Source organism: Paenibacillus caseinilyticus (assembly GCF_027533645.1).
Lineage (GTDB): Bacteria > Bacillota > Bacilli > Paenibacillales > NBRC-103111 > Paenibacillus_G > Paenibacillus_G caseinilyticus.
The window spans coordinates 115,344-221,090 of the sequence record NZ_JAQAGY010000011.1 but is presented as its reverse complement, the minus strand read 5'-3'; the positions used below and the strand labels follow the sequence as shown (position 1 = coordinate 221,090).

Sequence of the window (105,747 nt, the reverse complement as noted above, 5' to 3'; positions counted from 1 at the left end):
TTTGAAAAGTTTTATCGAATCAAGTTACATGTAGGTCAGTTCATGAAGCGAATCAACAAGCATCCATTGATGACAATTGATCGACTACTCTTAAGGTTATAATCTTAATTGCGTCTTATATAGTTGAAAAATGTCGGGAAGAGCGCCTTCATATCCAATTGATTTGTACAGAGGATCACATCGCTTACTATAACAAGTTAGGCTTTGAAGTATTTGCCGCAGCAATGAAGGATCAAGGGATTCATAGATCATAAACAAGGCCGTCCCTGTTGAAGGGCGGCCTTTTGGTTAGGCGCAGAAGGGTCAGAGAGCCGAGCATCCGTTCATCATTTTGTCACCAATAAAATAATGAGGACTAAACATTTAACTTCATTTAAGTTTTCTTTAAGGATTCTCGCTTATAGTGATTATGTAATTATTTGTAATACTTGTTAAATTGTTATATACATCCATCGGCATCTAAATCAACATAGAATTCGGCATAGAAACCAAAGAATCTCGGAGGGAGCATATGGAAGAGTGGATCAATATCACTGGAAGGGGCCGGCAAGGCTCCCGGCATCTGACATATGAAGAGGCCGTCCAGGCTGCCCATATGGTAGCCAGGGGCGAGTCCACCGATGCGCAAACCGCCGCATTCTTAATCGCCATGCGGATGAAAGGGGAGTCATTCGAGGAAGTCAAAGGATTCATCGATGTATTCCGGAAATACTCGCTTCCTTACAAGCCATTCCCCCATTCCCTGAACTGTGCCGGGCCTTATGACGGGCGGCTGTACTTCCCTGTGACTCTTCCGGTTTCCCTGCTGCTGGCTTCGGCCGGCTTCCCCCAGGTTCTGCATGGCAGCGAATCGCTTCCACCCAAGCTTGGCGTATCTCTGAAGGAGCTGCTCGAAGGACTGGGCGTCCAGGTGGAGCTGCAAGCCAAGGAATGGGAGGACCTCTTCCGCAGTCTCGGGATCGGATTCATCTGGACCGAGCTGATCTGTCCTCCGCTTGGCCGGGTGCGGCCCGTCCGCAAACAGCTCGCGCTCCGCACCTTCCTCAATAGGATCGAGAAGATCTTGAACCCCGTTCAATCCCAATACATGCTGATTGGGGTCAATCACGAAGCGGCCATGGATCAGCTGACCCATCTCCTGCCGCAGCTGGGCATCGAGACGGCCTATGCCATACAAGGGATCGAGGGCTCGGAGGACCTGCCCACTTACAAGACGACGCTGGTCCGCAGGGTGAACCCATGGGGAGATACGACCAGCATGATCGACCCGGCGGTCTTCGGGTTCAGCGGCAAGCCCCTGGAGCCATGCTCCAAGGAAAAGCAGCTTCAGCTTTTGAACCGGATTCTCCAAGGGGAGGAGGGCCCGGATCTTCACAATGAAAAGGAGCATATCGTATTCAACGCCGGCCTGCGTTTGTATTGGTTCGAGAAAGTGGAATCCTACGAGGAGGGCTTCCAGCTGGCCCGCACTCTATTGGAAAGGGGGGACCCGTATAAGCTTCTCGCCAAATGGAGAGACCTCAGTTCGCGAAGCGGAATGTTCCTGGCCGAGGCAGGCGGAGTCGGATCGTTCCGGTGAACCTGAAGCCCTGTCCCCAGCAGGAAGGGGAGCAGGGCTGCTTGTTTATCGGAAGCTTTGATTCGAAAGGTTATTCAGCCGGATTGCGCATCGTTTGTTCGAATTCCAGCTGCAGTCCTTTGGTAATGGGTACCATGGGCAAACGGAGGGTGCCGGATGCAAGAATCCCTTGCCGGGCAAGCAGCCATTTGAGAGGCGCAGGGTTGGATTCCTGGAATAAGCGCTCGATGAAGGGAACCAGGAGATCGAATGCCTTTTGCGCTGCAATAAAGTCACCTTGGCTGGCCAGACGGAAGACATGGATAAACGCGGACGTATTCACATTCGCCGACGCGAGTATACCGCCGCTGGCACCTTGGGTTAACATCGCATGAAAATAAAGGTCCTCGCCGCAGAGAATCGGCTTAGTACCAAGGCGTGTCAATTCGGTGATGAGCGCGAGGCCGCCTGAGCTGTCTTTCAAACCAATAACCCCGTTCAGCTCCATAATTCTTCTTATCGTATCCGCGCTTAACCGTACACCCGTACGGAACGGGACCTCGTAGGCAATAATGGGTACACCGACTTGTGCCACCTGCCGAAAATGCTCGAGAATGCCCTCTTGCGATGGACGGCTGTAGTAGGGGGTCACGACAAGGACTGCATCCGCACCGAGTTGTCCTGCCATTTCTGTCCGTCTCACGGTAGAACGCGTATCATTCGTTCCCGTACCTATGACGACTGGTATATGGCTCTGCCTCCCCGACATACATGCTCTCGTTGCATGGAAGAGATCTGCCACCTCTTCCCAAGAAACCGTAGGAGCTTCTCCCGTGGTACCGTTAATGACCACTCCTTGAATATCCTCTTCTAACAGCTTCCCTAAGTAGGTCCGGTACGAATCCGTATCGAGCTCCGCATTCGGCAAGAAGGGGGTTACGACCGGCACATAGATCCCTTTCAAATCCCGTTCATTCAGCATTTTTTTCCTCCCCATGTTCTGAAGTGATTTTATATTATCATGGTATTTTGCATCAGTGTTATCTATAATAAGTGATGAGCAGTATCAATATTATTAATGTGGTGGGAGAGCATGGAATTAACCTATTTTCAAACCTTCCGGGAGGTCGCCGTCCGCCAGAGCTTCACCCGGGCAGCCGAGGAACTCGGCTATGCGCAGTCCAGTGTTACGATACAGATTCAGAAACTGGAGAAGGCATACGGCGTACCCTTATTCGAGCGGTATGGCAGGCGGCTTCGTCTGACATCGGCAGGAGAGGAATTGCTGAAGATTGCTGTTCAAATGCTCGATCTATATCAGCAGTCAAAAGAAACGATAACCCGGCAGGGAGGGGGAACCCTGACGATGGGGACGATCGATTCCATAGCTTCCTACGTTCTTCCGCCCTTGATCCAACAACTTCGGCAGAACTATCCCGATCTTGCTATCCGGCTTCAGCCAGACCGCGAAACACTCATTGTAAACAAAGTCAAGGAAGGCGAAATCGACATAGGACTCATCCTGGACAGGAAACCATCAGATCCCACTCTGCAATGGATCATGATAAAAGAAGAGCCGTTGGTCTTGATAGCCCATGCGGATCATCCCTTATCCGTGCTGACAGAAGTAGATCTCGGCCATCTAAGCGGCATGGTATGGATTATGGCAGAGGAAAGCTGCAATTACCGGATCATGCTGGAGAAGGTACTGCGGGGCAGCGGAATCCCGTATCGGATCGGTTTAGAACTAGGCAATCCGGAAGCCATTAAACGATGTGTAATGGCTGGCTCCGGTATCTCCCTTTTGCCAAGAATGGCAGCCGCAGATGAGATACGGAGAGGAGAGCTGGCAGTGCTCCCATTCACGCATCCCGACATCCGGCTGGATTTACAAATGGTTATTCACCCCAAGAAGTGGATCTCGCAACCGTTATTGGAGTTTATGGAAATGCTGAAGTCGAGCCCGGATGCTGCAGATAAAGGAGACAACAAATTACTCATGTAACGCCGCGTCCAACGCGGCTTCTTTGCGTTAGCCGGGAACACACAATCAAATAAGTTATATAACGAAAATAATAAATAAACCCTTCAATGCGTTGTAGTAAACTCTTACATTACCTTATTTAGGATAATTCGATACAAGAAAAGCGTATACAGTACATTTTAGTTTATCCGAATAGGAAATATAATGAAAGCGATAACAACGATAACAAGTGGGTGTATGTGCAGGCTCTAAGGTGGACTCTATTTATTTTCACGGTTGACATTAATGACTCTCTCCATTCACTCCTTAGAGAGAGCATTAATATAAATGTAAGCATCTTCACTCCTGTTGTGATGACAAGAGTGCTTGTAGTCTAATCATATAAGGAAGGAGGTTATAGGCCAAAGTGCAGACTACAGCAAGTTGATGCTTACAAACTACTATATTCTGGAGGTTAGAATAGTGAAAAAGATATTGTCGTACCTGCTTATGCCCACACTGCTACTCAGTATCATACCGCCACTCGGTGTTGCTGCTGCAACGAAGGCTCCTCTTGACAACACTGCCGCTTCAAGTGCTGCAGCCTCAGGGATTATCTCCGGTGAGGTTTACAAGCTTACAGCCAAGCACAGCGGAAAAAACTTGGATGTAGAAGGAGGCTCTACTGCAGATGGTGCCAATGTACAGCAATGGTCCGACAATGGAAATCCCCAGCAGCAATGGAAGATCGTTGATGTTGGAAGCGGGTACTATAAATTAATTTCGCAATCCAGCGGCAAAGCATTGGATGTGGCCGGATCTTCTGCTAACGACGGTGCGAATGTACTGCAATGGACGGACAATGGCCAGTCAAACCAAAAATGGAAAATTGTCGATGCCGGCGAAGGGTATTATAAGCTCGTGGTCCAATCCAGCGGTAAAGCACTCGATGTGACCGGAGGCTTTACGAACGATGGAGCCAATGTACAGCAGTGGACATATACTGGTGCTCCGCAGCAAAAATGGAAATTGACCCGGGTAACGACACTTCCGGATACCACCGCGCCTACAGCTCCGACCCATCTTGCAAGCCCTTCCAAAACGGCTGCATCAGTCAGCCTTACATGGACCGCATCCATAGATAACGCAGGAGTAATGGGTTATGACATCTTCTGCGGAAGTAATCTGGTCGGTTCAAGCACAACAACCAGCTATACCGTCACAGGTTTAACCGCCAACACAACGTACAGCTTCACGGTACAAGCAAAAGACGCCGCAGGCAACAAGTCTGTAAAAAGCAGCGCATTAAGTGTGACAACAAGTGATGGTGATGTTAGTACAAAAGACGGCTTCTACATACAAGGCACGACTCTCTATGATGCAAATGGAAATCCCTTTGTCATGCGGGGGGTCAACCATGCTTATAATTGGTATAAAGGACAAGAATCCGTCGCCATTCCGGCCATTGCCAAAACAGGAGCCAATACGATAAGGATTGTTCTCTCTGATGGTCAGAAGTGGACCAAAGACAGTCTATCCTCCTTACAAAACTTGATCGCATTAAGTGAACAAAATAAGCTGGTGACCATCCTCGAGGTACACGATGGGACGGGCTCCGATAGTGCAGCCGTTTTGGAGAATATAGCCAATTACTGGATTGAAATGAAAAGCGCACTGATCGGCAAGGAGAAGACCGTTATCCTAAACATTGCCAATGAATGGTATGGCACATGGAACAGTGCCGGTTGGGCCAGTGGCTACACGTCCGTTATTCCTAAGCTTCGAGCTGCCGGGATTAAAAACACCATTATCGTAGACGCAGCGGGGTGGGGACAATACCCTCAGTCGATTGTGGACAATGGACAGCAGGTATTGAATTCCGATCCGCTCAAAAATACGATGTTCTCTATCCACATGTATGAGTACGCGGGCGGCAATGCGACAACAGTGCGAAGCAATATTGACAACGTGTTAAACAAAAATTTGGCACTCATTATCGGCGAGTTCGGAATTAGACATACAGACGGAGATGTTGACGAGGCAACGATCATGAGCTATTCCCAGCAAAAGGGCGTAGGCTATCTTGGATGGTCATGGAAAGGGAATGGTACGGGTCTTGAGTACCTCGATATGGCCAACGACTGGGCAGGTACTAGCTATACGGAGCAGGGCAATGCTATTATCAATGGCCCGAATGGGATTAAGGCGACTTCTAAGCCTAGCACGATATTCAACCGATAAGCCAACCGACCGAGCCAGCATCATTCGTTACCAAGGCACATTGGATCCCCGCTTGGGGTTCGGTGTGCTTTTTGGGGTCTATGGTCCGGCCTCCGCCATCCTGCACTTTTTATTGTAAGCGTTTCCTGTCCTGCGTTATAATAAGGCTGTTTCCGTTAGTTTCCACTTAGGGTTAGTCAGCCCGTTTTAGTTAATCGCTTAACCCAACTTGGTACGCCTATTTCCTTGCTGCTGTGCCGTATGCTCTGCATTCCCACTCTCTCCGCCAGAGGAGAAAGGAGAACGGTCTTCTTATGAAAAGAACATGGTACCACCGCCTCATCCTGTCGTATGTGCCGGTGATCTTTCTCCTGATCACGGTGCTGATCTTCGCGGCCCTGTCGGTCATCAGCGAGATCTCGATTCGGGAGACCGAGAAGGCGAACCGGATCTCCGCCCGCTATGTGATGGATTCCCTGGAGACGCGGCTGCGGGACATCGAGCGGGCCGTCCTGGAGGAGATGGGCGCAAGCGCCGCCCTCGGTGCCTTCTATGATCCGGGCGGTACTCCGGATCCGCTGCTTCCTTACCAGGTCTCGAAGGGGCTGCACCGGCTGACGGACGACCATCCGCTGATTCATTCGATCTATCTCTACCGCGCCCGCGACGGAGCCGTGCTGACCCTGAGCGGCATGGAAGACCTCCGTGTCTTCGCGGACCGCAGGTTCGTAGAGGACGCTGCCGGGCGGGAAGGAAATTCCCCCTGGTCGGGCGTGCGCAGGCTCAGAGAATGGGAGGGAGAGCCGGAGACCGAGGTGATCTCGCTGGCCAAGAGAGCCCTGCTCCCCTTGGGCGGCGACGGCATTGTCGTGGTCAATGTGAAGGCCCGCGGGCTCTTCGGGATTGCCGATGAAATGATCAACAAGGATCTCACATATATGGAAATCCGCAACGGGGATTCCCGGCTGTACACTTCCGCAGAGGGAGCCGGTCTGCAGGCGGAGACCAGTGCCGAGCCGACGGCCCGCCTGCACTCGGAAGCGCTCGGCTGGGAGATTGTCAGCGGTATCAAGCCCGGGGCACTGCTCGGAGGCTTATCGCTGCTCTCCCATCTCTGGGTATGGATCGGCGGCTTCGCCATCCTGATCTCCATCGGTTATCTGTTCTATATTACACGAAGCCACTATAAGCCCATCGAGAGCATCATGAGGCAGATTCAGGCTTACCAGAGCGGTGCCGGTGCAAGGCCGCAGAACAGCGACGAATTTTCGTTCATCGGCCGGGTGCTGGACAATCTAATGAACCAGACGGCGCAATACGAGAAGCAGTACAAGGAAGATCTGCTCGTCCGCCGCAGACAAGTGTTCCTCGAGCTGCTCTCGGGCCGGCCCGAACGCTCCGCGGCACAGTGGGAGGAGCTGCTCACGCGGCTCGGCATCGGGGGCGGGGGAGGGCGTTATACCGCGGCGGTCGTCGAGATCGACCGGTATGCCCGGTTCCGGGAGCAGTACAGTATGCGCGACCGGAATCTCCTCCAATTCGCGGTGACGAATGCGGCACAGGAATTTGCCGGCAGGGAGGGGCTGACGGTGTGGGCCGAATGGACCGAGGAGCACCGCCTTGGGGTTCTCTTCCTGGAGGATAGGGAGGAGGCGCAGGCCGGCAATCCGGCCGAGGTGCTGGACCGGCTGCGGACCTGGACCCCCGTGCATCTGAAGCTCTCGCTGACGGCGGGAATCGGCAGGCCGCGCGAGGAGATCACACAGGCCGGCGGCTCCTTCGCGGAGGCCCTGGCCGCTCTCCGATACAAAATGTCGCTCGGCGGCGGCAGGGTGCTCCGCTGCGAGGATCAGGCCGGGCAGCCGGCCGGGGATATTCATCCTTACTTCGGCCGCATCGATGCGCTCGTCCGCAGCTTCCGCCTGGCGGATGAGGATTGGGAAGACCAGGCGGCGGAGCTGCTGCTGGCGCTGGAGGGGGATCTGCTCCGGGATGACGCCATCCTGGTGCTCCTGGAGTATTGGGCCGGAGCGCTTCGCCGGGCTCTGGAGGAGCTCGGCGGAGAAACTCTGACTTACTGGGAGCGGCAGGCAGAGCCGGAGCTGCTGCAGGCGATGGAGGAGCTGGACACGCTCGAAGAGCTTCTGCCGTCCTGGAAGCGCACGCTCGAAGGGCTGCACCGGCAGTATCTGGCCCATACGGACCGGCATGGCCGGCGGGGACTGGCCGGGGAGATCCGCCGGTTCATCGAAGGCGACTATGCCAATGCCGACCTGTCGCTCTCGCTCATCAGCGACAAGTTCGGTGTCGGGGCCAAGTACGCCAGCCAGCTGTTCAAGGAGGAGTTCGGCATGAAGTTCGTCGACTACCTCTGCTCCCTGCGGATGGAGCAGGCCAAGCGTCTGCTGCTCGAGACCGATGCTTCCCTGCCTGAGATCTCCCAGCAGGTCGGCTATACGCATTCCATCTCGTTCGGCCGCACGTTCAAGAAGGTCGTCGGCGTCACGCCGGGGGATTACCGCAAATATATGCAGCCGCCCGGGAACCGCGGGGTGACGGGCGAATCGATGTCTTAGTACGCCGGCTCCAGGTCTGGCAACCCGCGCTGCAGAGCGAATTCGGACCGAGTTCTGCCGCCGGAGTTGGTGTCCGGAAAACGGTTGGTGTGCCGTTCGTAGGGGCTCCGCCGTTTGGGTTGGCGGCACAGAAACATGCTGGTTGACCCTGCCGCTCGCCCCCGGTTATAACAGGGATATTCCCGCCGGACTCCGGTGACCCGCAGAAATGACAGCGGTACCAATGGAGCGGCGATACGCCAAGAAGGGGTGGATGAAGGATGAAATGGAGAAGAGGGAGCGCAGCCGTCATGTCGGCCGTACTTACAACAGGGCTGCTCGCTGGCTGTTCGGACAATAGTTCCCAGGGGCAGGGGGCTGCAGGAACGCAGGGAGCCGGGGCAGGCACAGGCTCAGGTCCCGTAACGCTCAAGGTGGAGATCTTCGACCGGGGCAACTCCCCGGCAGGCAAGACCGCTACGAACAATGACAATACGCAGTGGATCCAGGAGACCTTCGGTAAGCCGAATAACATCAAACTCGAGTTCGTACCTGTTCCGAGGTCGCAGGAGATCGAGAAGCTCAATGTGCTCATGGCCAGCGGCGACGCGCCCGACATCGTCTTCACCTACGATTCCAACCTTGTATATAAGTACGTGAAGCAGGGCGGACTGACCGATCTCGGCAAGGTGATCGACGAGCACGGTCCGAATCTGAAGTCTTACCTCGGAGAGGATACGCTCGCTTACGGCAAGTTCGACGGCGTGCAGTACGCGATCCCGGCGAAGCGGGCGTACCTTGGCAAATATTCCTCGATGATCCGACAGGACTGGCTCGATAAGCTCGGCCTCCCCCTCCCGCAGACGACGGACGAGGTGTATGCAGCGCTCAAGGCATTCAAGGAGAAGCAGCCGGGCGGCCCGCAGACGGTTCCTCTCGGCTTCTCGCTGGCCCCGGCTTCCTATGAGCCGATCATCTGGCCATTCATCGGGAAGACGACGGAGGAAGAGAAATATACGATGCTCCAGCAGCTCGGCTCCCGGGACAATCCGCTGCTCCTTCCGGGGCATAAGGATGCCTTTCGGTTCCTGAACAAGCTGTATAACGAAGGACTGATGTCCCCGGATTTTGCACTGGATAAGGATAAAAAGAAGCTGCAGCAGGATATCATGACCGGCAAGGTCGGCATGTACGCGGAGGATGCAGGCGGAAGCTACGGCAAGGCGCCGGATATTCTGGGCGTGCTGCGCAAGAATGTGCCGGAAGCGATCGTGAAGCCGGTCGACCCCTATACGAATGCGGAGGGCAAGCATGTCAAGCCGTCCTACCAGCCGGCGGGCATGTACATCATGATCCCGAAGAGCAGCACAAAGGCGGCTGAAGCCGTCAAGTATCTGAACTGGATGGCATCGAAGGACGTGCTGATCACCCTGTCGAGCGGTCTGGAGGGCACGAATTATACGATGAAGGACGGTCTGCCGGTCATCAAGGACGACACCGAGACGCAGAACCGGCTCTATAATGCCGGCGACATGCGCCTGGTGGCCAACGGCATCGACTTCGGCAGCAGCGAGCTCAATCTCAAGTCGATGACGGTAAGTTTGAAGGGACAGGACGCGGAGGATGCGATGCAGGCGTTCAAGAACGGCCTGACGGAGGGCCTGCCGCCGGTCCGCTTCGACCACCCGATCGCCGCCGAAGTGAAGTACGGCAACGCGCTGGCCGACAAGTACGACGAGCTGCTCGTGAAGTCGGTGATGGCGAAGCCAGACGCATTCGACGGGGTGTACGACAGCATGGTGAAGGACTACATGAACAGCGGCGGCGAAGAGGTCCGCAAGGAACGGACGGAAGCCTACAAGTCGATGAAGAAATAAGGCTGCTGCAGGCGGGTAGGGAATATAAAAAGAGGGCCGGAGTGCGTAACGCCTGTGAGCAGGATATGAGGCGCCTTACGCATCCGGCTTCCAGGGAGGGAACCACATGGAGAATCTGCAGGCGGAGATTCCGCGGGCGGGCGCGAGAAGACGGCTCGGCCTCGCGAAGGGGGCCGGCCTATATCTGGGCCGCTACTGGCAGCTCTACGCGATGCTGGCGCTGCCGATGCTCTACTTCTTCGTCTTCAAGTACGGGCCGATGTACGGCGTCACGATCGCATTCAAGGATTTTAACCTGTTCCAGGGGATATCGAAGAGCCCGTGGATCGGGCTCGATACGTTCCGCAGCATCTTCAAGATGGACTCGTTCTATCTGGCGCTGCGCAATACGTTCATGCTCAACTTTCTCGACCTCGTCTTCTCGTTCCCTGCGCCGATTCTGCTCGCGGTGATGCTCAATGAGCTGCGCAGCCCGGCGTTCAAGAAAATTTCGCAGACCATCTTGTATCTGCCGCATTTCATATCCTGGGTCATCATCGGGGGAATCGTCTACCAGGTGTTCGCGACGAACACAGGGATGGTCAATCTGTTCCTGGGACGCCTCGGGCTCGGACCGTTTCCGTTCCTCTCCGACAAAGTATACTGGCTCTTCACCTATCTCGGCACCGGGATCTGGCAGAGCGCCGGGTGGGGGACGATCATTTACTTGGCGGCGATGACAGGAATCAACAAGGAGCTGTACGAAGCGGCCGAGGTGGACGGTGCGGGCAGGCTGGCCCGGATCTGGAACATCACGCTGCCGGGCATCCGCTCCACGATCGTCGTGCTGCTCGTGCTGAAGCTCGGCGAGATGGTACAGATCGGCTTCGAGCGTCCTTTCGTCATCGGCAACGTGACGGTCAGCGAATATTCGGAGGTGCTCAGTACCTTCGTGTACAAGATGGGGATGGAGACCGGGGAATATTCGGTCGCGACGGCCGTGGGCTTTTTCCAGGCGGTGGTCGGGCTCGTGTTCATCCTCACCTCCAATTATATCTCGAAGAAAACGACGGACGAAGGCATCATCTGATGATGCCGGCCCGCTGTCCGATAAATCCATGAAGACCGCAAGCCGAAAGGAGGCCCATTCGCATGAATGCCAAGCTCGGAAGCCGTCTGTTCGACGGCTTGAACTACCTGCTTCTGTCGCTCTGCGTGCTGTTATGCCTGGCGCCGTTCCTGCATATTGTGGCGGTGTCGCTGAGCTCCAACCGGCCGATCATGTCGGGGGCCGTCACGCTGTTTCCCGTCGACCTGAACTTCGAAGCCTACAACCGCGTCTTCTCGGATCTGACGATGCTTCGCTCGCTCGGCCTGACGGTCGGCCTGACACTCGGGTTCACCGTGCTCTGCATGGCGATGACGATCTGTGCCGCATACCCTCTGACGAAGACGGAGCTCAAGGGACGCAAACTCGCGATGTATCTCATCGTCTTCACCATGTTCTTCAGCGGGGGGATCATCCCCGAATATATCCTGATCAAGCAGCTGCACCTCGTGAACTCGCTGTGGTCGCTGGTTCTGCCGCTGCTCGTCAATCCGTTCTATCTCATCATCCTCATTACGTTCTTTAACTCGATCCCGAAGAGCCTCGAAGAGTCGGCGGAGCTCGACGGCTGCAGCCACTTCGGCACGCTGGTGCGCATCATTCTGCCGCTGTCGATGCCGGCTGTCGCAACGCTCAGCCTCTTCTACGCCGTCAACCGCTGGAACGGCTTCATGGATACGCTCTTTTACATTACGGATACGAATCTGTATCCTCTGCAGCTGAAGCTCTACCAGCTTATCATGAATTCGATGATGACCGACCAGATGCAGATGGAAGGCGCGCAGATCATCCAAGTGCTGCCGGAGAGCCTTAAGGCGGCGAGCATCGTCTTCGCCACCGTGCCGATCCTGATCGTTTATCCGTGGCTGCAGCGGTATTTTGTGTCGGGTATTATGCTCGGTTCCGTCAAAGGGTAACCCGGGTTCCTTCAGGGGCCTGCTGCGGCCGGCTTCACGTACAATATAACATCAGGCAGATGAAGGAAGGAGCAGTGATTGTGATAGACAAAGGTATGTATTCGTTCTCCACCTGCTGGAATATCAAAAGACATACGAGCGGCCGGGAGCTAATCGACGAGATCCGGGCCCTAGGGTTCAGACGGGTGGAGCTCAACTACAACATTACGCGGGAGCTGCTGGAGACGATCGAGCCGATGATCGAGCAGGGGGAGATCGCAGTGTCCAGCGTACATAACGTCTTCCCGTTCGTGAACGACAAGGCTTACGACACGGATTCGGTGATGCTCGGCTATGACGATGAAGCGATGAGGAAGAGGTCCGTAGAGCTGCTGCTGCAATCGATGGAATATGCCCACCGGTACGGGGCAGAAGCAGTGGTGGTCCACCCCGGCGAGGTACCGTTCGAGAGCAATATCGATGCGGAGCTGAAAGGGCTGTGGCAGGCTCACGGACCGCAGTCGCCGCAGTACCGGGCGCTCTGGGACCGCATGATGGAACGCCGGTCGGCGCTGGCGCCAAGATACGTGCAGCGCATTGCCGAGAGCCTCGAGGAGGCGTGCGAAGAGGCGGCGCGGCGGGAGTGGAATGCGGCCATCGGCATTGAGACGCGCTCTCGCTGCTACCAGATCCCAACGCTCAGGGAGGCGGCGGAGATCTGCGGCAGACTGCAGGGGGCGCCGGTGCACCTGTGGCTCGACACCGGGCATGCGATGATGATGCAGCGGATGGGACTCTATGATGCAGAGACGGAGCTAGAGGAGGTTAAGCGCTTCATTTATGGCGTGCACCTTCATGAAACCCTCGGTCTGTCGGATCATTGGTGCCCGTATGTCCACAGCGGGGAAGACCGGTATTATGACCCGTATCTGGAAGCCATTGCGCTCGCGAAAGTCAAGGTATATGAGCTCAAAGCCGCGTGTCTGCCGGAGGAGATTCACCGGTGTCACGATATCCTGACCGGTAAGCTGCAGACCTTGCAGGACAGTGCGGCGGCGGGCTGAACCGGCCGGGCGGGGAGAGGCTGAGGACGGAAGATCTAACGCAAAATCCGACGCAGAGAAGGGAAATGATGAAGCTTGGATGCCATATTCCGGAATTTGATCCGCATGAATGACGAATGGACGGAAGCTTCCCTGCGAGGGCAGATCAGGGATGCTGCTTCCCGCTATAATGGAGGCGTGCGCGACGAGAGCGGCATCGCCCGCCCTACCCATGTGGGCACGCCCCGCCACATGGCGGTCTGGGCGTGTGCGCTGGTGCACCCGGACTCCCGTTATTACCACGATGAAGAGCTGCTGGAGGCGTTCGGGCATGCCTGCGATTTCATCCTGAACCGCCAGCATCCGGACGGCACGGTATCGCTCGGCTCGACGAACTTCAACTCGCCGCCCGATACCGCCTTCGTGGTGGGCGGCCTCGCGCAGGTGTACCGGCTGCTCGAGGGGCACGAGTGGGCTCCGCTGGCCGGAGCCCGGGAGAAGCTTCGCCTGTTCCTTGCGCGGACCATCCCCGCAATGGAGACCGGCGGGTGCCATACGCCGAACCACCGCTGGGTACTGACCGCAGCGCTCTCGATGCTCCATGAGCTGTTCGGCCGGCCGGAGCTGGCGGCCCGGGCCGAGGAATGGCTCGCCGAAGGCATGGACATTACGTCGGACGGGGAGTGGACCGAACGGAGCAACGGCATCTACAATGCCGTGAGCGATATCGCGCTGTACCATACCGCAAGGCTGCTGGGCCGGCCAGAGCTGCTCGAGTATGTACGCCGCAACCTGAAGATGATGGCGTACCTGTTCCATCCCGGAGGCGAGGTCGTAACGGATTATTCGGGCCGGCAGGACTTCGGCCAGGCGGCCGATCCCGCTCCGTATGCGCTGGTCTGCCGCCTGATGGCTGCGCACGACCGCGACGGGCTCCTCGCCGAGATGGCGGATTACGCCGCTGGCTTTGTCCGCCAGCCGGAGGCGGTCAATAACAACCTGCTGCTCGGGTATCTGCTCGACCCGTCGCTGAGCCTTGCGGGAGTGGAGCGGACCCCGCTGCCGGACCGCTACGAGGTGGTGCTGAACGGCACGCACCCGGTGCGCGAGCATACGGCCTTGGCGGAGAAGGCCGGGCATGGCCTGCGGATCCTCCACTCCTCGATGCACCTGGCCTTCGGCTCGCCGGTGGTCCGCATCCGCGACGGGGAGCTGAGCGCCACGGTGATGGCCGGCACGCCGTCCTTCATGTCGCTGCGGCACGGAGCGGCCAAGCTGCTCGGCGTGAAGCTGGCGGCTTCGTTCGAGCCGGGCATCGTGAAGTTCGATGAGCTCCAACAGCCGGGAGGCGGCGTGTACCGGCTGGTACGCACGGCGGAGAAGGGCTACAACGGCCCCGTACCGCAGGAGCTGCTGCCTGCAAGGCCCGGCAGCGGGGACCTCTCGCCGTGGTACCTGCTCCCGCACCAGCTCCGGCCGATGACGCATCTGCAGGAGCACCGGCTGGAGGCGGAGGTGAGCCGTACAGGAAGCGAGTGGAAGATCCGCGTGCGGTCCGACGAACGGGAAGACGTGCTGGCGCAGCTCACGTTCGTCTTCGGACCCGGCGGGGAGCTGGACGGCGAAGGGCTGCAGCCGGCTGGCGAGGGCCGGCACTTCCTCACGGGAGGCCATGCCGTGTACCGTGCCGGCAGGGCGGCCATGGAGCTTACGGGCGGAGCGTTCGAGCACCGGCTCCCTGAACTCCGCGAGGATGTCCATCCGGCGGGCTGCCGCTGTGTGCATGTGAATCTCGTGACGCCGTTTGACCATACGGTAACGATCCGGCTGCTGTAAGCCCCGGGGACTTCATGGATGAAGGAAGGAAGATGGAAAGATAGGAGGAGCTGGAATGACGGTATATTTCGATGAGGGAGAAAGCCTGCGGTACCGGTTCGGGGAGGACGATGCCGCTATGCTGGGCGTGATCGCCGGCCGGTATGTCGGCGCGAATCCGCCGGCTGGCTTCGTCTGGCGCGCCTTCAGCACCGCCGGGGTGCTGCAGACGAAGGGAGGTCTGTACGATCTGAACCTCGCTCCCCGGTTCCCGGAAGCCGGTCCCGGAGAGTACGCTTACGCGGCAGCCCTGGTGTGGAGCGACAACCGGCGCTCCTTGGATCTGCAGCTTGCTCCACTTGGCCCGCTGCGGTTCTTCTTGAACGGAAGCCTGGCGTACCGCTCCTCCGTGGTGGAGGAGCTGAGGGCGGATGCGCGCGTCACGCTGCCCCTCGAGCTGTCCGAAGGGTGGAACACCCTGTGGCTCGAGGCGCAGTGGACGCCGGCCGGATTCGGCTGCCTCCTCGGCGCCGAGGAGGCCAAGGTGCGCATCCTGAACGTGCTCGCCCCGTTCGAGGAGCGGGCCGGCCAGGCCGGCTGGGTGTTCTCCCGGCCGGCGGCGGGCCGGCGCTTCGAGGACGGCGCCCTGCCGGATCTGCGCGGCAGCGAAGCGGCCACGGGCCTCCAGTGGCTGCCGCAGGCCGGCTGGAGCGGCGCCGAGGCGGCGATGCCCGCGCCCGAGCGGCTGTTCGGCCGCGGGCCGGGCCGGACGGCGTTCGCCCGGACGCTGCTGCAGCGCACGGACGCCGGCAGCGGTCCGCTCACGCTGGCCGGGTCGGCCGCAGGGCCGCTCGCCGTGTGGGCGGGCGGACGGTTGGTGGCCGACCTGCCGGAAGGCGGGGCGTTCCGCGAGAGCCTGCCGCTCGGCTGGGGCGCGCACGATGTGCTCGTCCGCACCGGCTGCCCGGAGGCGGACGCGTGGAACTTCACGCTTGAGGCTTCACTCGAACCCCCACTCGAAGCCTCACTCGAAGCCTCACTCGAAGCTTCTTTAGACAGCAGCCCGGCCGGCTGCCGTCTGGCCCTGCCGCTGACCGTGCACGGCGCCGGCGAAGGGCCTTGGCTGTGGCTGGGGCCGTTCGAAGACGGCGGGGAGCTCCCGGCCTGGGAAGCGCTGCTGAGGACGGACCGGGTCTATCCCGGCGGGGAGGGAGGACTGTATTGGAGTCTCGATCTTCCAGAGGTGCGTATCCGGCCTTATTACGAGAATGCAATGCTGAGCTCCCGCTGGACGGTCGGCACTGTGACCAATTATGGCCGGTGGGATTACCCGCTCGGCGTGACGGTATACGGGCTGCTGCAGGCGGGACGCTGGCTCGGCCGCAGCGACCTTGTCTCCTATGCGCAGGCTCATGTGCAGGCCTGCACGGAGATGGACGCGTATGCCCGCTGGGACGAGGTTCAGTACGGGTTCCCCGCCTTGAACCAGCAGCTCGTGCAGATCCGCATGCTGGACAACTGCGGCTCGTTCGGCTCGGCGATGCTCGAGGCCCTGGAGGACAGCGGGGATGCCCGCTTTCGGGAGGAGGCCGGGACGATTGCGGAGCGGATCGCGGACTTCATGCTGCGCCGCCTGGAGCGGCGGGAGGACGGTGCCTTCTACCGTCTGTGTCCGGGCGAGTATTCGGCCCATACGATGTGGGCCGACGACCTCTACATGAGCACGCCGTTCCTATGCCGGTATGCCCGGCTGACCGGCTCCCGGGAAGCTTGGGACGAGGCGGCGGCACAGTTCCTGCGCTTCCGGCGCTATCTCTTCCTGCCGGAGAAGCGGATTATGTCGCATGTGTATGACTTCAAATACGGGCGGGCCACCGGCATCCCCTGGGGACGCGGCAACGGCTGGACGCTGTTCTCGCTATCGGAGGTGCTGGAGGCGCTGCCTGAGGACCATGCGGACCGCCCGGCGCTCCTGGCGTTCTTCCGGGAGCTGTGCGCCGGTTATTCGGCGCTGCAGGGCGAACGCGGGCTGTGGCGCCAGGTGCTCGACGACCCCGAAGCCTACGCGGAGGCGTCCTGCACGGCTATGTTCGCGTACGGCTTCGCCCGGGGCGTGCGCTTCGGCTGGCTGGAGGGCGGGGAGACGAAGTACACCGCCGCAGCGCTGAAGGCCTGGGAAGGGCTGACTCGGCATGCGATCGACCGGCACGGGAATGTGCACGGCGTCTGCAGCGGTTCGCGCTACGCGTTCACAGCCGACTACTACAAGTACGACCTGCGCACCGTGCTCAACGACAACCACGGTATTGGCATCATGATGCTGGCGGGCACGGAGATCGCGAAGCTGAAACGGAGCCTCGCCGCACGGGTACCGGCATCGCAGGTGAGCCTCATCTGAGCAAGTGTTCGGTCATGCGGAGCATCGAAGCGAGCGCAGGCCGTTATGCTGTACTCAGACCGCTTGCTGGGACTGCACACGGAATCACAGCCGGGCCTGCACCGCCTTCGGAGAAGAAGGAGGTGCAGGCCCGGCTGTTTGTCATGACCTTGTCGGACCAAAGCTTGAACCGGCCGCGGACCCCGCTTGGAATGCCGGGAAGTTCGGCTATGACCATCACCCCAAGCAGATAAGCGAAGTCCTGGAGGTGGCCGATCTTCCCGGTGCCTCCACGCGGTCCAACAGCTCATGGGTCAGCCTGGCGATACGGGGCTCCCGGGCGGCGGCGGCCTTCGGCGTGAACGCTGGATTGCCTGACTGTGTACAGTTTTTGTTTACATAATAATTATTATGTATTCTTTTTTTAATAATCGGGACTTCGCACCGTTAACAGGCAGGAACCTCTTGTTCCATGTGGAATATCTCCTCGTGAACATTATTGAAAGTGGTGATTCTCGTGGAGCATGTGTATACAGAAATCGATGCTGTTATAGAGAAAATGCAAGCGGCTTTAGAGGGGATTCGGGAACAAAATCCCGATTTTTATGCCAAGTATCCCATGCAGCTGATTACCCTAGCAGAGGAGCAGGCGATCCGCAGCGTTACCGACCAATGGAGTCTGCCTGAGGAGTACTTGTATTTCTTGAAGCATTATGTCCCCGAATCGGTTTCTTGGAGTACGGACGAATATATCAATATAACTATTTATGGTGCTAAGGATATTCTGCCGGGTCAATCGGGGTACAATTACAATCCAGTTACCGATGAAGCCATTACGGATTGGCCGAGCGACTATCTGGTCATTGCCTCGGATGAAGGCGATCCTTATTGTATCGATCTGTCCAGAGGGGATACCGTTATTTATACAGCGGCGCATGGGGCAGGATCTTGGAATTTCTCCATAGCTTATGACAATCTCGTGGAGTTTCTTCATAGTGTCTTACTGCCGAGAAGTGTCGAGGAGTGCGAGACAGATGAAAGCGAACCGTATGACTACTACAACATTTTCATTACAGGTACAGGCACCGACAAGATCAAGACATTGGTGTTCATCAAAAAAGTGTTTTCCTGCGATTTTGCACAGGCGAAGACCTATCTGGAGGCGACTCCTCTAATGGTATTTAAGGGCATCGGACAACGCGCCTCTGTAATAGAGGACCAGCTAAAGAGCATCGGTGCGGACTATGAAATGCGCCACATTAGTGTGGATGAATTTTTGGAGATAGGGGCTTACAGGAAATAATCGAAGGTGTTGGTACGGGAATCAGCTGGAGCCGGGATAGCCGACCTATTACTTTGTGAGATAGCAACAGCACCTTCAGCAGTGACCTGGTCGCTGTGAAGGTGCTGTTCTCTTATGGCGTTTTTGTCGCCTTAAGTACGTTGTAGATGTCATGATTCGTTTTCGTTACACCCTGAAGGAATGTTTTGTATGGACGGTCTGCGACATTGAGAAGCCCAACAGAATAACTTTCATTGTCGTTAGCACGTGTGGTAAGCGGCTGGTCTAGATAACTAAACCAGTGGGCCCCTACAACGAATCCTAAACCAGCAGCCGAGTTTACGTAATCGATATATCGGTCTCTTCGGGTGGTTTGCGAACCCTCTTCGTTGCCTGTCGGAATTGTTTTATTTGTAAAGTCTTTAAAGCCATATTCCAACGTACTAAAGCTGAACTCCGAAATAAGAATCGGTTTTTTCCCCGAATTACGATAAACTTCATTGAGGAAGGTTTCATTCAGGTCATTAGTATAGTAATTAAGGGAGATCACATCCATGTACTTTCCTTGAGCTGCAGCTAAAGCGTATCTCGCTCTAAAATCAACAGTAGGATGTTTATGAGTAATCACATCCATCAGCCACCGGTCTCCGAGCAGCAGATGATTCGAATCATACGTACGGAAAATCCCGCTCACTGTGCCATAGAACTTGTCTAGATATTCCTTGTAAAACCCTCCAATATCGGCTAAGGTAGCAGCATTGTCAGGTCTCGCAAAGCTGATAGATACTAACTGATCGAACGATGTAATTGAAGGATTACCAGTTAAATTCCAATTTTTCTTAAATTCATTTAATGGCGTGGTATTGGGATCGGTCACAGTCTTTTCATATTCGTGTTTTACATATTTCACAAACGCTTTTTTTATATAAGCAGGTTGTCCAGTAGTTGGTGTAAGAGTTGACACTACTCTAAAGAAATCATCGTATTTATACTCATTCCCAATAAAATAACCAATCAGATACTTGTCTTGTAACTTGTCCTCAACTTTAGTCTGATCAGTTTCCGTATTATATTGTTTCGGATCCACAGCCGCTTTTATTTTATCTTCTAATGCTTGTTTTGCTGTCTTACCGGCTTCACCGGCTATCGTCTCGTCGAGTGCATAGATATCGAACACTTTCAATGCATCTATTTTCGTTCCACCGATGTTGTAGTTAAGTAAATCAAGCATGGAGGTATAAGGTAATTTATTGCTCGCTGCAAAGCCAAGTCCCCACCCCCCCGAACTATTAAAGCCCCATCTTTGTATGCGGTCGACCGCACGTTTGTAGAAGTCCTCATTTCCCCCTACAGTATACGTACCATCTGTTTGCTTAAACTTACGATACTCGTTCCAACTATAATACGAAAAAGTTTTAATTTGTTTAACCGAGTCATAATTGTACGCAGTAGCCCCAGGTATCTCCCACATTTTAGGAAGATCTTCTAACCCTAACTTAAAATCTAAGTCTTCCCCGTTTTTGTAGACTTCGGTAAAGGTATCGCCACGTGAGAGTCCGTTCACCCCTAGACTAAAGAAAACATTTCCGTCAGGTGTTGTAAGTACAGGATTATCAGGATTCTTGTTGATATGCTGTATAGAAAAATACCCATTAGCTGCCAATCCATATTTCGTATTGCTTCCTACCCAGCCACCATATAAATCGCGATTTTTAGGTTTTGGTAAAGTTGCATCGGAGTAGTAGGATTTATCGCTGTTGGCATCATCTGCAAGTTCTTTCTCATTCATCACCTTTTTTAGTAATGGATCTTCCGCCGGAAAGCTTGCAGTATAGGATTGCCCAAATTTATCTACTTTCAGGCTGCTTCTCGGTACAAGCCTGAACGTACGGGGCAGACTGGGTTCCAACCCCGGAGTCTTTGCTATGGCTTCAATCATTACTGCTTTATCTATTACCAGCGGAGATGTGTATGGTATGTACGTTTCATTAGGTAATAATCGATATGATATTGAGGCTCCTGGTGTAGAGGTCAAGTTGACATTGACAGTGGTACCATCAAATATTTCATTCGTGGGTGCAATTTGGACCGGAGCGACGGCTTTATTGATGACTACTTTGGAAATAGCCGTGTTACTGGTTGTTGCTTGGGGATCACCAACAATGATGATTTTGAAATACCGCGCATTTTCAGGGAGTGGGGAAATATGGTAGGAAAATTTCTGCCAATCCTTAACATGGCTACCTACGTAATGTCGGGTAACTTTATCCGTGGGAATGGCGAAGAAAGTTGTGCCGTCTAGCGAGTATTCGAAACGAACGGAATCCAGTTTAGCCTTTTCATACGCATGTGTTGTTACTTGTACATCCTTAATAGCAACACTTGAAGCATAGATCATTTTTCCTTCAGTTTCTGTCTTTAGATCGCGAATGTAACTTGATTTGTCTTCGCCGTAATATGGGTCTTCGGGTGTCTGTTTAAGATTATATGTATACCATGTAAGGTTAGTGTCCGCCAACTCGTCAACTTGCGGACCGGTAAGGATGTGTTTGTTTGCGGTGGTTTCGGGGAGAACTGCCGCATTCGCGATCGTAGGACTCCATACAGCAAGCGGCAAGGACATGGTAAACAGGGTGCCTGCGGCTGCCACATGCAGCCATTTCTTTCTTTTCATGTCATTCTTCCTTCCAATTAATATGATTTGAGGTAATTTTGCCCTTTCTCTTTATACTTGATATGAATAAACTAAGCAATATAAAAAACAGTAAATAATAGAACACATCATGAGGGCCTAAGCAGCCAAGATGATAACTTCACCCTATACAATGGCTGATTTAAACGCTTATTGCACATCATTGGCTATGATATAATCCAAGTAATTATTTCCTGATTCCCCTTACATGCACTCGGCATTCCGATTAACGGCTCCTTTCGGATACGATTCTGAGATCGGTAACAGGACGAGCATCAGGGAGATTTGGAAGCGTTTTAATGAGAGGGGGTATTCGTAACCAGGGCTGCCAACATAGTTCGGGAAGGCGTGTAACCATTTGAAGGAGGAATATAAACGTGATAAAAAAAGTTATAAGCAGTTTGGTGACCGGCAGTCTGCTCGTCACTCCTACTTTCATTGATACAAGCAGTAAAGCAGAGGCAGCCGTGATTCAATCCATCCCTAATACGACGAAGGTGGAGAAAAACTATGACAGCAGCTTCTTATCGGTTCCCGGCTATGCCTCTCTGGGAGTGAAGGATCGAAGCAGTTACATAGGAACGCCATTTTATCGTACCGTCAGCAATGGCAAAGAATTTCTGCAAGCCCTCCTGGATGCGAGCAGCGGTACCGTCAAGGTCATCGAAGTGAAGGAAGATATTAACCTGGGGTGGACGGAATTAGCCCTGGATGCAGCCGAAAGATCGAAATATAGTTTTGTCTCCAAGTATCCGAATCCCTCCAACGGATTCACGAACCCGCTGCTGGTCGCTTCCGGCGTATCCAAAGTCAACATATCCAATGTGGATGGACTGACCATTTTCTCGACCTCAGGCAAAACGATCAGGCACGCGGAGATGAAGCTGCAGGCTTCCGCCAACGATATTGTCATCCGAAACCTCAATTTTGATGAAATGTGGCAGTGGGATGACTCCGGGCAGCATAAAGAGGTAGGCTGGACCTTTATCAAGGTAAACGGCGCTAACAATGTATGGATCGACCACTGCAAGTTTGCTATCGCGGCAGACGGAATGATTGACATGGAGAATGGCGCGTCAGGTGTAACGCTCTCCTGGAATGAGTTCGGACTGAAGGCAGATTCCAATCCATCGGTCACCTCTTCCGTTTATCAGTCCATCAGCTATATGGAGCAAAAATATGCGGCAGGCACGCTGAACCCATCAACCAGCGTGTATTATAAAATGCGTAACGAAGGCGCTACAACCAATCAGATTATGGCTTATGCGGCCTATCACTCCAAAGTTCACTTGGCAGGCTCCGGCGACAAGGATTATACGAACTACGTCAGCCCGGCCGGCGTCGAAGTGAAGGATGGCAATCAAAGAATCCGATTGACCATGGCGTACAACAGCTATACGAATGTGGGACAACGTTTGCCTATGATTCGCCAGGGCACGGGGCACCTCTATAACAACTATTTTGATAATTCGACGCATCAGAATGCCATCGACAGTGTCGCCGCGATCTCCAAATACGGCGGAGACAAATTATCACGCGGCATCAATGCAAGAAATGGAGCTTCGATCGCAGGAGATACCAACGTTTATCATGCGATCAATGAACCCATCATCGGTGCGGAACGGCAGGGTGATGATACAGGGAATATGAGTCCGCCTTTCAGCGATTTATTCAAGGATGCGATAAATCACAGTTTACTTGTCAATTCCCAAGTAACCAACAGCAGCGGGACCTACATAGGCAGCAGCTGGGACAACAATGGCGTGAATGCGTTCACCAAGGGATTCACATGGTATGACAAATCCACGATAGGGAAGTGGGCCTGGTCTTCGCACATCGACGGGGTAGAAAATATGAGCAAAACGACCCCTCCAAGCATACCGTTTACATTCACCTACGGGTACGATGAGAAATTGCCTTACGCTTACAAAACCTTTCCATTATCCAGCGTGGTACCAACAGTGAAAACATACGCCGGGGTCTCCAAAGTGAATTTCAGTGCTGCAGACTGGTTAGGAACCCATTATGTGGATGCCTATTCGACGATCGAAGCGGAGAGTCACAACAGCATGTCCGGTGTAAAAATTGAAGCAGGTGCCAAAGGCAGTTCGTTCGTAGGAGATATTCAAAATGGGGATTACATCGTATTTAATCATGTTCAATTCGGAACCCGTGAGCCCAAGAAAATGGAAGCCAGAGTAGCGGCAAAAGCAGGGGGAACTATCGAAATTCGACTTGACAGCTTGACCGGACCTCTGGCCGGAGCTTGCAAGGTAAAGGATACCGACAGAAAGCAGACTTGGGAGACTCAATCATGTTCCGTAAAAGGGGTCTCGGTTACGCACGATGTCTATTTGAAATTTACAGGAAGATCCAGCGAATCTTTGCTCAATATCGACTGGTTCCGGTTTAAAGCGCACTAAACGGTATGGACGAGGCTGCCGGCATGTACGGCAGCTTCGCTGCGTTAACGGAGATACATGAAAATTGCGAACTGGGAGGATCACATGGGAGAAACCGATCCGAGCTTGTCGGCGAGATCCGGGAACGCGACGACCGGGAGGTGTTCGTCCGAACGATCTAGCTCAGCCTGGAACGCGTGATGCCGCAGCATGAGTACGAGCATTTGTTGACTCCCAGATTGAAGCCGAAGAGCCTGCCGCATATTGAACCGGAGCTTGCGCAGGTGTTCGAGTACTTCGCATGGGTCGAGAAGAACAGCAGCCCGATAGACCCGACAGACCCGCTCGGATCATCGGAAGTGACGAAGGCGCTGCGGGACTTGTACGACCAGCTGCTGTTCGACCGGGTGACTCCGGAGGCGGCCGCTGCGGAATTCCGAGAGTAGGCGAACGGGATTTTATCCAAGAAAAAATAAAGGTAGAACAGTGCCATCCCAATGGTCATCAGTGATGACTATTGGGATGGCCTTTCTGTATCGCTGTGTGTTGTGCGATACGGGATGAGGTTTTCCCTTGGCCTCCGGTGAGTAGGATTCGATCGGATGATTCGATGTGCATGAGATCAGCTTGACGATTTCATGTGGAGTTTCAACGGGTTGTTGACACGACACCAAATGGTGACATACAATAAAAACGACACTAATCGGTGTCCATTCATGAGCCGTCATTCGAGCAGCGGGAATAGGGGCCTCTTGAATCATCCATTATGACGAGGAAACATGAGCACGATCACAGGTGTAAATCAACCGCAATAAAGAATGGGTAGGCGCTGCGACCGAAGAGCCGCAAACGGTAAGGAGGTGGTGAAATGAACGGCTGTCCCTTCGTACAAACAATAGATTTCCACTACATGAAATAATATGGGGGAGAGCGTGTTGTGAGCGAGAATAACCCGTTGCGGGATGTGTTTGACGCGATTGCTGATCCTACCAGCCGCCGGCTGATTCGTCTGATAGCAGAGGCAGAGGAGATACCGCTTCACGAGTTAACGGATCAGTTTGAGATGGGCCGTACAGCGGTATCCAAGCATTTGTCCATCCTAGCAGGTTCTGGAGTACGAATATGCTGCGCTTGCAACAATTATTAGAGGAGGAAGAAGAATGAGTCTAACCTTAACCTTGGATTTTCAGTACACGACGTCGATCCAGAAGCTTTGGTCCGCCTTAACGGATTCAAGCAAGCTTGCCAAGTGGGTGGCCAACATCCAAACCGGTAAGCCGATGGAGAATGATTTTAAGCCCGTCGTGGGACACCGTTTCCAATTTCGCACGGAGCCGACCGAATATTGGAATGGTGTGATTGACGGCGAAGTACTGCTCGTGGAGGAACCGCACCGGTTGTCCTACACTTGGGCGAGCGGGGAGAAGCACACGGTCACTTGGACGCTCCAGGATTTAGGGGAAGGCAGGGTTAACCTTCATCTGGAACAAACCGGAATCTCCAATGCCCAAGCACTGGGTGGAGCTAAGTATGGCTGGAATAAATGGTGCGGCGAGCTGGATAAGGTGTTGGAGCAAGGGGGGTAAGCATGAGCGAATCGAATCAAGAGTTTATCGTCATCACAGGTGCACGGGAAAACAATCTCAAGAACGTGTCTTTGCGCATTCCCAAGCGCAAGATTACGATCTTCACCGGGGTATCCGGGTCCGGCAAGTCATCGATCGTTTTCGATACTATCGCCGCCGAATCGCAGCGTCTGCTCAACGAAAACTTCAGCATGTTCGTCCGCAGCTTTCTGCCGCGCCTTCCGCAGCCGGATGCAGACGCGATCGAGAATCTCAGCATGGCTGTGATTGTGGATCAGAAGCGGCTGGGGGGCGGTTCTCATTCTACGATGGGGACGATTACCGATATCTCTCCTATTCTCCGTCTTCTCTTCTCCAGGGTCGGGCAGCCCTATGTGGGACAAGCGCACATGTTCTCGTTTAACGATCCCCAAGGCATGTGTCCCGAGTGCAGCGGGATCGGCCGCAGGCTGGGCGTCGATATGAGCAAGGCGCTGGACAAGTCGAAGTCGCTCAATGAAGGGGCCATCCTGCTGCCGGATTATAAGGTGGACAGCTGGGATTGGAACATGATCGTGCAGTCGGGTTCCTTTGATCCGGACAAGAAGCTGAGCGATTATTCGGAGGAGGAGTTGGAGGGGCTGCTGTATTCCAAGGCGAGGAAAGTGGAGATGGATTTCGCCGGGAAGGCCATGAATATTACAGTAGAAGGCATCATCGAGAAGTTCACCAATAAGTACATCAAGCAGGATGTGAAGACGAAGTCCGAGCGCACACAGCGAGCAGTCGCGCCGTACATCACCGAGGGGATCTGCTATAGCTGCCGCGGCGCGAGACTCAGTCAGGCCGCGCTGGGCTGCAGGATTCATGGACTCAACATTGCGGAACTGTCCTCCATGGAGGTCGGACAGCTTATCGGCGTCATACGGGAGATTGACGATGCGAAGGCTGCACCGGTCGTGAAGGCGCTGACGGAGCGGCTGCAGCATCTGGTCGATATCGGACTTGACTACTTGACGCTGGACCGGGAGACTGATACGTTGTCCGGCGGCGAATCGCAGCGCGTCAAGATGGTGAAGCATCTGAGCGGCAGTCTGGTGGATGTCACTTACATCTTCGATGAGCCCAGCGTTGGCCTGCACCCCCGTGATGTACACCGGTTGAACGGATTGCTCCAGAAGCTGCGCGACAAGGGCAATACCGTGATTGTCGTCGAGCATGATCCCGATGTGATCAAGGTGGCGGATCATATCGTCGACGTCGGGCCTCACGCCGGCAGCCGCGGCGGTACCATCATGTACGAAGGAAGCTTCCAAGGCCTGCTGGAGTCAGGTACGTTGACAGGCACCCATATGAAACAGCCGCTCCAGCTGAAGCACGGTAGCAGGCAGCCGTCCGGCAAGCTGTCCATCAAGGATGCCCAGCTTCACAACCTGCGGAACGTCAGTGTAGATATTCCGGCCGGGGTGCTGACCGTCGTTACGGGTGTCGCCGGCTCGGGCAAGAGTACGCTCATTAATGAAGTATTCCTCAGCCAGCATCCGGATGCGATCGTCATCGACCAATCGGCGGTAGGCGTATCCACACGCTCGAATCCCGCGACCTACACGGGCATCATGGATGATGTGCGCAAGGCGTTTGCTTCCGCGAACAAAGTAAGCCCAGGGTTGTTCAGCTTCAACTCCAAGGGGGCTTGCGAGAACTGCCACGGCCAGGGAGTTGTGTATACAGACCTTGCCTTCCTCGACAGCGTGAAGCTGCCATGCGAGGTATGCGGAGGCAGGCGGTTCAAGGAAGAGGTGCTCGCGTACAAGCTGAACGGCAAATCCATTGCAGAAGTGCTGGAGATGACGGTGGAGCAGGCATTGGATTGTTTGGAGCTAAAAGAGGTGGTACGCAAGCTTCAGGCGATGAGTGATGTGGGGCTGAACTATATTACGCTCGGCCAGCCGCTCAGCACGCTCTCGGGCGGGGAATGCCAGCGCATCAAGCTGGCAAGCGAGCTGCACAAGAAGGGCAGCATCTACGTGATGGACGAGCCGACGACCGGCCTGCATATGTCGGATATCGGCCACCTTCTGGAGATCATGAACCGCCTCGTGGATGCCGGCAATACGGTGATCGTCATCGAGCACAACCTGGATGTGATCTCCCAAGCGGATTGGATCATCGATATGGGACCGGACGGAGGGAGCAGGGGCGGCCAGGTGGTGTTCGAGGGCGCACCTCCGCAGATCCTCCATGCGGAGCAGTCGATCACGGGACAATACTTAATGTAATCTTCGAATGCACAGACTTCTCCCCCAGGTTAGACATCGTCAAGAAAACGCTAGGTTTGGTCTGCTGTCCCTTATTCATCGAATGAGGGACAGCTTTATCGGGGTTCGGGAACGCTGGGATTTCCCTAGTCACGGGCATTGAGTCGCAGCCGCACGGCTGTCTGCGGCTTTGCTAGAGACGGTTGGAATCTTCCCGCCAGGAGTGAATCTGCTTCTTGATCTCATCCGGGGACAGCTTCTGCTCTGCGGCCCTTCGGCTTAGGTCAGGGAGTTCTCCATTAGAAGCGAAGCGCAGCGCAACAATCTGATTCATGGACAGCCGCGTATCGATAGGCATACCCGTCAGCATGAAATGGCGAAGCTGCTCTTCCGCTCGGATCGCGCGGTCCTGTGCCTTCAATGCATACATGCGCAGACGCAGTGCCGCAATGAGGCCCATAGCGGCCAGGCCGGCTGCAAGCAGCGGAAGGAAGAGCTCTCCTCCGTAGAGGAAGCCCTGCACTACCCTGACGATCGCTCCGATGGAGACGATCAGGGTAAGCAGCAGCAGGACGTAATGGTAGAGCGGGTCCATCATCCGGTGATTCGAATAATTTTGGGTAGACATAATACGTTGTTTCCTCCTCCGTATCCTATAATCATGACATGGTTTATTGTACCGCGCGGGTAAGGGATATCCAAGTATAGAGAACACGCATGCATCGCCTTTATACATGGAACCCATACAGCTATTGTATTGGTTGAAGGGCCCATCATATACGAAGTTTAAAATTCTCCTTTACAGGACACCATATGGTGTCTTATAATAAAAGCGTCACCATAAGGTGTCTAATCAGGAGCTAGTCATTCGGAACGTATGAAGCAAGAGTATAGTTTACTTGAATCAACCCTTCGGAGGAGGAAACAAAATGAGTATGATCTTGGGTGCAAAACAACCGCAAAAGCACAAACCCAGCCTCGAGGTAAAATGATTGCTTATTGGTCCGTCACATTACTGCTCGCAGCAACGATTATGCTAAGCGGGATCGGGCAGCTGATGCGGTATGGGGGGAATCTCGAGTTAGTGACGAATCTGGGTTACCCGGTATACGTCTTAACCATTCTAGGGATATGGAAAGTGCTTGGGGCCGCTGCTCTCGTCGTGCCCGGATTTCCGCGGCTTAAAGAATGGGTCCACGCGGGTATCTTCTTTTTAATGACGGGCGCGGCTCTATCTCATGTGTTTGCTGGCGATTACGGGTTCCCTATTATCCTTCCGCTTTTCTATGCTGCACTGAATATCGCCTCGTGGGCGCTGCGTCCGAAGAGCCGCACACTTTAAGGAGGTGGTGAAATGAACGGCTGTCCCTTCGTATCAACATTAGAACTCTACTGCATAAAATAATAGTTTGGAGGGGCTGTGGTGAACGAGAACAACCCGCCTCGGGATGTGTTTGACGCGATTGCAGATCCAACGAGGCGCCGACTAATCCGTCTTTTAGCGGAGGCCGAGGAGTTACCGCTTCATGAATTAACGGCACAGTTTCCCATGGGCCGTACGGCGGTATCCAAGCATTTGACCATCCTCAAAGAGGCCGGACTGATCCTTGACCGAAAAGTCGGCAGAGAAACGCGATTTAGGCTGAACGCTTCTCCACTCAGAGAAGTTCAAGATTGGGTGGCTTATTACAGCCAGTTCTGGAGCGCGAACATGCTGCGCTTGAAGCAGCTATTAGAGGAGGAAGAAGAATGAGTCAAACATTAACCCTTGATTTTCAGTACACGACAACGATCGAGAAGCTTTGGTTTGCCTTAACCGATTCAAGCAAGCTTGCCAAGTGGGTGGCCGACATCCGTACCGGTGAGGCGATGGAGAATGATTTTAAGCCCGTGGCAGGACACCGCTTTCAATTCCGCACGCAGCCGACCGAATATTGGAATGGCATTATTGAAGGCGAAGTACTGCTCGTGGAGGAGCCGCACCGGTTGTCCTATACTTGGGAGAGCGGCGAGAAGCATACGGTCACTTGGACGCTGCAGGATGTAGGCGACGGTAAGATTAACCTTCATCTGGAACAAACCGGAATCTCCAATGCCCAAGCACTCCAGGGAGCCAAGTATGGCTGGACTGCTTGGTGCGGCAAGCTTGATCAGGTGCTGCAACAATAATCGCAAGTGACAACAGAGCCATGGCGGGATTCCTGCCGTGGCTCTGTTGTCACTTGCCGATATCCATATGATCGGTTGCGCTGGCCAATAATCCTACGGCACATACTGCTTACGGAACCGCAGCGGCGAAATACCGGCATACTGCTTGAAGCAGCTGGAGAAATAGGGCACGTACTGAAAGCCGACGCGGTCGGCGATCTGCGCGATGGACCAGTCCGTTTGGATCAGCAGCAGCTTGGCCTGCTCCAGGCGGTACTCGTGCAAATACTCCATCGGGGTGCAATGGTAGATCTCCTTCATGGCCCTGACGATGTAGTTCGGATGAAAGTGGAGTGCATCTGCCAGCGATTGATTGGTGATGTCAGAGGGATAGTGCTGCCGCAGGAAAGCTTCCGTCCTCTCGGCGAGCCGCAGCAGGGGAGAAGCCCCGCTGCCGGCAAGTCCCACCTCCAGCAGCCGCAACAGCTCCATGAACAGCCCCTGCTCATTCCAATACGCAGCCGAGCGGTGCTGGCCCGAATAGGAGAGCAGTTGGCGCAGGTGGCGCTCGGCCAGGGCGAATTCCGGGAGCGCGCCATATTGTCTCAGCCGGAGCGTATAAGGATTCGCCCATGTCTGGCGGGCGGGATGGGCCGAATTTGCCGCAAGGCTGTCCACGGTATGGTACCACTTTCCATCGAAGTCAAAGTGGATCCAGTAGAATACCGTCTCCGTCTCACAGGGCTTGACGGCATAATGATAGCGGTCGGGCAGCAGCAGAAGCGAATGTCCGGCTGCTACAGTCCACTGCCGGCCGTCTTCGCCCATATGCAGCTCACCCTGTACGACACAGAGGAGATCGAAGATGCCGAGGCTCCGCCGGCTCGGGTGCTGCTCCCCCGGAGCAAAGGTCGTAAGGCCGGTGGTGATGTAATAAGGCATCGGGGGCAGCTCCAGGGAGACCATGTCCTGTTGGCTCATCACCGTGCATCTCCTTTTCGGATAGGTGTGAAATTTTATAAAAAAAGGTTCGGTTTATTCCTGTTTTCTCTTTGAATTCAAAGATAAACTAGATAAAGGCCGAAATCAAATTTATAAATTTTGAATACATCAACTCGAGGAGGAAATGTACATGGCGATAACAGCGAGCGGTCAGCAGGGCGGCTGGCAGGTACGCATTCGGGATGAATTCTGGAATTCGTTCACGGAGCTGGTAAGGGGGACCGTAATTCCTTATCAATGGGAAGCGCTGAATGACCGGATCACGGATGCCGAGCCAAGCTATGCGATTCGTAATTTCCGTATTGCGGCAGGGCAGGAAGAAGGAGAGTATGGCGGCATGGTATTCCAGGACAGCGACGTGGCCAAGTGGCTCGAAGCCGTCGGCTATTCTCTCGCAAGCCATCCGGACCCTGAGCTGGAACGTACCGCGGATGAAGTCATCGAACTGATTGCCGCTGCCCAGCATGAGAGCGGTTACTTGAATACCTATTATACCGTCCAAGAGCCCGGCAAGCAGTGGACCAATCTGCACGAGGCGCACGAGCTGTACTGCGCAGGCCATATGATGGAGGCAGCGGTGGCCTACTATGAAGCAACCGGCAAGCGGAAGCTGCTGGAGGTGGTATGCAGGTTCGCCGATTATATCGATACCGTGTTTGGACACGGGCCGGATCAGCTGCGCGGCTACGATGGGCACCAGGAGATCGAGCTGGCGCTGGTGAAGCTCTACCGGGTGACCGGCGAGAAGCGTTATTTGAAGCTGGCACAGTTCTTCATCGACGAGCGGGGGACGGAGCCGAACTTCTTGGTTGAAGAATGCAGACAAAGAGGCGGGTACAGCCACTGGGCGAAGAAGGAGCTGCCGATCCCCACGGCGGAGCAGATGGCTTACAACCAGGCGCACAAGCCGGTCCGCAAGCAGGAGGAGGCTGTGGGCCACTCGGTTCGGGCGGTATACATGTATACCGCGATGGCAGACCTGGCCAGGCTGACAGGAGACAGCGAGCTGCTCGAGGCGTGCCGCCGCTTGTGGAATAACATGACGACTAAGCAGATGTATATTACCGGCGGCATCGGTTCAACCCATCATGGAGAGGCGTTTTCCTTTGATTATGACCTGCCCAATGATACGGTATATGCCGAAACCTGCGCTTCGATCGGCCTGATCTTCTTCGCCCGCCGGATGCTGCAGCTAGAGGCGAAGAGCGAGTATGCCGATGTGCTCGAGAGAGCTTTATATAACAATGTGATCGGCAGTATGTCGCAGGATGGCAAGCACTACTTCTATGTCAATCCGCTGGAGGTATGGCCGGAGGCGTCCAGGAACAATCCGGGCCGGCATCATGTGAAGGAGGTCCGGCAAAAATGGTTCGGCTGCTCCTGCTGTCCGCCCAATGTGGCACGGCTGCTGAGCTCCCTGAACGACTATATATATACCGCATCGGCTGAGGACAGCGTGGTGCATGTGCACTTGTTCATCGGCAGCGAAGCGCAGTTCGAGCTGGCAGGCGGAACGCTGAAGCTGAAGCAGCAGTCGCAGCTGCCCTGGAAGGGGTATGCGCGCTTTGAAATCACCGCAGTGCCGGAGGCTGCGTTGACGCTGGCGCTGCGCATCCCATCCTGGTGCGGCGGCCGGGCCGTGATGAAGATCAACGGCTCTGCGGCTGCGTACGACACGGTGAATGGCTATGCAGCCGTGAACCGACAGTGGGCGCAGGGCGACATCGTGGAGTGGGAGCCTGAGCTCGAGCCGCACCTGACGGCCGCACATCCGGAGATCCGCTCCAATGCAGGCAGGGCCGCCATCGAACGCGGGCCGCTCGTCTACTGTTTGGAAGAGACCGACAACGGAAGGCTGCTGGCCTCCTTGTCCATCGTACGCACGACGAAGCTGGAGACGCATGAGGATTCCGGGCTGCCCGGCGGGGCGCTCGTCATCGAAGCGGAGGGCCGCAGGGATGAAGCGGCATCCTGGCAGGAGGATACGCCATACCGTCCGCTCTCAGGGACGCAGACGGCCGTGCCGGTGAAGCTGAAGGCCGTGCCGTATTACCTGTGGGGCAACCGGAAGCCGGGCGAGATGTCGGTATGGATTCGCACCTGCAGTGAATAGCGATATAAGCATGGAGAGCGGAGGCCAAGAGGCCTCCGCTTTTTGTTCAATTATAGGGCTTTGCGTTTCAGATACTGTATGGGAGTGGTCCCGTACGTGCGCTTGAACATCCGAATGAAATAACTGGTGTCCATACCCACCATGTAAAGCGGGGCAAATTCATGGGAGATCACGTCGTTATCATGATAGCTTGTGAACAAATACTCGCGCGTCGGCTTCTGCTCGGGATGCTGAAGGCTGACAGCCCAAGGCGTGTAGAAGTACCCGCCGTAGAGCGGGAGTACTTCATCCTCCGGGACAGGCGCGTTCCCCCATCCCCTGATGGAATAGATGGGCGCGATCAGCCCGAAGGCCCCGCTCGTCCCGACAGATGCAGGGCTTGCCCTCCTCAGCGCGGGAACAGGGGAGGCCGCCTTCCGAGTCTATACGGGAGACAGGAATCGTATACCAAGCTGGGAGCCGGTCACGGACGATTGCATTGTAGAATCAGAGCAGGGCTGGTTCACGAACTTCAGGGTGAAGTACCCTGACAAGAAAATCGAACTCGAAGTGCAGCGGGTACATGATCACAAGGTGGTGATCGGCCTGCAAGCCGATGCGCATCGGCTGAACCTATTTATCGGATTGATTTAAAGGGGCAATAAAGACACAGAAGAGCCGGTCCAGATCGATCGGCTCTCTTTTCTGCGTTTACATAACATGGAACATCGGACTAGAGAAAACCATTCATTTGATCTAATAGGATTTAATGGTTATTATTAAGAGAGTCTTGAGCCTATCCATTTTGTAATTTGGCTAATAGACGCTATAATATCCTGATGAGCTTATTTTTTTGTCTTATGTGGGGGTGAAATCTATGAAAGGTGAATTTTTCGCCTTTGCCTTTGGTATTGCGTTGATCTACTTTACTTTTAAGCCATATATTATGACATTATTGGGTTAAAGGCCTACATGCACTCGCATATCCACTTAAGAAGCCGCGGATCACGCGGCTTCTTGCTTTGCCATATCCACTTTGCCACCCACTTCCTTATGCCCATCGAATGACAAGTATACAGCCAAAGATTATGATAGAATATGGCCAAGGCACAGCCAGCATGCCACCGGAAGCGGCTGGATACAGGATCGAAGCACTCGACACCTACGATACAAGAGGAGAGAAAACAATGACAGCCCAACAACAAGCAGCCATGCAATCCCTGATCGACTGGCTCGCGGATGAGCGCGAACTCGGCCACAAGCCCAGCAGAATAAAAGCTGCAGGAGAATTTGATCTACACGGCATGCATTATTACATATTCAGGTACAAAAAAACAATGTTCGGCAAATGGCTCCTTGGCGTCTGCGGGGGATATGAACATCCATCGGATACGGACCATTGCGGCCATGTATTCAGTGAGATGACACTCTATGACCCGGCCACCGCAGTGCAGGAAGCAGCCGCCATGGTTGAAATGATACGAGAGTACTGGATGAAAGAGGCTGCAGCCTTTGAAGCGGCGGCACTAACACAAGAAGAGGAGACAGAGAGCAAGAACGATTCACCCGGCATTTTCAATGGATTCGTTCTGTTGAATTCCCCAACGTGTGATCTTGATCTTATCAAGACGAACCTTCTGCAGGACTGGAATATCTCCTACTCCCCCGCAGAAGGCGAAGGGCAGAATGCTGGAGGGGACAAGGAAGGCATCCTGGTCTGGGATGTGGACGGCTGTACGTTAGCAGTAAGTGTGGTGAATGCTCCCGTACCGGATGGGGAGGCCGAGCATCACGCCCAAGGAAGCTATCTCTGGCCAGAGGCCGCTGAAGTTACCAAGACTCATGTAGCCCAGATCATAGTGGCTGTATTGGCCCGCTCCGGCTCCCCTATGGAAAGCGGCAGGCTGTACACCAAGCTGGCGGCCAGCTGTTTGAAGCTGCCTAACGCGATCGGGCTCTATACATCCGGCACCGTATTCAAGCCCGAGCTTTATGTGGAGCTGGCCGAGTTGATGAAGACCGATGACGCGTTTCCTTTGTTGAATCTGGTTCACTTGGGACTTGTCGGAACGGAAACCGGGATGAATGGATACACCTGCGGACTTGCTTCTTTTGGCAAAGATGAAATCGAAATACTGGATAGTCAGGCCGCTCCCGCCGAGCTGCGTGATTTTCTGATGGATATTTCCGAGTATGTAGTAGCACATGACGTTACTTTAAGGGATGGAGAAACGATCGGCTTCACAGCAGAACAGAAGCTGCCGATTACCCGTTCGGAGGGTGTATATGTCAGTGGGAAGAGTCTCAAAATCAAATTTTGATCCTATTTTAGCTTGACGGGGATGCAAAAGTCGATCCGAACCGGATCTTGAGGATCCGGGAACGGAGCGCTTGGGAAAATCGCCATCATAGACCGGCTCTCGTCCCACAGATAAGGACTGTGTGGAAGCCAGTGGATACTCGACATATGAATGAGTTCGAAGAGCACATCGGCCGGTTCGTCCAATGAAAGTACAGCATACTTCCCGCCGGCCGTCTCTATGGGTTGAACCTCCAAGGAAGAGGGGATAGGATTGGTTGTCGTGAAGCACACCGCATACCTCTGCTTCGACACCGGGGTTACGCAAGGATCGTCGAAGACCAGACCAATCGCTTGACTTGTACTGTCGAGCAGATCATGGGCCCGCATCCATGCTTCGAGCCTGCCGAACTCCTCTCCGATCCCCCGGTTTACCCCTCCTTGAACAAGCGTCCCCCGGTGATGCACGCATGCGGCACGCTGCGCCGGCAGGAGGCTCACCTCAATCTTCAGCCTGCGATACTTCTCTTCGAGCTCACGCAGCCGGGCGCTGCCGTTCTTGCCCGCGATCTGTATCTCCCGAAACCGCGAATACATCAGGTCCAGGCCAAAGCGCGTACGATAATCGGTAGCGGTAAGCCCCGTATACCTGCGGAACGTTCGGGCAAAATGGGCGGGAGTCTGCAGACCGCAATCCAGCGCAATATCCGTCAAGCTTCTTTCCGGTTGAAACACACTCAATTTCGCCGCCTTCTCCACCCTCAGCCGATTGACGAAATGAAGGACATTCTCATTCATGGTACGTTTAAACACACGGTGAAAATGATGGACCGAGAAGGCGGATACCTCCGCGAGTTCCTCAGCGGTAAGCGGCGAAGCCAAATGTTCGTCGATATAGCGTACCACCTGATTCATCCGCATTTGATATTCTTTCTCTAGCAAAGTAACCGTCGACATAAATTCACCACATTTATCATTTATTTCTTATTATAGCAAAATAACGCACAATTTGTTAAATAGAAAGCATAAATTGGCAAGACTCAAACGCATCAACTCCCGCTGGCAATCGATAGCCGGTAATCCTATCTTCAAAGCCAAGGGAGATCTCCCGGTCATGCTGCAGCGGCCTATTCGAAAGGCGATCGCTTCCCCGTATCTATGGGGAAGCGATCGCCTTTTTGGTTCCACTTCGCTTAACAAATCGTCCACTTTTTAGGCAAGACGTAAGGAGAGTTTTATTTTATATAATATTTACTATCCCAAATCGATTCATATCGATTAAAATAGTTCCAGTACGGGGAGTGAACAGACATAGAGGCAGCTTGAGAGCTGATCCAGACCATCGGGTATGGATCAATGGAAGGGATGAATGGAATAATTATCATAGGAAGAAGTCGACACCTGGCACTTGGTTGGACTAGGTTTAACATACATATTACCATTAAATAGGGAAGTGGAACGAAGTAATGAAAGTATACAATACGCGTGCCATCATGGCGTCATTGCTGATCTGCGGCTTTGTTGGCATGTTTAGCGAAACAGCTCTGAATATCGCGATCAGTAATTTAATGGATGTGTTCCACATTTCGGCGGCGACCGCACAATGGCTGACGACGGGATTTTTGCTGACGTTAGGCATATTAATGCCGATGACCGGGTGGTTACTGCAGAGATTTACAACGAGGCAGTTGTTTATTGCTTCGCTCGTAAGCTCGATTGTCGGCACGTTGATTGCGGCTCTCGCATACAATTTCGAAATGTTGATGTTTGCGCGTGTGCTGCAAGCAGTGGGCATGGGGCTGTTAATTCCGCTCATGTTTAATACGATCCTTGTCGTGTATCCGCCTGAACAGCGCGGGGCGGCGATGGGCTTCGTCGGACTCGTCATCATGTTTGCACCGGCAACCGGTCCGACTGTGGCAGGCCTATTGATCGAATATTTCACATGGCACTACATCTTCTGGTTGTCGCTCCCGTTCTTGATCGCAGGGTTAATGGTAGGACTGAAGTATCTGGATAACGTTACCGAAGTCGCTAAGCCGCGCATCGATCTTCTGTCTGTCGTCCTGTCAACGATTGGGTTCGGCGGAGTTGTCTTTGGCTTCAGCAAGGCAGGGGAAGGCGAGGGAGGATGGGGCAGTACGGTCGTGGTGGCTTCGATTGCCATCGGGTTATTGGCGCTCGTATTCTTCGTGCTGCGGCAGCAAGTAATGCGCGAGCCGATGATGAATTTGCGAGTATTCAAGTACCCGATGTATATCGTAGGGTTGTTCATGGTACTGTCGTGCATGATGATTATCTTGTCGAGCATGATTATTCTTCCCATGTTCCTGCAGAACGGCAGGGGGCTGTCAGCATTCGGCGCCGGACTTATGCTGCTGCCGGGCAGCGCGCTGAACGGCATTCTCTCGCCGCGCATGGGGCGTTTGTTCGACAAATACGGGCCGAGATGGCTCGTGATTCCCGGCCTCATCATCGTTGCGGTGACTTTATGGTTTTTCTCCGATATCTCGCCCGCTTCTTCGGTGGCTTTGATCGTCACGCTCCATATCGGGCTAATGGTGGGTATCTCCATGGTGTGGATGCCTTCGCAGACGAATGGTCTGAACCAACTGCCGCCTGAGCTTTACCCGCACGGTACAGCTATCATGAATACACTGCAGCAGGTCGCAGGGGCAATCGGCACAGCAGTTGCAATAAGTATCCTTACGAGCGGGATGGAGAAGTACCTGCACAACTCCTCAGCACCGACGGAGAAGACCGAACTCGCGAACGCACTTACCTTAGGATCGCAAAATGTGTTCGTGTTTGCGATGATTGTAACCCTGGTCGGCCTAGCCATGGCGTTCTTCATTCGCCGCGTCATAGTCAAACAGGCCGTTATGCATTCATCGCATTAAGATAAAAAGAGGCTGTCCTCCGACTTGCCGGAGGACCATAGCACATATTTACTCAGAGCCGCGCCCGTCGCGGTTTTTTTGTTGTTCGGAGGACAGGTTTCGCCGATTCTCTAAGAGGAGTTCACTTCTTTGCGCATATTCATGTACAAAGCGATTTTTCGATGAATCATGCTCTGATATGAAACCAATTGATTGATCTGAGCATTCACGGTTTCTTTTTGTTTTTCTAATACCAGCAGGCGCTGGTCAATGGTTGTACTTTCCTGAACAAAATGCTTAATATCCGCTATCGTCATTCCAATAGCTCGGAGGCAGCCTATAAATTCGAGCGCCTCCAAGTCCTTTTCTACATAGCTGCGCATACCACTGCTGCTGCGCATGACAGAAGGTAATATCCCTTCCTTCTCATAATACCGCAGGGTATGAATGGATAACCCGGTTAACTCAGCAACTTGACCGATCGTATAACTCACACGAACTTCCTCCCTCATCGGGATATCTAGGCTAGGCTGACCTTATTATAGTTCTTGACTGGTGGGCCTTACAATGATTTCGTTAACTGCGGTATACTCCGGTTGGGAAATGGCATAAAGAATGGAATTAGCTACAGCTTCAGCAGGCAGCCCCCTTTGAAGCGATTCCTCGATGTCTTTCCTGATCTCCGCATTTGATACAGTGTGGACAAGTTCGGTTGCAACACCTCCCGGACAAATAATCGTAGTCCGAATGTTATTCTCTGCCTCCTCCTGCCGAAGCGCTTCGGTTATTGCCCGAACGGCGAATTTCGTGCCGGAATACACGGCCCAAGATTTTCTAACAATATGCCCTGTTACCGAAGAGACATTAATGATATGACCCTGTTTCCGCGCTCTCATATACGGAAGAACCGCGCCAATGCCGTACAATACACCTTTTATATTGATATCGATCATTTGATCCCATTCGCTTACTTTCTTCTCATGCAGATAAGATAAAGGCATGATCCCGGCGTTATTAACCAGTACATCGATTTGACCATAGGTATCGATAGCATATTGCGAAAGTTCCTCCACCTCTTTATGGGATGAAATATCCGTAACTTTGTATATGGCAGCGCCACCTTGTTCTTCAATTGTGTTTTTTAGTGAACTTAGCCTTTCCTCGCGCCTGGCTGCCAGTACGACCTTCGCTCCATTTTGAGCGAGTAGTTTTGCAGTGGCCTCACCGATTCCGCTCGACGCTCCGGTAATCATCACAACTTTGCCCGTTACATTCCACATTTTTATCCATCCTTCCCAAACCAAGATGGATTCATTATAGAATCTAGAGTTCACTCTAGGTCAAGTGCCGCAGAGGGGAGGGGGGGCTTGCAGCGAGGAGAGTTCGGCCCGAGCCATGTTAGAGATGAGGCCAAGGATAGCGGGAAACCAAAAAAGAACCTGAAAAGTTTATCAGGTTCTTAAACATTGCATATAGACAGATGCGGTGTTATAATCAGAATACCACTTTTTTCAAGTGGAATTTGCAAAGTTTGTTCATCTTACACTTTTATCTTACCATGGCCGGCGAACTCTTGTCAAATGTTTTTTCTCAATTTAATGGTTAGGAGAGATGTTGAATGAGTACGTTGGTTCTTCGTTTTCAGGAAATGGACCATTCGCAGCTTTGGCTTGTTGGCGGAAAAGGGTTGCATTTAGGGGAATTATCAAAAATGGACGGAATACAAGTCCCAGAAGGATTTTGTGTTACAACAGCGGGCTATCAAAAAGCCATCGAACAAAACGAAACGTATCATGCTTTGTTGGATGAACTAACCATGCTAAAAGCAGAAGATCGAGATCAAATGGGTGAGATCAGCAGGAAGATTCGGCAGCTTATTAGGGAGGTGGAAATTCCTTCCGATGTTGTGAAAGCCGTGACTCACTATCTCTCCCAGTTCGGCGAAGAACATCCTTATGCCGTGCGTTCCAGTGCGACTGCTGAAGATTTACCCTATGCCTCTTTTGCCGGTCAACAAGACACCTATTTAAATATCATCGGCAAAGAAGCCATATTGCAGCATATCAGCAAATGCTGGGCTTCTCTGTTTACCGATCGCGCGGTAATCTACCGTACGCAGCATGGATTTGACCACAGTCAAGTTTTTTTATCCGTTATCGTTCAAAAGATGGTTTTCCCGCAGGCTTCCGGGATTTTATTTACCGCTGATCCGATGACTTCTAACCGAAAGCTGCTATCCATCGATGCCAGCTTTGGACTTGGAGAAGCATTGGTCTCCGGTTTGGTATCCGCCGATTGTTATAAAGTTCGCTATGAGCAAATCGTCGATAAGAGGATAGCAGCCAAAAAATTGGCGATCTATGGAAGAAAAGAAGGCGGTACAGAGACCCGGCCGATCGATCCCGATCAGCAAAAAACGCAAACCCTCACTGAACAACAAATTCTGCAGCTGGCACACATAGGAAGACAAATCGAAGCTCACTTTGGTTCCCCGCAAGATATCGAATGGTGTTTGGTCGATGATACCTTTTATATTGTCCAGAGCCGGCCGATCACTACGCTATACCCGATCCCTGAAGCGAATGATGGAGACAATCACGTCTATATATCTGTGGGTCATCAACAAATGATGACCGATCCCATCAAACCACTGGGATTGTCGTTTTACCTGTTAATTACCCCTGCACCTATGCGTAGGGCTGGCGGAAGGTTGTTTGTTGATGTGACACCAATGCTTGCTTCGCCTGACAGCAGAGAAAATTTATTAAATGCCATGGGACAACACGATCCGCTCATGAAAGACGCTCTTATGACCATAATCGAGCGAGGAGATTTTATAAAATCGGTACCAAATGATAAAAATGAACAGAGTCTTGGTAAAAGCAATAAAGGTATGCCGGCTGCGGGTATTCAAGCACCTAACGAAAACGATCCGACCATCGTTTCAGATTTGATTCAGCGTAATCAAACATCGATCGAAGAGTTGAAACAAAACATCCGAACGAAATCGGGGACGGATTTGTTTGATTTTATTCGGGAAGATATCCAGGAATTAAAGAAGATCTTATTTGACCCGCAAAGTTCGGCTGTGTTTATGGCTGCTATGAACGCTTCATCATGGATCAATGAAAAGATGATGGAGTGGTTAGGCGAAAAAAACGCAGCAGATACGCTTACTCAATCTGTACCAAACAATATTACTTCGGAAATGGGATTGGCGCTGTTGGATGTCGCCGATGCGATTCGTCCTTATCCGGAAGTCATTGAATATTTACAACAAGCAAAAGAGGATCATTTTGGGGATGAACTGCTTGCCTTGGAGGGCGGAAAGGAAACCCAAGACGCGATTCGTGCTTATCTCGACAAATACGGAATGCGCTGTGCCGGAGAAATCGATATTACCAGACCGCGTTGGAGCGAGAAACCTACTACCCTTGTCCCGTTGATACTGAATAACATCAAATCCTTTGAGCCTCATGCAAGCCATCGGAAATTCGAGCAAGGGCGACAGGAAGCTTTGAAGAAAGAACAAGAGTTATTAGAGCGATTGAAGGCATTGCCGGATGGCGAACCCAAAGCCAAAGAAACAAAACGAATGATCGACCTGGTCCGGAATTTCATCGGCTATCGTGAATACCCCAAATACGGCCTGGTTAATCGCTACTTCGTCTATAAGCAGGCTATACTGAAAGAAGCCCAGCAGCTCGTACAAGCGGGCGTTATTCATGACGAAGAAGATATCTACTATCTCACTTTTGAAGAACTTAACGAAGTGGTACGCACAAATAAAGTAGATTACGGGATCATCAGCAAACGAAGAGATGAGTACCAATTATTCGAAAAACTAACTCCGCCGCGTGTGATCACCTCTGATGGTGAAATCATTGCAGGCAAATACAACCGCGAAAATCTCCCGGCTGATGCTATAATAGGGTTGCCCGTTTCTTCCGGTGTGATCGAGGGGCGAGCGCGCGTTATTGTGAATATGCAGGAGGCTAATCTGGAAGAAGGAGATATACTAGTCACTACGTTTACTGACCCAAGCTGGACACCATTGTTCGTATCCATTAAGGGACTCGTCACCGAAGTTGGCGGACTGATGACCCATGGGGCCGTTATCGCACGTGAATATGGCCTGCCAGCCGTTGTCGGAGTGGAGAATGCTGCCAAACGGATACAAGATGGGCAGCGGATTCGCGTGAATGGAACAGAAGGGTATATCGAAATATTGTAATGTGCATGATCGGCCGCCATTGGCGGCTTTTTCCATTCTGCTTCTATTGCTAATCAACGCGCGCCGTTCTTTAAAGGACGGCGCGCGTTGATCTTAATTCAGGTTCCGCGGCGGATCGAAAGCTCACAAGAATGGCATCTATATTGCAGGTAAAGTATCCAAGCCAAAGCCCTGGCTCAGGAGGTTCTCAGCTGCCGCATTTGCGCCTCTTTGATAAAAGCGGCTACGACTGGGGAGACGGAGACCATCTGCTGGGAGAGTACAGCTAATCCTATTTGACGAATTATGGGAGAATTCAACGGTTTAACAGCTACATTAGCCGGTATAGCCTGCAGGATCATGGAAGGTATGATGGACACTCCAATGCCTGCCTCAACCATGGAGAGAATGGTGGCATTCTCTGCAACCTCGAGCTGCTTATTCAAGCTAAGCCCCTTCTCTTGAAATGCACGCATCACAAGGCGTTCACATCCGGATTTAAGCGAAAGAAACGGTTCATGTGTAAGCTGCTCGAGGGAGATAACCTCATGCTCCCGCAAAGGATGATTCGCCGGGAGGACTGCAACATAGGGATCGCTTAGCAGCTGCACGGTTTCTAATCCATCACATGGATCAGCCACAAACCCAAGGTCAACAACACCTGTCTTGATCCAGGCTTCAACCTCTGCATAACTTCCTTCAAAGAGAAGCAGTTCTACACCCGGATAATGGCTGCGAAACGCTTGAAACAGACCTGGAATGACATGGGCCGAGATACTGGGAAACGCACCGATCCGTAGGGTCACACGGTTCATACCTCTTGCCGCAGCAGCAACTTGATTGATCCCTTCCATATGATGAACAATCTCACGAACATGTGCTAAGATTTGTTCTCCCGTATCCGTTAGTGTAACACCATTGCGATCGCGCTTAAAAAGTTTCATTCCTAATTCTTTCTCCAAATCACCCATGCTGTGGCTGACGCCCGATTGGCTTGCATTCAAGAGCTCCCCCGCTCTGGTGAAACTGCCCGTCTGGACGACAGCAAGGAATACTTCTAATTGATACAGTGTCATGTTCGCCCCTCACTTCCATGAATATTTCTTCATGTATGGTATGGTAAATTTTCATTTTACGTTGGATGGGATCTTCACTATCATGATAAGTTAAAAGGGAGTGATTTTGAAGGCACCCCGGCTGGAGCTGTGCCTGATGCCAGTACTGTAACCTTACCGCAAATACATAATATTGCCAACTATCTAAACAACATGTACCACTCGAGGGTAATCTGCCGTTACGAAGGTTGAACCAAACATCAATTCAGGAGGGGTTCTCATGGTAGAACTGATTAAGGATGTAATGGAAGACATGAATAAGCAGCTTGATCGAATCGAACGAAGCCTTCATCTGCTGAATGATGAACTCATTTGGACGCGATGGAAAGATTCCATGAATAGCATTGGGAATATCTGCTTGCACTTGGCGGGAAACGAATATCAGAATGTGGTGAGCGCCATCGGAAACAGACCGTTCATCCGGGAGCGCTCCCGTGAATTCACTACGGATGGGGGACTGTCAAAGGATGAGCTGATTGGCCTTCTGCGCCAAACTCGATCCGAGTCGGAGCGTGTATTATTTGCCTTAGTGAATGACGATCTATCCCGGGAAGTCACCATCCGCTATGACCCAGAGGATTGGATGCGTATGCATCGAAGTGCTTCTCCTGTCCACGAAGCCTGCGATACAAGAGGTATGGGCCGACTGCTTGTTCAGGTTGCCGCACACTACGCGTACCATGCGGGGCAGATCGTAATGCTCACCAAAATGTTACGAGATACGAAGGAGCATCTAACGGGACAATACCACTAAGCTCAAGGTAAAATAAAATATAGATCGCTATTGCAGGCTGCTGCATAGGGAAGGACTGGTGCTAGTGATCAAGCTTGAACCTTTCGGACGTACCGATTTTGGGCAGCTAATGGAATGGATCGATTCGCCCGAATTTCTATTTCAATGGGGAGGTCAAACGTTTAGCTTTCCATTAAGCGAGCAGCAATTGGATCATTACATCAAAAACTCGAATACAGATGCTGCCCAAACCCTAATCTATAGGGTAGTACAGGAAGAAAATAATGAGGTCATTGGCCATATCCAGTTACAAATCGATCCGATCAATAAATCTGCAAGGGTAGGTAAGGTTTTGATTGGAAAACGAGGCTTAAGAGGACAAGGCATAGGACAAGAGATGATAAAAAAGGTTTTGACTATTGCTTTCGAAGAAATAAAGTTGCACAGAGTCAGTCTGGGTGTGTTAGATTTTAATCTGTCTGCTATTGCCTGTTACGAGAAGGCAGGGTTTGTAAAAGAAGGACTCTTCCGGGATAAACGAAGAATGGATAACGAATTCTGGAGTGTGTGGGAAATGAGTATTCTAGAAAAGGAATGGTTTGCAATAAACGGCAGCCGTTAGTGATCAGCTCCCCATACTACCGAAGGTATAGTGCTGAGCTGAAACTCCAAGCAGTGAAGGACTGCCTTGAGGGGATTATCTCAATAATTTTTATTGTTTATTCTGTTTACTTGACGGGTGGCTGTTCATAGAATGGCTGCCTTTTTTGTGTATAGTTTTCCCAAATGCCGAAGAGACAACTCTGGAGGATTCTTTTCATTTGGATAACGCAAGCTTAAAAAGTTGTTATTCATGCTTTCTTTTTGTTATTTAAGAGGGAGCAGCCTACGGAATATAATGAAGAAGCCAACAACATCGTAACCGGTTACAGTGTCTTAGGAGGATTCGAGTGTGACGACGATTTACGATATTGCCAAGAGAGCGGGCGTATCTTCCGCAACGGTGTCCCGGGTGATCAACGAGCACAGGGATGTTAGTGAGAAAACAAGGCAAAATGTGAAAAGCATCATGGCCGAACTCGATTTTCGGCCAAATGCGACGGCCCGGGGGCTGGCGACTAAAAACTCACAGCTGATCGGCGTATTTTTTCAGGATCATCTCCTGACGGGGTTAAAGCATCCGTTCCTGCAGGATGTGCTGAGCAGCTTCGAGGCGGTGGCCGGTGAGAAGGGATATGACTTGCTGCTGTTTGCGAATAACAGTGCGGAAGGTACCGCGAATTATGAAGCCAGAGCCAGACGCAGAGATGTCGACGGCGTGCTGTTATTCGGGATCTCGAAGACCGATCCCAATGTGTCGACGATCATCAAAAGCCAAATTCCTTGTATTTCTATCGACATGGACTTATATGGTCCGCGCATGGGGTATTTGGCTTCCGACAATGTGGGCGGCGCCATTCTTGCCATTGATCACTTCGTGGCCAACGGGCACCGGGACATTGCCTTCTTTGCCGACATTTATAACAGCAAGCCGGGGCTGGATCGCTTGATCGGTTATCAGCAGGCCATGAACAAGCACGGGCTGCATTATCCGTCTGAATGGACCCTTCATTCCGATTTTAGCGAACAGGGCGGCTACGAGGCGGCACAGCGCCTGCTCAGCCTGGGGAAGCAGCCCACCGCTCTCTTCTGCGCATCGGATACCATGGCTCTTGGTGCCATGGAGGCGCTCTCTATGGCAGCGCTTGTCGTGGGACGGGATATCTCGATTATCGGATTCGACGACATTGCGATACTGAAGTACCTGAAGCCCGGATTAACCACGATCCGCCAGAACCGGGAAGAAATCGGGAGGAGGGCGGCGCAGGCTCTCTTGGACATGATGGATTGCCCGCAATCGCACCCGCCGATCCTGACGGTCCCGACAGAACTGGTGATACGGGAGAGCGTCGCCTCACTGCTTCCTTCGTCGAAACCGGTTACGGAATGATCACCAAATTATTGAACATACAGGGGGAGTTATTCTTGAAAAAAACACCGACTTACGTATTGGCAGCTATGTTAACGGCATCCATGATGTTCACAGGTTGTTCCTCGAGCACGCCTGCTTCGGACGCCGGACCGGCAGCTTCAGAGCCGGGCGGCAAAGACAAGCCGGTTACTCTGAATGCCTGGATCATGCCGAACAGTCCGAAGCCGGATCAGGACTTTTTGACGACATTGAAGCCATACCTAGACCAGAATAAACACGTGACCCTGAAGGTAACGGTGCTGGATTGGGGTTCGGCATGGACCAAAATAACGACAGCCGCAACCAGCGGAGAAGGTCCCGACCTGCTTCAGCTCGGCACATCCTGGGTGCCGGCGATCGCCTCGATGAATGGAATCGAAGAAATTTCCGGCAAGGTGAAGGAGATCGGCGGCGAAGAGGCCTATCTGCCTGCAAGCTGGAAGACAACCAAGATTGAAGGCACCGACAAAGTTTATGGTGTTCCCTGGTTTGTCGATGCGCGTGCGATCTTCTACCGGACGGACGCCTTTAAGAAGGCGGGAGTCGACCCGGCCACGGCATTCGATACCTGGGATTCGTTCAGGGAAGCGCTAAAGAAAGTCAACGGAGTTCAAATCGGCGATCAGAAGATGAGCGCCCTGGGTATACCGGGCAAGAATGACTGGAACGTGCCGCATAACCTGTTCCCCTGGATTTGGAGCGCCGGAGGCAGCGTGCTGACCAAGGACAACAAGGCAGCCGCATTCAATGATGAGTTGTCCATGGATGGCATCCTGTATTATACGGGACTTGTGCAGGATGGGTTAGTGGATAAGACATCCCTTGAGAAGAACTCGGCCCAAGTGGAATCGGACTTTGCCGACGGAAGATCAGCCGCTCTCATCGCAGGTCCTTGGATGGTGAAGAACTTTACCACGCCGACGGATGCAGGCGGAATGGCCGAGAAGCTCGCAGCCAGCAACTATGGCGTAGCCCCGCTGCCTGCCGGACCGAAGGAGAGAGCAACCTTCATTGGAGGAAGCAATTTGACGGTGTTCAAAGGCTCCAAGAACAAGGATGCCGCCTGGGATGTCATCCGGTTCCTCTCTACGGACGAGGCTCAATTGTCTTATGCCAAGTTGACCGGCTTCCTGCCTGCCAAGACCAAAGTGATTCAATCGGAGGAGCTTACCAAGGATCCGGGATTCGCAGCTTTCGCCGAAGCGGCCAAATACGGCAAATCCTACCCGTCGATCCCACAGTGGGGACCTATGGAAACGGCCCTCGTCAAGTATTTCGGCAATATTTGGGATATTGTCGCCGGGGTGAAAGGAACATACAGCAAAGAAGCGGTGAAACAGCAGCTTGACGATGCCGCCCGCGAAGTGAACGGAATTCTCAATCAGTAATCAGAAGGAGATATGTTATGCAGCCTGCAACCGGTTCTCCAGGAGATGATAACAAGAAATTTGCGGTCATCCTCCATGATTTCAAAAAAAATCGATTCGCCTATGCCTTGGTCCTGCCGACGATTCTCTTTATGCTGGCTGTCCATTTATGGCCTATGCTGCAGGGAATCTGGATGTCCCTGCTCAAGCTCAACCAGTTTACGCTTAACCAATATTTGAAAGCGCCGTTCGTTGGCCTGCATAACTATACGGAGCTGCTCTTTAATACGAACAATCCGGTTCGACAGGGCTTGCAGTATGCGCTCCGGAATACGGCGATTTACACGGTCGTCGTCACGATCGCCGTGATGGCCTGCGGACTTGGGACGGCCATGCTGATGAACCGGACTTTCCCGGGAAGAGCGATTGCGCGAACCGCTCTGCTGCTGCCTTGGGTGGTTCCCTCCTATGTGGTCGGGATCCTATGGGGATTTATGTGGCAGAAGGAAGGGATCATCAATTATGTTCTGGTGGATGTACTGCATCTGCTGGATGCCAAGCCATTCTGGTTGATCGGCCCCAACACGTTATGGGCCATTATCATTCCGACCGTCTGGCGCAGCTGGCCGTTTCTGATGATCGTCTTCCTGGCCGGTCTGCAGACGATATCCGATGAGCTCTACGAAGCGGCCGAGATCGACGGAGCGAACAAGTTCAGGCAGTTCATGAGCATTACCCTGCCTTTGCTGAGACCGATTATTGCCGTTCAGCTCTTGTTCCAAATTATTTATAATGTGTATTCCTATAACATTGTTGCCATGATGTTCGGTAACGGATCGGGTTATCCGGGAGAGTGGGGCGATCTGGTGATGACGGCGATGACCCGTCAGACTTTCGGGTACTGGGCCTTCGGAAGCGGTTCCGCCGCCTCGTTCATGCTGATGCTGATCATGTTTGTCATCGTCGGCATCTGGTATCGAGTCTTCAGATCGGAGTTGAATACAAAATGAGTAAGCGGCAATCCCGTTTTATTCTGAACGGTTCCTTGACCACATTCACCTGGATGATCGTGCTGTTCACCATTTTTCCTATATTCTATATGGTCTTTGCTTCCCTGCACTCGAATGAGGACATTCTCCGGGGAATTACAAGCTTCAAGCTCGTGGACCCCAAGTGGGAGAATTACCGGGATATGTGGATTAACATCGATTTCTTCAACTTCTTCAAAAACAGCCTCATTATCTGTACAGTGACGATGCTGCTCGCCAGTTCCTTCGCCGTGATGGCCGGCTATGCGCTTGCCAAATACAGGTTTTTCGGATCCAAAACACTTGAAATGGGCATTATCTCGACACAGATGATTCCAGGCATTATGTTCCTGCTCCCGATCTACCTCATGTTCTTGGGATTGAAAGAAGTACTCGGCATTCCTATGATCAATACCTACTGGGGTATGATTCTGGTCTACACCGCTTTCTATACACCGATGAGTATCTGGATTATGCGAAGCTTCTTCGTTGCGATCCCGAACGATCTGGAAGAATCGGCACTGATTGACGGCTGCACCCGGTTCCAGGCATTCGTGAAGGTGATTCTGCCGTTGTCGGTTCCCGGCATGATCGCCACCTGCATCTATATCTTCCTTACCGCCTGGGATGAACTGCTGTTCGCTTGGGTGCTTACGACAAGCCCGGATGTACAGACGATCCCGGTGGGGATCCGGCTGTTCGTCGGACAATATCAGAATCGGTACGACCTGCTGATGTCGGCGGCTACCGTAGTGACCATTCCGGTGATCATCACGTTCTTCTTGACGCAGAAATACTTCATTCGGGGCATGACGGCAGGTGCGGTCAAGGGCTAGTGATCCCTTGAGCATAATACAATCCAAAAAGTGAGGTTGACAGTCATGAACAATAGGCTATTTCCATCTGACTTTACGTGGGGGACGGCAACGGCGGCATACCAAATCGAAGGGGCCGCAAGCGAGGATGGGCGAACCCCCTGCATATGGGACATGTTCGCTGCAATCCCGGGAAAGGTACACGAGGGGCATAACGGAAGCGTGGCGTGCGACCATTACCACCGCTATCCCGAGGATATTGCCTTGATGAGTGAGCTTGGGTTCCAGTCGTACCGGTTCTCCGTCGCCTGGCCCCGTATATTTCCGGAGAAGGGGAAGCTCAATGAGAAGGGCATCGACTTCTATCTGCGTGTACTGGAGCAGCTGCACAAGCATCACATCAAGCCGTCGGTGACGATGTATCATTGGGATCTGCCGATGTGGCTGTATGAACAAGGGGGATGGCTCAGCCGGGACACGGTATCGCATTTTGAAGAATACGCCGACACCTTATACCGAAGACTCGGGGACGCCGTACCGATGTGGATCACCCATAACGAGCCTTGGTGCGCGGCATTTTTGGGATACGGCATGGGCGTGCATGCTCCCGGGCATGAGGATTGGAACGAAGCGTTAACGGCTGCCCATCATCTGCTGCTATCCCACGGCAGAGCCGTACAGAATTACCGAGCAGCAGGCCTTCAAGGGCAGATCGGCATCACACTCAATCTGAGCCACGTCGATGCGGCTTCTCCATCGGAAGAGGATCAAAGGGCAGCCCGAACCGCAGACGGGTTTACGAATCGCTGGTTCCTGGACCCTGTATTCCGCGGTAGTTATCCCGAGGACATGATGCTCCGTTTTGCTGACCTTGGTGTTACCTTTGAATTCGTAGAGCCGGGCGATTTCAAGACGATCTCCACACCCAATGACTTTGTGGGAATCAATTACTATACCCGCCAATTGATTCGTGCCAATCCGGAGGACAAGGCTTTCGGTTTGGCTCACGTCAAAGGAGAGAATCCGCACACCGATATGGATTGGGAGGTATACCCCGACGGGCTGTATCATCTGCTGCGGAAGGTATCCGGCGAATACACCGAACTGCCGATTTATATCACGGAGAACGGGGCCGCTTATGCCGATGAGCTCTGCGACGGCTCGGTGAACGACGGGGAACGGATCGAGTATTACCGCGGGCATCTGGAGGCTGCACACCGGTTCATCCGGGAGGGCGGACCGCTGAAGGGATATTACTGCTGGTCGTTCATGGATAATTACGAATGGGCTTACGGATACTCCAAGCGGTTCGGCGTTACGCATGTGGATTACGAGACCCAGGTCCGGACGCCCAAGCAAAGCGCGTTATGGTTGAAGGAGCTCATCCATTCCAATGCCCTGCCGGCAAGATGAGCTTAGCTGATGCTTAACGTCTAATACAGATAGAGAAGTGCGTAGGCATGATAGAACGATCGTTATGGAAGTGCCGCACCCGTGACCGGATAAGCATTCAAAGGATGCAGACTGTACGAAGTGGAGGGCGGGCTTGAGGGTCCTCCGCCAGGTACAGGAGGCATCCGGCGCTTGCCTCGGCCGCTTAGGCGCAATATTCATCTGGAGCAGGACGTTCATACATAAGGAGTTGAAGACGATGAAAATGAGGAAAGCACTGGTTATTGGACTGTCCGGATTGGTCTTATGGGGACAAGCGGCAGGCGGCATACTCGCGAGCCCACCCGCTCCAAGCAGTCAAGGGACGGAATTGGCGGATTTGAGTCAGCATTGGTCGGCAGCCGAAGTGGCTAAGTGGGTCGATGCTAAGGTGCTTGAAGGGTATCCGGATGGAACCTTTCGGCCCGACGCGCCGATTACGAGGGCGGAATTTGTGTCCGTGCTCCAAAAGCTGTTCGGGCTGAGTGTAAGTCCATCCGGCAGCCAGGCAGCTTTCGCTGATATCGAAGCGGATGCTTGGTACAAAGATACGGTCACCGCAGCGCTGCAAAAAGGATACGTATCCGGGTACCCGGACAACAGCTTCCGGCCGAATGCGCCGATTACCCGGGAAGAAGCCGCCGTTCTTGCCGCCAGGGTGTTCGGGCTGGAAGTAAGGCATGACGGGGAGGGAACGATGCCCCCGTATCCGGATGGGGAGCGGATCAGCGGATTCGCCCGGAATGCGGCGGCAGCCCTGCTGGCAGAAGGCTCAATCACAGGCTATCCGGACGGTACCTTCCGCCCTCACGAGCCGATTACGCGTGCCGAAACGGTAAGTCTTCTTCACCGTCTGAGCGGAGAGATATTCCATAAGCCGGGCACATACAGTAAAGCAGAGACCATGCCGAATGCCATCGTGAATGCGCCAGGCATCCATCTCTCGGATGCAACGATTGCCGGACGTCTATATTTGACCGATGGCATTGGCGGCGGAGATGTGGCCTTGGAGCGCATGCAGGTGAAAGGGGTTACAAATATCGGTGGAGGGGGCAGCGTGCAGCTGACCGATTCCACGTTCGGTACCGTAGTAATCAAGGAGCAGGAACAGAAAATTGGTGTAAAAGCGGCGGGGACTACGACTGTAGAGAGGTTGGAGGTACGGTCGGAAGCGATTGTGGAAGCCGCTTCTTCAGGTATGAAGGATGTGCTCATTCATACCGAAGGGCCGAATGACACCGTTACGCTGTCCGGCAGCTTCGGGCGTGTAGAAGTCGCGTCGGCTGACAGCCATGTCGTGGTGGCGGCCGGATCAACCATCGGCGAGCTCCATATTCTTGAGGGTGCCAAAGGAACGAAAGTGGATTCCGAGGGAACGCTCCGAAGCTTGTCGGTTGACGCTGATGGCGTATCATTAAACGGGAAAATGGTCGCCAAAGGCGCAACATGGAAAGATGTGCTGCCACCAGGCGGGAACAGCAGCCCTGGCAGCGGAGGCAGCGGCAATGCTGGCGGGGGCAGTAACCCCGGCAGTGGCGATGGAGGCAGCAACTCCAGTGACCGCGATGATGACAGCAGCGGAGGCAGCGATCCCGGTGACGGCGATGATGGCAGCGGAGGCGGCGACCATGGTGACGGCGATGATGGCAGCGGAGGCAGCGACCATGGTGACGGCGATGATGGCAGCGATCAGGGTCTCGCCTATACGGTCCAGGCCGGCACTCTTCACGGAACCACCCGGATCGACGCGCTTGCGGCCGAGGGCCATCACCTTGCCGTCAAGGTGAGCCACGAAGTCTTAGCCCAGCCGGCAGCGGGCGACAAGGCACCTGCGGACCGGACGGTGCAGAACCCTTATGTGCCGGGCACGGACATTAGCGGCGTCGACGCGGTAACCAATAAATATATTGGGCTGTATGAGCTGGATTCGAACCAGAAGGTGATAAGATACCGGCTCATCGAACTGGGTGCTGATCATATCGCAGCAGAAGCATGGAAGCTCAAGTGGGCGGATGAATTCGACCGGCCAGGCATAGATACAGCCAAGTGGAACTTCATCGAGGGCGGCGGCGGATACGGGAATAACGAGCTTCAGAACTATACGAACCGTCCCGAGAACGCGCGCGTGGAGGACGGCAGCCTGGTGATTGAGGCCCGCGAGGAATCCTTAGGAGGGAGCGCATACACCTCTTCCAAGCTCACATCCCAAGGAAAAGGCGAATGGACGTATGGCCGGTATGAGATCCGTGCCAAGCTGCCGGCCGGGCAGGGCATCTGGCCTGCGATCTGGATGATGCCGGCGGATGAGGCCCTCTATGGCCCTTGGCCATCGTCAGGCGAGATCGATATCATGGAGCTGCTCGGGCATCGGCCGGATCAAATATACGGCACGCTTCACTACGGCAAGCCCAAAGAGGAAACCCAGGCTTCGTACATCCTGCCCGGAGGTGCAGGCTTCGATGACGACTATCATGTATTCGCCATCGAATGGGAACCGGGCGAGATCCGGCATTATGTAGACGGCATCCTCTACAGCCGGATGAACGACTGGTTCACCCGCAATGAGAATGAGGCGGCAGCGTACACGTATCCTGCGCCTTTCGACCGCGATTTCTATATGCAGCTGAATCTAGCCGTGGGCGGAGGCTGGCCCGGGAATCCGGATGCGTCCACAACGTTCCCGCAGCGGATGCTCGTCGATTATGTAAGGGTGTATGAGCTCGACGGAATGTACCGCAGTGCAGGAACCCGTCCGAAGCAGGAAGAGGTGCTGCGGGGGCCTGCTGCGGATGGAAACTATGTATATAACGGCAGTTTCGAGAACGGATTGGATGCATGGCAGTTCCAGCCGTTTGCCCCGCCCGCGGACCTGTTCGGCGGTATGGGAAGCGCAGCGGTGGAGCAGGGCGCAGCCAAAATCACGATCGATCAGGAAGGCAGCCAAACCTATGCGGTTCAATTCGTTCAGCCGCAGATCCCTTTGGAGAAGGGAGCTGCTTACCGGCTGACCTTCGATGCCAGATCGGACGGGGAACGCACCATGGTCACAGGCATTTCGGGACCCGAGCGGAGCTACACAAGGTATTTGGACGATCAGAGCGTCCGGCTGAACTCCGAACTTCAACGCTATACGTATGATTTCGAGATGAAGGCAGAGACGGACGGCAGCGCGCGCCTGGAATTCAACCTCGGGAAGGCCGGAACACGGCCGGTTTGGATCAGCAATGTGAAGCTCATCCAAACGAAAGCACCGGACCCGCACCCGGTGAAGGAAGTGCTGCCTGACGGCAATTATATCTATAACGGCACCTTCGATCAGGGCGACGACCGGAAGATATTCTGGGACTTCATTACCGCGGATGGCGCAGAAGCAGACTTGGGGGTTACGAACGGGCGGATCGGCTCCCGCCTGGTAAGAGAGCTTCAGGTGGACGTCAGGAAAGAAGGGACTGGCGCAGCTTCCGTAGCGGTGAGTCAGGACAAGCTGTCTCTGGACAAAGCGTCCGCGTACAGCGTCATGTTCAGCGCAAGGGCGGATTCTCCGCGTCCCCTGGAATGGAATGTGAAGGCGGGCGACCCGCAAGATATCGAATTCCTGAGCGGAAGGCAGCTGGAGCTGACTCCCGAGATGAAGAACTATCAGTTCGACTTTGCCACAGCCGATTCGGACCGTTCCCTCGAAGCGAAGCTCGAATTTCTGCTCGGCGACGCCCGTGGCAGCGTCTATCTGGATAACGTCCGGCTTGTGAAACGGGGAGTCCCAACGGAAGTGAACGGATGGACGCATATGGATGCTGACCAGTACTGGGGAATGCAGGGGATTCAGGTGGGCGCAGACGGGACTGTCGGCTATCTGGATGCGGGGGATTATTTTGAATTCAAACTGAATGTCTCGCAGGCCGGCAATTATCTTGTCCAATCCAGGCTGGCCAGTGATTTGAGCGAATCCTTCGCCAGACTGACCTGGCGCGATGCCAACCGGAACGTGTTGGGCACACAGGACTATGGGGTCGGCCGCACAGGCGGGTGGGATACTTACCGCACGATGGATATGGGGTCGATTCATTTGAATCCGGGCGTGTATTATCTGGAGATCTCAGGTGATAAATTCAACACCGATTGGGTGGAGCTGAGCCCTTCCCTGATCGACAATGGCGGCTTCGATGACGGCCTGCAGGGCTGGGATTACTTCGAAGCGGATTGGCTGCCGGGTGTAAGCCCGTCCTTCGCTGAAGCCAAGGATGGGAAGCTTCAGGTCAACATCGCCAATCCGGGTACGGAAGAGTGGAACATCCAGGTGAAGCAGCCAGGCAGATCGCTCCTGAAGGACCGGTCCTATACCGTAAGCTTTGATGTGTATTCCACGGTGGAGCGGAACATACGGGTGGTGGCCCAGCATGATGGAACTCAGGATAATGTATGGACGCCTTATTATGAGAAGATGATTCATCTGGATGGCACACAGCAGCATGTAGAAGATGCTTTTATCATGCAGCATGACTCCGATCCGAGTGCCCTCTTTCAATTTGCGCTTGGACAGTCGGGCGCAATCTCTGTCCCGCATGCCGTCTATATCGACAATGTGGTATTGAAGGAACGGGCCACGATCCAGCCTCAAGGCGTCAATCTGCTGCCGAATTCGGATTTCTCTCAAGGGACATCCGGCTGGGCTTCTTACTCCCCGGAAGCCGATCAGCTTACGGTATCTGCTGCAGAGGAGCAGCTGAAGATCGATATAGGCACGCCGGGCAGCAATCCGTGGGATCGGCAGGTATTCCTGGAGGGCGTTGCTTTTCAGGAAGGATACAACTATACGCTGACCTTCAAAGCCCGAACAACCAAGACGCCGAGGAAAATGAATGTGAGCACCGGCCGGCTGAGCGGAGCCCCCGACTACGTATGGACGGGCTACCATTCCGAGGTGATCGAGCTGACAGCTGAGGAGCAGACGCACACCGTGAACTTCGATGTACGGCAGCCCACGAATGCCAGCGGCCGTGTTAGTCTTGAGCTGGGGAACATCGACGGAGGCGGTTCGGGCGGGCTGTCTGTATATATTGATGATATCCGTTTGGTGAATAACGGGCCTTCCAAGCCATAAGAACCGACATGTAATTGAAAGCATTAGAATATGCTAAAAGCCCTCCGGGTTTCGGGGGGCTTTTAGCATATGATCGACTATTAGAATTGGTCCCGGTATTCCTGGGGGGTGACCCCGTATCGTTCCTTGAACACCTTGATAAAGTAATGTGCATTGGAATACCCGAGCCTTGATGAGATTTCATAGATTTTATCACTGCAGCTCTTGAGGAGATAAGCGGCTTTGTCCATCTTGGCATTGTAGATCAGCTCACTGATGCTTTGTCCGGTTTCCGTTTTATACACCTTGGACAAATAAGCGGGGTGGAGGGAGACTTGGGCGGCGATCGTCTGCAATGTTACGGTAGACAGATGGGCTTCCACAAACTGATGAATGGTTTGAACGAGGGCGCTTTTGGAATGCTTGACCTCGAACTCCAGTTCTCTACGGATCCCGCTCACCATGCGGAACGTCCACTCTTCTACGAGCTGGATGGATCTGAGATGCTCCGGAGGAAGAGGCGCTTCTGCCATATCGGAGAGCAGCCGGCCATTCTTATGGGCAATATAATAAAAAGCGGACGACAGCACGGTGTAGGTTTCCATGAGATGCTCCTGCGAATCATTCCACTCGCTGCGGATCTCGCCGAATATCGAGCTCAGCTTCTCTTCGAAAGCATCCCAGCGTCCTGACTCGTACAGATGGATCAAGGTAGGCGGTTCGTACAACGATCGAATCGTTTGGACCGATAGGGGCTCCGGGTCGCCCGATAGGGAGAGGAAGTATCCTTTGTCATTCCCGATTCTCTTGCGCAGCGCCGATAAGGAGTCCTGGTAAATCGCCTGAACGTCTTCTGGGAATTGGCCCCACTTGCCCGTCACGACCGAGATGCCTCCCCGGAGGTAAATATTGACATTTCGCTGAAGCTGGCTGGCCAAAGTCTCCAAGGCATGGTCCGAGATATCGGGCGAATCGAAGGAAGCTTCCTTGTGACTTACGATATAAACAAGCATCTCATGGATGTCCTTGCAGGACCACAATTGGAACTGCTCCGAGAACGTTTCCCGTGCAATGTTGTCAATGGCATACTCAAACAGCAGTAAGCTGTCCGTATCATGTTTGAGAAAAAATTCCTCCAACCGAATCAACATGACGCTGATCCGGGCCCCTGGGAAGAAAGGAATCCGGTATTTCTCCAGCTGATCCGGTAAAGAGGGGGATAGGGCGCTCCTGCCTTGAAGGAGCTCATTCAGCAGCTTGTCCTTCAGAAGAGGCAGATGTTCCTCGAACGTGCGGATCGCCTGATCGTAAGAAGCCAAGGCTTTCCACTGCTCCCGAATTTGATCCGCCGCATTCCGGATTGCGGCCATAAAATCGGCGTCGCTGATCGGCTTCAGCAAATATTCGCTTACCTCGTGGGATAACGCTTTACGTGCATAGTCGAACTCCGCATAGCCGGATAGCAGAATACATTTGGTCTGCTTGTATTGAAGGCGAATCGTCTCAGCCAGCTCGATGCCGGACATCCCCGGCATGGAAATATCGGTGACCACGATATCGATGGCGGAGTGCTCCATGATTTGTAATGCTTCCGCTCCCGAGGAGGCCGTGAATACCTCTTCCACCTGCAGCTCGTTCCATGGTATCGTTGCAGCCAAATCTTCCACAACGTAGGATTCATCATCCACCAGCAATAGGGTAAGCATATATGTTCCTCCAAAGTTTTATTAGTCAGTGTTAATCCTGAATTTGAATGTTCAGTATGAATCGGATGCCGCCTGCGGCCGACTCGCTCACCTGCAGTCCGGAGCCTTGGCCAAAGTGCAGCAGGGTTCGCTGGTGTACATTCCACAATCCGTAGCCCGATGACTTCGGTGCCGGGGCCAGCAGACTGTCGCGAAGCAGCTGCAGCTGCTGGGGCTCCATCCCCACTCCGTCATCCTCTATTCGAATGGTCAGCCATCTTCCGGACAGCTCCGCGCAGATACGGATCAACCCGCTGCCCACTTTGGGTTCGATGCCATGGATGATGCTATTTTCTACTAGCGGCTGAATTAGCAGCTTCGGGATTTGGAGCTCCAGTAGAGGGTCCGGAATTTCTATCACATGATGGATCCGCTGCTTTCGCAGGTTTTGAATGTTCAGATAATGGATGACCAGCTTCAACTCCTGGCCTAACGTGGTCTGGGACGTATCCACACGGGTCAAGTAACGATAGTATTCGCCCAAGCTGAGGGCCATCGACTTAATCGATTCGGTATCGCCGACCGAGGCTTTGCTTTTGATAAAGAACAGGCAGTTGTATAGGAAATGGGGATTGATTTGGGATTGAAGCTGCTTCATCACGGCATCCTGGGAACGGATTTGCTCCAAGTATACACGCTCAATGAGCTCCTGGATCCGATCGGCCATCTCATTGAAGCCCGTATACAACAACCGGAATTCATAGGTCCGGATAGGCCTTACGCGAGCCGTCAGGTCCCCTTGCTTGAACTTGTTCATTACCCTGATGAACAGGGATATGGGTCTTTGGATATTCCGGTACAGCATAGCGGACAGCACGATCCCCAAGATCAGGAGCATCACCGTAGACGCGATAAAGAAATTGCGGCCTTCCTTGATCGGGGCGAGCACCCGTTCAAGCGGAACATAGTCGACCAAATACCACCCGAGTGATTTCGACTGGACATAGTTGACGAAGTACTGCTGACCATGAATCAGGATCAGTTGCGAACCGTTGGAGGAAAGGGATTGCTCCTTTAACTTGGATGCGACTTCGTTCGTGAATTCCGCTTGAGAGGTTTGATTGACGATCGTCCCGTTCTGCTGGTGAAACAAGAACGGGTCTCCTCCCGCACGTTTGAACTGATCGAGCATCTTGCGAATGTTCTCATCCTGAAACCGAGTCTCAATCACGAGATTCGGATGTTGGACGGGGGTCTTGCCACGCTGGGGGGCCGCAATCAGAAAAACAAATTCGCCCTGCTCCGGCTGCCCATGTTTGGAATAAGTCCATGATCCGGGATTCTGTCCCATGACCTGCCTGTAATCGCTGTCAAGTGAAGGCGCGGTGGAGATGGTTTCACTCGTTAACGGGAAATGCAGCCGCATTTGATTGGACCACGAACTGCTGGCGCTCTGCAGGGTTAATTTCTCCAGAATGGTGATTCTCAGTTTATTGGCGTCGAGCAAATGATCCAAATGACTGATGTTGCGATAATCCTGAATCGACGGATCGCGCTCAAGGGTGTAGGCGCTGATAGCCAGCTGGTCGATTTGGTTCTCCATTTGACTCAGGAAGAATTCCAGCTGGTTTACGTTGCTTCGCTGAATTTCCTCGCGGACTACGCTAACATTGATCAAGTATGTATGCCGATATAGCAAGAAGATGACGAGGAATATCATAAATACGGCGAATATCATTTTGGTCGATAGGTTCGGCTGAATTTTCAATCTGGACACCCTCTTTATATTCCAATACACTTATTTTACTATAGATTGAAGAACAAGAGTAACAATGCAGGAATTCTGTGATGGATTCTTATCTTAGTTGAAGGCAGTGGATACGAAATGAAACGCTTTGTATTACTTGGTATGACCGCACTGTTCCTTCTCACCAGCTGCAGCAAGGAAGGGGAGAAGGAGTCGGAGTCGATGCAGAGCTCTTCGGATACGGCCGGAGGTCAGATCGTCAGATTCGACTCCCAAAAAGACAAATATGATCCTCCGGCAGTGATGACCGTCGCTGCAGCGGTGAATCCGGAGATGGCGTTCAAGAATGGCGAGACGCTCGAGAACAATGTGCACACCCGCTGGGCGAAGGAGCGGCTTGGTATCGATATCCGTTACTTGTGGACCATTCCCAATCAGAATCATTCTTTCGATACCAAACTAAGATTGGAGCTTGCTGCCGGACGGCCTTTGCCCGATGTGCTTCCCGTTAGAGGTGAGGTTGTGCACGAGTTGATCGACTCCGGTCAGTTCATGGAGGTGGGGGAGCTCTTCGAGCGATACGCTTCGGAGTCTTGGAAGAAAGCGATGGATACCGATCCATCGGTATGGTATCCCTATATGAGAAACGGCAAGAAGTATGCGATACCCATCCTGGACTATGAGTATTCCTCCGATCCTGTGCTGTGGATCCGCGAGGACTGGCTGAAGCGGTTGAACCTCAAGGCGCCGGAAACCATGGATGAGCTGACTGAGGTGATGAAGGCGTTCTCAACCGGGGATCCGGATGGCAATCGGCTGAAGGATACGTATGGGCTGGCGGTCGGCTTCAAGAACGGGATGAACAGCTGGATGGCCGATGCCAACTGGATCTTCGGAGGGTTCGGCAGTGTTCCAGGACAGTGGAATGCCGGAGAGGGAGGCGGACTGGAATACGGCTCGGTAGATCCGGGAGCCGAGACGGCTCTGGCCCTATTGCAAAAGTGGATGAAGGAGGGGTATATCTCCAGAGAAGCCGAATGGTTCGATGAGCTGCGTGCCGCCGAGCAATTCGCCTCGGGGAAGGCTGGGATCGTTGCCGGACCGATCTGGATGAAATATTGGCCGCTCGGTGATATGTTGAGCAGGAACAAGGATGCGGTGATCGTCGCATATAAGATACCCTCCGGCCCGGACGGTAAGGTTGCACGCAGAGGCAGCCTGCTTAACAACGGATCCGTGCTGATCAACAAGGATATGAAGCATCCGGAGCTGTTCTTTACGTATCAGAATTATTTGTTCGATCACTATGCACAGCAATCCGGTGAATTCAAATACGGATTGGCCGAAGGCTATGATTGGGCGAGGACACCGGAGGGGCAAGAGTCGTCGAAACCGAGCGATATCTCTGGCGGGTATGTACGGGTGGCGGCATACACATTGACATTTGACGGGGCGAGAATTCCGGAAGCATGGAACAGGAACGTTGGACCTGAAGATGTACCTGTTCATAAGGTGCTGCTGAGCCAGGCTAACGCCTCGAAGCAAGACATGTTTCGGGGGGCCCCGACCGAAACGATGAGACTGAAAGGGGAGCTGCTCCATAAGTTGGAGAAGGAAACCTTTATTCAAATCATTTATTCGCGGCTCCCGGCTGCCGCGTTCCGTGAATTTGCGAAATCATGGAGAGAACTCGGAGGCGAACAGATCACCGAGGAAGTGAACCAGTGGTATGACGAGGTGAAGTAAAGGCAAGCAGAAGGGGTGCGATGAATGAGATCATCGGCACCCCTTCTGGAGCATGCCTAGCACAGGGCACAGACTTCATCTATAAGATGAAAATCAGCACCGGATATTGCAAGCGCTTACCAATAAGCGGGTAGCTGCATGATGGATGTTTTTTCTGGGGCAGAGTGTATTAATTGCTTGTATACTTTACCCAATCGTAGTAAGCAGAGAGAGGAGTTTTTCCGTTATAACTCCCGAGCCAGGAGTCCACGCCCGTGCCATTCCAAATGTTCATCATGATCTTGCCCGGTGTCTTTGGAATGTTAGAGGTAGCTGTGTGCTTCAGCACGCCATCTACATACCACTTAATTGAGCCTGCCTGCCAATCGAACGCGTACGTATGAAAGCCTTGTGAAGCATCGAAGCCGAGGTCAACGACCTTCTCATGACCGCCGACACCATTGGTATAGTAATTAAACTGTACTTTGGTGGTGTCCTTGCCAAGGAATTCGATGTCGATCTCATCCCACTGGGTACCGTCGCTCGGGCCGGTATAGGTGAAGAAAGAGGAGACAATACCCACATTCTTGGCAGGCTTCATGTTGACTTCGTATTTGCCGTAGCCGTATTTGTTCGTGGAACGGTACTCGCCACAATCGAACTTGTTGTAGGATGGACTTGTGATCTTGAGTTCCAATTGTCCGCCGCTGGTGAAATTGGCGTTATTCGCTCTCCAAGTACAATTAAACATAGAACCGTTGGAGTAGTTGTCTGCCTTCTGCCAAGTGCTGGAATTGTGATAAGTGAGCGGCTCCCAGAACGACCATGCTGCTGAAGCGGATGTAACCAGACAAAGCGATAAAATCAATCCGACCAGTGCAACCATCCATTTCTTCTTTTTCATCAACCTACCTCCTGAGTATAGAGATTGTGTTACCTCTCTATGCTATCAGGGACATCAAATGTAAGCGATACCAATTACTTAAGATGAATAACAAGATGATAACCTGCATCGCTGTGTGGAACAATGAACATACATTCATATAGCAAGGAAATGAATAAAGGGTTGACTATTACTTTACATCTACAACGAATTCCCGCTCCAGTGCCATGAGATCGAGCCGAATCATGCGCAGCTAGCGTATTTTCCGGAACGCCTTAGGGGACATGCCGTAAGCCTTGGTAAACTGACGTGTGAAGTAGTTGCTGTCGTTGAATCCGCTTTGATAAGAGATCTCGGAGACAGGGAGGTTTGAGGTCTTAAGCAGCATACATGCATGTTCCAAACGGAGCTGCTGGAGGTAAGCACAGGGTGTCGTCTCGTAATAGGATTGAAAAATCCGGTTCAAATGTCGGACGGAAATATTGGACTGGGCTGCGATCTGCTCACGCGAGATCCGCTCCAGATAGTGATCTTCCATAAAGGAAATGGAATTCGCTAAATGCATCAGATTGCCTTGAATCCCTTGCTGTTCCTGATTCTCATACTGCCTCGACAGGTAGACGACAAGCTCCATAAACCTGGATCGGAGCATGGTCTGATAGCCCTGGAGCTTGTTCGTAAACTCGTCGATCATGAAGGATACGAGGGACGAAACATATTCCAGACTAGATATCGATAACCTCAGTTTGCTCTCGAAATGTTGAATGTTGCGGTAAAACGGTTCCAAAACAAATAGAGCCTGATAGCCATTGGACATTCTGAGGTCAGGGCCGGCTGATCTTAGAAATTCATCATGATACATAATGTTGCAGATTCGGAAATCATGAGGATCCTTGTATGCATGAGAGGTTGAACCGTCAATGACAAAAACGTCCCCCTTCTTGATGTAAGACTCTTCGGTGTTCACAATATGCGTAGCGTTCCCTTGCAATACAACGACGAGTTCGGAGAACCCGACATGATGATGCAAAAACATGTCTTCCTCATGCCCGCCGTACTGAATAAAAAACTGGAAATGCGTGTCGTTTGTGAACCAATTCAAGTGTACGCTTTCCACACAGAGCCCTCCCAACAGAGTTAATGATATTGTCCTAATCATGCTATTTTAAGACTCTAAAATCAAGGTTTGAGCCTGAAGGCTTGCACTATAATGTTAGATGAAAGCGATGAGCAGACCGCGCTACCCTTGGCGGTTGGCCAATGGAACGAATAAATGGGGGATGGTAATGGGGAAAAGGGCAATGCCGCAGCGAATCCTGGCATTGACGCTTGCGATTGGCATGCTGGCGGGCTGCAGCGGCAACAACGACACTACGGCGACCAAGCCGGAAGGCAGCACGGAAACCGCGGATAAGACGAAAGGAAACGATACGTCACCGGTCTCCTTCTCCTTCTTCAGTGCGGATCCCAATCCGAACTGGCAGAAGATGCAGGATGAAGCCGGCAAAGAAATCACGAGGCAGACGGGCGTCACGCTGGATGCTGAATTCGCGGTCGGCGACCCGGCACAGAAGATCGCGTTGATCGCGACGAGCGGTGATTATCCAGACCTTATCAGTCCGAAAGGGGAACTGAACAAACTGGTTGAGGCGGGGGCGATGCTCGATTTAACCGATCTGATCGACAAGCATGCTCCGAATCTCAAAAAGTTATTCGGCAGCCAGATGAAGCGGCTTCGCCACAGTAACGAGGACCCGTCGATCTATGTAATTCCGACATACTCAGCCGTAGACGGGAAGACCTTAGTCGCCGGCGGCGGATTCGAACTGCAGCATCGCGCCGTGAAGGAAGCGGGCTACCCTCCGATCAAGACGCTCCAGGATTACGAGAATGTCATAAAGTCTTATCTCGAGAAGCACCCGACCGATGAAGCGGGGAACAAGAACATCGGGCTTACCCTGAATACGGATGATTGGCGGATGTACATCTCCGTCACGAACCCGGCTGCCGAAACGACCGGCAAATCGGGAGATGGCGAATACTACATCGACCCGGCAACTTACCAAGCGACCTATCACTACCGCACGGAAGGCGAGAAAGAGTATTTCAAGTGGCTTAACCATATGCACAACACCGGTTTGCTCGATAGAGAAAGCTTTGTTCAGAAGTATGACCAGTATCAGGCCAAGATCGCTTCGGGACGGGTCATCGGGTTGATTGATGCTGATTGGAATTATGCAGACGCCGAGAAATCGCTCAAAACGGCAGGGAAGCTTGACCGGACATACGGGCACTACCCCGTGATGCTGTCTGACAAGTACAAGGACAACCGGCTCCAATCGACCGGCTTTATGGCAGGTTGGGGAGTCGGTATTACCGTGGATTGCAAGGATCCGGTCCGCGCCATCCAATTCCTGGACTTCCTGGCGTCCGAGCAAGCACAGATCCTCAACAATTGGGGCATCGAGGGCAAGCATTACAAGGTGGTGGACGGTAAACGCGTCGTCCCGGAGGACATCCAGCAGCGCATTGTTAACGACAACACGGCATTCAGCAAGGAATCCGGTATCGGCTTCTATACCAACCTGGGCGCCCACTACGGTGACGGCGTTAAGGATTCCACCGGCAATTACTATACTAAAAATTTCTTGGAACAAATTCTGGAGAGGTATACCGATACCGACAAAGAGACGTTGAAGGCATACGGCGCGACAACCTGGATGGATCTGTTCGCGAAAGAGGACGAATTCCCGGTTAAACCTTGGGGAGCGGCCTGGAATATCGCCGTTCCGGGCGATGATGAAGTTACCATTCTGGGGAACAAAATGAAGGACATCACGCGGAAGAGAATTCCGCAGGCGATTATGTCAAGCCCCGAAGCGTTCGATAAGATCTGGGACGAATATCAGCAAGAACTGATCAAAGTCGGCGTGGAGAAAATGGAAAAGGGCTTTACGAAATATGTGCAAGACCACGTAAAACTGTGGAATGAGTAGCAAACGCGGTAGTTGTTAGACAAAAGAAGGAGAGTTTCCATATGAATTATCGCAATCCGGTTATCAGCGGCTTTCATCCGGACCCCAGCGTCTGCAGAGTCGGAGAAGACTATTATTTGGTCACCAGCTCCTTCGAATATTTTCCCGGCGTTCCGCTGTTTCACAGCAAGGACCTGGTGAACTGGGAACAGCTTGGACATGTCTTGACGCGAACGGAACAATTGGATCTGCGTAAGGCTTGGAGTTCGGGAGGCATTTTTGCGCCGACGATCCGTTATCACGATGGGATGTTCTATATGACCACCACGAATGTCTCGAACGGCGGGAACTTTTATGTATATACGGAGAATCCGCGGGGCGACTGGTCTGACCCCGTCTATGTGGATCAGCCGGGCATCGACCCCGATCTCTTCGTAGACGAGGACGGCACAGTCTACTACACGACTTCCCACGACGCCTCGGGTCAAGGCGCTTATCAAAGCCGGATCGATCTAAGGTCAGGGAAAAGGCTGTCAGATATTACCCTCCTATGGAAGGGAACAGGCGGCCAATACCCCGAGGGCCCGCATCTCTATCGGGTTGGCGAATGGTACTATCTTATGCTGTCGGAAGGGGGCACGGAATATGGGCACATGGTCACGGTGGCCAGAGGCAGGAGACCCGACGGTCCGTTCGAGAGCTGTCCGCATAATCCGATCCTGTCTCATAGAAGCCTGCTGGAGCCGATTCATGCGACGGGGCATGCCGATTTGGTTCAGATGCCGGACGGCAGCTGGTGGGCTGTATTCCTTGGCATTCGGCCCGCAGGCTATCCCATGCACCATCATCTCGGCAGGGAAACGTTCCTGGCGCCGGTTACATGGACAGAGGACGGCTGGCCGGTCATCGGAGACAACGGAACCGTATCCGAGACTATGTCGGCGGGCAGCCTTCCATTGCACCAGATACAAGCTGCCTCCGCTAGAGACGACTTCGACGCCGGGACTCTTGCTCCGTGCTGGAACTTCCTGCGTTCGCCGGACACGGAGAATTGGTCACTCTCCGCTCAGAGAAGCTGCCTAACGCTGTTCGGATCGCCGGATACGCTGAATGAGATGGGCATTGTCGCGTTTGTCGGGAGAAGGCAGCAGCATTTTGACTGCCGCACTGCCGCACACTTGACGTTTGTACCTCAGCACGACGGTGAAGAAGCGGGGATTACCGTGTTTATGAATGAACGGTTCCATTACGAGCTGGCGGTGACGCGAGCTGCGGGCAAGCGTAAACTCATTCTCCGCAGAAGGCTGGGCACGTTGTGGAAGGTCGAATACGAAGTTCCATGGTCAGCCGATTCGGTTGTTCTGACGGTTAGCTCGGACAAAGCGCACTATTACTTCGGGTATGCCAGCGGCGGGGGAGAAGAGCCGGTTCAGGTCGGTCTGGGGGAATGCGGGCTGCTGTCCACCGAGGTGGCAGGAGGATTTACGGGGGTCTTTATTGCCATGTACGCGACAGGAAACGGTCAACGCTCCCTATCGCCCGCACACTTTGACTGGTTTGAGTACAAGGCCGCCGAGTAGATCAGGGGGCTGGCACAAACCAAATCTCGATCGATGGCGATACCGCGATCTCATTTGTGATTCAAAAATGGATGCAGCAAGCACCGTTAAACTTGGACGGTGCTTGTTTTTATCTGTAGTTTACAGCGGGGAACCCGGGATTCGAGCAGCTTATGGAGCAAATCCAGCTTGACCGAGAAATGCATAGAGCATCTCCATATCTGGAAAACTAAAACAGTCATTACTGTTGCGAACAAAGCTCATTTTCTTGAACGGGTACAATAGATAGAGAGATACTACAGCGTCATGACATCAAATCCAAATTCAGGTTAATGGAGGGGTCTTCGGCAATGTCCGCTAACAACGCAAGGGGCAGCAATCCAGGAAAAACGCACTTCCTGTTATGGTCAACGCCCCCTAGAACAACTTTTCATGGGGACATGTCCGCAGAAGAGCGAGACGTGATGTACCAGCACATCGCCTATTGGACGGATAAGCAGAATAAGGGGATTGCCCTTATTTTTGGACCGATTCTAAAACCGAACGATCCTCACGGACTCGCCATCGTTGAGGTAGAGACTGCAGACCAAGTCCCGCAGCTCATGGCCGAAGACCCTGCCGTCATCGCGGGATTGATGACTATGGAATTCTACCCCATGATGGCAACCTTACCCAAATAACATTCTTCGCTCTGAACGCAGATGAACATGGGGGCCGATGTACAGGGGATGAACTGAATAGCTCTCGGGATCCAAGTCCCACAGACAGAATCGTTCGATCCCCGGCTCCCGTTATTAACGAAAGCGCTGTCAACAAAGGTGATTAATTAAATAATTACTGTTCATTCGAAAATATCGGAACTATGCGCAAACCAAGGCAGAACGCGGTTTTGTAGCGATTGCATTCGGAGTTAACGCTTGGATGTGTGGCAGGGTCACGAGGGGGCTGCAGGATGTGGTCGCAGGAAAACTGCTTACCAAGAGTGCCATCCGATCTGTTGCAGCTTTTCCTTTTGTATTGGGAGCTGTTTACATCATGTTGTTCTTCTTTTGGAAAGTTTAGCCTTCCGATGGCCATCATTATTTTAATCTGGGGGATATTGGCGGGTATTGGAGGTAATATCAATCAATATTTAATGATGTCCGCAGCTCCGGAAGCACCTGATTTCGCCAATGGCTTGTTTTTAACATCCCAAAATATGGCCTTACCGCTTGAGAGCCAAAAGCAAGTGGAAGAAGAAAATCGTTTCGAAAAGGTCCGAGAAATGTCACATTTGCTCCCGGAGCCCGCAATAACTGGCACTCACACCATGCGGGACAAGTGTTATTAGTAACTGGCGGTGAGGGATGGTACCAAGAAGAGGGAAAACCAGCCCAGTTACTCAAAACAGGTGATGTGGTAAATATCCCTCCCCATGTGAAACACTGGCATGGTGCAACGAGAGACAGTTGGTTTGTACACTTAGCTCTTACACCGGGGCAAACGGATTGGTTAGAACCCGTATCTGATGAAGCCTATTCCAACCTCAAGTAAATGCAAAATCGACGGAACGGCAGCCGAATATGATATGGATATGATGATAGGCGAATTGCGTAGAACACATCAAAAAGGCCGGCAAGGTGCCGGCCTGGATCCATGGGTTAGATTATGAATTTATGGACAGCAGCAAGCAGCTGTGCGGCCGTTTCTTCTGTTCTTAGCATCAATTCAGCCAACTGCTCGGAGTGTAAGCGCATGTCCGATGTTTTCTCGGCAATATTCTGAGTTCCTGCCGCGTTCTCATTGTTGGATTGCGTAACTTCCTCAATCGATTGAGCCACATTTTGAATCGAAGCCAGCAGCTGCTCGGCCGTCGCACTGAAATCGGTCACGAGCGCTTGGACGGATCCGGCGTCCTTGGAATATTGTTCACCATTGGCCACCATCGCATTGTAGTCCTGGATGACGGTCTCATCAATGAACGTAAGTGCTTTTTCGGAACTCTTCGTAAGTGCCTGAACGGAGGACATCACCAAGCTCGCGACGGTCTGAATTTCATTCGCCGTCTTCGCGGAATTCTCGGCCAGCTTCCGGATCTCACCGGCGACAACGGCGAATCCTTTGCCCGCTTCGCCTGCGCGTGCCGCCTCAATAGCAGCATTGAGAGCAAGCAGATTCGTCTGATTGGTAATGTCAAGAATGGAACCTGTCAGGACATGAATTTGCTCAACCGCTTTGGCCTGTTCCATCGCAGCTCTCGACTCGCTCTCGATCGAACCGCGAATATCCTGTGCTGAATTTCGGGATGTGATCGCCGACTCCTTCAGATGCTGAGCACGACCCGCAATTTCATCCGCCATCGAAGATCCGTCCTGCGCTTTTAACGCGATGGAAGTCACCGCGTCCTTAATCTCCGAAGAGGTAACATTCATAGTATGTGCCATTGCGGCCGTTTCTTGCATACCTGCTGACATTTGTTCGGTTGTCGCAGAAACGTCTTCCACCTGGGATGCGAGCGAGCTCATGCTGGCCGAAGATTGGCCGATGAATGATTTTACGTTCGACGTTTCACTGGCGACTTGGCCAAGAACCGTTCGTATGGACGCCGACATCTTCTCAACCGAATGAGCCAGGTGCCCGATCTCATCCGTACGCTTCAGCAGTCCTGCTGGCAGCGTGTGAGTAAAATCTGCCGCGGCCATGACATTTAAGAATTCCGAAAGACGCTTGATTGGTCCCGAAATGAACCCGGCTGTAAAAATAGAAATCAGCACGACGATCACGACTGTGACAAGAATCAATAGGATGGTCTTGTTCACGCTGGATTGCAGGTTTTGGAAAACTTCGTTAGCCGGTACAGTAATCATGACTTTCCAACCTGTAGTGGCAACCGTAGCAAAGGCTGCCATTTTGTCTACTCCCTCCTCATTCGTATACGTTTCTACCCCGGAATCCTTCGTATACACCGAGTCATAAGCCTTGATCGCCGATTCACTAACGGCCTCTTGATACGTTTTATTCACCTTCGATTCATCTGGGTGATACATAAACACGCCTTTGCTGGAAAGCAAATTCCCATAACCCGTTTCGCCTACTTTAACTTTATCGAAGCTGCTCTTTAAGGATGCCACGGAAACGATGTCGATCACGACACCTTGAAACTGGTTTTGCGCATCGAAATAAGGGACGGCCATCGTCACCCCAAGCTGCTCGATGCTCCTTATCATCAGCAGGTCACTTACGGCAGGTTTCTTGGTTTCTTTCGCTTGCTTGAAATACTCGCGGTCTGAAATATCGGTCAGCGTACCATCCTCAGCCGGTATCTTACCCTCTGCATCGGAAACAATGGTCATCACGACCTCAGGGTCGGTTTTGACGGCCGGCTGGACGGCATTATTCTTTCCTACAGCGTCCATGCTGCTGAAGCCCGGGTTGCTCTGGAGCACTTTCTGGATAGCGTTTATTTTCGTATGGAGCCAAACGTCTGTTGCTTGTGCATTGCTTGTGGCAATACCGATCTCTTGATCGTTAATGCTCGTGGTCAGCTGACTCTTGAATTGACCCATTTGTATGGAAGCAAGCGTAACAAGCGGGATCAATGTGAGTACCAGAATCATCATCGTAAGCCGGAAGCGTAAACTCTTGAGGTTCTTCTTCAACCGATATCACTCCTATTAGAATGGATTACATCTCTAATAGACTATCGACGTGATTCGAGTTGAAATGAAATCCAAATGAAGGATGGGCATGTTACAGGCGAAAGGGGGCCCGGTCCCACATCGCGATAAACGGATATATTATATTCCCGAGTTTGTGAAGACGGCGTATTCGCTTCGCAGCTTGATTTTTTTGCATTGGATTAAGACGAATACGGGCAAAATATAACTAAGGAGTGTGTTCCTGTATGATGCCTTCGTATATTTTCGCGCACACCGTGCCAGCCATCGTTCTTCTTTTGACCATACGGGCAGAATCCTTCACGGCATGAAGAAGCCGCTGGGTTTCGCTTCGCTTATACGCCCTTTGATCTTATCTACGACCGTCGCCTCAAAGCCGTAGCGGTGCAGCCAGTAAGCGAGCGCCGGCCCCCGCAATGCTTGCTCCGGAAATCAGAATCCGCTTTTTTTTCAACCATTTATTATACCACTGCTAGCTATTCATGAGTTCGGAGCATTGGATGTCAAGGCTTTTTCTTTAAGAAAATAGCAAGTAGTCAATATAATGCACGCATTTCATCAACATCGTATCTATCCTGTTTTTGACAATCCACAGATAATGAAGTGAAGTTCTATGGATTTTTACGGATTGTATTCAACTTTCAAATACCTTAACACGTGTCACGGATGGAGAGATGCGCACCATGGATACTTTAAGCGGACTGCTGCTGCAACGGAAGCACAGCGAGAAGGGAATCCGGTTTATTCAGGGCAGGGACAAGGAAATCTTCATCTCCTACGCCGCCCTATACGACAGCTCCCTGAGGCTGCTCAAGCGAATGCAGGATACAGGCATGAGACCGGGAGAAGAGGCTGTATTCCAACTCGAAGGCCAAGCGGACTTCATCAGGGCCTTCTGGGCCTGCCTGCTTGGCGGGATCGTCCCCGTCCCCGTCACGGTGGGGGAGTACGAGGAGCACAAGCTCAAGCTTGTCAACGTGTGGGCCAAGCTGCGCCATCCTTGGCTGGTTACCAACACTGCAAGGTGGGAGAACATGCAGCCCCATATTGTTCCTTCCATGAAGGACCGCTGTCTGTTCCTGGATACCGCATCGGCGGTGGAAGAGGGGCATGGTACGGTCTATCAGACGCAAGCAGAAGAAAGCGCATTCATTCAGTTCTCATCGGGCTCCACCGGTGAACCGAAGGGTGTGGTATTAACCCACGGGAACCTTCTCAGCAACATCCGTTCGATCATCCGCAGCTCCGAGATCGACGAGCGGGACTCGGTGCTGAGCTGGATGCCGCTGACACATGATATGGGACTGATTGGCAACCATCTGGTTCCGCTCGCCGCCGATCTTCACCAGTTCTTGCTGCCGACCTCGCTGTTCATCACCCGGCCTCATCTATGGCTCGACAAAGCCGCTGAACACGGAGCAACGATTCTTTCTTCCCCGAATTTCGGCTATCACTATCTGCTTCAGCATCTGGGCAGGCGAAGCCCGGAGCAATGGGATCTCTCTCGCGTGAGGTTGATCTTCAACGGCGCTGAGCCGATCGCACCCGAACTGATCCGCCGTTTCCTGAGCACGATGCAGCCGTACGGTCTATCCCGAAGCAGCATGTATCCCGTGTACGGACTGGCCGAGGCCTGCCTTGCGGTGACCTTCCCGCCCGTTCACGAGGAGCTCGTGACGATGACCATCCACCGGAGAAGGATGGCCGTAGGCCAGAGCATTCAAGAGCTGGCGGATCCCGCGGACCCGGACGGTGTGGCCCTGGTGGATGTGGGCTATCCGATCGAACCCGGCTCGCTTCGTCTGTGCGACGATCAGGGTCTGGAGGTCGAGGAACAGCATGTGGGCCATATTCAAATCCGGGGAGCGAACGTCACCTCCGCCTATTACAACGACGAGCAGGCGACCCGGCAGGCGATCGATCCGGAAGGCTGGCTGACTACGGGCGATCTGGGGTTCCTGCGCGGCGGCCGGTTGATCGTGACGGGAAGAGCCAAGGATATTCTGTTCATCAACGGGATCAATCTCTATCCCCATGATATCGAACGCATCGCCGCGGAGGTGCCCGGCATCGAAGCGGGGAAGGTGGCTGCCTGCGGTGTGCGGAGCGAAGAGACGATGATGGAGGAGCTGCTGATCTTCCTGGTCTGGAGGAAAGAGCCGGAGGCGCTGACTCCGCTCAGCGAAGCCTTGAGGGCAGTGATCAACCGGAGGCTTGGCGTCGAGGTGAAGGAGGTGATTCCCGTCCGTTCGATCCCCAAAACGACCAGCGGAAAACTCCAGCGGTATGCTCTTCGGGACCGTTATGCGGACGGCGAATTCAACGAGGTGATCACGCGGCTGAATAGCTTACAGGAGAGCCGTCAGCAAGATTCCCTGCAGCCCTCCAGTGAAACGGAAACGGCGCTGCTTCCCTTGTGGAACCGGGCACTGGGGAAGGAGGCGCGGGGCGGGGAGGAGCACTTCTTCGAGCATGGCGGCAATTCGTTAAAAGCGGCTCTGCTCGTGTCGGAAGTCCGGAGCCGGCTGCATGCGCCGCTCGAGCTGAAGCATGTGTACGAATATCCTACGTTGTCCGCCCTGGCCCGCTGCATCACGGCGTTAGGCGAAGATCGGGAGTCATCCATTCCCAGGGCGGGGAAGCGGCCTTGGTATCCTTTGCTGCCCGGTCAGAAGAGTATCTATGCGCATCATGAGATCTACCAGGATCAGACGTACAATATCGTCAAGGCGGCCAGAATCAAAGGCAGGATCGATAATGCAGCCGCCGAAGCGGCTTTTGCGAAGCTGATCCGGCGCCACGAGACGCTCCGTACGGGATTCGAGCTGAGGGACGGACAGCCGGTTCAGGCCGTTCGCGACGATGTACCTTTCGAAATCGCAGCGCTCAAGGGGGAGGGAACGGACGAAGAGATCATCCGGGGCTTCTCCGCCGTCTTCGACTTGACCCGGCCGCCGCTGCTGCGGGCAGGAATCGCCAGTCTCTCGGCGGATGAGAGCCTGCTGGTAGTGGAGGTTCATCATCTGGCGGCTGACGGCATCTCGGTGATCCGGCTCATGGAGGAATGGGTTCAGCTCTATGAGGGACGCGAGCTTGCCCCCCTGGCGCTGCAGTTCAAGGATGTGGCGGAATGGCAGGAAGCGCAAGGCGGGGATCAGGAAGGGAAGAAGGCATACTGGGCCCAGCGTCTGGCGGGCTGCCAGCCTCTCCTGGACCTGCCGGCAGACGGCACCCTAAGGGCGGAGGACGATTTCCGCGGCGATACGGTAGCGCATCCCGTTCATCCCGAGCTCGCCGCACGGCTAAGAAGCTTGTCGGTTCGGCAGAGCACGAGCCTGTACACGGTCTGCTTGAGCGCCTTCTATATCCTGCTGTCCAAATACGCACAGCAGGACGATGTGGTGATCGGCACATCCTTGGCGGGCCGAACGCGGGCGGAGCTGGAGCCCTTGGTCGGCATGTTCGTGAATACGGTGCCGCTGCGGAGCCATCCCGCCGGCGGCCGGACTTATACCGAGTGGCTGCAGGAAGTCCACTCCCGCTTCCTGGAAGCGCACGAGCATCAGAGTGTTCCCGTGGAACCGGGCCTGGCCCCGTTTAACACCGCGTTTGTTATGCAGAACATGAAGCCGTTCGAGCCTCACGCCGCCGGTCTAGAGCTCCGTGTCTGCGATTATCATAATGGTACCTCGAAGTTCGATCTGTCGCTGTTCGTCTATGATACGGATGCGGGCCTGGAATTGCAGCTGGAATACAAGACCAGCCGGTTCCGCAGGGAGACCATGGAGGTCCTGGCGCGCCACTATGTGAACCTTCTGCGGGAGATTGCCGACCGGCCGGACAGGGAGATCTCCCAGTTTCGGATGCTGTCCCCCGAAGAATATGACGAGATCATACATCAACGCAACGCTACCACCCGAGCTTATCCTGCAGACAAGACGGTCGTGCAGCTGTTCGAGGAACAGGTGTCGAGATCGCCGCAGGCCGTGGCCCTTCGCTGCCAGGAGCAGCTGATGACCTACGAAGAGCTTCATAACAGGGTGCAGGCTGCGGGGCGTGCGCTCATCCGTAAAGGGGCCCGGCCGGGCCGGGTGATCGCCATTCTAATGGACCGGAGCATCGACCTGATGGTGGCGATCCTCGGAATCCTGCGCTCCGGAGCCGCCTATCTGCCGCTGGATCCGGAATACCCGCCGGAGCGGATTCAATATATGCTCGAGGACAGCGGAGCGGAGCTGCTCGTGGTTTCTCCCCGGCTGCGGGGCACGGTCAAGTTCAACGGGGAGATCACGGATGTGGAAGCCTTATTGGCAAGCGGACAGGAGGCGGCGGAGCCGTGGAGTCCGGCAGAGCCTGGGAACAACCCGCGGGATTTGGCTTACGTTATCTATACGTCAGGCTCCACGGGCAAGCCCAAAGGAACGATGATCGAGCATCGCGGACTCGTCAATTACATTTGGTGGGCGAGCGAAGTATACGTTCAAGGGGAGAAGGTCTCGTTCCCGCTGTATTCCTCCATTGCCTTCGACCTAACGGTCACCTCCATCTTCACGCCTCTGGTCACAGGGAATTCCGTGGTGATCTATCCGGGAGCGCAGCAGGATCTCGTGATTCATGACGTCCTCCGGCAGAACGAAGTGGAAGTGGTGAAGCTGACGCCGTCCCATCTGAAGCTGCTAGCAGCGATGGAGTTGCGGGATTCAGGCATCAAGCGTCTCATTGTCGGCGGCGAACAGCTGGATACCCGGTTGTGCGCGGAAGTGTCCCGCCTCTTTGGTCACGAGGTGGACATCTACAACGAATACGGGCCTACGGAAACCGTGGTGGGCTGTATGATCTACCGGTATTCGCCGGAGAAGGACACCGATGCTTATGTCCCGATCGGCCGGCCGGCTGCCAATGTGCAGCTCTACATTCTGGATTCCTTCCTGCAGCCCGTGCCCTGCCATGCGGCCGGCGAGCTGTATATCTCCGGAGACGGGGTTGCCCGGGGGTATCTGAACCGGCCGGAAGTGACGAACGAGAAATTCATCGACAACCCCTTCGTCCCGGGCGGACGGATGTACCGGACAGGCGACATGGCCCGCATGCTTCCGGACGGCAATATCGTATTCGTCGGCCGGAAGGATCATCAAGTGAAGATTCGGGGATACCGGATCGAGCTTGGGGAGATCGAGTCCCGCTTGGCCGCATACCCGGGGATCCGGGAGTGCCATGTGCTCGCAGCGGCCGACCGCTACGGAACCGCCTCACTCTGTGCTTATTACGACGCTGCGGAAGAGCTGGACACCCGCGAGCTGCGTTCCTTTCTGTCAAGCGCACTGCCGGAGTATATGCTGCCGTCGTATTTCGTACGGGTAACCCCGTTCCCGCTTACGCCTAACGGCAAGCTGGACCGAAGCGCGCTTCCCGCTCCGGCTGCAGGAACCCACTTGCCAGCGGATGCCTTGATCCCTCCGGATACGGAAACCGAAGAGCTGCTCGTGACCGTATGGAAAGAAGTGCTGGGCCTCAGTCGGCTCGGCGTGGAGGATGCCTTCTATGCCGTCGGCGGCGATTCCATCAAAGCGATCCAAGTCAGCTCCAAGCTCTCGGAGTACGGGTATATCGTAGAGATCCGGCACATTCTGATCTATCAGACGATCCGCCAAATCAGTGCCCTCGTTCGTCCCGCAGGGGAGCAGCAGGTCTGCGAGCAGGGGCTCTTAGCCGGAGAGAAGGGGCTGACTCCCATTGAACAATGGTTCTTCGGCCAAGCGTTCCCCAACCCGCACTACTACCAGCAGTCCGTCCTTCTGCGGCTGAAACAGCCTATGGAGGACCGGCTGCTGGAGCAGGCGCTTGGCAGGCTGGTCGAGCATCATGATGGGCTTCGAATGAATTACAATCCGGTAACGCACGTTCTATTCTTCAACGAGAAGCACGCAGCCGCGCCGTTCCGCCTGCTCCGCTACGACTTATCCGCCCTGACGGAAGAACAGAAGCCGGATCGGCTGCAGGAGATCGGCACAGAAGTCAAATCGGGCTTCCGGATCGACACCGATTTACTGATCAAAGCGGCTCTTGTCCAGTTCGGCCCCGGTGAACAACTGCTGCTCCTCACAGCCCATCATCTGGTCATCGACGGGGTGTCCTGGAGGATTGTTCTGGAGGATCTGCTGCGGATCTATCGGAGCTTGGCCTTGGGAGGGGAGCCTGCGCTGCCCCCAAAAACCGCTTCACTCACACAGTGGCACAATGAGCTGACCGAGAGGGCGCCTTCCATGGCATCGAGCCTGCCGTATTGGATCGGTGAGGAAGCGGCAGAGCGTACGATCCCTTGGGATGCCGAGCCTGACTACTGGGGAATGGAGCACATCGTAAGCGTCCAGCGCGAGCTGGAGACGGAGTGGTCGGAGCGGCTGCGTTCCTCCATTCATGAAGCGTACAGCACGAATGTGCAGGATCTGTTGTTGGCCGCTTGGGCATTAGCCATGCGGCAGTGGACGGGGAGAACGTCCTTCGTTGTCGAGCTGGAAGGACACGGCCGGAATGCGGCCGCACTAGACGTGTCGCGCACCGTCGGCTGGTTTACCTCCATGTTCCCGCTGAAGCTGGAGGCGGCTGCCTCTACGCTTCCGGAGGTGATCAAGGGGGTCAAAGAAAAAGTGAGACGGCTTCCGGACGAAGGCATAAGCTTCGGCGTGCTGAAGTACATGCACCCGGAGGCAAGGCTCGCTTCCCCCCGCAGGGCAGAGGTCCGCTTCAATTATCTCGGACAGTTTCAGCAGGAGATCGAGAATGACTGGTTCTCCTTGTCCGATCATGGAACGGGTTCGGATACGGATCCCTCCAACCCGGCGACGGCTGAGCTGGACGTTCAGTGCCTCTATGTGGGCGGCACGCTAAGAGTGCAGCTGCATTACAACCGTCTTGCTTATCGGGAAGAGACAATGAACAGGCTCCTCGGCATGTACATGGACAGGCTGCAGGAGATCATCCGGCACTGCGGCGACCAGGACGGGAAGGGGTATACCCCTTCCGATTTTGAGACGATCCAGCTGAGCCAGGAGGATCTGGACAGCCTGCTGTTATAACCATCGCTCAGGCATCAACGAAGAAGGAGATGTACCGTGGCCAGAATCGATAAAAACAACATCGAAGATATATTGTCCCTCAGTCCGCTGCAGGAAGGCATGCTGTTTCACCATCTGCACAACCCGTCCAGCGACGCATACTTCGAGGAGCTGAACGTCCTGCTGCAGGGCGAGCTGAACTTCACTCGGTTCCGGGAGGTATGGCAGCAGATCGCCGAGACCAACCCGGCTCTTCGAACGGTATTCCGATGGGAGAGGCTGGAGAAGCCGGTTCAGATCATTCTGAAACGGCATGAAGTGGACGCAGCGCTTCGGCTGCAGCTCCCGCAGGCGGAGGAACGGGTGAACCTCCAGGAGGTTCCCTTCCGCATCCGGCTCGCCGAGCTGGAGCAGGATCTGCACGAGATGACGATCAGCTATCATCATATCCTCTATGACGGGTGGAGCAGCGGGATTCTGCTGCAGGAATTCTTCAAACTGTATACCCTTCGAAGTGAAGGGAGGCATGGGGAGCTCCCAAGAAAAACACCGTATAAAGAGTACATCAAATGGCTGCAGCGTCAGGATCAAGAGCGGCACCAACGGTATTGGAACCAGCAGCTCTATGACATGGAGTCCAAGACGGATCTGCCTTGCACGGGGCTCGCGCAGGGGTTGGCATCGCCAGGGGGGCAGCATAAGATCACTCTGGCTGCACAGCTTGTAGAACAAATCCACAGCTACACGTCGGAACACAAGGTATCCTTGGCCTCCTTGTTGTACAGCGCCTGGGCGATCTGCCTGCAGGCCTATAACCACAGCGATGAGGCGGTATTCGGAACCACCGTATCGGGAAGAGATGCCGCCCTGCCGGGAATCGCCGACATGGTCGGTTTGTTCATCAACACGGTGCCCCTGCGGGTACGTCGCAGCGATGGGGACAGCCTCCTGGAGCTCAACCTGAAGGTTGACCGCCTGTTGAAGGAAAGAGTCGGTCATGATACCGCTTCACTGACGGACATCATGCAGTATGGAGGGATCAGCCATCTTCATCCCCTCTTCGACAGCATTATGGTCATCGAGAACTACCCTCTGGACTTGGCAGCGTGGGGGCAGCTGCAGGGCTTGAAGCCTGTGGCCTACTCCGCCAAGGAACGAACGAATTACGGGTTGACGGTAAGCGTCCTGCTTCACAACGGGATCGATATCGAATTTCATTACGATGGCCATCTCTTCACGGAAGGGAGCATTCGAAGAATCGCCGAGCAGGTACGGTCGGTCATCGGTCAGACGGTGGGGACGCCGTCGCGCAAGGCGGCTGAACTCGATTGGCTGGCGCCGGACGAACAGCGGCAGCTCAAGGAACTCCACGGCGAGCGGCATCCATACCCCAAAGGGCAAACCATCCAAGGCTTGTTCGAGGAACAGGCAAACCGCACACCCGAGCGCACGGCGGTGGTATCGGGAGACCGCACGCTGAGCTACGGCGAACTCAATGCGCGGGCGAACCGCCTGGCCCAAACTCTTCGGGCGAGGGGAATACGGCCGGATACGGTGGTCGGGCTGATGACGGAGCGGTCCCCGGACATGCTCGTGGGGCTGCTCGCCATCCTCAAAGCCGGTGGCGCTTACCTGCCGATCCATCCGCAGGATCCGGCCGAGCGCAGACGGTTCATGCTGCACGACAGCGGAGCCGTGCTGCTGCTGACACAGCGGCATCTGATGGAGGGCTGCGGCCCACTCGGGGTCGACCTGCTTGCCATTGAGGATGCAGCTGCGCCCGGTGCCGTCAGCAACAACCCAGAAGCCGTGAACGGCGCCGGCGATCTGGCCTATGTGATCTATACGTCCGGCTCAACAGGGCAGCCGAAGGGCGTCGGGATCGAGCACGCTTCCGTGATGAATTTGCTGCACGGTCTGCAGCAGGAAGTATATGGCCATACTGCGGAGCCGCTGCAGGTCGCGCTGCTGGCCTCCTATGTGTTCGACGCCTCGGTGCAGCAGATCGGCAGCGCCCTGCTGTTCGGGCACACGCTGCATGTGCTGCCGGAGGCATGCCGGATGCATCCGCGGGCGTTTATGAGCTATATCCGGGCGCATGGCATTCAGGTGTGCGACGGCACCCCGAGCCATCTGGCCTTCTTGTGCGGGGAAGGGGCGCTCAGCGGCAGTGGAGCGGCCGAAGCGCTGCGAAGCGACAGCGGGGCAAGCGACAGCGGGGCAAGCGACAGCGGGGAGGTCAACGCCTTGCCAAGCGGGCGGGCAGCGGATGACGTGCAGCCAAGGGGGAGCACCGACGGGAATGCGCAGCAGAGCGAGAGTGCGGCGGAGATTGCCGCAGGCGCCGAGCGTGCAGCGTCAGCGGCCGTCAGCGGGCTGAGGCACCTTCTGGTCGGCGGGGAAGTCCTGACCCGTTCGACGGTCCGTGAGCTCTGGCGGGCCTTCACTGACCCGGAGCTGACGATCTGGAACGTGTACGGTCCGACGGAGTGCTGCGTCGATGCGGTGATCCATCCGATCCGGCGTACGGAGTTTCTGCGGGAGGACGGCGGCGTTCCCGGCGGTCAGACCCTACCGATCGGACGGCCGCTGCCGAACGTGCAGTGTTATATCCTCGGTACAGGCGGCCGGCCGCAGCCCATCGGAGCACCCGGGGAGCTGTGCATCGGCGGGGAGGGGGTAGCGCGAGGCTATGTGAACCGGCCGGAGCTGACGGCCGGGAAGTTCACCCTGAACCCGTGCGTCCCCGGCGGGCGGATGTACCGCACGGGCGACCTGGCGCGCTGGCTGCCGGACGGCGTGCTGGAGTACCTCGGGCGGATCGACGGCCAGGTGAAAATCCGGGGCTACCGGATTGAAACCGGCGAGATCGAAGCGAAGCTGCTGGCCCACAGCGGCATTCGCGAGGCCGCCGTCACCGCCTTCGACGAAGGCGGGGGCCGTCAGTCGCTCTGCGCCTATATCGCCCCGCTGCCGGGGCAGCAGGCGCCGCCGCCGGCGGAGCTGCGGGCCTACCTCGCGCGCAGCTTGCCGGAGTATATGCTCCCGTCCCGATTCGTGGCCGTGGAGCGGCTGCCGCTCACGCCGAGCGGCAAGCTGGACCGCCGGGCGCTGCCCCGGCCGCAGGAATGGAGCGGGCACGAAGCGTATGCCGCGCCGAGGGACAAGCGTGAAGCGGCGCTCGCCCGCATCTGGCAGGAGCTGCTCGGCGTGGAGCGCGTTGGCCTGCACGACCACTTCTTCGAGCTCGGAGGCCACTCGCTGAAGGCGATGAGCCTGGCCGCCCGCATCCACAAGGAGCTGCATGTGGAGCCGGCGCTGGGCGACCTGTTCGCGCACCCAACCCTGGAGGAGATGGCCGCGCACCTGGGGCGCTTGGATCGCAGCGGCTACAGCGCGATCGCGCCAGTGCCCGAGCAGCCGTACTATGCGGTATCGTCGGCACAGAAGCGGCTGTACGTATTGGAGCAGCTGGAGGGCCTGCGGACGGGCTACAACATGCCCGGCGTGTTCCGGCTCAGCGGCACCTGGGACAAGAAGCGGATGGAGAGAGCCTTCGCCGGAATGATCGGGCGGCACGAGGCGCTCCGCACCTCGTTCGGGCTGGAGGGCGGAGAGCCGGTGCAGTACGTGCATCCTTCCGCTGCATTGGAGCTTGAAGCGCTGGAGCTCGAAGCTCCAAAAGCCAGCGGGGAGATGGTCTGCGGCACAGAGCTGCTGACCCCTCATGCAGGCGCGGTGGAGTCGCTAATCATAAGCACGGACGCCGGCCCGCAGATCCGCAGGCTCATCGCCCGCTTCATCCGGCCGTTCGACCTGAGCCGGGCACCGCTGCTGCGGGCGGGACTGCTGCCGCTGCCCGGCGGCGAGGCGCTGCTGCTCGTCGATCTGCACCATATCGTCTCCGACGGCGTATCGATGGGCCTGTTCGTGCGCGAGTGGCAGCAGCTCTACCGCGGGGAGGCGCTGCAGCCCCTGCCGATCCAGTACAAGGACTATGCCGCCTGGCAGCAGGAGCGGCTGCAGGGAGAAGAGCTGAAGCGGCAGGAAGCCTACTGGCTGGAGCGGCTTGGCGGGGAGCTGCCGGTGCTGAATCTGCCGGCAGACGATCCCAGGCCGGCACAGCAGAGCTTCGAGGGAGGCCGGGTGCGGCTCGAGCTTCCGCGGGAGCTGACCCGGCAGCTGAAGGCGCTGTGTGCGGCGGAAGGCGTAACGCTGAGCATGATGCTGCTGGCGGCCTGGCAGGTGCTGCTGGCGCGGTACAGCGGCCAGGAGGACGTCATCGTCGGCATGCCGGTCGCCGGACGCCCTCATGCCGATCTGGACTCCGTGCTCGGCATGTTCGTGAACCTTCTGGCTATGAGGAACAGACCCGAAGGGGAGAAGACGTTCCTCGGATTCCTGCGGGAAGTGAAGGAGGGGGCGCTGGAAGGGTACGAGAGTCAGGACTACCCGTTCGAGCAGCTTGTACAGCATCTGGGCCTTCCGCGGGACCTGAGCCGCAATCCGGTGTTCGACGTTATGTTCGTCATGCAGAATGCCGGGCAAGGGGGCCGGCTGGAACCATCCGCTGATGGGAGCGTGGACATCACCCCTTATGACTTTGAGAATCCCGTGTCCAAATTCGACCTGACGCTGCAGGCGGCGGAGCGGATGGATCTGGAGACGATCGAGCTGGAGCTGGAGTATGCCTCGAAGCTGTTCGTCCCAGCGACGGCAGAGCGGATGATCCGGCATTACGAACAGCTGCTGGGTCAGATCGTACAGTCTCCACAGCGGAGGCTGGCGGAGCTGGAGGTACTGACGGCGGCAGAGAAGCACCGGCTGCTGGAGGGCTTCAACGACACGGCGGCGGACTATCCGAGAGAGCAGACGATCCACGGCTTGTTCGAGGAACAGGCGGCGCGGACGCCGGACCGGACAGCGGTGGTGCTGGAGCAGGAGCAGCTCACATACCGGGAGCTGAACACGCGGGCGAACGCCTTGGCCCGGGTGCTCCGCGAGAGGGGCGTTGAAGCGGACACGCTCGTCGGCATCCTGGCCGAGCGGTCGCTCGAGATGATCGTCGGCATTCTCGCGATCCTCAAAGCCGGCGGCGCTTATGTGCCCATCGATCCCGAATACCCGCAGGAGAGGATCCGCTTCATGCTGGAGGACACCGGGACACGGCATCTTCTCGTTACGGCTCATACGAAGAAGGATATGCCTCCTTTTGAAGGGGAAATCATCGAAATTGATGCCGCAGCCGGCCCAGTAAGTTCCACGGACCTTAGGGAAGAAGAACTTCTCGATCTTCCTTCGGCTTCTCAGGCTCATCATCTGGCTTATGTGATATACACCTCGGGGACGACGGGTCAGCCCAAAGGCGTCCAGGTGGAGCATCGCGGTGTCGTGAACGCCTTATGGTGGAGGAAAGCGCAGTATGCGCTCGACCGGGAATGTGTGCTTCAGCTGTTCAGCTATGCTTTTGACGGATTTGTGCTGAGTCTGTTCACCCCGCTCGTATCGGGAGCCGCCGTTGTTCTGCTGCATGAAGCCTCTTCCAAAGATCCCGCACACATCCGGCAGGCGATCGTTACGCATGGGATCACCTATTTCCTCAGCGTGCCCAGCCTGTACGAGGCCGTGCTGGAGGGGCTGACCCCGCAAGCCATGAGAACCCTGAGGATGGTGACCCTTGCGGGGGAGCAGGCTGCCCCCGGACTCCTCCGGAAGTCGAAGGCGAAGAAAGCCGCGCTGGAGCTGGCCAACGAATACGGCCCGACGGAATACAGTGTCGTAACTACCTTCTTGAGAAACGTAAGCGAAGCGGAGGGCTCTTCCATCGGGAAGCCGATTCCGAATACCCGGGTCTTCATCCTGAGCGGCCATGGGCGGCTGCAGCCAATCGGCGTGCCGGGCGAGCTGTGCATCAGCGGGGACGGGCTGGCGAGAGGCTACCTGAACCGGCCGGAGCTGACCGCGGAGAGGTTCATCGGCCATCCGCTTCTCCCGGGAGAGCGGCTGTACCGGTCCGGGGACTTGGCCCGATGGCTGCCGGACGGCTCTCTGGAATACCTGGGCCGGATCGACCAGCAGGTGAAGATCCGAGGCTACCGCATTGAACTCGGGGAGATCGAAGCGGCACTGCTGCGGCACGGAAGCATCGGCCAGGCGGCCGTGATCGTCCGGGAGGATCAGCCGGGCCGGCCGGCGCTGTGCGCCTACTATGTGTCCGGCTCCCCTGAGGAGCAGTCCGCCGCCGAGCTTCGCGCATTTATGTCCGGAGCGCTGCCCGGGTATATGATCCCGGCTTACTTCGTCCGGCTCGATGCGCTCCCGCTGACCGTGAACGGCAAGCTGGACCGCAAAGCGCTGCCGGAGCCGGACCTCGGACTGGCCGCAGGAGCGGACTATGTACCGCCCCGCACGCCCGTTCAGGAAGCGCTCGTCAGTGTCTGGCGCGAAGTGCTCGGCGTGCCGGGCCTTGGCATCCGGGACAACTTCTTCGAGCTCGGGGGCGATTCGATCAAGGCGATCCAAGTGGCTTCCCGTCTGGGCAGCCATGGACTGACCTTCGAGATGAAAGACCTGTTCCGCCATCCCGTGATCGAAGCCTTAAGCAAGCATGTCAAAGAAAGCGCGCCGCAGACGGCGGAGGAACAGGGCCCGGCTTCCGGCAGCGTTCCGCTGACGCCCATCCAGGAGTGGTTTTTCGGGCAGTATGCAGACACGCTCGACCACTTCAATCAGGCGGTCATGCTGCACCGGCCGGAAGGAATCGATCCCGGGAGGCTGGAGGCGGTATTCGAGAGGCTCATCGCCCATCATGATGCGCTGCGGCTGCGTTACCGGGTCGCAGGCGGACAGGTGGAGCAGGCGTACTCGGACGGCGGGGAAGCGCCGCACTTTACGCTCGAGGTCATTGATCTGGAGCAAGAGGCAGCGGTGGAGGCGGAAGCGGCCATCCGGCATCATGCAGAACGGCTGCAGCGCAGCCTGCGGCTGGAGCACGGTCCGCTGGTGCGGCTGGGACTCTTCCGGACGCGGGAAGGCGACCACCTGCTGATCGTCATCCACCATCTGGTGGTGGACGGGGTGTCGTGGCGTATCCTGCTCGAGGACTTGGCGCAGGGGTACGCGCAGCTGAGCCGTGGGGAAGCGATTGCCCTTCCGCCGAAGACCGCTTCGTACCAGCGGTGGTCCCGCAAGCTGCGCGACTACGCGGCGGGCAAGGCGCTGAAGAAGGAAGCGGCATACTGGGATGAAGCGGAGCGCCGAACCGGAGCGCCTCTGCCGAAGGATCACCGCGTGGAGCAGAGGCGGCTTGCCGACCAACGCAGCCGGAGCGTCACGTGGCCGGCGGAGCTCACGGAGGAGCTGCTGACCCGGGCCCACCGGGCGTACCGCACGGAGATCAACGACCTGCTGCTGGCCTCGCTGGCTATGGCGGTGCAGCGCTGGTCGGGGAACTCGGAAGTGAGCCTCCATCTGGAAGGCCACGGCCGGGAAGACGTGCTGGAGGGCGTGGACGTCAGCCGGACGGTCGGCTGGTTCACGAGCCTGTACCCGGTGCATCTGACGGCCGGGGCGGATGAGCCGCTGTCCACAACGATCAAGCAGGTCAAAGAAACGCTACGCCGGGTGCCCCGCAAAGGGATCGGCTACGGGCTCCTGAAGGGGCACCTGCCGAACCGCAGTGGTGAGGGTAACCAACGCCAACCGGACCTCTTGTTCAACTACCTGGGGCAGGTGGACCCGGTAGAAGCGGGAAGCGGTCCCCCTACGTTCGTCCCTTCCGCCATGCCGGTGGGAACCACCATCGACGGGCAGGCCCGGGTACAGTATGCCCTGGATGTGGCGGCGGTCGTCACTGCAGGCCGTCTGACGATGGAGCTGCGGTACAACGCGCACGAATACGAGGAGGCGACGATCGAGCGGCTGGCCGCCCACATGGAGCTGAGCTTGCTGGACGTGGTGGGGCACTGCGCCGACAGGGAAGAGGCGGAGTCCACGCCGAGCGATTACGGCATGAACAGCTTACGTCTGAAGGAGCTTGCCCATGTCGAAGAGCTGGTCGGCAGGACAGGGATCCAAGCCATCTATCCGCTGACTCCCATGCAGCAGGGAATGTTGTTTCACAGCGTGATGGAACCGGATTCGGCAGCCTATTTTCAGCAAAATGTCGTGGCTCTGCACGGGCTTATAGATGAAGCCGTGCTGGAGCAGGCGCTGGAGCGACTCATCGCCCGATATGATATTCTCCGCACACGGTTTGTGTTTGACCGCGTGAAAGAGCCCCTGCAGGTGGTCCGCAAGCACGCCTACGTGCCCCTGAACCTCTTCGACCTCCGTCATCTGGCCGAGGAAGAGAAGGCGGACCGCTTGCAGCGCCTCATCCGGGAAGACATGGACCGAGTCTTCCGAGCAGGAGACGACCTCCTGGTCCGGGCGTCGTTCGTCCGGACGGAGGACAATGCCGGCCGGCTCATCTGGAGCTTCCATCATCTGTTGATGGATGGCTGGTGCACTTCCATCCTGATCCGCGAATTTCTTGCTCTGTATCATTCCCTATCGGAGGGCAGGGAGCTGCAGCTGCCTCACGTCGTTCCCTACATGATCTACATGGACTGGCTGGAAGATCAGGACCGTGAAGAAGCGAGAGCATACTGGGAGCAGTATCTGCAGGGGTACGAGCAGCAGGTGACGCTTCCCCGCCAACCGGACGCTGGCGGTGCGGGCTATCGTCTGCAGCAAACCGTCCTGCGTCTGGAGGAACCGGCTGCCGGTCAGCTGCAGCAGCTGGCCGCACGCCACGAGGTCACCCTGAATACCGTGCTGCAGACGGTTTGGGGGATTGTGCTGCAGAAGTACAACCAGGCGGAGGATGTGGTGTTCGGCAGCGTCGTCTCGGGAAGGCCGGCAGAGATCCCGGGCATCGAGACGATGGTAGGCTTGTTCATTCACACGATCCCGGTGCGGATCAGAACCCATCCGGAGACGACCTTCGGGCAGCTCCTGAAGGAAGTGCAGGAGCAGGCCCTGGAGTCGGGCCGCTACGATACGTATCCGCTGACCGAGATCCAGTCCCTGAGTCCGCTCAAGCAGGATTTGATTCACCATCTGGTGGCCTTTGAGAACTACCCTCTGGAGAAGGAGCTGCTGCAGGCCGTGCCCGGGAAGGAGCGGTCCCTCTCGATTGCGGGGGTGGAGGTATTCGAGCAGACGAACTATGACTTCCTTGTCAATATCGTTCCCGGCGAACCGCTCGAGATCCGGTTCGAATATAACGCCCATGTCTACGACCCCGGGACGATGGACCGGCTGGCTGGACACTTAGAGCATATCCTCACCCAAGTGCTCCGGTCCCCATCCGGCCTGGTTCAGGACCTCACGCTATTAACGGCCGAGGAAGCGGAGCGGCAGCTTCATCTCTTTAACCCATGGAGGCAGGTCTCGTATCCCGCAGACCTCACGATCCATGCCTGCTTCGAGGAACAAGCGGCGCGGACTCCGCAGCATACGGCGCTCGTGTATGGCGGGGAACAGCTGACCTACGGAGAGCTGAATGCCAAGGCCAACCAGCTGGCCCGCATGCTGCGCCTTCAGGGGGTCAAGCCCGACAGCATCGTCGGGATCCTGGCGGACCGCTCCCTCGACATGATCGTCGGACTGCTCGCGATTCTCAAGGCCGGGGGGGCTTATGCGCCGGTCGATCCGGATTATCCTGCGGAACGAATCCGGTTCATGCTGGAGGATAGCGGCTGCAGCCACCTGCTCGTCCAGGGAAGGGGCGAAAGCGCCGGCAGAGCGGCATTCTCAGGGAACATCATCTCCCTGAACGACACAGCGCTATTCCAAGGAGAAACCTCCAATCCGGAGCCAGTCAACCATCCGTCCGACTTGGCCTATGTGATCTATACCTCCGGCTCCACAGGGACGCCCAAAGGGGTGATGATCGAGCACCGTCAGGTGATCCGCCTGTTGAAGAACGACCGGTTCGCGTTCCGTTTTTCGGAACGCGACGTATGGACAATGTTCCACTCGTTCTGCTTTGACTTCTCTGTGTGGGAAATGTACGGTGCGCTGCTGTACGGCGGCACGTTGATTGTGGTGCCCAAGGAGGCCACGCTGGACCCGGCGGCTTATCGCCGGCTGCTGAACCATCACGGAGTCACGGTGGTCAACCAGACGCCGACCGCATTCCATCAGCTGATCCAGGCGGACGAGAAGCAGGATAGCCCGCTGCAGGTGAGATACGTCATCTTCGGCGGAGAAGCGCTGCAGCCGGCTCTTCTGCAGCCATGGAAGAAGCGGTATCCCGCCGCCAGGCTGATCAACATGTACGGCATTACCGAGACCACCGTGCATGTGACCTTCCAAGAGATCGGGGAGGCGGAGATCGCTTCGAACTCGAGAAGCATCGGCAGCCCGATTCCGACCCTGTCCGCCTGCATTCTGGACAAGCGGCTCCAGGCCGTACCGATCGGGGTGCCGGGTGAGCTGTGCATCAGCGGGGACGGGCTGGCGAGAGGCTACCTGAATCGGCCGGAGCTGACCGCGGAGAGGTTCATCGACCATCCGCTTCTCCCGGGAGAGCGGCTGTACCGGTCCGGGGACTTGGCCCGATGGCTGCCGGACGGCTCTCTGGAATACCTGGGCCGGATCGACCATCAGGTGAAGATCCGAGGCTACCGTATCGAACTCGGGGAGATCGAAGCGGCACTGCTGCGGCACGGAAGCATCGGCCAGGCGGCCGTGATCGTCCGGGAGGATCAGCCGGGCCAGCCGGCGCTGTGCGCCTACTATGTGTCCGGCTCCCGTGAGGAGCTGTCCTCCGCTGAGCTCCGCTCATTCTTGTCCGGAGGGCTGCCCGGCTATATGATCCCGGCTTACTTCGTCCGGCTCGATGGGCTCCCGCTGACCGTGAACGGCAAGCTGGACCGCAAAGCGCTGCCCGAGCCGGCCGTCGGCCTGGCCGCAGGAGCGGACTATGCACCGCCCCGCACGCCCGTTCAGGAAGCGCTCGTCAGTGTTTGGCGCGAAGTGCTCGGCGTGCCGGGCCTCGGCATCCGGGACAACTTCTTCGAGCTCGGGGGCGATTCGATCAAGGCGATCCAAGTGGCTTCCCGTCTGGGCAGCCATGGACTGACCTTCGAGATGAAAGACCTGTTCCGCCATCCCGTAATCGAAGCGTTAAGCGAGTATGTCAAAGAAAGCGGGCCGCAGACGGCGGAGGAACAGGGCCCGGCTTCCGGCAGCGTTCCGCTGACGCCCATCCAGGAGTGGTTTTTCGGGCAGTATGCAGACATGCCCGACCACTTCAATCAGGCGGTCATGCTGCACCGTCCCGGGGGGATCGACCCCGGAAAGCTGGAGACTGTGTTCGAACGACTTGTCTCCCATCACGACGCTCTGCGGCTGCGTTACCGGGTCGCAGGCGGACAGGTGGAGCAGGCGTACTCAGACGGCGGGGAAGCGCCGCACTTTACGCTCGAGGTCATTGATCTGGAGCAAGAAGCAGCGGTGGAGGAGGATGCTGAAGCATCCATCTGGCACCAAGCCGAGCGGCTGCAGCGCAGCCTGCGGCTGGAGCACGGTCCGTTGGTGCGGCTGGGGCTCTTCCGGACGCGGGAAGGCGACCACCTGCTGATCGTGATCCACCATCTGGTGGTGGACGGGGTGTCGTGGCGCATCCTGCTCGAGGACTTGGCGCAGGGGTACGCGCAGCTGAGCCGTGGGGAAGCGATTGCCCTTCCGCCGAAGACCGCTTCGTACCAGCGGTGGTCCCGCAAGCTGCGCGACTACGCGGCGGGCAAGGCGCTGAAGAAGGAAGCGGCGTACTGGGATGAAGCGGAGCGCCGAACCGGAGCGCCTCTGCCGAAGGATCACCGCGTGGAGCAAAGGCGGCTTGCCGACCAACGCAGCCGGAGCGTCACGTGGCCGGCGGAACTCACGGAGGAGCTGCTGACCCGGGCCCACCGGGCGTATCACACGGAGATCAACGACCTGCTGCTGGCCTCGCTGGCTATGGCGGTGCAGCGCTGGTCGGGGAACTCGGAAGTGAGCCTCCATCTGGAAGGCCACGGCCGGGAAGACGTGCTGGAGGGCGTGGACGTCAGCCGGACGGTCGGCTGGTTCACGAGCCTGTACCCGGTGCATCTGACGGCCGGGGCGGATGAGCCGCTGTCCACAACGATCAAGCAGGTCAAAGAAACGCTCCGCCGGGTGCCCCGCAAAGGGATCGGCTACGGGCTCCTGAAGGGGCTCCTGCCGAACCGCAGTGGTGAGGGTAACCAACGCCAACCGGACCTCTTGTTCAACTACCTGGGGCAGGTGGACCCGGCCCAAGCGGGAAGCGGCGCGGATGGGTTCGTCTCTTCTGCCATGCCGGTGGGAAATACCGTCAGCGAGCAGGCTGGGGTGCTGTATGCCCTGGACGTGGCGGCGGTCGTGGCGGCGGGCAGGCTTACGATAGAGCTGCGGTACAATGCGCACGAGTACGAGGAAGCGACAATGGAACGGCTGGCCGCCCACCTGGAGCAGAGCCTGCGGGAGGTGGTCCAGCACTGCGCCGGTAAGGAAGAGGCGGAATCCACGCCGAGCGATTACGGCATCGAGATCGACTTGGGCGAACTGGAGCTGTTATTGGAAGAATAGCCGAATGGAGCGAACAGAACGCGCTTGGAGGGAGCACAGATGAACAAACAGGACATTCAAAAAATATATCCCTTGACCGGCATGCAGGAAGGAATGCTGTTCCACGATGTGAAGGGGGACGACGCCGGGGCTTATATCGAGCAGTTCGTGTTCACCCTGCAGGGGGATGTGGATCCGCAGCGGTTTGAGGACTGCGTCAACCATCTGATCGCCAGGCACGAGGTGCTGCGGACGGTGTTCCGGTATAAGAAGCTATCGCGCAGCATGCAGGTCGTGCTCAAGGAACGAAAGCTGACGGTGAGCTTCGAGGACCTCAGAGATCGTTCCGACGCCGTCCAGCGCGAAGCCATACGAGAGCGCCGGCATTCGGAGCGGACTCAGGGATTTCAGTTATCCAGGGACATGCTGCTCCGGGTGGTCCTTATTAGAACCGGTGAGCGGGACTATCAAGTGATCTGGACGCACCATCACATTCTGATGGACGGATGGTGCGTCTCGCTTCTCATGAAGGATTTTATGCATATGTATCAAAGCCTTGCTACGGGCGAACCCGTCCGTCTGGCACCCGTGAAGCCGTACAGCGATTATGTGAACTGGCTGCAGCAGCAGGATCATGAAGAGGCGGCAGCGTACTGGACATCGTATCTGGAAGGCTGCGAGCAGACGGCGGTGATTCCCTCGCTCCTGCGGCCAAAATCCGGCGCCGCGCGCGAGTATGTCAAGGAAGCGGTCACCTTCACCCTGAGCCGGGAAGAGACCGCCGGACTAGTCCAGCTCGCCCGGCAGCATCAGGTCACCTTGAATGTAGTGTTCCAATCCATCTGGGGGCTGCTGCTTCAAGCTTATAACGGAACGAAGGATGTGGTCTTCGGCAGCGTGGTGTCGGGAAGGCCTCCCGAGCTGCCGGGCGTCGAGACCATGGTCGGCTTGTTCATCAATACGATCCCGGTGCGGATTCAATGCGGCCCGGACCAAACCTTGGCCGAGCTGCTGGGGCAGGTGCAGGTGCAGGCGGTTCGGTCGGCGAGCTTCGACTTTGCCTCCCTGGCCGAAATTCAGGCGGGCAGCAGACTGAAGCGGGAGCTGTTCCAGCATATTGTTGTCTTTGAGAACTACCCTGTGGAGGAGCAGCTGAAGCAGGGGGATGAGATTCCGGGCAACGGATTTGCCGTGCGGAGCGTTCAGGCGGACGAACAGACCAACTATGATTTCAACGTGCTGGTGATTCCAGGCGAGGAGCTGGCGGTAGAGCTTGTGTATAACTCGCAGGTGTACGACGCACTCACGATCGGCCGTATAGAAGGCCATCTGCGGCAGCTGATTGCCCAGTGTACCGCCCAGGAGAACCGGTATATCCGCGGCCTGCACATCCTTACCCCGGAAGAAACGCTTCAGCTTGAAGGGTTCCGCGGGTACCGGCACGCGTACCCTGAGGAGCGGACGATCCAGGATCTGTTCGAGGCCCAGGCCGAGCGCACACCCGAGCGCACGGCGGTGGTGTGGGGCAGCCGGCGGCTGAGCTACGGGGAGCTGAACGCGCGGGCGAACCAGCTGGCGCATACCCTACGGTCCAGAGGAGTGCAGCCGAACACGGTCGTCGGGCTGATGACGGAGCGGTCGGCGGACATGCTCATTGGCCTGCTGGCCATCCTCAAGGCGGGCGGAGCCTACCTGCCGCTCCAGCCGCAAGATCCGGACGAGCGCCGGAGGTTCATGCTGCACGACAGCGGAGCCGCACTCCTGCTGACACAGCGGCATTGGATGGAAAATGTCTCTTTTGACGGGGAGAAGCTTGCTATAGATGATGGCGACACGGCAGACGATGCCGACAGCTGTAATCCGCCTCAGGGCTGCAGCGCCAGCGATCTGGCCTACGTGATCTACACATCCGGTTCAACCGGGCAGCCGAAGGGTGTAGGGATCGAGCACGCTTCCGTGGTGAATTTACTGTACGGCCTGCAGCGGGAAGTATACGGCTATTCCACGGAACCGCTGAAGGTCGCACTGCTCGCCTCCCATGTGTTCGACGCCTCGGTGCAGCAGATCGGCAGCGCCCTGCTGTTCGGGCATACGCTGCATGTGCTGCCGGAGGAATGCCGGACCCAGCCGAGGGCGTTTATGAGCTATATCCGAGCGCATGGCATTGAGGTGTGCGACGGCACCCCGAGCCATCTGGCCTTCCTATGCGCGGAAGGGGCGCGGATAGGAAATGGAGTGGACGAAGCGCAGCAGAGGGCCGGCAGTGAGGATAAATTCCTGCCAAGCGGGCCAGCAGCGGATGAAGTGCTGCGAAGCGGGAGAAGCGACGAGAAAGCACTGCGAAGCGGGAGTGCGGCGGAGATTGCCGCAGGCGCCGAGGGCGCAGCCGCAGCTGCCCCCAGCGGGTTGAGGCACCTCCTGGTCGGCGGGGAAGCGCTGACCCGTTCGACGGTCCGCGGTCTCTGGCATGCCTTCGCTGACCCGGGGCTGACGATCTGGAACGTGTACGGTCCGACCGAGTGCTGCGTCGATGCGGTGATTCATCCGATCCGGCGTACGGAGTTTCTGCTGGAGGACGGCGGCGTTCCCGGCAGCCAGATGCTTCCGATTGGACGTCCTTTGCCCAATGTACAGTGTTACATCCTGAGCGCGGACGATCAGCTTCAGCCGATTGGCGTGCCCGGGGAGCTGTGCATTGGCGGGGACGGGGTGGCGCGCGGTTATGTGAACCGGCCGGAGCTGACGGCCGAGAGGTTCACCCTGAACCACCCGCACATCCCCGGCGGGCGGATATACCGCACGGGCGACCTGGTGCGCTGGCTGCCGGGTGGCGAGCTGGAGTACCTCGGACGAATGGACGGCCAAGTCAAAATCCGGGGCTACCGGGTTGAAACCGGCGAGATCGAAGCGAAGCTGCTGGCCCACAACAGTATTCGAGAGGCCGCCGTCACCGCCTTCGACGAAGACGGGGGCCGCCAGGCGCTCTGCGCCTACATCACCGCTGCGCCGGGGCAGGATGCTCCCGCTCCCGCAGAGCTGCGGGCCTATCTGGCGCGCAGCCTGCCGGAGTATATGCTCCCGTCCCGGTTCGTGGCCGTGGAGCGGCTGCCGCTCACGCCAAGCGGCAAGCTGGACCGCCGTGCGCTGCCCCGGCCGCAGGAGGGGGGCGGACGCGAAGCCTATGCCGCGCCGAGGGACAAGCGCGAAGCCGCGCTCGCCCGCATCTGGCAGGAGCTCCTGGGCGTGGAACGGGTCGGCCTGCGAGACCACTTCTTCGAGCTCGGAGGCCACTCGCTGAAGGCCATGAGCCTGGCCGCCCGCATCCACAAGGAGCTGCATGTGGAGGCGGCGCTGCGCGACCTGTTCGCGAATCCGACCCTGGAGGAGATGACCGCGCACCTGGGCCGCTTGGAGCGCAGCGCCTACAGCGCGATCGCGCCGGTGCCCGAGCAGCCGTACTATGCGGTATCGTCGGCACAGAAGCGGCTGTACGTGCTGGCGCAGCTGGAGGGCTTGCAGACGAGCTACAACATGCCCGGCGCGTTCCGGCTCAGCGGCGCTTGGGACAAGACGCGGATGGAGGGAGCCTTCGCCGGGATGATCGGGCGGCACGAGGCGCTTCGCACCTCGTTCGGGCTGGAGGGCGGAGAGCCGGTGCAGTACGTGCACCCTTCCGCTGCGTTCGAGCTCGAAGCGCTGGAGCTCGAACCGTATGCCGCCTTCGGGCGGCAGGTCTTCGGCACACCGCAGCAGCCCCCTCAGCAAGGCGCGATGCCGCTAAGCATAAGCGCGGATGCGGACGGCGGCCCGGAGCTCCGCAGGCTCGTCGCCCGCTTCATCCGGCCGTTCGACCTGAGCCGGGCGCCGCTCTTGCGGGCGGGGCTGCTGCCGCTGCCCGGCGGCGAAGCGCTGCTGCTCGTCGATCTGCACCATATCGTCTCCGACGGTGTGTCGATGAACCTGTTCGTGCGCGAGTGGCTGCAGCTCTACCGAGGGGAGACGCTTCAGCCGCTGCCCCTCCAGTACAAGGACTATGCCGCCTGGCAGCGGGAGCGGCTGCGGGGAGAGGAGATGCAGCGCCAGGAAGCCTACTGGCTGGAGCGGCTCGCCGGAGAGCTGCCGGTGCTGAATCTGCCGGCTGACGATCCGCGGCCGGCGCAGCAGAGCTTCGAAGGCGGCCGGGTACGGCTCGCTCTGCCGCAGGAGCTGACCCGGCAGCTGCAAGCGCTGTGCGCGGCGGAAGGCCTGACGCTGAGCATGCTGCTGCTCGCTAGCTTCCAAGTGCTGCTGGCGCGATACAGCGGCCAAGAGGACGTCATCGTCGGCATGCCGGTCGCCGGACGCCCTCATGCCGACCTGGACTCCGTGCTCGGCATGTTCGTGAACACCCTGGCCCTGCGGGGAAGACCTCAAGGGGAGAAGACGTTCCTCGAATTCCTGCGGGAAGTGAAGGAGGGCGCGCTGGAAGCGTACGAGCATCAGGACTACCCGTTCGAGCAGCTCGTTCAGCAGCTGCAGCTGCCAAGGGACCTGAGCCGCAACCCGGTGTTCGACGTCATGTTTGTCATGCAGAACACGGGGCAGGCGAGACCGCCGCAGGACATCACGGAAGGGAGCATCACTCCGTTTGCGTTCGACAACCCCGTGTCCAAGTTCGATCTGACGCTGCAGGCGGCAGAGCGGATGGATCCAGAGCGGATAGTACCGGAGACGATCGAGCTGGAGCTGGAATATGCGGCGAAGCTGTTCTCCCGGGCGTCGGCAGAGCGGATGATCCGGCACTACGAACAGCTGCTGGGTCAGATCGTGCAATCGCCTGAGCTGAAGCTGGCCGAGCTGGAGGTGCTGACGGCGGCAGAGAGGCGTCTCCTGCTGGAGCGCTTCAACGACACGGGAGCGGACTACCCGAGGGAGCAGACGATCCACGGCTTGTTCGAAGCGCAGGCGGCGCGCACCCCGGATCGGGTGGCTGTGGTGATGGAGCGGGAGCGCCTCACCTACCGGGAGCTGAACGGGCGGGCTAACCGCCTAGCCCGGGTGCTGCGCGAGAGAGGCGCAGGGGTGGACACCCCTGTCGGCATCCTTGCGGAGCGGTCGCCGGAGATGATCGTCGGGCTGCTGGCGATCCTCAAGGCCGGTGCCGCCTACGTCCCACTTGACCCCGAATACCCGCAGGAGCGCATCCGGTACATGCTGGAAGACAGCGGAGCTTCCCTGGTATTGACTACTCTTGGAGATGTGAAGCTCGGTCAGACGGAGATCATCCGGATTCAAGAGGCGGTGAGCAGCGCAGTCCCGAGCGGCAATCCGGAGCCGGTGGGTACCTCCCGCTCCTTGGCGTACATCATGTATACGTCCGGCTCGACCGGCCGGCCGAAGGGAGTGATGATCGAGCATCATTCCGTCGTGAACCGGATCCACTGGATGCAGAAGAGCTGCCCGCTGCAGCCGGACGACGTTATTTTGCAAAAAACGAGTATCAGCTTCGATGTATCGGTGTGGGAGCTGTTCTGGTGGGCGATGGCGGGCGCGCAGCTGTGCCTGCTTCCGCCCGGGCACGAGAAGGAGCCTCGTCAGATCATAAAAGCGATTGACGATCATGGGGTCACCACCCTGCATTTTGTGCCCAGCATGCTGCAGCAGTTTGTCGAGCATATCCGTACGGTGCCGGAGGTCCGGAAGCTCATCTCCGTAAGACGCGTATTTGCGAGCGGAGAAGCCCTCGGCCTGCCGCTTGCGAGGCGGTTCCAAGAAGAGCTGACGGCTCCGAACGGAACGCAGCTGATCAATCTGTATGGACCGACGGAGGCGACCGTAGATGTCTCTTTCTTCGATTGCGCGGAGCTTGGGGCTCATCACTCCAGCGTGCCGATCGGCAGACCTATCGACAATATGCAGCTGTATATCCTGGACAGGCACCGGCAGCCGGTACCGTTATTGGCCTCCGGCGAGCTGTACATAGGCGGTGCCGGCTTGGCGCGGGGGTACTGGAACCGTCCGGAGCTCACGGCCGAGCGATTCGCTGCGAATCCTTTCCGCCCGGGAGAACTGCTGTACCGGACGGGGGACGCTGCCCGCTGGCTCCCGGATGGAGTGGTGGAGTACCTCGGAAGACTCGATCATCAGGTCAAAATCCGCGGCTACCGGATCGAGCTGGGGGAAATCGAGACGCAGCTCCTTCAGCTTGACAGTCTGAAGGAGGCCGTCGTCATAGCGAGGGAGGAAGAGGAGACCTATCTCTGCGCGTATGTTACGGCAAGCATTGATATCCGGACGGCCGAGATCCGGCTGCAGCTCGCGGGCAGGCTGCCTTCCTTCATGATTCCCCGCTACATCATCCGGCTGGAACGTATGCCTCTCACCCCCAGCGGCAAGGTAGACCGTGCCTCGCTGCCCAGCCCCGAGGTCCACCTGGAGCAGGAGACCTATCAGGCTCCCCGCAGCGAGACGGAGATGCAGCTGGCTGCCCTATGGGAGGAGGTACTGGGAATCGGCAGGATCGGCATCACGGATAACTATTTCAACCTCGGGGGCGATTCGATCAAAGCGATCCGCCTCATGGAGCAGCTCCGCAGCCGTTTTGGAGTGGAGCTGACCTTGAAGGACTTGTATGCCGCCCCGAGCATCGCGGATTTATCCCGGCTCCTCCCGGACAAGGGAACGCAAGCGGACCAGGCAGCCGGGCACAGCACCAAAAGAGACGAAATCAAGAATCAGCTGGATGAGCTGAAACAGAAGCTGTTGGGAGGACACCATGGTTAACCTGGACACAGATCAAATTGAAGACCTCTATCCCATGAGTGACATTCAGCAGGGAATGGTCTTCTATTCCTTGCGGCACAGCGGGCAGTCCCTGTATCACGAACAGTTCGTCTATCAGCTGAGGGAACCCGGCTTCGAGCGTCTGCTGTTTCAGAGAGCGCTGGAGCTGTTGGTACAGAAGCATTCGATCCTGCGTACGAGCTTTCACTTCGATCTGTCCGATTCCGGGATCCAGATCGTTCACCGCAAGGTAGACGTGCAGGTGGAGGACCACGATTGGCGCCTCCATTCCAAGGAAGAACAGGAGCAGAGGCTGCAGCAGTCCCTTAGCGAGGACCGGAGCCGGCCTTTCTCCATGGCGGAGGCCCCCTTGTGGAGGGCGAAGCTCTACCGCCTGGATGATGCGCACTACGCCTTCGGGTGGATGTTCCATCACAGCATTCTCGATGGGTGGAGCGCGGCTTCATTCATTACCGAACTGGTCAATACGTATCTTGGGCTCAAGGCCGATGCCCATTATGCTCCTCCGGCGCTGAAGTGCACTTACAAGGACTATATCGTGGACCTGATGCTGTTCAAGGAGAACATGGAGGCCGCTTCTTATTGGAAGCGGGAGCTGGAAGACTTCAAGCGGCTGGAGCTTCCCTGGGACGAGCCATCCGCAGATCAGCTGAGAAAGCTCCACTTCGAGCTGGATGGAGCGCTGCAAGTCCGCATCGAACAGCTCTCCCGGGAGCTGCGGATTCCGGTAAGGACGATCTGCTTTGCCGCGTATGTCAGTATGGCTTACATGCTGACCTGCGATGGCGATGTTCTCGTAGGCTTGGTGGAAAGCAATCGTCCTCTCATCCGGGACGGGGACCGGCTGCTGGGGTGTTTTCTCAATACTATCCCTTTCCGGTTCCAAGTGGACTCCTCCCTCACCTGGGAAGGCTTCCTCCGGCAGGTGGACCGGAAGCTGACGGAACTCAAGCTGTACGGGAGACTGCCTCTAACGGACATTATAGGACATGCGGACGCCGGAGCCGCCCGGGCATCCGAGAACCCGCTCTTCGATACCTATTTCAACTATATCGACTTCCATATCTACGATCAGGTCGACCGGCAGGCCGATGTGCGGCCTCTGCTGGATGCCGAAGGGTACGAGAACACGAACACCTGGCTCGACTTCGCCGTGTCCCATGCGAGGAACCAGCTCAGCTGTACGATCAGCTACAAACATATGAGCGAGCATACAGTAGAGCAGCTGTCCGGATATTTCCTGCGGTCGCTGGAGGAGATGACGGAGCAAGCCTCCGGGCCGATCCGGAAGGAACGGATGCTGCCTGCGGGGATGACACAGCAGCTGCTGAGCGGATTCAACCGGACCTTGGGGTCCTATCCGCAGGAGCAAACGATTCAAGGGCTGTTCGAGGAGCAGGCGCGAAGGACACCGGATCGGACGGCTATCATCTGCGGAGGGGAGGAGCTCACGTACGGGGAGCTGAACCGCCGGGCCAACCGGCTCGCCCGGGCGCTGCGCGCCAGGGGAGTGCGGGCGGATCACTGTGTCGGGCTGATGGCCAGCCGCTCGCCCGAGATGGTCACAGGGCTCCTCGCCATTCTGAAGGCCGGGGGCGCCTACGTTCCCATCGATCCCGCTTATCCCGACGACCGAATCCGGTATATGCTGGAGGACAGCGGAGCGGGGCTGCTGCTTACTCAGAATCACCTGATGGACAGAGTGAGCTTCGCGGGGGAGAAGCTCGATGCCGCAGATCCGCAGTGGCTGGCGGGCGAAGCATCCGACCTGCCGTCCTCGAACGATTCGGCGCATCTGGCTTATGTCATCTACACTTCCGGTTCGACCGGACAGCCGAAGGGCGTCATGATCGAGCACCGCTCCGTCGTCAACTTTCTGTACGGCATGAAAACGAGGCTGGGGCTTGGTACCGGCCACACGTTCCTGTCCTTGACGACCGTGTCGTTCGATATCTTTGCACTGGAGCTGTTTCTTCCGCTCCTCTTCGGCATGAAGGCGGTAATCGCTGAGGAGGAGGAGATCCGCGAGCTGCGGCTGCAGGAGCTTGCCGTGCGGCACGGCGTCGATGTGGTCCAGACCACCCCTTCGCGCTGGCAATCCCTTCTCCAGCGAAGCGATGTATCGTGGCTGGGGGCGATCAAGAAAATATTGATCGGCGGGGAAGCGAGCACCCCGGAGCTGATCAACGAGCTGCGGAGCCGGACGGATGCCCAGCTGTTCAATGTGTACGGCCCGACGGAAACGACCATCTGGTCCACGGCCAGCGAGCTGAAGGGGGACCAGGTGAGGATCGGTTCGCCGATCATGAACACGCAGGTGTACATCCTGGGCGCAGGCGAACAGCTGCAGCCGGTTGGGGCGGCAGGCGAGCTGTACATCGGCGGGGATGGGGTGGCGCGCGGCTATGTGAACCGGCCGGACCTGACGGCCGAGAAGTTCACCCTGAACCCGCACGTCCCCGGCGGGCGGATGTACCGCACGGGCGACCTGGCGCGCTGGCTGCCGGACGGCGAGCTGGAGTACCTCGGGCGGATCGACGGCCAGGTGAAGATAAGGGGCTACCGGATTGAAACCGGCGAGATCGAAGCGAAGCTGCTCGCCCACAGCGCCATTCGCGAGGCCGCTGTCACCGCCTTCGAGGAGGGCGGGGGCCGGCAGGCGCTGTGCGCCTATATCACCGCCGCGCCGGGGCAGGAGGCTCCTGCTCCCGCAGAATTGCGGACCTGCCTGGCGCGCAGCCTGCCGGAGTATATGCTGCCCGCGGCGTTCGTGGCCGTGGAACGGCTGCCGCTCACGCCGAGCGGCAAGCTGGACCGCCGTGCGCTGCCCCGTCCACACGAGCAGTGGAGCGGGCGCGCGGCATATGCCGCCCCTCGGGACCAGCGCGAAGCGGCGCTCGCCCGCATCTGGCAGGAGCTGCTGGGCGTGGAGCGGGTCGGCCTGCACGACCACTTCTTCGAGCTCGGAGGGCACTCGCTGAAGGCGATGAGCCTGGCCGCCCGCATCCACAAGGAGATGCATGTGGAAGCGGCGCTGCGCGACCTGTTCGCGCACCCGACCCTGGAGGAGATGGCCTCGCATCTCGGCCGTCTCGACGGCACCGCCCATAGCGCGATCCCTCAGGTGCCCGAGCAGCCATATTATACGGTATCCTCAGCGCAGCAGCGGCTGTACGTGCTGGCTCAGCTGGAGGACCTGCAGACGAGCTACAACATGCCAGGCGTGTTCCGGCTCAGCGGCGCCTGGGACAGGGCACGTCTGGCGGAGGCCTTCGCCGGGATGATCGAGCGGCACGAAGCGCTTCGCACCTCGTTCGGGCTCGTGAACGGAGAGCCGGTGCAGTATGTGCATCCGGCCGCTGCGTTCGAGCTCGAGGAGCTGAAGCCGGGTCCCCTGCGGTCTGCCCTCGAGTGGGAGGGGACCGGCAACGGGCAGTACAGCCGCCCTACCGGACAACCGCTCCCCGCGTCCTATCCGCACGCATCCCATACCGCCGATAGCGAGTTGGAGCTCTACGGGCAGATCGCGCGATTCATCCGCCCGTTTGATCTGAGCCGGGCGCCGCTGCTGCGGGCGGGACTGCTGCCGCTGCCCGGCGGCGAAGCGATCCTGTTCGTCGATCTGCACCATATCGTCTCCGACGGCGTCTCGATGGACGTCCTCGTGCGGGAATGGCTGCAGCTCTACAACGGGGAGACTCTGCCGCCGCTGCGCGTTCAGTACAAGGACTACGCCGCCTGGCAGCGGGAGCAGCTGCAAGGCGAACGGCTGAAGCGGCAGGAAGCCTACTGGCTGGATGCACTCGGCGGCGAGCTGCCGGTACTGGGTCTGCCGCTGGACCTTCCGCGGCCGGCACTGCAGAGCTTCGAGGGCGGCCGGGCGCGTCTCGTGCTGCCGCAGGAGCTGACACGGCAGCTCAAGGCGCTGTGCGCCAGGGAAGGCGTGACGCTGAGCATGCTGCTGCTCGCCGGCTTCCAGGTCCTCCTATCGCGGTACAGCGGCCAGGAGGACGTCATCGTCGGCGTGCCGGCCGCCGGACGGCCCCATGCCGACTTGGAGCGGGTGCTCGGCATGTTCGTCCATACCCTGCCGATGCGCGGCAGACCCGAGGGCGTCAAGACGTTTCTCCAGTTCCTGCAGGAAGTCAAAGCGGGGGCGCTGGAAGCCTATGAGCATCAGGACTATCCGTTCGAGCAGGTGGTAGAGCGGCTGAACCTCCCGCGGGACCTGAGCCGCAACCCGGTATTCGATGTCATGTTTGTCATGCAGAACGCAGGGCAGGGGGGGCCGCTGGAAACCCCCGCGGGGGTCAGCATCACGCCGCTCAGGTTCGAGAATCCCATGTCCAAATTCGACCTGACGCTGCAAGCGGTCGAGCGGATCGAACTGGAGACGGTCGAGCTGGAGCTCGAATACGCGGCGAAGCTGATCTTCCCTGCGACGGCGGAGCGGATCCTCCGGAACTACGAGCAGCTGCTGGGGCAGATCGTGCATTCGCCGGAGATGCGGCTGGCGGAGCTGGAGCTGTTGACAGCTGAGGAGTGGCATCTGCTGCTCGAGCGCTTCAATGATACGGCGGCGGAATACCCCCGGGAACAGACGATCCACGGCTTGTTCGAGGAGCAGGCGGAGCGGACGCCGGACCGGATCGCGGTCGTAATGGAGCAGGAGCAGCTCACGTACCGCGAGCTCAATGAGCGGGCGAACCGGCTGGCCCGGGCGCTGCGGGGGAGAGGCGTGCAAGCGGACACCCTTGTCGGAGTCCTGGCCGAGAGGTCGCCCGAGATGGTGATCGGCATCCTGGCTGTGCTCAAGGCAGGCGGCGCCTTCGTTCCGGTCGATCCCTCTTATCCCGAGGAGCGCATCCGGTTTATGCTGGCCGACTGCGGGGCCCGCCACCTGCTGGCCGGCGCGGAGAGCCTGCGCAGCATCCCTGCCTCCTATGAAGGGGAGGTGCTCGAACTGGGGGCTTCCGCCGTCCTTCGAGAAGATGCCGGCCCCGCCGAACCCATAAGCGGTCCGCGGAATCTCTTATATGTCATCTATACTTCGGGGACGACGGGCCAGCCCAAAGGAGTGATGCTGGAGCACCGGAATCTGGTCAACCTGATCTGCCATCAGAGGACACGCTCCTCCATTTCCTTCCATGGAAATGTGCTTCAAAGCACCAGCATAAGCTTCGATGTGTGCTACCAGGAAATCTTCTCGACGCTGCTGTCGGGCGGGACGCTGCATATCGTCGACCAAGAAACCAAAATGAGCCCGAGCCGGCTGCTCAGCTACATTCAGAAGCACCGCATCCAAGTGATGCTGATATCGGCATCTTACTCTAAGGTTCTCTTCGGTGGATCCCTGACACCCGATCTGCCGTCAGTGTCCGATATCGTTACGGCAGGAGAACAGCTGATCCTAAGCGATTCCATGATAACCTATCTGAAGCGCAGCGGAATCCGCCTCCACAATCACTACGGTCCCTCGGAGACCCATGTCGTCACCACTTATACGATGGATCCCGGGCAGCCCATGGAGGAGATTCCGCCGATTGGGCAGCCGATTCAGAATACCCGGGTGTTGATCGTCAGTCCGGAGCTTCGCCTGGTGCCTCTCGGCGTTGTGGGAGAGCTGTGCGTCTCAGGCGATGCCGTGGGCAGGGGCTATCTGAATCGGCCGGACATCACGGAGGAGCGGTTCATCAGCCATCCCGATCTTCCCGGAGAGCGGATGTACCGTACCGGGGATCTGGCGAGGTGGCTTCCGGACGGGACGCTCGAATACGCGGGACGCCGCGATCACCAGGTGAAGATCCGGGGCCACCGCATAGAGATCGGCGAGATCGAGTCGAAGCTCCTGGAGGTGAAAGGGATTCGCGAAGCGGTGGTGCTGGCGCTCGGAGAAGCGGACGGGCAGAAGGCGCTGTGCGCTTACTTCGCGGTCCATAGGGATGAGGAGCTGCCGCCTGCTTGGCTCCGCACCGAGCTGGCCGGCAGCCTGCCCGATTACATGATCCCTACGCATTTCGTACAGCTGGAGCGGCTGCCGCTCACTTTGAACGGCAAGATCGACCGCGGAGCGCTGCCGGCGCCGGACCACCCGCTGCTCCAGCAGCACACTGCGGCTTACGAGGCCCCCGGCAATGGGCTGGAGGAGGCGCTCGCCGCGATCTGGCAGGACCTGCTGGACGTGGAGCGAATCGGCGTCCACGATGACTTTTTCGAGCTGGGAGGCCACTCGCTGAAGGCCATCCAGGCGGTCGAGTTAGCCCGGCAGCAGCAGCTGCCCCTTTCCTTAAAGGAGCTCATGGAGCTGAGAACGATCCGTGCCGCAGCGGAGCATATGCGCAGAGAACCGCTTAGCGAGGGGCTGACCGCGGCGGCAGCCGAGCACCCGGTAGGTGCCCAGCGACGCTACAATCCGGATTTTGTCCGGCCTGCGGACTACCCGTACTATTATCCCTGCTCCGTCGGCGCCGTCTTGGAGAAGCTTCGGTACGAGCGGAACCTTCAGGTTCCCAAAAGCTTCCTCACCAATGCCAGGGGAGACGGGGTGCTCTTCTATAAATACGGTACGAAGCGTCCCGAGGACCGGATCACGTACCACTCATCGCAGGCCCGCTTGGGCGAGCTGATGGGGTTTCCCCCTCTCCTCGAAGAGCTCGGCGTGTCCTTCGGCACCCGCAGCTTCGAGGAGCCGGACGAGGCTATCAGCTGGTGTGAGGACAAGCTGAGCCGCAAAGAGCTTGTGATACTCAGCGGCTCGACCTACTATTTGCCGTATACGCCCGAATACCGTGCGCCGCAGAAGGAGTTTCTCGACATCCTGGATCGAAGCAGCGATGAGATCGGCATCGGCCGCACGCACATCTATGTGCTGGTAGATATGACGGAGCACGAGTGCATCGTCTACGACAGCTCCTACCAATATTTCGGCCCCATCGGGCGGGAAGAGTTCATTCAGTCCTTCGGAGGCATCGGCCGGATGACCTTCATCGACCATCCGGCTCAGAACACCGTCGTTCCCTACCAGGTCATCGAAGTCCATACGGACGCTTGGAAGACTCCGGATGGAACGGGGTATGGCGAAGCGCTCCTGCGAGCCATAGTAGAAGCGTATCTGCATGCGCCCACCCTTGAGCTGGAAGAGAAGGGGGTACCCTTCCGCGTTGTCGCCGGACTGGATGCGATCACGCACCTGATCCGAACGATTGGGGACAGCTGCGGTAATCCGGAGCTTCTCCCAGGCCTGTCCGAGTTCATGTGCGAGATGGGCAACGCGTGGAAATACAAGCTTCATTTTCTGGCCGATCTCATCCAGGATCTTCAGGAACTCCTTCCAGGTCTGGAGCTGCCCGCCGATCCCCTGAACGAGGGGATTCATCTCCTCGGCGGCCTGTCGCTCGAATGCCGGACGCTCTCTCCTGGGCAGTGGGCTTCCAATGGGCCCCGGGTGCAGGCTCAGCTGTCCGGTCTTCATAGCAGTTTGCAGGATTATTTCCTGCACCTGAAGTCCGTCCTGAACGGCACGAAGGCGATGGCAGTGCAGAAGAGAGGATCATGAGATGAGCGTATTCCATTATCGAATCCTAAGGCCGGCGGCTGCGCTCCTGTTGGTGCTCCAACTGCTGGTCGGAGCTGCAAGCGGCCTGGCGGCCGCAGCCGGCGGCGGAGAAGGGGCAGCAGCGTCCGCGGGCATCGACACCGGACTGCTTCGGGCCATCGACGACTTGGTCGGCAGAGCCATGCGGGAAGGGGATCTTCCGGGCGTCTCCTTAACGCTGGTACAAGGGGACGCCGTCTACCGGAAGGGTTACGGGTACGCGGATGTGGAGAAGCGCGCGCCGGTGACCGACCGGACGCTGTTCGAGCTGGGCTCCAACACCAAGGCCTTTACGGCGCTCGGGATCTTGAAGCTGGAACGGGAAGGGGTGCTGGGCCTTGACGATGACATCCGGCAGCATGTGCCGTTCTTAACCCTGACGTATCAGGGGCAAGAAGCACACATAACGATCAGGCAGCTGCTCCTCCACAAGAGCGGCATCCCGTTCGGATCCATAGGGGCCATTCCGGCCCTGCAGTCAGGCAGTGCCCTGGAGCAGACGGTGCGTACCTTGGCGGGAACGGAATTGTCCCACCCGCCGGGGGAGCACTTCGAATATGCTACGGTCAACTACGATATCCTGGGGCTGATCATCCAGAATGCGGCCGGCGTATCCTACGAGGACTATATGCGGCAGCAGATCATTACGCCTCTTGGATTGCATGATACGTTTGTGTTCCGTGCAGAAGAGGGGCACAGCTTGGCCCAAGGCTACAAGATGGGCTTCTTTCAGCCGAGGGCCTACCTGGCGCCGGACTACAGAGGCAATACACCCGCCGGGTATATTCTCTCGAGCGGATTAGATATGCAGCGGTGGCTGCAGTACCAGCTGGGCCTGCAGCACCATGAGGCGCTGACACCGCTGATCGAACGGTCGCACGAGAGCGGGGAAGCCTATCACTTCGGGTGGGAGTTTGCGGAGGTGGACCATTCGCGGCAGATCACACACGGCGGGAATAACCCGGGGTTCTCCTCCTCGGTGATCCTTAGGCCGGAGGAGCGGCTCGGCATTGCGGTCCTCGCGAATATCAATTCCGCTTATACCGCTTCGCTCGCGCAGGGGATTGCCTCCCTGATGAGAGGGCAGGAAGCGAAGCTCACCGCTGCGGATACATACCGGGACTTCGACTTCATGGCCTCCCTTGTTGCCCTGGTCAGCATCCCGCTTGCGGGGGGACTGCTCTATTGGATGGGCAGAACCGTACGCCAGACCGTCCGCGGAGAGCGAAAGAGAATCCGGCTGGATGCAAGAACGCTGGCGTTCATTGGCTGCTCCGCTATTTTCGCGGGCATCTTCTGCTACACCGCCGTCTATATTGCCGGACACACTGTCTTTCAAGGACTGCCGTTCTCTTTCATTCAGGTGTGGTCGCCTGTCAGCATCGCAGCCGCGGTCTATTCTCTCTCCCTGCTCGGACTGCTCGTCTATGGGTATGTACTGCTGGTATGGGTCTTCCCGCGGCCCAAGGAGATCCCATACGGCTTCCTGCTCGTAATGAGCCTTACCAGCGGGCTTGGCAATGCCTCGATTATTTTTCTGATCAACACGGCCCTGTTCGGAGAGCAGTCGGGGCAGACGGCCATTTACTTTGGGCTCAGCCTGTTCGTCTATATCGTTTCCCAGAAAATCATTATGTCCCGGCTGATTCTCATCTCGAACCAAA

Annotated in this window: 54 protein-coding genes and 3 pseudogenes (1 of these 57 cut by a window edge); 43 read left to right on the top strand and 14 right to left on the bottom strand. The window is 56.1% G+C overall.

Translation table 11 applies throughout. The annotated features are described in order from the left end of the window. Nucleotides 1–511 precede the first annotated feature (511 nt). Nucleotides 512–1,579 (top strand): anthranilate phosphoribosyltransferase, encoded by a 1,068-nt coding sequence (locus O9H32_RS18135; protein WP_269867532.1) that lies wholly within the window; start codon nt 512–514, stop codon nt 1,577–1,579. Between the two features lie 70 nt (nt 1,580–1,649). Here the strand turns inward: O9H32_RS18135 and dapA are convergent, their stop codons facing one another. Then, on the bottom strand, nt 1,650–2,540 hold the full coding sequence (gene dapA / locus O9H32_RS18130; protein ID WP_269867531.1) for a 4-hydroxy-tetrahydrodipicolinate synthase: 891 nt from the start codon (nt 2,538–2,540) through the stop codon (nt 1,650–1,652). Between the two features lie 111 nt (nt 2,541–2,651). Here dapA and O9H32_RS18125 point away from each other — a divergent pair, with 111 nt between their 5' ends. The 10 genes from O9H32_RS18125 (at nt 2,652) to O9H32_RS18080 (ending at nt 18,694) form a co-directional block, all read left to right on the top strand. Further along, a complete protein-coding gene (locus O9H32_RS18125) occupies nt 2,652–3,563 on the top strand; it encodes a LysR family transcriptional regulator (protein ID WP_269867530.1) in 912 nt (303 codons plus the stop codon). 441 nt (nt 3,564–4,004) lie between these two features. Continuing rightward, nucleotides 4,005–5,762, top strand: a complete 1,758-nt coding sequence (locus O9H32_RS18120) for an RICIN domain-containing protein (RefSeq protein WP_269867529.1) — start codon at nt 4,005–4,007, stop codon at nt 5,760–5,762. A 293-nt stretch (nt 5,763–6,055) separates the two neighbouring features. Then, nucleotides 6,056–8,317, top strand: coding sequence for a helix-turn-helix domain-containing protein (locus O9H32_RS18115; protein WP_269867528.1), 2,262 nt, complete (start codon nt 6,056–6,058; stop codon nt 8,315–8,317). A 290-nt stretch (nt 8,318–8,607) separates the two neighbouring features. Continuing rightward, complete coding sequence (locus tag O9H32_RS18110) at nt 8,608–10,173, top strand: extracellular solute-binding protein (protein ID WP_406627341.1); 1,566 nt, start codon at nt 8,608–8,610, stop codon at nt 10,171–10,173. 106 nt (nt 10,174–10,279) lie between these two features. After that, the gene (locus tag O9H32_RS18105; RefSeq protein WP_269867526.1) at nt 10,280–11,242 is read left to right on the top strand and encodes an ABC transporter permease; all 963 of its coding nucleotides are present in this window, start codon (nt 10,280–10,282) and stop codon (nt 11,240–11,242) included. 62 nt (nt 11,243–11,304) lie between these two features. Next, a complete protein-coding gene (locus O9H32_RS18100) occupies nt 11,305–12,177 on the top strand; it encodes a carbohydrate ABC transporter permease (protein ID WP_269867525.1) in 873 nt (290 codons plus the stop codon). Between the two features lie 59 nt (nt 12,178–12,236). Further along, the gene (locus O9H32_RS18095; RefSeq protein WP_269867524.1) at nt 12,237–13,220 is read left to right on the top strand and encodes a sugar phosphate isomerase/epimerase family protein; all 984 of its coding nucleotides are present in this window, start codon (nt 12,237–12,239) and stop codon (nt 13,218–13,220) included. 75 nt (nt 13,221–13,295) lie between these two features. Further along, nucleotides 13,296–15,035, top strand: a complete 1,740-nt coding sequence (locus O9H32_RS18090) for a hypothetical protein (RefSeq protein WP_269867523.1) — start codon at nt 13,296–13,298, stop codon at nt 15,033–15,035. Nucleotides 15,036–15,090: 55 nt separating this feature from the next. Continuing rightward, complete coding sequence (locus O9H32_RS18085) at nt 15,091–17,412, top strand: glycoside hydrolase family 88/105 protein (protein WP_269867522.1); 2,322 nt, start codon at nt 15,091–15,093, stop codon at nt 17,410–17,412. Nucleotides 17,413–17,908: 496 nt separating this feature from the next. Beyond that, nucleotides 17,909–18,694 (top strand): SMI1/KNR4 family protein, encoded by a 786-nt coding sequence (locus O9H32_RS18080; protein ID WP_269867521.1) that lies wholly within the window; start codon nt 17,909–17,911, stop codon nt 18,692–18,694. 112 nt (nt 18,695–18,806) lie between these two features. Here O9H32_RS18080 and O9H32_RS18075 read toward each other — a convergent pair whose 3' ends face one another. Then, on the bottom strand, nt 18,807–21,347 hold the full coding sequence (locus tag O9H32_RS18075; RefSeq protein WP_269867520.1) for a hypothetical protein: 2,541 nt from the start codon (nt 21,345–21,347) through the stop codon (nt 18,807–18,809). A 395-nt stretch (nt 21,348–21,742) separates the two neighbouring features. Between O9H32_RS18075 and O9H32_RS18070 the strand changes: the two genes are divergently transcribed. From O9H32_RS18070 to O9H32_RS18050, 5 genes and pseudogenes are all read left to right on the top strand, one after another. After that, nucleotides 21,743–23,788 carry a carbohydrate-binding protein gene (locus tag O9H32_RS18070; RefSeq protein WP_269867519.1) on the top strand — a complete coding sequence of 682 codons (2,046 nt, stop codon included), beginning with the start codon at nt 21,743–21,745 and terminating at the stop codon, nt 23,786–23,788. A 176-nt stretch (nt 23,789–23,964) separates the two neighbouring features. Continuing rightward, complete coding sequence (locus O9H32_RS18065; RefSeq protein ID WP_269867518.1) at nt 23,965–24,213, top strand: hypothetical protein; 249 nt, start codon at nt 23,965–23,967, stop codon at nt 24,211–24,213. A 491-nt stretch (nt 24,214–24,704) separates the two neighbouring features. Continuing rightward, nucleotides 24,705–24,931: pseudogene (locus O9H32_RS18060) on the top strand (helix-turn-helix domain-containing protein). After that, entirely contained in the window at nt 24,928–25,353 is a 426-nt protein-coding gene (locus tag O9H32_RS18055; RefSeq protein WP_269867517.1) for an SRPBCC family protein, read from the top strand. Before O9H32_RS18060 ends, O9H32_RS18055 begins: the two are co-directional and overlap by 4 nt. Nucleotides 25,354–25,355: 2 nt before the next feature. Next, entirely contained in the window at nt 25,356–27,611 is a 2,256-nt protein-coding gene (locus tag O9H32_RS18050; protein ID WP_269867516.1) for an excinuclease ABC subunit UvrA, read from the top strand. A gap of 172 nt (nt 27,612–27,783) precedes the next feature. Here the strand turns inward: O9H32_RS18050 and O9H32_RS18045 are convergent, their stop codons facing one another. After that, nucleotides 27,784–28,218 (bottom strand): DUF6526 family protein, encoded by a 435-nt coding sequence (locus tag O9H32_RS18045; RefSeq protein ID WP_269867515.1) that lies wholly within the window; start codon nt 28,216–28,218, stop codon nt 27,784–27,786. Between the two features lie 360 nt (nt 28,219–28,578). On the opposite strand from O9H32_RS18045, the gene O9H32_RS18040 reads away from it, so the two are divergent. From O9H32_RS18040 to O9H32_RS18030, 3 genes are all read left to right on the top strand, one after another. Further along, nucleotides 28,579–28,932: a DoxX family protein gene (locus tag O9H32_RS18040; RefSeq protein WP_269867539.1), complete on the top strand. Its 354-nt coding sequence runs from the start codon at nt 28,579–28,581 to the stop codon at nt 28,930–28,932. Between the two features lie 81 nt (nt 28,933–29,013). Next, entirely contained in the window at nt 29,014–29,343 is a 330-nt protein-coding gene (locus O9H32_RS18035) for an ArsR/SmtB family transcription factor (RefSeq protein WP_269867514.1), read from the top strand. Continuing rightward, nucleotides 29,340–29,759, top strand: coding sequence for an SRPBCC family protein (locus tag O9H32_RS18030; RefSeq protein WP_269867513.1), 420 nt, complete (start codon nt 29,340–29,342; stop codon nt 29,757–29,759). The genes O9H32_RS18035 and O9H32_RS18030 overlap by 4 nt, the downstream gene beginning before the upstream one ends. A 93-nt stretch (nt 29,760–29,852) precedes the next feature. On the opposite strand, the gene O9H32_RS18025 is transcribed toward O9H32_RS18030, so the two are convergent. Then, a complete protein-coding gene (locus O9H32_RS18025; RefSeq protein ID WP_269867512.1) occupies nt 29,853–30,719 on the bottom strand; it encodes a helix-turn-helix transcriptional regulator in 867 nt (288 codons plus the stop codon). A 151-nt stretch (nt 30,720–30,870) separates the two neighbouring features. On the opposite strand from O9H32_RS18025, the gene O9H32_RS18020 reads away from it, so the two are divergent. After that, the gene (locus O9H32_RS18020; protein WP_269867511.1) at nt 30,871–32,853 is read left to right on the top strand and encodes a glycoside hydrolase family 127 protein; all 1,983 of its coding nucleotides are present in this window, start codon (nt 30,871–30,873) and stop codon (nt 32,851–32,853) included. 50 nt (nt 32,854–32,903) lie between these two features. Here O9H32_RS18020 and O9H32_RS18015 read toward each other — a convergent pair whose 3' ends face one another. After that, entirely contained in the window at nt 32,904–32,987 is an 84-nt protein-coding gene (locus O9H32_RS18015; protein WP_269867538.1) for an AraC family transcriptional regulator, read from the bottom strand. A gap of 196 nt (nt 32,988–33,183) precedes the next feature. On the opposite strand from O9H32_RS18015, the gene O9H32_RS18010 reads away from it, so the two are divergent. Both O9H32_RS18010 and O9H32_RS18005 read left to right on the top strand, forming a co-directional pair. After that, nucleotides 33,184–33,486 carry a hypothetical protein gene (locus O9H32_RS18010; RefSeq protein ID WP_269867510.1) on the top strand — a complete coding sequence of 101 codons (303 nt, stop codon included), beginning with the start codon at nt 33,184–33,186 and terminating at the stop codon, nt 33,484–33,486. 533 nt (nt 33,487–34,019) lie between these two features. Further along, on the top strand, nt 34,020–35,153 hold the full coding sequence (locus O9H32_RS18005) for a DUF4261 domain-containing protein (protein WP_269867509.1): 1,134 nt from the start codon (nt 34,020–34,022) through the stop codon (nt 35,151–35,153). Between the two features lie 2 nt (nt 35,154–35,155). Here O9H32_RS18005 and O9H32_RS18000 read toward each other — a convergent pair whose 3' ends face one another. After that, entirely contained in the window at nt 35,156–36,046 is an 891-nt protein-coding gene (locus O9H32_RS18000) for an AraC family transcriptional regulator (RefSeq protein ID WP_269867508.1), read from the bottom strand. A gap of 551 nt (nt 36,047–36,597) precedes the next feature. On the opposite strand from O9H32_RS18000, the gene O9H32_RS17995 reads away from it, so the two are divergent. Continuing rightward, nucleotides 36,598–38,031, top strand: coding sequence for an MDR family MFS transporter (locus tag O9H32_RS17995; protein WP_269867507.1), 1,434 nt, complete (start codon nt 36,598–36,600; stop codon nt 38,029–38,031). 110 nt (nt 38,032–38,141) lie between these two features. On the opposite strand, the gene O9H32_RS17990 is transcribed toward O9H32_RS17995, so the two are convergent. Next, on the bottom strand, nt 38,142–38,504 hold the full coding sequence (locus O9H32_RS17990) for a MerR family transcriptional regulator (protein WP_269867506.1): 363 nt from the start codon (nt 38,502–38,504) through the stop codon (nt 38,142–38,144). Between the two features lie 45 nt (nt 38,505–38,549). Continuing rightward, complete coding sequence (locus O9H32_RS17985) at nt 38,550–39,290, bottom strand: SDR family oxidoreductase (protein WP_269867505.1); 741 nt, start codon at nt 39,288–39,290, stop codon at nt 38,550–38,552. 338 nt (nt 39,291–39,628) lie between these two features. On the opposite strand from O9H32_RS17985, the gene ppsA reads away from it, so the two are divergent. Then, nucleotides 39,629–42,244, top strand: coding sequence for a phosphoenolpyruvate synthase (ppsA, locus tag O9H32_RS17980; protein ID WP_269867504.1), 2,616 nt, complete (start codon nt 39,629–39,631; stop codon nt 42,242–42,244). 176 nt (nt 42,245–42,420) lie between these two features. On the opposite strand, the gene O9H32_RS17975 is transcribed toward ppsA, so the two are convergent. Continuing rightward, nucleotides 42,421–43,299 (bottom strand): LysR family transcriptional regulator, encoded by an 879-nt coding sequence (locus O9H32_RS17975; protein WP_269867503.1) that lies wholly within the window; start codon nt 43,297–43,299, stop codon nt 42,421–42,423. A gap of 259 nt (nt 43,300–43,558) precedes the next feature. Here O9H32_RS17975 and O9H32_RS17970 point away from each other — a divergent pair, with 259 nt between their 5' ends. The 8 genes from O9H32_RS17970 (at nt 43,559) to O9H32_RS17935 (ending at nt 55,824) form a co-directional block, all read left to right on the top strand. After that, a complete protein-coding gene (locus O9H32_RS17970; RefSeq protein WP_269867502.1) occupies nt 43,559–44,092 on the top strand; it encodes a DUF1572 family protein in 534 nt (177 codons plus the stop codon). Between the two features lie 64 nt (nt 44,093–44,156). After that, nucleotides 44,157–44,693: a GNAT family N-acetyltransferase gene (locus O9H32_RS17965; protein WP_269867501.1), complete on the top strand. Its 537-nt coding sequence runs from the start codon at nt 44,157–44,159 to the stop codon at nt 44,691–44,693. A gap of 330 nt (nt 44,694–45,023) precedes the next feature. Beyond that, nucleotides 45,024–46,061 (top strand): LacI family DNA-binding transcriptional regulator, encoded by a 1,038-nt coding sequence (locus O9H32_RS17960; RefSeq protein ID WP_269867500.1) that lies wholly within the window; start codon nt 45,024–45,026, stop codon nt 46,059–46,061. A 35-nt stretch (nt 46,062–46,096) separates the two neighbouring features. Further along, nucleotides 46,097–47,470 (top strand): sugar ABC transporter substrate-binding protein, encoded by a 1,374-nt coding sequence (locus O9H32_RS17955; protein WP_269867499.1) that lies wholly within the window; start codon nt 46,097–46,099, stop codon nt 47,468–47,470. A gap of 17 nt (nt 47,471–47,487) precedes the next feature. Continuing rightward, nucleotides 47,488–48,459 (top strand): carbohydrate ABC transporter permease, encoded by a 972-nt coding sequence (locus O9H32_RS17950; protein ID WP_269867498.1) that lies wholly within the window; start codon nt 47,488–47,490, stop codon nt 48,457–48,459. After that, nucleotides 48,456–49,313 carry a carbohydrate ABC transporter permease gene (locus O9H32_RS17945; RefSeq protein ID WP_269867497.1) on the top strand — a complete coding sequence of 286 codons (858 nt, stop codon included), beginning with the start codon at nt 48,456–48,458 and terminating at the stop codon, nt 49,311–49,313. Before O9H32_RS17950 ends, O9H32_RS17945 begins: the two co-directional genes overlap by 4 nt. 45 nt (nt 49,314–49,358) lie before the next feature. Next, complete coding sequence (locus O9H32_RS17940; RefSeq protein ID WP_269867496.1) at nt 49,359–50,705, top strand: GH1 family beta-glucosidase; 1,347 nt, start codon at nt 49,359–49,361, stop codon at nt 50,703–50,705. 238 nt (nt 50,706–50,943) lie between these two features. After that, nucleotides 50,944–55,824 (top strand): carbohydrate binding domain-containing protein, encoded by a 4,881-nt coding sequence (locus O9H32_RS17935; protein ID WP_269867495.1) that lies wholly within the window; start codon nt 50,944–50,946, stop codon nt 55,822–55,824. Nucleotides 55,825–55,904: 80 nt separating this feature from the next. Here O9H32_RS17935 and O9H32_RS17930 read toward each other — a convergent pair whose 3' ends face one another. Next, a complete protein-coding gene (locus tag O9H32_RS17930; protein WP_269867494.1) occupies nt 55,905–57,509 on the bottom strand; it encodes a response regulator in 1,605 nt (534 codons plus the stop codon). Nucleotides 57,510–57,540: 31 nt separating this feature from the next. Beyond that, nucleotides 57,541–59,256 carry a cache domain-containing sensor histidine kinase gene (locus O9H32_RS17925; protein WP_269867493.1) on the bottom strand — a complete coding sequence of 572 codons (1,716 nt, stop codon included), beginning with the start codon at nt 59,254–59,256 and terminating at the stop codon, nt 57,541–57,543. 141 nt (nt 59,257–59,397) lie between these two features. On the opposite strand from O9H32_RS17925, the gene O9H32_RS17920 reads away from it, so the two are divergent. Further along, complete coding sequence (locus tag O9H32_RS17920; RefSeq protein WP_269867492.1) at nt 59,398–60,981, top strand: extracellular solute-binding protein; 1,584 nt, start codon at nt 59,398–59,400, stop codon at nt 60,979–60,981. Between the two features lie 169 nt (nt 60,982–61,150). Here O9H32_RS17920 and bglS read toward each other — a convergent pair whose 3' ends face one another. Together bglS and O9H32_RS17910 are read right to left on the bottom strand one after the other, a co-directional pair. After that, a complete protein-coding gene (gene bglS, locus O9H32_RS17915; protein ID WP_269867491.1) occupies nt 61,151–61,864 on the bottom strand; it encodes a beta-glucanase in 714 nt (237 codons plus the stop codon). A gap of 232 nt (nt 61,865–62,096) precedes the next feature. Further along, a complete protein-coding gene (locus tag O9H32_RS17910) occupies nt 62,097–62,960 on the bottom strand; it encodes a helix-turn-helix domain-containing protein (RefSeq protein ID WP_269867490.1) in 864 nt (287 codons plus the stop codon). Nucleotides 62,961–63,144: 184 nt separating this feature from the next. Between O9H32_RS17910 and O9H32_RS17905 the strand changes: the two genes are divergently transcribed. From O9H32_RS17905 to O9H32_RS17885, 5 genes and pseudogenes are all read left to right on the top strand, one after another. Beyond that, nucleotides 63,145–64,839 carry an ABC transporter substrate-binding protein gene (locus O9H32_RS17905; RefSeq protein ID WP_269867489.1) on the top strand — a complete coding sequence of 565 codons (1,695 nt, stop codon included), beginning with the start codon at nt 63,145–63,147 and terminating at the stop codon, nt 64,837–64,839. A gap of 41 nt (nt 64,840–64,880) precedes the next feature. Further along, entirely contained in the window at nt 64,881–66,398 is a 1,518-nt protein-coding gene (locus O9H32_RS17900) for a glycoside hydrolase family 43 protein (protein WP_269867488.1), read from the top strand. A 329-nt stretch (nt 66,399–66,727) separates the two neighbouring features. Continuing rightward, the gene (locus O9H32_RS17895; RefSeq protein ID WP_269867487.1) at nt 66,728–67,057 is read left to right on the top strand and encodes a YciI family protein; all 330 of its coding nucleotides are present in this window, start codon (nt 66,728–66,730) and stop codon (nt 67,055–67,057) included. Nucleotides 67,058–67,328: 271 nt separating this feature from the next. Next, nucleotides 67,329–67,578, top strand: a pseudogene (locus O9H32_RS17890) (MFS transporter); the annotation flags it as partial. Between the two features lie 62 nt (nt 67,579–67,640). Continuing rightward, a pseudogene (locus O9H32_RS17885) lies at nt 67,641–67,910 on the top strand (cupin domain-containing protein); the annotation flags it as partial. Nucleotides 67,911–68,017: 107 nt separating this feature from the next. On the opposite strand, the gene O9H32_RS17880 reads toward O9H32_RS17885, so the two are convergent. Further along, complete coding sequence (locus O9H32_RS17880; protein ID WP_269867486.1) at nt 68,018–70,015, bottom strand: methyl-accepting chemotaxis protein; 1,998 nt, start codon at nt 70,013–70,015, stop codon at nt 68,018–68,020. 701 nt (nt 70,016–70,716) lie between these two features. On the opposite strand from O9H32_RS17880, the gene O9H32_RS17875 reads away from it, so the two are divergent. The 5 genes in view from O9H32_RS17875 to O9H32_RS17855 are tightly spaced (at most 39 nt apart) and all read left to right on the top strand, a layout consistent with a single transcriptional unit that may run on beyond the window. Next, on the top strand, nt 70,717–77,109 hold the full coding sequence (locus O9H32_RS17875; protein WP_269867485.1) for a non-ribosomal peptide synthetase: 6,393 nt from the start codon (nt 70,717–70,719) through the stop codon (nt 77,107–77,109). Nucleotides 77,110–77,145: 36 nt separating this feature from the next. Continuing rightward, complete coding sequence (locus tag O9H32_RS17870; protein WP_269867484.1) at nt 77,146–89,727, top strand: non-ribosomal peptide synthetase; 12,582 nt, start codon at nt 77,146–77,148, stop codon at nt 89,725–89,727. A gap of 39 nt (nt 89,728–89,766) precedes the next feature. After that, nucleotides 89,767–96,468, top strand: a complete 6,702-nt coding sequence (locus O9H32_RS17865; RefSeq protein WP_269867483.1) for a non-ribosomal peptide synthetase — start codon at nt 89,767–89,769, stop codon at nt 96,466–96,468. Next, complete coding sequence (locus O9H32_RS17860; protein WP_269867482.1) at nt 96,461–104,044, top strand: non-ribosomal peptide synthetase; 7,584 nt, start codon at nt 96,461–96,463, stop codon at nt 104,042–104,044. Before O9H32_RS17865 ends, O9H32_RS17860 begins: the two co-directional genes overlap by 8 nt. A 1-nt stretch (nt 104,045) precedes the next feature. Beyond that, a protein-coding gene (locus O9H32_RS17855; protein WP_269867481.1) for a cyclic peptide export ABC transporter crosses the window boundary here: on the top strand, nt 104,046–105,747 show its 5' portion. 1,412 nt of this gene lie beyond the right edge of the window; only the first 1,702 of its 3,114 coding nucleotides appear in the window; it begins with the start codon at nt 104,046–104,048; the stop codon falls past the right edge of the window.

Coding starts and splice junctions, on each gene's coding strand:
- O9H32_RS18105 (WP_269867526.1), top strand. CDS start 10,280: ATGGAGAATCTGCAGGCGGAGATTCCGCGGGCGGGCGCGAGAAGACGG.
- bglS (WP_269867491.1), bottom strand. CDS start 61,864: ATGAAAAAGAAGAAATGGATGGTTGCACTGGTCGGATTGATTTTATCG.
- O9H32_RS18100 (WP_269867525.1), top strand. CDS start 11,305: ATGAATGCCAAGCTCGGAAGCCGTCTGTTCGACGGCTTGAACTACCTG.
- O9H32_RS18045 (WP_269867515.1), bottom strand. CDS start 28,218: ATGTCTACCCAAAATTATTCGAATCACCGGATGATGGACCCGCTCTAC.
- O9H32_RS17930 (WP_269867494.1), bottom strand. CDS start 57,509: ATGCTTACCCTATTGCTGGTGGATGATGAATCCTACGTTGTGGAAGAT.
- O9H32_RS18075 (WP_269867520.1), bottom strand. CDS start 21,347: ATGAAAAGAAAGAAATGGCTGCATGTGGCAGCCGCAGGCACCCTGTTT.
- O9H32_RS18125 (WP_269867530.1), top strand. CDS start 2,652: ATGGAATTAACCTATTTTCAAACCTTCCGGGAGGTCGCCGTCCGCCAG.
- O9H32_RS17860 (WP_269867482.1), top strand. CDS start 96,461: ATGGTTAACCTGGACACAGATCAAATTGAAGACCTCTATCCCATGAGT.
- O9H32_RS18030 (WP_269867513.1), top strand. CDS start 29,340: ATGAGTCAAACATTAACCCTTGATTTTCAGTACACGACAACGATCGAG.
- O9H32_RS18095 (WP_269867524.1), top strand. CDS start 12,237: ATGAAGGAAGGAGCAGTGATTGTGATAGACAAAGGTATGTATTCGTTC.
- O9H32_RS18055 (WP_269867517.1), top strand. CDS start 24,928: ATGAGTCTAACCTTAACCTTGGATTTTCAGTACACGACGTCGATCCAG.
- O9H32_RS18005 (WP_269867509.1), top strand. CDS start 34,020: ATGACAGCCCAACAACAAGCAGCCATGCAATCCCTGATCGACTGGCTC.
- O9H32_RS18000 (WP_269867508.1), bottom strand. CDS start 36,046: ATGAATCAGGTGGTACGCTATATCGACGAACATTTGGCTTCGCCGCTT.
- O9H32_RS18040 (WP_269867539.1), top strand. CDS start 28,579: ATGATTGCTTATTGGTCCGTCACATTACTGCTCGCAGCAACGATTATG.
- O9H32_RS18025 (WP_269867512.1), bottom strand. CDS start 30,719: ATGAGCCAACAGGACATGGTCTCCCTGGAGCTGCCCCCGATGCCTTAT.
- O9H32_RS17875 (WP_269867485.1), top strand. CDS start 70,717: ATGGATACTTTAAGCGGACTGCTGCTGCAACGGAAGCACAGCGAGAAG.
- O9H32_RS18015 (WP_269867538.1), bottom strand. CDS start 32,987: ATGGACACCAGTTATTTCATTCGGATGTTCAAGCGCACGTACGGGACC.
- O9H32_RS18085 (WP_269867522.1), top strand. CDS start 15,091: ATGACGGTATATTTCGATGAGGGAGAAAGCCTGCGGTACCGGTTCGGG.
- O9H32_RS18050 (WP_269867516.1), top strand. CDS start 25,356: ATGAGCGAATCGAATCAAGAGTTTATCGTCATCACAGGTGCACGGGAA.
- O9H32_RS17905 (WP_269867489.1), top strand. CDS start 63,145: ATGCCGCAGCGAATCCTGGCATTGACGCTTGCGATTGGCATGCTGGCG.
- O9H32_RS18135 (WP_269867532.1), top strand. CDS start 512: ATGGAAGAGTGGATCAATATCACTGGAAGGGGCCGGCAAGGCTCCCGG.
- O9H32_RS17970 (WP_269867502.1), top strand. CDS start 43,559: ATGGTAGAACTGATTAAGGATGTAATGGAAGACATGAATAAGCAGCTT.
- ppsA (WP_269867504.1), top strand. CDS start 39,629: ATGAGTACGTTGGTTCTTCGTTTTCAGGAAATGGACCATTCGCAGCTT.
- O9H32_RS17900 (WP_269867488.1), top strand. CDS start 64,881: ATGAATTATCGCAATCCGGTTATCAGCGGCTTTCATCCGGACCCCAGC.
- O9H32_RS18110 (WP_406627341.1), top strand. CDS start 8,608: ATGTCGGCCGTACTTACAACAGGGCTGCTCGCTGGCTGTTCGGACAAT.
- O9H32_RS17935 (WP_269867495.1), top strand. CDS start 50,944: ATGAAAATGAGGAAAGCACTGGTTATTGGACTGTCCGGATTGGTCTTA.
- O9H32_RS17975 (WP_269867503.1), bottom strand. CDS start 43,299: ATGACACTGTATCAATTAGAAGTATTCCTTGCTGTCGTCCAGACGGGC.
- O9H32_RS17865 (WP_269867483.1), top strand. CDS start 89,767: ATGAACAAACAGGACATTCAAAAAATATATCCCTTGACCGGCATGCAG.
- O9H32_RS17895 (WP_269867487.1), top strand. CDS start 66,728: ATGTCCGCTAACAACGCAAGGGGCAGCAATCCAGGAAAAACGCACTTC.
- O9H32_RS17985 (WP_269867505.1), bottom strand. CDS start 39,290: ATGTGGAATGTAACGGGCAAAGTTGTGATGATTACCGGAGCGTCGAGC.
- O9H32_RS17945 (WP_269867497.1), top strand. CDS start 48,456: ATGAGTAAGCGGCAATCCCGTTTTATTCTGAACGGTTCCTTGACCACA.
- O9H32_RS17920 (WP_269867492.1), top strand. CDS start 59,398: ATGACCGCACTGTTCCTTCTCACCAGCTGCAGCAAGGAAGGGGAGAAG.
- O9H32_RS18020 (WP_269867511.1), top strand. CDS start 30,871: ATGGCGATAACAGCGAGCGGTCAGCAGGGCGGCTGGCAGGTACGCATT.
- O9H32_RS17995 (WP_269867507.1), top strand. CDS start 36,598: ATGAAAGTATACAATACGCGTGCCATCATGGCGTCATTGCTGATCTGC.
- dapA (WP_269867531.1), bottom strand. CDS start 2,540: ATGCTGAATGAACGGGATTTGAAAGGGATCTATGTGCCGGTCGTAACC.
- O9H32_RS18010 (WP_269867510.1), top strand. CDS start 33,184: ATGGGCGCGATCAGCCCGAAGGCCCCGCTCGTCCCGACAGATGCAGGG.
- O9H32_RS17940 (WP_269867496.1), top strand. CDS start 49,359: ATGAACAATAGGCTATTTCCATCTGACTTTACGTGGGGGACGGCAACG.
- O9H32_RS17950 (WP_269867498.1), top strand. CDS start 47,488: ATGCAGCCTGCAACCGGTTCTCCAGGAGATGATAACAAGAAATTTGCG.
- O9H32_RS18115 (WP_269867528.1), top strand. CDS start 6,056: ATGAAAAGAACATGGTACCACCGCCTCATCCTGTCGTATGTGCCGGTG.